Source organism: Pseudomonas sp. H1_A03, from assembly GCF_054685145.1.
This window is the reverse complement of record NZ_CP162829.1, coordinates 4,059,123-4,173,916: the sequence shown is the minus strand read 5'-3', so window position 1 is coordinate 4,173,916 and position 114,794 is coordinate 4,059,123. Positions and strand designations below refer to the sequence as shown.

101 protein-coding genes and 1 pseudogene (2 of these 102 cut by a window edge) are annotated in these 114,794 nt (G+C 60.6%); 60 read left to right on the top strand and 42 right to left on the bottom strand.

All coding sequences use genetic code 11. The annotated features are described in order from the left end of the window. Both nudC and AB4O35_RS19445 read right to left on the bottom strand, forming a co-directional pair. A protein-coding gene (nudC, locus tag AB4O35_RS19450) for an NAD(+) diphosphatase (protein ID WP_065946393.1) crosses the window boundary here: on the bottom strand, positions 1-609 show its 5' portion. The gene continues 225 nt to the left of window position 1, outside the view; 609 of the gene's 834 nt are visible here — the first part of the coding sequence; it begins with the start codon at positions 607-609; its stop codon lies beyond the left edge, outside the window. A gap of 5 nt (positions 610-614) precedes the next feature. Further along, positions 615-1,427: a crotonase/enoyl-CoA hydratase family protein gene (locus AB4O35_RS19445; RefSeq protein ID WP_065876299.1), complete on the bottom strand. Its 813-nt coding sequence runs from the start codon at positions 1,425-1,427 to the stop codon at positions 615-617. Positions 1,428-1,612: 185 nt separating this feature from the next. On the opposite strand from AB4O35_RS19445, the gene AB4O35_RS19440 reads away from it, so the two are divergent. From AB4O35_RS19440 to AB4O35_RS19430, 3 genes are all read left to right on the top strand, one after another. Then, positions 1,613-2,167 (top strand): UPF0149 family protein, encoded by a 555-nt coding sequence (locus AB4O35_RS19440; protein ID WP_065889760.1) that lies wholly within the window; start codon positions 1,613-1,615, stop codon positions 2,165-2,167. Between the two features lie 145 nt (positions 2,168-2,312). Next, the gene (locus tag AB4O35_RS19435; RefSeq protein WP_065881505.1) at positions 2,313-3,569 is read left to right on the top strand and encodes a 3-phosphoshikimate 1-carboxyvinyltransferase; all 1,257 of its coding nucleotides are present in this window, start codon (positions 2,313-2,315) and stop codon (positions 3,567-3,569) included. 32 nt (positions 3,570-3,601) lie between these two features. Next, positions 3,602-3,991: a hypothetical protein gene (locus tag AB4O35_RS19430; RefSeq protein WP_065876302.1), complete on the top strand. Its 390-nt coding sequence runs from the start codon at positions 3,602-3,604 to the stop codon at positions 3,989-3,991. A 1-nt stretch (position 3,992) separates the two neighbouring features. On the opposite strand, the gene AB4O35_RS19425 is transcribed toward AB4O35_RS19430, so the two are convergent. Beyond that, entirely contained in the window at positions 3,993-4,592 is a 600-nt protein-coding gene (locus tag AB4O35_RS19425) for an NAD(P)H-dependent oxidoreductase (protein WP_065889758.1), read from the bottom strand. A 69-nt stretch (positions 4,593-4,661) separates the two neighbouring features. Between AB4O35_RS19425 and AB4O35_RS19420 the strand changes: the two genes are divergently transcribed. After that, positions 4,662-5,255 carry a TetR/AcrR family transcriptional regulator gene (locus AB4O35_RS19420; RefSeq protein ID WP_065881508.1) on the top strand — a complete coding sequence of 198 codons (594 nt, stop codon included), beginning with the start codon at positions 4,662-4,664 and terminating at the stop codon, positions 5,253-5,255. Between the two features lie 328 nt (positions 5,256-5,583). Here the strand turns inward: AB4O35_RS19420 and AB4O35_RS19415 are convergent, their stop codons facing one another. Both AB4O35_RS19415 and AB4O35_RS19410 read right to left on the bottom strand, forming a co-directional pair. Next, a complete protein-coding gene (locus tag AB4O35_RS19415) occupies positions 5,584-6,258 on the bottom strand; it encodes a GNAT family N-acetyltransferase (RefSeq protein WP_065881509.1) in 675 nt (224 codons plus the stop codon). Between the two features lie 20 nt (positions 6,259-6,278). Next, complete coding sequence (locus AB4O35_RS19410; protein ID WP_065881511.1) at positions 6,279-7,187, bottom strand: LysR family transcriptional regulator; 909 nt, start codon at positions 7,185-7,187, stop codon at positions 6,279-6,281. A gap of 112 nt (positions 7,188-7,299) precedes the next feature. On the opposite strand from AB4O35_RS19410, the gene AB4O35_RS19405 reads away from it, so the two are divergent. The 6 genes from AB4O35_RS19405 (at position 7,300) to AB4O35_RS19380 (ending at position 15,200) form a co-directional block, all read left to right on the top strand. Continuing rightward, complete coding sequence (locus AB4O35_RS19405; protein ID WP_065881513.1) at positions 7,300-8,481, top strand: MFS transporter; 1,182 nt, start codon at positions 7,300-7,302, stop codon at positions 8,479-8,481. Positions 8,482-8,535: 54 nt separating this feature from the next. Next, positions 8,536-9,246 carry a FadR/GntR family transcriptional regulator gene (locus AB4O35_RS19400; protein WP_065876308.1) on the top strand — a complete coding sequence of 237 codons (711 nt, stop codon included), beginning with the start codon at positions 8,536-8,538 and terminating at the stop codon, positions 9,244-9,246. A 111-nt stretch (positions 9,247-9,357) separates the two neighbouring features. Then, positions 9,358-10,551 (top strand): L-2-hydroxyglutarate oxidase, encoded by a 1,194-nt coding sequence (gene lhgO / locus AB4O35_RS19395; protein WP_065876309.1) that lies wholly within the window; start codon positions 9,358-9,360, stop codon positions 10,549-10,551. Positions 10,552-10,609: 58 nt separating this feature from the next. Further along, positions 10,610-11,935 (top strand): MFS transporter, encoded by a 1,326-nt coding sequence (locus AB4O35_RS19390; protein ID WP_065881514.1) that lies wholly within the window; start codon positions 10,610-10,612, stop codon positions 11,933-11,935. An 81-nt stretch (positions 11,936-12,016) separates the two neighbouring features. After that, positions 12,017-12,868: a CAP domain-containing protein gene (locus AB4O35_RS19385; RefSeq protein WP_065876311.1), complete on the top strand. Its 852-nt coding sequence runs from the start codon at positions 12,017-12,019 to the stop codon at positions 12,866-12,868. A 151-nt stretch (positions 12,869-13,019) separates the two neighbouring features. Continuing rightward, on the top strand, positions 13,020-15,200 hold the full coding sequence (locus AB4O35_RS19380; RefSeq protein WP_065946395.1) for an ATP-binding protein: 2,181 nt from the start codon (positions 13,020-13,022) through the stop codon (positions 15,198-15,200). 73 nt (positions 15,201-15,273) lie between these two features. Here AB4O35_RS19380 and AB4O35_RS19375 read toward each other — a convergent pair whose 3' ends face one another. The 4 genes and pseudogenes from AB4O35_RS19375 to AB4O35_RS19360 form a co-directional block, all read right to left on the bottom strand. Next, positions 15,274-16,401 carry a GGDEF domain-containing protein gene (locus AB4O35_RS19375; RefSeq protein ID WP_083207214.1) on the bottom strand — a complete coding sequence of 376 codons (1,128 nt, stop codon included), beginning with the start codon at positions 16,399-16,401 and terminating at the stop codon, positions 15,274-15,276. A gap of 90 nt (positions 16,402-16,491) precedes the next feature. Continuing rightward, a complete protein-coding gene (gene glgB / locus AB4O35_RS19370) occupies positions 16,492-18,729 on the bottom strand; it encodes a 1,4-alpha-glucan branching protein GlgB (protein WP_065946396.1) in 2,238 nt (745 codons plus the stop codon). Then, positions 18,726-22,073 (bottom strand): maltose alpha-D-glucosyltransferase, encoded by a 3,348-nt coding sequence (treS, locus tag AB4O35_RS19365; RefSeq protein ID WP_460149193.1) that lies wholly within the window; start codon positions 22,071-22,073, stop codon positions 18,726-18,728. Before treS ends, glgB begins: the two co-directional genes overlap by 4 nt. Before the next feature lie 156 nt (positions 22,074-22,229). Continuing rightward, positions 22,230-24,217: pseudogene (locus tag AB4O35_RS19360) on the bottom strand (alpha-1,4-glucan--maltose-1-phosphate maltosyltransferase). Between the two features lie 204 nt (positions 24,218-24,421). On the opposite strand from AB4O35_RS19360, the gene AB4O35_RS19355 reads away from it, so the two are divergent. Further along, on the top strand, positions 24,422-24,598 hold the full coding sequence (locus tag AB4O35_RS19355) for a hypothetical protein (RefSeq protein ID WP_175403076.1): 177 nt from the start codon (positions 24,422-24,424) through the stop codon (positions 24,596-24,598). On the opposite strand, the gene AB4O35_RS19350 is transcribed toward AB4O35_RS19355, so the two are convergent. After that, complete coding sequence (locus tag AB4O35_RS19350; RefSeq protein ID WP_065876317.1) at positions 24,576-25,067, bottom strand: MgtC/SapB family protein; 492 nt, start codon at positions 25,065-25,067, stop codon at positions 24,576-24,578. The genes AB4O35_RS19355 and AB4O35_RS19350 overlap by 23 nt on opposite strands. Before the next feature lie 121 nt (positions 25,068-25,188). On the opposite strand from AB4O35_RS19350, the gene AB4O35_RS19345 reads away from it, so the two are divergent. The 3 genes from AB4O35_RS19345 to mapR all read left to right on the top strand — a co-directional run bounded on the left by AB4O35_RS19345 (position 25,189) and on the right by mapR (position 28,496). Continuing rightward, positions 25,189-25,428 carry a DUF3203 family protein gene (locus AB4O35_RS19345; RefSeq protein ID WP_065876318.1) on the top strand — a complete coding sequence of 80 codons (240 nt, stop codon included), beginning with the start codon at positions 25,189-25,191 and terminating at the stop codon, positions 25,426-25,428. A 184-nt stretch (positions 25,429-25,612) separates the two neighbouring features. Further along, the gene (gene ccoG / locus AB4O35_RS19340; RefSeq protein ID WP_065876319.1) at positions 25,613-27,022 is read left to right on the top strand and encodes a cytochrome c oxidase accessory protein CcoG; all 1,410 of its coding nucleotides are present in this window, start codon (positions 25,613-25,615) and stop codon (positions 27,020-27,022) included. A gap of 64 nt (positions 27,023-27,086) precedes the next feature. After that, positions 27,087-28,496, top strand: coding sequence for a GntR family transcriptional regulator MpaR (mapR, locus tag AB4O35_RS19335; RefSeq protein ID WP_049708586.1), 1,410 nt, complete (start codon positions 27,087-27,089; stop codon positions 28,494-28,496). An 82-nt stretch (positions 28,497-28,578) separates the two neighbouring features. On the opposite strand, the gene AB4O35_RS19330 is transcribed toward mapR, so the two are convergent. The 7 genes from AB4O35_RS19330 to tpx form a co-directional block, all read right to left on the bottom strand. Continuing rightward, on the bottom strand, positions 28,579-29,325 hold the full coding sequence (locus AB4O35_RS19330) for an SDR family oxidoreductase (protein ID WP_065946398.1): 747 nt from the start codon (positions 29,323-29,325) through the stop codon (positions 28,579-28,581). 54 nt (positions 29,326-29,379) lie between these two features. After that, entirely contained in the window at positions 29,380-31,476 is a 2,097-nt protein-coding gene (locus AB4O35_RS19325; RefSeq protein WP_065946399.1) for a putative bifunctional diguanylate cyclase/phosphodiesterase, read from the bottom strand. Positions 31,477-31,912: 436 nt separating this feature from the next. Further along, positions 31,913-33,382 (bottom strand): efflux transporter outer membrane subunit, encoded by a 1,470-nt coding sequence (locus tag AB4O35_RS19320; protein WP_065909151.1) that lies wholly within the window; start codon positions 33,380-33,382, stop codon positions 31,913-31,915. Further along, positions 33,379-36,486 carry an efflux RND transporter permease subunit gene (locus AB4O35_RS19315; RefSeq protein WP_065881528.1) on the bottom strand — a complete coding sequence of 1,036 codons (3,108 nt, stop codon included), beginning with the start codon at positions 36,484-36,486 and terminating at the stop codon, positions 33,379-33,381. Before AB4O35_RS19315 ends, AB4O35_RS19320 begins: the two co-directional genes overlap by 4 nt. Then, the gene (locus AB4O35_RS19310; protein ID WP_065946401.1) at positions 36,483-39,584 is read right to left on the bottom strand and encodes an MdtB/MuxB family multidrug efflux RND transporter permease subunit; all 3,102 of its coding nucleotides are present in this window, start codon (positions 39,582-39,584) and stop codon (positions 36,483-36,485) included. The genes AB4O35_RS19315 and AB4O35_RS19310 overlap by 4 nt, the downstream gene beginning before the upstream one ends. Next, positions 39,581-40,879, bottom strand: coding sequence for an MdtA/MuxA family multidrug efflux RND transporter periplasmic adaptor subunit (locus tag AB4O35_RS19305; protein ID WP_065881531.1), 1,299 nt, complete (start codon positions 40,877-40,879; stop codon positions 39,581-39,583). The genes AB4O35_RS19310 and AB4O35_RS19305 overlap by 4 nt, the downstream gene beginning before the upstream one ends. 231 nt (positions 40,880-41,110) lie before the next feature. After that, positions 41,111-41,611 carry a thiol peroxidase gene (gene tpx, locus AB4O35_RS19300; protein WP_065876326.1) on the bottom strand — a complete coding sequence of 167 codons (501 nt, stop codon included), beginning with the start codon at positions 41,609-41,611 and terminating at the stop codon, positions 41,111-41,113. Between the two features lie 158 nt (positions 41,612-41,769). Between tpx and AB4O35_RS19295 the strand changes: the two genes are divergently transcribed. The 12 genes from AB4O35_RS19295 to AB4O35_RS19240 all read left to right on the top strand — a co-directional run bounded on the left by AB4O35_RS19295 (position 41,770) and on the right by AB4O35_RS19240 (position 53,939). After that, on the top strand, positions 41,770-43,059 hold the full coding sequence (locus AB4O35_RS19295) for a glycosyltransferase (RefSeq protein WP_065946402.1): 1,290 nt from the start codon (positions 41,770-41,772) through the stop codon (positions 43,057-43,059). 72 nt (positions 43,060-43,131) lie between these two features. Beyond that, a complete protein-coding gene (locus tag AB4O35_RS19290; protein ID WP_065876328.1) occupies positions 43,132-44,037 on the top strand; it encodes an AraC family transcriptional regulator in 906 nt (301 codons plus the stop codon). Between the two features lie 218 nt (positions 44,038-44,255). Then, the gene (locus AB4O35_RS19285) at positions 44,256-45,527 is read left to right on the top strand and encodes an ABC transporter substrate-binding protein (protein WP_371915029.1); all 1,272 of its coding nucleotides are present in this window, start codon (positions 44,256-44,258) and stop codon (positions 45,525-45,527) included. A 181-nt stretch (positions 45,528-45,708) separates the two neighbouring features. After that, the gene (locus AB4O35_RS19280; RefSeq protein WP_065946404.1) at positions 45,709-46,599 is read left to right on the top strand and encodes a carbohydrate ABC transporter permease; all 891 of its coding nucleotides are present in this window, start codon (positions 45,709-45,711) and stop codon (positions 46,597-46,599) included. Positions 46,600-46,609: 10 nt separating this feature from the next. After that, positions 46,610-47,440 (top strand): carbohydrate ABC transporter permease, encoded by an 831-nt coding sequence (locus AB4O35_RS19275; RefSeq protein ID WP_064053806.1) that lies wholly within the window; start codon positions 46,610-46,612, stop codon positions 47,438-47,440. 38 nt (positions 47,441-47,478) lie between these two features. Further along, positions 47,479-48,582 carry an ABC transporter ATP-binding protein gene (locus tag AB4O35_RS19270; RefSeq protein WP_065876331.1) on the top strand — a complete coding sequence of 368 codons (1,104 nt, stop codon included), beginning with the start codon at positions 47,479-47,481 and terminating at the stop codon, positions 48,580-48,582. An 18-nt stretch (positions 48,583-48,600) separates the two neighbouring features. Further along, positions 48,601-50,082, top strand: a complete 1,482-nt coding sequence (locus AB4O35_RS19265) for a mannitol dehydrogenase family protein (RefSeq protein WP_065889735.1) — start codon at positions 48,601-48,603, stop codon at positions 50,080-50,082. Between the two features lie 139 nt (positions 50,083-50,221). Beyond that, on the top strand, positions 50,222-51,703 hold the full coding sequence (gene xylB, locus AB4O35_RS19260) for a xylulokinase (RefSeq protein ID WP_065889734.1): 1,482 nt from the start codon (positions 50,222-50,224) through the stop codon (positions 51,701-51,703). 12 nt (positions 51,704-51,715) lie between these two features. Then, the gene (locus tag AB4O35_RS19255; protein ID WP_065889732.1) at positions 51,716-52,651 is read left to right on the top strand and encodes a carbohydrate kinase family protein; all 936 of its coding nucleotides are present in this window, start codon (positions 51,716-51,718) and stop codon (positions 52,649-52,651) included. Positions 52,652-52,738: 87 nt separating this feature from the next. Beyond that, complete coding sequence (locus AB4O35_RS19250; protein ID WP_065889730.1) at positions 52,739-53,008, top strand: DUF2790 domain-containing protein; 270 nt, start codon at positions 52,739-52,741, stop codon at positions 53,006-53,008. A gap of 194 nt (positions 53,009-53,202) precedes the next feature. After that, on the top strand, positions 53,203-53,460 hold the full coding sequence (locus AB4O35_RS19245) for a DUF2790 domain-containing protein (protein ID WP_065876336.1): 258 nt from the start codon (positions 53,203-53,205) through the stop codon (positions 53,458-53,460). A gap of 80 nt (positions 53,461-53,540) precedes the next feature. Further along, positions 53,541-53,939: a hypothetical protein gene (locus AB4O35_RS19240; RefSeq protein WP_065876337.1), complete on the top strand. Its 399-nt coding sequence runs from the start codon at positions 53,541-53,543 to the stop codon at positions 53,937-53,939. On the opposite strand, the gene AB4O35_RS19235 is transcribed toward AB4O35_RS19240, so the two are convergent. Further along, positions 53,936-54,205 (bottom strand): DUF1652 domain-containing protein, encoded by a 270-nt coding sequence (locus tag AB4O35_RS19235; protein ID WP_065881536.1) that lies wholly within the window; start codon positions 54,203-54,205, stop codon positions 53,936-53,938. The genes AB4O35_RS19240 and AB4O35_RS19235 overlap by 4 nt on opposite strands. A 225-nt stretch (positions 54,206-54,430) precedes the next feature. Continuing rightward, positions 54,431-55,471, bottom strand: coding sequence for a threonine ammonia-lyase, biosynthetic (gene ilvA / locus AB4O35_RS19230; RefSeq protein WP_083207215.1), 1,041 nt, complete (start codon positions 55,469-55,471; stop codon positions 54,431-54,433). Between the two features lie 276 nt (positions 55,472-55,747). Between ilvA and AB4O35_RS19225 the strand changes: the two genes are divergently transcribed. Together AB4O35_RS19225 and map are read left to right on the top strand one after the other, a co-directional pair. After that, positions 55,748-55,948 (top strand): ParD-like family protein, encoded by a 201-nt coding sequence (locus AB4O35_RS19225; RefSeq protein WP_049708606.1) that lies wholly within the window; start codon positions 55,748-55,750, stop codon positions 55,946-55,948. Further along, positions 55,948-56,703: a type I methionyl aminopeptidase gene (gene map, locus AB4O35_RS19220; RefSeq protein WP_065876340.1), complete on the top strand. Its 756-nt coding sequence runs from the start codon at positions 55,948-55,950 to the stop codon at positions 56,701-56,703. Before AB4O35_RS19225 ends, map begins: the two co-directional genes overlap by 1 nt. Before the next feature lie 237 nt (positions 56,704-56,940). On the opposite strand, the gene AB4O35_RS19215 is transcribed toward map, so the two are convergent. Further along, positions 56,941-57,879, bottom strand: coding sequence for a magnesium transporter CorA family protein (locus AB4O35_RS19215; protein ID WP_049708608.1), 939 nt, complete (start codon positions 57,877-57,879; stop codon positions 56,941-56,943). A gap of 7 nt (positions 57,880-57,886) precedes the next feature. Then, positions 57,887-59,473, bottom strand: a complete 1,587-nt coding sequence (locus AB4O35_RS19210; protein ID WP_049708609.1) for a RimK family protein — start codon at positions 59,471-59,473, stop codon at positions 57,887-57,889. A gap of 94 nt (positions 59,474-59,567) precedes the next feature. Between AB4O35_RS19210 and AB4O35_RS19205 the strand changes: the two genes are divergently transcribed. Beyond that, the gene (locus AB4O35_RS19205) at positions 59,568-60,665 is read left to right on the top strand and encodes a GNAT family N-acetyltransferase/peptidase C39 family protein (protein ID WP_065946405.1); all 1,098 of its coding nucleotides are present in this window, start codon (positions 59,568-59,570) and stop codon (positions 60,663-60,665) included. 119 nt (positions 60,666-60,784) lie between these two features. Here the strand turns inward: AB4O35_RS19205 and sfnG are convergent, their stop codons facing one another. Next, positions 60,785-61,870 (bottom strand): dimethylsulfone monooxygenase SfnG, encoded by a 1,086-nt coding sequence (gene sfnG, locus AB4O35_RS19200; RefSeq protein ID WP_065909128.1) that lies wholly within the window; start codon positions 61,868-61,870, stop codon positions 60,785-60,787. 253 nt (positions 61,871-62,123) lie between these two features. Here sfnG and AB4O35_RS19195 point away from each other — a divergent pair, with 253 nt between their 5' ends. After that, the gene (locus tag AB4O35_RS19195; RefSeq protein WP_065946406.1) at positions 62,124-63,362 is read left to right on the top strand and encodes an acyl-CoA dehydrogenase family protein; all 1,239 of its coding nucleotides are present in this window, start codon (positions 62,124-62,126) and stop codon (positions 63,360-63,362) included. An 821-nt stretch (positions 63,363-64,183) separates the two neighbouring features. Here AB4O35_RS19195 and AB4O35_RS19190 read toward each other — a convergent pair. Beyond that, positions 64,184-64,969, bottom strand: coding sequence for a sulfite exporter TauE/SafE family protein (locus AB4O35_RS19190; protein ID WP_065876344.1), 786 nt, complete (start codon positions 64,967-64,969; stop codon positions 64,184-64,186). Positions 64,970-65,060: 91 nt separating this feature from the next. Continuing rightward, positions 65,061-65,831: a class I SAM-dependent methyltransferase gene (locus AB4O35_RS19185; protein ID WP_065881541.1), complete on the bottom strand. Its 771-nt coding sequence runs from the start codon at positions 65,829-65,831 to the stop codon at positions 65,061-65,063. Between the two features lie 141 nt (positions 65,832-65,972). Between AB4O35_RS19185 and AB4O35_RS19180 the strand changes: the two genes are divergently transcribed. From AB4O35_RS19180 to AB4O35_RS19170, 3 genes are read left to right on the top strand one after another with little or no spacing between them, the layout of a single operon-like run. Beyond that, on the top strand, positions 65,973-66,494 hold the full coding sequence (locus AB4O35_RS19180; protein ID WP_065946407.1) for a DUF3455 domain-containing protein: 522 nt from the start codon (positions 65,973-65,975) through the stop codon (positions 66,492-66,494). A 50-nt stretch (positions 66,495-66,544) separates the two neighbouring features. Next, positions 66,545-67,060 carry a sigma-70 family RNA polymerase sigma factor gene (locus tag AB4O35_RS19175; protein WP_065881544.1) on the top strand — a complete coding sequence of 172 codons (516 nt, stop codon included), beginning with the start codon at positions 66,545-66,547 and terminating at the stop codon, positions 67,058-67,060. After that, complete coding sequence (locus AB4O35_RS19170; protein ID WP_065946408.1) at positions 67,057-67,725, top strand: anti-sigma factor; 669 nt, start codon at positions 67,057-67,059, stop codon at positions 67,723-67,725. Before AB4O35_RS19175 ends, AB4O35_RS19170 begins: the two co-directional genes overlap by 4 nt. Here AB4O35_RS19170 and AB4O35_RS19165 read toward each other — a convergent pair whose 3' ends face one another. Next, entirely contained in the window at positions 67,726-69,027 is a 1,302-nt protein-coding gene (locus AB4O35_RS19165; RefSeq protein ID WP_065876349.1) for an ATP-binding protein, read from the bottom strand. 3 nt (positions 69,028-69,030) lie between these two features. Then, the gene (locus AB4O35_RS19160) at positions 69,031-69,732 is read right to left on the bottom strand and encodes a response regulator (protein WP_065876350.1); all 702 of its coding nucleotides are present in this window, start codon (positions 69,730-69,732) and stop codon (positions 69,031-69,033) included. Between the two features lie 316 nt (positions 69,733-70,048). On the opposite strand from AB4O35_RS19160, the gene AB4O35_RS19155 reads away from it, so the two are divergent. The 10 genes from AB4O35_RS19155 to AB4O35_RS19110 all read left to right on the top strand — a co-directional run bounded on the left by AB4O35_RS19155 (position 70,049) and on the right by AB4O35_RS19110 (position 82,101). Beyond that, the gene (locus tag AB4O35_RS19155) at positions 70,049-71,206 is read left to right on the top strand and encodes an efflux RND transporter periplasmic adaptor subunit (RefSeq protein ID WP_049708619.1); all 1,158 of its coding nucleotides are present in this window, start codon (positions 70,049-70,051) and stop codon (positions 71,204-71,206) included. A 12-nt stretch (positions 71,207-71,218) separates the two neighbouring features. Beyond that, a complete protein-coding gene (locus tag AB4O35_RS19150; protein WP_065946410.1) occupies positions 71,219-74,311 on the top strand; it encodes an efflux RND transporter permease subunit in 3,093 nt (1,030 codons plus the stop codon). 283 nt (positions 74,312-74,594) lie between these two features. Then, positions 74,595-75,236 (top strand): DUF1345 domain-containing protein, encoded by a 642-nt coding sequence (locus AB4O35_RS19145; protein ID WP_065876353.1) that lies wholly within the window; start codon positions 74,595-74,597, stop codon positions 75,234-75,236. 73 nt (positions 75,237-75,309) lie between these two features. Next, entirely contained in the window at positions 75,310-76,149 is an 840-nt protein-coding gene (locus AB4O35_RS19140) for an AraC family transcriptional regulator (protein WP_065876354.1), read from the top strand. Positions 76,150-76,203: 54 nt separating this feature from the next. Further along, positions 76,204-76,791 (top strand): LysE family translocator, encoded by a 588-nt coding sequence (locus AB4O35_RS19135; protein ID WP_065881557.1) that lies wholly within the window; start codon positions 76,204-76,206, stop codon positions 76,789-76,791. A 108-nt stretch (positions 76,792-76,899) separates the two neighbouring features. After that, positions 76,900-77,928, top strand: a complete 1,029-nt coding sequence (locus AB4O35_RS19130; RefSeq protein WP_139113269.1) for a LacI family DNA-binding transcriptional regulator — start codon at positions 76,900-76,902, stop codon at positions 77,926-77,928. 144 nt (positions 77,929-78,072) lie between these two features. After that, positions 78,073-78,855 (top strand): sugar phosphate isomerase/epimerase family protein, encoded by a 783-nt coding sequence (locus AB4O35_RS19125; protein ID WP_065881558.1) that lies wholly within the window; start codon positions 78,073-78,075, stop codon positions 78,853-78,855. Then, positions 78,848-79,789 carry a sugar kinase gene (locus AB4O35_RS19120; protein WP_065881559.1) on the top strand — a complete coding sequence of 314 codons (942 nt, stop codon included), beginning with the start codon at positions 78,848-78,850 and terminating at the stop codon, positions 79,787-79,789. Before AB4O35_RS19125 ends, AB4O35_RS19120 begins: the two co-directional genes overlap by 8 nt. A gap of 45 nt (positions 79,790-79,834) precedes the next feature. After that, positions 79,835-81,127, top strand: coding sequence for an MFS transporter (locus tag AB4O35_RS19115; protein ID WP_065876359.1), 1,293 nt, complete (start codon positions 79,835-79,837; stop codon positions 81,125-81,127). Beyond that, on the top strand, positions 81,124-82,101 hold the full coding sequence (locus AB4O35_RS19110; RefSeq protein WP_065946411.1) for a 2-hydroxyacid dehydrogenase: 978 nt from the start codon (positions 81,124-81,126) through the stop codon (positions 82,099-82,101). Before AB4O35_RS19115 ends, AB4O35_RS19110 begins: the two co-directional genes overlap by 4 nt. A gap of 131 nt (positions 82,102-82,232) precedes the next feature. Here the strand turns inward: AB4O35_RS19110 and AB4O35_RS19105 are convergent, their stop codons facing one another. After that, complete coding sequence (locus AB4O35_RS19105) at positions 82,233-83,858, bottom strand: methyl-accepting chemotaxis protein (protein WP_065881563.1); 1,626 nt, start codon at positions 83,856-83,858, stop codon at positions 82,233-82,235. A gap of 234 nt (positions 83,859-84,092) precedes the next feature. Between AB4O35_RS19105 and AB4O35_RS19100 the strand changes: the two genes are divergently transcribed. Genes AB4O35_RS19100 through AB4O35_RS19090 form a run of 3 tightly spaced genes read left to right on the top strand, consistent with a single transcriptional unit; the run spans position 84,093 to position 86,551 of the window. Further along, positions 84,093-85,520, top strand: a complete 1,428-nt coding sequence (locus AB4O35_RS19100; RefSeq protein ID WP_065876362.1) for a nucleobase:cation symporter-2 family protein — start codon at positions 84,093-84,095, stop codon at positions 85,518-85,520. Between the two features lie 12 nt (positions 85,521-85,532). Continuing rightward, positions 85,533-85,994 carry an LEA/WHy family protein gene (locus AB4O35_RS19095; RefSeq protein WP_025857294.1) on the top strand — a complete coding sequence of 154 codons (462 nt, stop codon included), beginning with the start codon at positions 85,533-85,535 and terminating at the stop codon, positions 85,992-85,994. 5 nt (positions 85,995-85,999) lie between these two features. Continuing rightward, entirely contained in the window at positions 86,000-86,551 is a 552-nt protein-coding gene (locus AB4O35_RS19090) for a GNAT family N-acetyltransferase (RefSeq protein ID WP_065946412.1), read from the top strand. Positions 86,552-86,573: 22 nt separating this feature from the next. On the opposite strand, the gene AB4O35_RS19085 is transcribed toward AB4O35_RS19090, so the two are convergent. After that, on the bottom strand, positions 86,574-87,500 hold the full coding sequence (locus AB4O35_RS19085; protein ID WP_065876364.1) for a carbon-nitrogen hydrolase family protein: 927 nt from the start codon (positions 87,498-87,500) through the stop codon (positions 86,574-86,576). Positions 87,501-87,581: 81 nt separating this feature from the next. On the opposite strand from AB4O35_RS19085, the gene AB4O35_RS19080 reads away from it, so the two are divergent. Beyond that, positions 87,582-88,496, top strand: a complete 915-nt coding sequence (locus AB4O35_RS19080) for a LysR family transcriptional regulator (RefSeq protein ID WP_065889707.1) — start codon at positions 87,582-87,584, stop codon at positions 88,494-88,496. Here the strand turns inward: AB4O35_RS19080 and AB4O35_RS19075 are convergent. Then, complete coding sequence (locus tag AB4O35_RS19075; protein WP_049708634.1) at positions 88,468-88,722, bottom strand: hypothetical protein; 255 nt, start codon at positions 88,720-88,722, stop codon at positions 88,468-88,470. The genes AB4O35_RS19080 and AB4O35_RS19075 overlap by 29 nt on opposite strands. 163 nt (positions 88,723-88,885) lie before the next feature. Between AB4O35_RS19075 and AB4O35_RS19070 the strand changes: the two genes are divergently transcribed. Beyond that, complete coding sequence (locus tag AB4O35_RS19070) at positions 88,886-89,206, top strand: ElaB/YgaM/YqjD family protein (protein ID WP_010172915.1); 321 nt, start codon at positions 88,886-88,888, stop codon at positions 89,204-89,206. Positions 89,207-89,240: 34 nt separating this feature from the next. Here the strand turns inward: AB4O35_RS19070 and AB4O35_RS19065 are convergent, their stop codons facing one another. Both AB4O35_RS19065 and AB4O35_RS19060 read right to left on the bottom strand, forming a co-directional pair. Next, positions 89,241-90,278, bottom strand: a complete 1,038-nt coding sequence (locus AB4O35_RS19065) for an Ldh family oxidoreductase (RefSeq protein WP_065876366.1) — start codon at positions 90,276-90,278, stop codon at positions 89,241-89,243. Between the two features lie 462 nt (positions 90,279-90,740). After that, positions 90,741-91,010 (bottom strand): PepSY domain-containing protein, encoded by a 270-nt coding sequence (locus AB4O35_RS19060; protein WP_065876367.1) that lies wholly within the window; start codon positions 91,008-91,010, stop codon positions 90,741-90,743. 143 nt (positions 91,011-91,153) lie between these two features. Here AB4O35_RS19060 and AB4O35_RS19055 point away from each other — a divergent pair, with 143 nt between their 5' ends. The 7 genes from AB4O35_RS19055 to AB4O35_RS19025 all read left to right on the top strand — a co-directional run bounded on the left by AB4O35_RS19055 (position 91,154) and on the right by AB4O35_RS19025 (position 97,174). After that, complete coding sequence (locus AB4O35_RS19055; protein ID WP_065876368.1) at positions 91,154-92,149, top strand: FecR family protein; 996 nt, start codon at positions 91,154-91,156, stop codon at positions 92,147-92,149. Between the two features lie 327 nt (positions 92,150-92,476). Further along, on the top strand, positions 92,477-92,926 hold the full coding sequence (locus tag AB4O35_RS19050) for a hypothetical protein (RefSeq protein WP_065876369.1): 450 nt from the start codon (positions 92,477-92,479) through the stop codon (positions 92,924-92,926). Beyond that, a complete protein-coding gene (locus tag AB4O35_RS19045; RefSeq protein WP_065876370.1) occupies positions 92,926-93,477 on the top strand; it encodes an adhesin in 552 nt (183 codons plus the stop codon). Before AB4O35_RS19050 ends, AB4O35_RS19045 begins: the two co-directional genes overlap by 1 nt. 67 nt (positions 93,478-93,544) lie before the next feature. Next, the gene (locus AB4O35_RS19040) at positions 93,545-94,282 is read left to right on the top strand and encodes a hypothetical protein (RefSeq protein WP_065881575.1); all 738 of its coding nucleotides are present in this window, start codon (positions 93,545-93,547) and stop codon (positions 94,280-94,282) included. A 75-nt stretch (positions 94,283-94,357) separates the two neighbouring features. Further along, positions 94,358-95,038 carry a C39 family peptidase gene (locus AB4O35_RS19035; protein WP_065876372.1) on the top strand — a complete coding sequence of 227 codons (681 nt, stop codon included), beginning with the start codon at positions 94,358-94,360 and terminating at the stop codon, positions 95,036-95,038. Between the two features lie 38 nt (positions 95,039-95,076). Next, positions 95,077-95,820 (top strand): hypothetical protein, encoded by a 744-nt coding sequence (locus AB4O35_RS19030; protein WP_065889705.1) that lies wholly within the window; start codon positions 95,077-95,079, stop codon positions 95,818-95,820. 49 nt (positions 95,821-95,869) lie between these two features. Beyond that, a complete protein-coding gene (locus AB4O35_RS19025; protein ID WP_065876374.1) occupies positions 95,870-97,174 on the top strand; it encodes a hypothetical protein in 1,305 nt (434 codons plus the stop codon). A gap of 85 nt (positions 97,175-97,259) precedes the next feature. On the opposite strand, the gene AB4O35_RS19020 is transcribed toward AB4O35_RS19025, so the two are convergent. Then, positions 97,260-98,585 carry a sigma-54 dependent transcriptional regulator gene (locus AB4O35_RS19020; RefSeq protein WP_065876375.1) on the bottom strand — a complete coding sequence of 442 codons (1,326 nt, stop codon included), beginning with the start codon at positions 98,583-98,585 and terminating at the stop codon, positions 97,260-97,262. Between the two features lie 343 nt (positions 98,586-98,928). On the opposite strand from AB4O35_RS19020, the gene AB4O35_RS19015 reads away from it, so the two are divergent. Next, entirely contained in the window at positions 98,929-99,189 is a 261-nt protein-coding gene (locus AB4O35_RS19015; RefSeq protein WP_065881580.1) for a hypothetical protein, read from the top strand. Positions 99,190-99,255: 66 nt separating this feature from the next. On the opposite strand, the gene AB4O35_RS19010 is transcribed toward AB4O35_RS19015, so the two are convergent. From AB4O35_RS19010 to gnd, 3 genes are read right to left on the bottom strand one after another with little or no spacing between them, the layout of a single operon-like run. Beyond that, positions 99,256-100,080 carry a Cof-type HAD-IIB family hydrolase gene (locus AB4O35_RS19010; RefSeq protein ID WP_065876377.1) on the bottom strand — a complete coding sequence of 275 codons (825 nt, stop codon included), beginning with the start codon at positions 100,078-100,080 and terminating at the stop codon, positions 99,256-99,258. Continuing rightward, positions 100,077-101,600, bottom strand: coding sequence for a glucose-6-phosphate dehydrogenase (zwf, locus tag AB4O35_RS19005; RefSeq protein ID WP_065876378.1), 1,524 nt, complete (start codon positions 101,598-101,600; stop codon positions 100,077-100,079). Before zwf ends, AB4O35_RS19010 begins: the two co-directional genes overlap by 4 nt. Next, the gene (gene gnd / locus AB4O35_RS19000) at positions 101,597-102,580 is read right to left on the bottom strand and encodes a phosphogluconate dehydrogenase (NAD(+)-dependent, decarboxylating) (protein ID WP_065876379.1); all 984 of its coding nucleotides are present in this window, start codon (positions 102,578-102,580) and stop codon (positions 101,597-101,599) included. The genes zwf and gnd overlap by 4 nt, the downstream gene beginning before the upstream one ends. A 270-nt stretch (positions 102,581-102,850) precedes the next feature. On the opposite strand from gnd, the gene AB4O35_RS18995 reads away from it, so the two are divergent. The 4 genes from AB4O35_RS18995 (at position 102,851) to AB4O35_RS18980 (ending at position 107,643) form a co-directional block, all read left to right on the top strand. After that, on the top strand, positions 102,851-103,030 hold the full coding sequence (locus tag AB4O35_RS18995; RefSeq protein ID WP_139113268.1) for a DUF6026 family protein: 180 nt from the start codon (positions 102,851-102,853) through the stop codon (positions 103,028-103,030). A 160-nt stretch (positions 103,031-103,190) separates the two neighbouring features. After that, positions 103,191-104,948, top strand: coding sequence for a phosphoethanolamine transferase CptA (locus tag AB4O35_RS18990; protein WP_065946413.1), 1,758 nt, complete (start codon positions 103,191-103,193; stop codon positions 104,946-104,948). Positions 104,949-105,062: 114 nt separating this feature from the next. Further along, complete coding sequence (locus AB4O35_RS18985) at positions 105,063-107,288, top strand: TonB-dependent siderophore receptor (protein WP_065946414.1); 2,226 nt, start codon at positions 105,063-105,065, stop codon at positions 107,286-107,288. Positions 107,289-107,439: 151 nt separating this feature from the next. Next, positions 107,440-107,643 carry a hypothetical protein gene (locus tag AB4O35_RS18980; protein WP_065881583.1) on the top strand — a complete coding sequence of 68 codons (204 nt, stop codon included), beginning with the start codon at positions 107,440-107,442 and terminating at the stop codon, positions 107,641-107,643. Between the two features lie 97 nt (positions 107,644-107,740). Here AB4O35_RS18980 and AB4O35_RS18975 read toward each other — a convergent pair whose 3' ends face one another. The 7 genes from AB4O35_RS18975 to AB4O35_RS18945 all read right to left on the bottom strand — a co-directional run. Beyond that, positions 107,741-108,232, bottom strand: a complete 492-nt coding sequence (locus AB4O35_RS18975; protein WP_065876383.1) for a GNAT family N-acetyltransferase — start codon at positions 108,230-108,232, stop codon at positions 107,741-107,743. 173 nt (positions 108,233-108,405) lie between these two features. Beyond that, positions 108,406-109,509, bottom strand: coding sequence for a cell division protein ZapE (zapE, locus tag AB4O35_RS18970; protein WP_065946415.1), 1,104 nt, complete (start codon positions 109,507-109,509; stop codon positions 108,406-108,408). Positions 109,510-109,589: 80 nt separating this feature from the next. Continuing rightward, the gene (gene pepN / locus AB4O35_RS18965; RefSeq protein WP_065881586.1) at positions 109,590-112,247 is read right to left on the bottom strand and encodes an aminopeptidase N; all 2,658 of its coding nucleotides are present in this window, start codon (positions 112,245-112,247) and stop codon (positions 109,590-109,592) included. A 14-nt stretch (positions 112,248-112,261) separates the two neighbouring features. After that, positions 112,262-113,092 (bottom strand): DUF2797 domain-containing protein, encoded by an 831-nt coding sequence (locus tag AB4O35_RS18960; RefSeq protein ID WP_065876386.1) that lies wholly within the window; start codon positions 113,090-113,092, stop codon positions 112,262-112,264. Further along, positions 113,089-113,349, bottom strand: a complete 261-nt coding sequence (locus AB4O35_RS18955; protein WP_049708657.1) for a YeaC family protein — start codon at positions 113,347-113,349, stop codon at positions 113,089-113,091. The genes AB4O35_RS18960 and AB4O35_RS18955 overlap by 4 nt, the downstream gene beginning before the upstream one ends. 14 nt (positions 113,350-113,363) lie before the next feature. After that, positions 113,364-114,233 (bottom strand): rhomboid family intramembrane serine protease, encoded by an 870-nt coding sequence (locus AB4O35_RS18950; RefSeq protein ID WP_065876387.1) that lies wholly within the window; start codon positions 114,231-114,233, stop codon positions 113,364-113,366. Further along, positions 114,230-114,794, bottom strand: partial view of a metallophosphoesterase gene (locus AB4O35_RS18945; protein WP_371913935.1) — the 3' portion only. It continues 410 nt past the right edge of the window; 565 of the gene's 975 nt are visible here — the last part of the coding sequence; its start codon lies beyond the right edge, outside the window; it ends in the stop codon at positions 114,230-114,232. The genes AB4O35_RS18950 and AB4O35_RS18945 overlap by 4 nt, the downstream gene beginning before the upstream one ends.

Sequence of the window (114,794 nt, the reverse complement as noted above, 5' to 3'; positions counted from 1 at the left end):
GTACTGGATGTTCTTGACCTCCACCTGCACCTCTTCGCGGACCTCGCGGATCAGGCAGTCTTCGGCCGATTCGCCCGGTTCGGCAAACCCCGCCAACGTGCTGTACACGCCGGTGACAAAACGCGGCGAACGTGCCAGCAGGATCTCGTCGCCACGGGTCACCAGCACGATCATGCTCGGGGAGATTCGCGGGTAGCTGCGCAGGTCACAGGCCTGGCAAAACATCGCGCGTTCGCGTGGCACCTGGACCATGGCTTGGCCGCAACTGCCGCAAAACCGATGCTCCCGTGCCCACGTGCCGATCTGTGCGGCGTAGCCCAGTACTTTGTACAGGGTGTGATCCCCTTGCAGCATGAAACCGCGCAGGCCCTTCCAGCTGCAGCCCGGCACTTCAGCCGCCGCGTTGAGCTCCAGCAGGTACACCGGCTCGCCGTCGAGGTGGCCGATGCCATATTCGGCAAACACCGAAAGGTCCTGGCGCTTGAGCCATTCACGGGGGAACAACGGGCCATTGGTGTCGTGCAAAAAGCCCTCGCGGCTACGGGCAACGGCCCAGCCACCCGGGGTGTCGTTGTCCAGCAGCGTTGTGGTAATCCAGCCTGGGGTCATGTCAGTCAATCCACGAATTCGGGTTTCTGCTTACTCATGTGGGCCGCGATGGCCACACGCAGGTCGTTGGATTGCAACATAGCCGAGTTCCAGGTGGCAACGTATTCCAAGCCATCATGGACGGTGTGGTCACGCATGTAGCTGATCATAGCCTTGGTGCCAGTGACCGCAATCGGTGACTTGGCGGCGATTTCATGGGCGATTTCCATGACGCCGGCCAGCAGGCTGTCCTGATCGGGGTACACACGGTTGACCAAGCCGATGCTGCGCGCTTCCTCGGCGCCAAACTGGCGGCCGGTGTAGGCCAGCTCACGCAGCATGCCGTCGCCAATAATGCGCGGCAGGCGTTGCAGGGTGCCAACGTCAGCGGCCATGCCGATATCGATTTCCTTGATCGAGAATTGCGCACCCTCGGCGGCGTAGCGCATATCACAAGCGCTGATCAGGTCGATGGCGCCGCCGATGCAGTAACCCTGGATTGCCGCCAGTACTGGCTTGCGGCAGTTGTCGACCGCGTTGAACGAAGCCTGCAGTTCGAGAATCTTGCGTCGCAGCAGGCGCGCGTTGCGGCCCACGTCCTTGCCGAAGTCGTTGGCGACCGAGGCCAGCATCATCAGGTCTATCCCTGAGGAGAAGTGCTTGCCGGCGCCACTGAGCACCACGGCGCGCACGGCGTCGGTGTCTTCGACCCATTGGAAGATGTCGATGATTTCGGTCCAGAACGCCGCGTTCATCGCGTTGATCTTTTCCGGGCGGTTGATCTGCACATGGGCAACGTTGCCGGTGAGTTCGACGACGAAAGCTTGGTATTCGGACATGGCAGTAATCCCTGGCTGGCGAGTAATTAGGCCCGAACTATAACAAGGGTGCACAAGGACGCATCGGCCAAAAGCGGGACTGTACACCGTGAAGGAAAAGACGCTGGATAAAACCCTGCGTACACGCCATCCTTCGCGCTTTAAGCCGCCCCACGCGCGGCGCTCGACGTTTAAAGGATATGCCCATGCACGCCCACCCCCTCGCCCCCGCCGAATTCGAATCGATCGAAGATGCCCTGCTCAAATACGGCGACGACCATTCCGTATTGAACCTGGCCGAACTCGACGGCTACTTCACCGCGCTGGTTTCCAGCCCGGTCCAGGTGGATGTGGCTGAGTGGTTCCCGGCCATCTGGGGTGGCCAGAACCCGGAATGGGACAACATGGACGAAGCGCAAAGCTTCCTTGAACTGTGCGTTCGCCATATCAACACCCTGGCCGAACAACTGGCGATTGATGCCAAGGGTTTCAAGGCCCGCTTCGATGAAACCGAACACCAGGGCCAAACCGTAACCCTCGCCGAAGAATGGTGCTTTGGCTACATCCGCGGCGCCGCCATCGGCAACTGGCCGGAACTGCCAGCCGTGCAAGCCGCAGCACTGGAGAAAATTTCCTGGTGCGCCGAGCAGGACAATTTCGAACTGCCGGCAGACCTGGATGTGCAGGCGCACCAGCAGCGTGTCAGCCAAATCGAACCGGCAGCGCGGGCGCTGCATGATTACTGGCTGACAAAACGATAATTTGGCTTTTGATCTTGATCTCAGGCGCCCCGTCAAACACGCTGGCCGAACGCAGGCTCGACAAGCACAGCATCTATACCCGATTATTCGAATCCGCCTGTCGGCCACTCCGTGCCACCTTGCCTTGAATCAGGAGCCCTGTACCTTGAGTTCGCAGAAAACCGTGACCGTTACACCGCCCAACTTCCCCCTCAATGGCAAGGTCGCGCCCCCCGGCTCCAAATCCATTACCAACCGCGCCCTCCTGCTGGCCGCCCTGGCCAAGGGCACCAGCCGCCTCAGCGGCGCGCTCAAAAGCGATGACACCCGCCATATGTCAGTGGCCCTGCGCCAAATGGGCGTAACCATCGACGAGCCGGACGACACCACCTTCGTCGTCACCGGCCAGGGCAAACTGCAACTGCCGGGTCAACCGCTGTTCCTCGGCAACGCAGGCACCGCGATGCGCTTTCTCACCGCTGCCGTTGCCACGGTTGACGGCACCGTTGTGCTGGACGGCGATGACTACATGCAAAAACGCCCGATCGGCCCGCTGCTGGCGACCCTCGGCCAAAACGGTATCCAGGTTGACAGCCCCACCGGTTGCCCACCCGTCACCGTACACGGCGTAGGCAAAATCAAAGCCAAGCGCTTCGAGATCGACGGCGGCCTGTCCAGCCAATACGTATCGGCCCTGCTGATGCTCGCCGCCTGCGGTGAAGCGCCGATTGAAGTGGCGCTGACCGGCAAGGACATCGGTGCGCGTGGCTATGTGGACCTGACCCTGGACTGCATGCGTGCCTTCGGTGCCCAGGTTGAAGAAGTCAACGACACCACCTGGCGCGTCGCCCCTACCGGCTACAGCGCCCATGATTATCTGATCGAACCCGACGCCTCCGCCGCCACTTACCTGTGGGCCGCTGAAGTGTTGACCGGTGGCCGCATCGACATCGGCGTAGCCGCGCAAGACTTTACCCAGCCGGACGCCAAGGCGCAGGCCGTGATCGCGCAATTCCCAGACATGCAGGCGACCGTGGTCGGCTCGCAGATGCAGGACGCCATCCCGACCCTGGCGGTGCTCGCTGCGTTCAACAACACCCCGGTGCGTTTCACTGAGCTCGCCAACCTGCGGGTCAAGGAATGTGACCGCGTACAAGCGCTGCATGACGGCCTGAACGAGATCCGCCCGGGCCTGGCGACCATCGAGGGCGACGACCTGCTGGTCGCCAGTGATCCTGCGCTGGCCGGCACGTCGTGCAACGCGCTGATCGACACCCACGCCGACCACCGCATCGCCATGTGCTTTGCCCTGGCCGGGCTGAAAGTGTCGGGCATCCGTATTCAGGACCCGGACTGCGTAGCCAAGACCTATCCTGAGTACTGGAAGGCTTTGGGCAGTCTTGGGGTCGTGCTGACCTACTGAGCGATCAGCGTCGGAATGGGGAGGCAGTGCACATGACGATTCGCCAACCCTGCCCACCTGGCGCTTGCGTCTGCGACCGCGACGACCTGCTGCAAGCGCCAGGTGCCGACTTGCGCATCCTCAACCTGACGCGTCAGGAAGAGAAGAAACTGCTCGACCGCCTTGAAGACCTCAAGAGCTTGCAAGACCTGGAACGCCTGCAACAGCTGATGTACCAGCAATTGGGCATTCGCGTGCATATCGCACCGGGCCACACCGAGGTCAAGAGCATGCGTGGGATCCAGATCGTGATCGACGAACTGCCGGGCATGTGCCGCAAAACCCGCCAATCGATCCCGGCCGCGATCCGCCGAGGCCTGGAGAAACGACCAGAGATCGCCTACCGCCTGCTGGATGCCCACGACCTGTTTCGCGAAGGTTGAATCAACCGGCGACCGTCTCGCTCTCGAACAGACCCTGGCCCACGGTCTTGGCCTTTTGCAGATGCACTTGCGCCCCGCCGCTTTCCGATTCCAGCATCAGCTGCGACGTCACCACCTGCGCGCCACAATAGTCGAAGATCCCGTAGTCGATCTGCGTGCGCATTGCCTTGGCATAGCCGTGTCGGTCAAACGCATCGTCATCGGCGGCGCCCAAGGCCAGCAGGTGCACCTGTAAGTGCCGCAGTTTCTTCACCACCGGCGTATCGGGGCTGTAGTCGATCGCCCACCCATTGATGAAGACGCGGTCGATCCAGCCCTTGAGCAGGCCCGGCAACGACCACCAGTAAATCGGAAACGCCAGCACCAAGGCATCGGCGCGGTCGATGCGCGCCTGTTCGGCCAGTACGTCGGCCGGTGGCGTGGCGCGGCTGCGATGGACCAGATGGTCGGCAGCGGTGTAGCGCGGGTCAAAACCTTCTGCGGCAATGTCGGCGATTTCGTAGGTGTGACCCGCGGCTGTCAGGCCAACGGCGACTTGGGCAGCCACGCCATGGGTGAGGGATTGCGGGTCGTGATGAGCAACAACGATGAGTGCGTGCATGACATTGACTCCCTTTGGGGTTACGCTGGGCTTAAGTTACGATTAGTAAGTTACTTTTGGTACATAAGCATGTCAAGCAGTGAATCCCCTACCCCACGTCGTCGCCTGTCCCGCGAAGACCGCCTGCGCCAATTGCTGGATGTGGCCTGGCAACTGGTGCGCGATGAAGGCACCGAAGCCCTGACCCTTGGCCGCCTGGCAGAACTGGCAGGGGTGACCAAGCCGGTGGTCTACGACCATTTCGTTACCCGTGCCGGGTTGCTGGTTGCGTTGTATGAGGATTTTGATGCGCGCCAGGATCGGGTATTTGCCAACGCCATAGCGGCCAGCAGCGCCACCCTTGACGATCGGGCCTGGGTGATCGCCGAGTCCTATGTGGATTGTGTGTTATTGCAAGGCCGGGAAATTCCTGGGGTGATTGCGGCACTCAGCAGCTCGCCGGAGCTGGAATCCCTGAAGCGCCAGTACGAGGCGATCTTCCTCGACAAGTGCCGCGCTGCGCTGTCGCCCTTTGGGCGCTTATCCCAGGCCGGTTTGCGGGCGATGCTGGGGGCTGCAGAGGCGCTGTCCCAGGCGGCAGCCAGTGGCGAGATCAGTCGTGAAGAGGCGCAGCAGGAGTTGTTGGCGACCATACTGGCGATGGTTAATCGCGGCCGCGTTTAGGTCATTGCTACTTGGGATGTTGTGGCGAGGGAGCTTGCTCCCGTGGCGGCCTGATAGTCGCTCGAGCCCTATCAGGTGTAAATGAGGTTCAAATGTGGGAGCTGGCTTGCCTGCGATCGCGGTGATTCTGCCACTGAAAGGGTGACTGACAAGGCCACATCGCACTGTAGTGAGCGGGCTTGCCCCGCGCTGGGCTGCGAAGCGGCCCCAATAAGGCCGCCGCGTTTTTTCAGGTAGAACGCGATATCAGGATTTAGGGCCGCTTCGCAGCCCAGCGCGGGGCAAGCCCGCTCACTACAAGTGCACTTGGGCCACGACAACAAGCGAGTCAGTGCCCAGCCACAAACAACTGAACCTTGCGCGCCAACTGATCAAGGTGCCGATCGCGCTGCTTTTCCGCATCCACCATCGCTCGCTTGCCGTGCTTTTGCAGCAGGTACGTATGAATCTGCCGCACTTCGAGCGAGTTGTAGATCGCTGCCACGTCCAGCACGCCCATCAGGCCATCGGTGCCATAGTCCCGCGTGTTCATCAGCACCTGGGTGCCGCGCGCGCCGCGCACTTGAAAGCCCATGCCTTCAAACGCCGGCACCTTTTCCACTGAGCACGCCAGCTCCGCATGGGGATAACGACTCAGCACGTCGCGCATCATCGTGCGTGCCACACCCTGGCGCCGGTAACCGACTTGCACCGCCATGAACGCGACGCCGCAGGCCTCGGGGTCGTCCTTCACTGGCAGAGACAGCACAAAGCCAATGACCTTTTCCGGGTCTTGCGCATCGGTCGCCACGACCAACTCGACGGCAATGCCCTTTGAACCGTTCAGCGCTTCCAGGTACAGGTGCACTTCAAAGCCGGTGGCGTATTGGTAGATGTTGTACAGCAGGTTGCTCGGCGGCAGTCCCACGCTGCTGATGTCGGTGAGGTTGTCCACCACCATCTGCAGGATCTGGCCATTTACAGGCTCGGGGCACGGTGTGGTGTAGCGGGTAAGGCTGAACATGCAAATTCCTGGGTTTAGCATCAAGGCAGCGGCGATTGTACCCGTTGCAGCCTGCACACCTCACGCAAACATCCGCGCAACCAGCGATGGGCAAGGTCGGCATCCAGCCTGGGGTGCCAGAGCATCGCCACGGTAAACGTGGGCAACGCCAGCGGCAGCACAAAGGTGTGCAGCCCTTCACGTTGATGGACGGTGTAGCGCTCGGGCACGCTGGCGATCAGGTCGGTGTCGCGAGCCAGGGCAATGGCGGTGGCGAAACCGGCGACGAGGGTACTGATCTGCCGCGTGAGGCCCATGGCTTCAAGTACGTCATCGATCTGCCCCCGCGCCTGGCCACGGCGCGATACGTAGACATGCTGGCCACTGACATAGCGTTCGACAGTCACCTCGCCCTGGCTGAGCGGATGGCCGCTGTGTACCACACCAACCAGACGGTCACGAAACAATGCCTGGGTCAGCACTTCCGGGCTGGCGGCGGGGTCGACCACGCCGGTTTCCAGGTCGACACTGCCTTCACGCAGCAACGCGCTGGCTTTATCGGTCTTGTTGATGAACCGCAGGCGCACGCCGGGTGCATCCTGAGCGATGCGGGCGAGCAACGCCGGGCCGAAGTTTTCGACGAACTCTTCGCTGGTACGCAAGGTAAACGTGCGTTCGACCTGAGCCATGTCCACCGATTGCACAGGGCGCAGCACCGCAGTGGCCTCCTGCACCAGGCGGCTGACCTGTTCGCGCAGCTCCACTGCCCTTGGCGTCGGCACCAAGCCGCGCCCGGCGCGCACCAACAACGGGTCGCCGGTGGTTTCACGCAAGCGTGCCAACGCACGGCTCATGGCCGAAGGGCTCAGGCACAAGCGCCTGGCCGCGGCGGCGACGCTGCCTTCGGCAAGCAATACATCCAGAGTGACCAGCAGATTGAGATCGGGCATCGGCGTTCCTTATCAGGCGTTACGCGCAGGTATTAACTGCAACCCATGCGCCTTCCGCCATGTTAGGCCACGCCGTAGATTTGCGACAGTTGCCTTCATTCAAGGATTCCCCATGCATAACGCCCCACGCGGCAGCCTCGTCAGCCTGTCGCTTTCCATGTTGCTGGCCTCCCTCGGCACCAGCATTGCCAACGTCGGCCTGCCCAGCCTGGCGCGGGCGTTCGATGCGTCTTTCCACGCCGTGCAGTGGGTGGTGCTGGCCTACCTGCTGGCGATCACGGCGGTGATTGTGAGTGCCGGACGCCTGGGCGACCGACTGGGCCGTCGACGGTTGCTGCTTGCGGGGCTGCTGCTGTTCGCCGTGGCGTGTGGGCTGTGCGGCATGGCACCTGCGCTTGAATGGCTGATTGTCGCGCGCGTCCTGCAAGGGTTGGGCGCGGCAGTCATGATGGCGATGGCGTTGGGGATGGTGGGTGACACGGTGACTAAGCAACGTACGGGGCGAGTGATGGGCTTGCTGGGCACGATGTCGGCCGTCGGTACCGCCATGGGACCCAGCGTCGGTGGTGTGTTACTGAGTGTCTGGGGCTGGCGCTCGATTTTCCTGGTCGGCGTACCGCTGGGGTTGGTGGCAGTCGCCCTCGCCTATCGTTATTTACCGGTCGATCGGCAGCATGAGCCATCGTCCACCGGCTCAAACTTCTGGTCGTCATTGCAGGACGCCTCGTTGCGCGCCGGCCTGGCCATGAGTGCCTTGGTGGCCGCCGTGATCATGGCCACCTTTGTGGTGGGGCCGTTTTATTTGTCCCGTGGCCTGGGGCTTGCGCCTGAGTGGATGGGCCTGGCCATGGCGGTCGGGCCGTGTATCGCGGCCGTGACCGGCGTACCCGCCGGCCGCCTGACCGACCGCCTCGGAAGCCGACGCATGACACTCGCCGGGCTGGGCGTGCTGGCCTGTGGCGCACTGCTGCTGTCATTCACCTCGGGGCTGTTCATGTACCTGGGTGCGCTGGTCATTCTGACCACCGGCTACAGCCTGTTCCAAGCCGCGAACAACACCGCTGTAATGAAGGATGTGCAGCCAGCGAACCGAGGCACTGTCTCCGGCCTGCTGAACCTGTCGCGCAATCTCGGCTTGATTGTCGGCGCGTCGGTCCTCGGCGCGGTGTTCGCCTGGGCCACGCCGGAGGTGACTCACGCCACCGCGCAATCAGTGGCCAACGGCCTGCACGTCACCTTCGGCGTGGCGCTGGGTGTGATCCTGCTCGCAGGTGCGATACGACACAGACATTGACAAGATAAAATCGTAACGACTATTGTCTGACAACCTGATCAACAAGGTTGTCCCATGCTTGAGCTCCAGCGCCCCGATTCGCTTGTCGTACGGGTTGTCAGCGCGATTCGCGCAGAAATCGAATCCGGCCAATTGCCGCCTGAGTCGCGCCTGCCCACCGAACAGCAACTGGCCGAACAACTCAACGTCAGTCGCTCCGTGGTGCGTGAAGCCATTGCTCAACTCAAAGCCGACGGCGTGATCACCGCCCGCCGTGGCCTGGGTTCATTTATCTCGCAGACGCCCGCCGGCACGGTGTTCCGTTTTCCTCAGCAGAACGGACGTCGCGCTGACTTGGCGCAAATGTTCGAAGTGCGTCTGTGGATCGAAACCACGGCCGCCTCGATTGCCGCCCAACGCCGCGACGACGCCGACCTGCAACGCATGAAGAGCGCCTTGCAGGACATGCAAGACAACCGCGACAACTTTGAAGCAGCGGCGCTGGCCGATGTGGAATTCCACCGCGCCATCGCCGACGCCAGCAAGAATGACTACTTCGTGGCCTTCCATGACTTCCTAAGAAGCCAATTGGCCAGTGCGCGCAAAACCGCTTGGGAAAACTCGGCATCGCGCTTTGCCAACGGTTCTGCCGACGCCACTGAGGAACACCAATTGTTGTACCAGGCTATTGCAGACGGCGACGCCCAACGCGCCGCGGCCAGCGCCGAAGCCCACTTGCGTGCGGCGGCGCGGCGCCTGCAACTGGAATTGCCTGCCACCCATTGACCGATTAACCCTTTTTACAGCGTGTCCCTGACACGCCATTTTTTTAACAAAACCATTAGTCTGACAACCTGATAAGCAGACCGAAATGTGCACGCTTGGGGACTTCACACAATGATTCATGACTTTTGCATTATCGGCGGCGGCATCATTGGCCTGGCCACCGCAATGGAGCTGCTCAAACGCCAGCCCGGTGCCTCGTTGGTGATCGTGGAAAAAGAATCGGTGCTGGCCAAGCACCAGACCGGCCACAACAGCGGTGTGATCCACGCCGGCATCTACTACGCGCCCGGCAGCCTCAAGGCCGACTTGTGCAAGCGCGGGGCCGAAGCCACCAAACAGTTCTGCACCGAACACGGCATCAAGTTCGAGGTGTGCGGCAAGCTTTTGGTCGCCTCAAGCCCACTGGAAATGCAGCGCATGGAAGCCCTGTACGCGCGCGCCCAGCTCAATGGCATGAAGGTCGAGCGCCTGGACGCCGAGCAGTTGCGTCAGCGTGAACCGAACATCGTCGGCCTGGGCGGGCTGTTTCTGGATGCCACCGGCATCGTCGATTACCGCCAGGTGTGCGAGACCATGGCCCAAGTGATCCGTCGCAGCGGCGGCGAGATCTGCCTGGAACGCACCGTCACCGCCATCCACGAAGACACCGACAAAGTCACCGTCAGCACCCGTGGTGAAACCTGGCAGGCGCGCCACTTGGTGGTGTGTGCCGGGCTCCAGTCCGACCGCCTGGCGACCCTGGCCGGGGTAAAGATCGACCACCAGATCATCCCGTTTCGCGGCGAATACTTTCGTCTGCCGGCGTCGAAAAACAACATCGTCAATCACCTGATCTACCCGATTCCCGACCCGGAGCTGCCGTTCCTCGGCGTGCACCTGACCCGCATGATCGACGGCAGTGTGACCGTCGGCCCCAACGCCGTGCTGGGCCTGGGCCGCGAGAACTACCGCAAGTTCTCGGTGAACTGGCGCGACGTGGCGCAATACGCCCGCTTTCCCGGTTTCTGGAAAACCCTCTGGCAGAACCTCGGCTCCGGCACCACCGAGATGAAGAACTCGCTGTTCAAGTCCGGCTACCTCGCGCAATGCCGCAAGTACTGCCCGTCGCTGACCCTTGACGATTTGCTGCCCTACGAGGCCGGTATCCGCGCCCAGGCAGTGATGCGCGACGGCAGCCTGGTGCACGATTTCCTGTTCGCCCAGACCCCGCGAATGCTCCACGTCTGCAACGCGCCCTCACCCGCCGCCACCTCAGCCATGCCCATCGGCGCGATGATCGCCGACCGCCTGTTCAAGCCCGAGTAACACCCGCCAATACGCGTCCATTTGACAATAACTATAAAGACCCAGAAGGAAGTACAGCATGACGGCATCAACCTCCATCCCCACCACGGAAACGCCCGAACAGACCCGCAAGCGCCTGCGCAAAGTTGCCGCCGCCACCATCTTTGGCTCGATGCTGGAGTGGTACGACTTTTACTTGTACGCGACCATGGCGGCCATTGTGTTCTCGAAGATCTTCTTCGATAACAGCGACCCGAAGACCGCCACGTTGATGGCCTTTTCCACCTTTGCCATCGGCTTTATCGCGCGTCCCTTCGGCGGCATTCTGTTTGGCTACCTGGGTGACAAGTTCGGCCGCAAGCAAGTGCTGGTGCTGACTTTCTGCCTGATGGGCGTGTGCACCACGCTGATCGGCCTGATCCCCAGCTACGCCTCTATCGGCATCTGGGCGCCGATCGTGCTGGTGTTTATCCGCATCATCCAGGGCCTGGGCGCCGGTGCCGAGCTGTCCGGGGCGGCGGTGACCTCCTATGAACACGCCTCCCAGGGCAAGCGCGGCAGCCAGGGTGCATGGCCGGCGCTGGGCCTGAACCTGGGCCTGTTGCTGTCATCGCTCACCGTGTACCTGCTGACCATCAACGGCAACGAATTCCTGCTGGCCGGCGGTTGGCGCATTCCGTTTATCTGCAGCATCGTCCTGGTGGGTGTCGGCCTGTGGGTGCGCAACAGCATTCCGGAAACCCCGCAATTCAATGAGCTGAGCAAAGCAGCGACCCAGGAAAAAGCCTCGCCCCTCAAGGCCTTGTTCAAGAACGACCTGAAGGGCCTGGCCGTGGTGTTCTTCGTGGCCATCGGCTACAACGCGCTGAGTTATATCTTCAAGACCTTTTCCCTGGCGTACCTGACCCAGTTCAAAGGCGTGGATGTGCACGTCACCTCGCTGTCGGTGACCATCGCCAGCTTGATTGCTATCGTCGCCGTGCCTTGCTTCGGCTGGCTGTGCGACACGTGGAGCAGCAAAACCGTGCTGGTGCTCGGCGGGGTGTTTTCGTTGCTGTTCGCCTACCCGTTCCTGGCCCTGCTCAACACGGGCGAAAGCCTGATGATCTACATCGCCATTGGCGTGGGCACCGGCATTCTTGCGCCGATGATGTTTGCCCCCCAGGGTTCGTTCCTGAGCCGACAGTTCCCCACCCAGACCCGTTCATCAGGCTTTGGCACTGGCCGCGAAATCGGCACGGCCATCGCGGGAGGCCTGGCGCCGCTGGGTGCCTTGTCGATGGTGGCGGCCTCGGCCACGCATTCCACTGATGGCGTTGTGATCATCCTCGCCATTTCTGCAGCGCTGGTGGTGGTGTTCGCTTTGTGCGATCAGGGCCGTAAACACTCGGCATTCAAAAACTAAAGGAAAAAGTTCGGACTAACGGGTGCATGGATGCACCCGGATCGCGCATCATGGGCACTTTCAAGCTCAAGGGTAACGTCCATGCGCGTTCTGTCATTGATGATGGGTCTTACGACGCTGGCCGCCACTACGGTGTTCTGCGCCAGCGCGATGGCGAATGAAGAAAGTCAGCTAGTCCAACAGATCAACCAATACCGCAGCCAGGTGCAACGCTGCGGTGACCAGGGTTCCCAGGAACTGCCACCGCTGGCCAGCGACACGCGATTGGTGCTGCCCGCCAACAATGTGGGCGACTTGCAGCAAGCGCTGGCGCGGGCCGCGTACCCGATGGTCAACGTACAGGCCATCAGCCTGTCGGGGCCCAAGGATGCGCAGTCAGCTATGAAGGCCGTGCGCGAAAGCTTCTGCCGTGTGGTGCTGGACCCGCAATTTGTCGACATCGGCGTGAGCAACAGCGGCCAGGACTGGCGCATCGTGCTCGCCCGCCCGCTGCTGACCAGCGGCCTCGGCGATTGGCAGACCGAAGGTAAGCAATTGCTCAACCTGATCAATACCGCCCGCGCCCAACCGCGCCAATGCGGTACCCAGGCGTTTACCGCGACCACGCCATTGTCCTGGAATGAAGACCTGGCCGGCGCCGCCAACAGCCATACGCGCAACATGGCCAACGGTAACTTCTTCGACCACCTCGACCACGACGGCCGTACCCCCGGCGACCGCGCCGAACTGGCCGGGTACACCGCGAAGACCATTGGCGAAAATATCGCGGCCGGCCTGGACACCCCGCGCAAGGTCGTGGACGGGTGGCTTGCCAGCCCGGGCCATTGCGCCAACCTCATGAACCCGCAATTCCGCGAGCTGGGTGCGGCCTATGCGATGGACCCGAAGAGTGACGCAGGCATCTATTGGACGGGGGTTTTCGGCGCGCAGTAAAGGCGGTACTGGCAGATTGAAATGCAGGGAGCATCAAATTGCCATCTCATGGATAATCCCGCTGAACTGGCAGCGGCCGTCCCGGTCTGTAGCTTGGCAGCCTGATGTCTGGGGCAAATGAATAGACCGAGGCAAACAAGGTGCTCGTGCAATGATGAAATGGCTGCAAAGCAGCAGCGACATGGCTGAGCGGGTTCGCCAGCATGATTGGGCGAAAACGCCCCTGGGGCCGCCGGAGCAGTGGCCGGACGTGCTCAAGACCACCGTCGCGTTATGCCTTGCCTCGAGTTTCCCCCAATCCATCGTGTGGGGGCCTCAACTGACCATGCTGTATAACGACGCCTTCATTCCGATCCTCGGCGATAAACCCGATGCATTGGGCCGCCCGTTCAGCGAAGTCTGGCGTGAGGTCTGGGCCGATGTCAGCCCTATCGCCAACGCGGCATTCGAAGGCCGTGCCACTTACATCGAGAACTTCCCGCTGCAGATCGAGCGCGGCATGGGTGTCGAACAAGCGTACTTTACCTTTTGCTACAGCCCCATCCGTGATCCCAAGGGCAATGTGGTGGGCATGCTCGATACCGTCACCGAAACCACCGCCACCGTATTCCTGAACCGCCGCCTGGCCGTGTTGGACGCCGTGGGCAGCGCCGTGGCCAATGCCACCGATGCGCAAAGCATCATGTCGATCACTACGCGCCTGCTTGCCGAGCACCTGCAAGTTTCCAATTGCGCCTACGCCGATATGGACGACGATGAAGACGGCTTTACCATTCGTGGCAATTGGGCCGCGCCCGGCTCGCCAAGCATCGTGGGGCGCTACAGCCTGGCCTCGTTCGGCGCAAGGGCGGTGCAACAACTGCGCGGCGGTGAACCGTTGGTGGTCGAAGACAATCGCATTGAGTTCGCCCCCGAGGTTGCCGCCAGCTATCAGGCCCTGGGTGTGCTGGCGACGGCGTGCTTCCCACTCATCAAGAACGGCCGCCTGACCGCCTTGATGGCCGTGCACCACAAAACCGCCCGGGCCTGGTCGCCTTATGACCTGGCATTGGTCGGCGAAGTCACCGAGCGTTCCTGGGCGCATATCGAGCGGGTGCGTGCCGACGCCGCCGTACGCGAAGGCCTGGCCGCGTTCACCGAGCTGAACGCTACCCTGGAACAACGCGTGCAAGAGCGCACCGCCGCCCTCACCCAAGCCGAAGCCGCGCTGCGCCAGTCGCAGAAGCTGGAAGCCATCGGCCAATTGACCGGTGGCGTGGCCCATGACTTCAACAATTTGTTGACCATCATTCGTTCGTCCGTGGATTTCCTGCGTCAGCCCGGGCTCTCCGAGGCGCGACGCCAACGCTATATGGGCGCGGTTTCCGACACCGTCGAGCGCGCCAGCAAGCTCACTAGCCAACTGCTCGCCTTCGCCCGGCGCCAACCCCTTAACCCGGAAGTCTTCGATGTCGGGCAACGGGTCAAGAACATCGGCGAAATGCTCGAAAGCGTCACCGGCGCGCGTATCCATGTACAGGTGCAACTGCCAGAGCAGCCTTGCTATGCGCGTGTCGACACCAGCCAATTCGAGACCGCACTGATCAATATCGCCCTGAATGCCCGGGATGCGATGGACGGCCAAGGCACCCTGACCTTGCACGTGGCCAATGTGGACGCGATGCCGCGCATCCGCGGCGATGAGCAAGTACGCCAACCCTTTGTAACCGTCTCCTTGGCTGACACAGGCAGCGGTATTCCGGCTGACACCTTCGAGCGCATTTTCGAGCCGTTCTTTACCACCAAGGCTGTAGGCAAAGGCACTGGGCTGGGGTTGTCCCAGGTATTCGGGTTTGCCAAGCAGTCCGGCGGTAACGTTGACGTGGCCAGCCACCCAGACCGGGGCACGGTGTTTACCCTGTACCTGCCCGAAGTCGCGCCGCAGGTGACGCCCCACACACCGACACCGACAGGCCAGCCACTGCCCCAAGATACGACCCAGCGCCATATCCTGATCGTGGAAGACAACCTGGAAGTGGGCCGCTTTGCCAACCAGATCCTGCAGGACCTGGGTTACCAGACCACCTGGGCCACCGATGCCGAACAGGTACTTGCGCTGGCCGGTGCGGATGCCCTGGCATTCGATGGGGTATTTTCGGATGTAGTGATGCCTGGCATGACCGGTGTGGCAATGGTCAAAGTCCTGCGTCAACGGCGCCCGGACTTGCCGGTGGTGCTCACCTCCGGCTACAGCGAAGAGCTGGCCGAAAGTGGCTATGAAGGCGTCGAGTTCCTGGCCAAGCCCTACTCCGCCGACCAGGTTGCGCGGGCGCTGAGCAAGGCAATGCTCTAGAAGCGGATAACATCGTGCGCTTCTGTGGCGAGGGAGCTTGCTCCCTGGCCACAGTTTGCTTTGCGCCCTGCGTCTACTCCGCCACCGCCACCTGATTGCGACCTTGCGCCTTGGCGCGGTACAGCGCCTTGTCGGCGGTATGCATCAGGCCGTGCAGGTCTTGGTCCTGGGCATGGGTGGACGCCACGCCCAGGCTGGCGGTCAACCCTTGCACGGGTTCAGAGGCCAGGCTGGAAATGGCCTTGATCAGTTGCTCGGCAATACCCCGCGCCGTTTCCAGCGAAGTATTGGGCAGCAATACCGCAAACTCCTCGCCACCCACGCGCCCATATACGTCAGCTTTGCGAAAGGACGCGCTGATCACCCCGCCAATCTGTCGCAACACCTGGTCACCGGTCTGGTGGCCGTAGGTGTCGTTGATTTCCTTGAAGTGGTCCATGTCCATCATCAGCGCACACAGCGGCTGCTGGTGATGGCGGCATTGTTCATACAACCGCTGGGCATGTTCGAAAAACGCGCGACGATTCATCAGGCCGGTGAGTTCATCGGTCTGTGCGGCGCGCGTGGAGATATTGTGGGCGCGTTCCATCTGCCGGGTCAGGCGAAACGCCTTTTCCAATGCGTCGGACAACTTGCGCGTGGCGCTGACGACAAAGGTGGAGAACACCAATACGGCGATGGCCACGCCCACTTGCATCGAAGACGGCTGGAACAGCAGCCACAGCGTACAGGGCAGCAGCACCAGGCCCATGGAGGCCAGGGTCATGTAACGATAAGCCGAGTAACAGGATACCGCGCTGACCGACATGCCCACGGTAAACAACATGACCAGCACCTGGGACAGGCGATCATCCGTCGGCATCACCGCCAAGGCGCCGAGGCCCCAGATCCCGGCGGAAAACACCAGCGTCATCCAATAACGGCGCTCCCACCGATCCGGCGTGCGCTCGGCGTTGGGGCAGCGAAACCACTCTACAAACATCTTGACGCGCAACAGCGATGAGCCCGCCAACACCACCAGCCAGACCAGGATGACCTGATGGTCAAACCGGTCCCAGCAGAGCCAGCAGAGCATGACCGCTGCCAGGAAACTGCCGAGAATGGCGGCAAATGACTGCCGAAACAGCTGGTGCAAACGGTCAGTTCGCACCTGCTCCTCTATAACGCAATCCTGGTCCTGCCCACGCCCAAGGCCATTCATGAAATCCGCCTGATCTGCTGCCCTCGACAATGGCGCTATTGTGGCACCCTGCCACTACCATGGACAACAGAATCCAGCACGGTAGAGCCTTTAAAGCGTTTCTGGCCGCAGAATCAGCACCCCAAGTGGCGGCACGTTCAACCTCAGCGACAGCGGTTGACCATGAAGTGGTTCATCCTGGGTAAACACCTCGCCACCGTTCCCATAATTGGAACCTGCGTACATGTCGGCGTCGCTGTTGATCACCTCACTCCAACGCCCGCCAAACGGCACACCAACTTGATAGCCCTCACGCGGCACCGGGGTGAAGTTGGCCACCACCAGCACCGGCTTGCCGTCCTTGCTCCAGCGCAGCCAGGCATAGACGCTGTTGATCGCATCGTCGCCAATCAGCCACTGGAAGCCCTGCGGCGCGTCGTCCTGCTCATGCAGGGCCGGCTCCTCCCGATACAAGCGATTCAAATCGCCGACCAGCTTCTGCACGCCCTTGTGTTCCGCGTACTGCAGCAGGTACCAGTCCAGTTGCTGATCGTGGTTCCACTCGCGCCACTGGCCGAATTCGCAGCCCATGAACAGCAGTTTCTTACCGGGGTGCATCCACATGAATGCCAGGTAGGCGCGCAAGTTGGCAAACTTCTGCCAGCGGTCGCCGGGCATCTTGTCGATCAGCGAGTGCTTGCCGTGTACCACTTCATCATGGGAGATCGGCAGGATAAAACGCTCGGACCAGGCATACACCAGGCCAAAACTCAGTTCGTTGTGGTGATGGGCGCGGTACACCGGGTCCTGCTGGATGTAATGCAGGGAATCGTGCATCCAACCCATGTTCCATTTGTAGTTGAAGCCCAGGCCGCCCTGTTGGGTCGGCTGGCTCACGCCCGGCCAGGCGGTGGATTCCTCGGCAATCACCAAGGCGCCCGGCACTTCCAGGGCCACCACATCGTTGAGGTGACGCAGGAAGTCGATGGCTTCGAGGTTCTCGCGTCCACCATGGCGGTTGGGCACCCATTCGCCGGCCTTGCGTGAATAATCGCGGTATAGCATCGACGCTACGGCATCAACGCGCAGGCCGTCGATATGGAAATGCTTGAGCCAATGCAGGGCCGAGGCCAGCATGAAGCCATGCACTTCAGTGCGACCCAGGTTGTAGATCAGCGTGTCCCAATCCTGGTGGAAGCCTTCCAGCGGGTTGGCATACTCGTACAGCGCGGTGCCGTCGAATTGCGCAAGGCCGTGGGTATCCGTCGGGAAATGCGCCGGCACCCAGTCGAGAATCACGCCAATATCGGCCTGATGCAGCGCATTGACGAAATAGGCGAAATCTTCCGGCGAACCGAACCGCGCCGTCGGCGCGAATTGTGACAACGCCTGGTAACCCCAGGAGCCGCCGAACGGATGCTCCATGATCGGCATCAGCTCGATGTGGGTGAAGCCCAATTGCTGCACGTAGGGAATCAACCGCTCAGCCAGCTCGCGCCAGTTGTATTGGCGGGCGACTTCGCCGGCCTCGTCCAGTTCGCACTGCCATGAGCCGACGTGCAACTCGTAGATCGACAGTGGCGCCGTGGATTTTTGCTTTTCAAGGCGTGACTGCATCCACTCGTGATCCTGCCAATCGACCTGCAGGGGTTCGGCAACCTTGGAGGCGGTGTCGGGTGGCAGTTGAGTGGCCAAGGCCATCGGGTCGGCCTTGAGCGGCAGGATCCCATTGGCGCCAAGTACTTCATATTTGTAGGCCGCCCCCGGTTGCAGGCGTGGGATAAAGATCTCCCACACGCCGGAAGGATGGCGCAGGCGCATCGGGTGACGGCGACCGTCCCAGACATTGAAGTCGCCCACCACCGATACGCGCCGCGCATTCGGTGCCCATACGGCAAAGCGCACACCTTGCACGCCGTCGACCGTGGTCACTTGGGCACCAAGGCAACTGCTGAGGTCGCGGTGATTGCCTTCGGCAAACAGGTAAAGGTCCATTTCACCGAGCAACAGTTGCTGGAAGCTGTAGGGGTCTTCGGTGATCTGTTCACCCCCGGCCCACTGGATTTTCAACAGGTACGCCTGGCGTGTAGCGAAGTGCCCGACAAACAACCCCGGCACCTGGCTCGCGTCCAGGCTGCCGATCTGCTCGCCACTGTCACGCGCCAGTACCTGGACGCTCAAGGCCTCCGGCAGGAAGGCGCGGATAAACTGGCCGCCGTGCTCATCATCATGTGGCCCGAGAACCGAGAACGGGTCATGGTGTTCGGCGCGTACCAGTGCGTCGACGTCCTTGGACGCCGGCAGTGCAGTCAACTTCGGTTGCAGCGGTTCTTTATGTATAAAGCTCATGACGATTCCCCACCGCGTGCAGTTTTCGATATTGGTGTCAGCCCACTCAACAGGCCGTGTAACCCTTGCAAGGGCACCGGCAACCAGGTCGGGCGGTTTTCCGCTTCGTAAGCCACTTCATACGCGGCCTTCTCCAGGCTGAACAAGGTCAGCGCTGCGTCCTGGCCTTTGGCATCCTGCCAGTCATGCGCCAGTGTAGACGTCGCTGACTGATAAGCCTGGATAAAGGCCTGGCGTGCTTCTTTCAGGTAACGGTCGGTCACACGCTTGCGCGATATGTCCGCTTCGGGTGAGTGATCCACCCCTTGTACATTCAACGCCATGGCCGCCGCGTAATCGAAGGAGCGCAACACGCCGCTTACATCTTTATACGGGCTGTGCTTGCCACGTCGTTCGTGCAGCGGTCGTGCCGGTTCGCCTTCAAAGTCGATCAGGTAGGCATCGCCCTTCACCACCAGCACCTGGCCCAGGTGCAAATCACCATGGACGCGGATGCGCAACCCGCCTGCCGTGGCTTTCGCCAGGGCTTGAACATGGCTGGCGATGGCCTTTTTCTGCGCCAGCAAATCACTGACCAGCGCTTGATCCGCAGGGTTCAAATGGTTTTGATGCAGCTTTAGCAACTGCAGCGCGCGGTCCAGCTGCGCGCCGACATCCTTGGCCCAGGCCTGGGTGTCTTTAACCGTGGTCACTTCGGGCTTGAAGTCTTTGTCTGTGGTTTTTGCACCCAGCACCACGTGCATTTCACCCAGGCGCTGGCCGAGCAATCCGGCAAAGTCGGCCAGTTCGCCCAGGGCGTTGTAGTGCTGTTCCTGCTCCGAGATGGCTTCGGCAAGCTCGTCGCGGATCGCCCGTTCCAGGTTGTTCTGCGTCCAGCTCCATGCATCGCCCTGGTTGCTCAGGTAACCCTGGGCAATCATCAGCAAGTTGTCTTGGCCGTCGGCGTCGCGGCGAATTACCGAACCCAGCAACGGCGAAATATTCGGGTAGTCGGCTGCGGTGAGGTAGGCGCTCATTTCCAGCTCCGGGTGCACACCGGCGCTGACTTTGCGGATCAGCTTGAGCACCAGGCCCTCGCCCACCACCACTGAGCTGTTGGACTGCTCGGCGGACAAATAGCGCACTTGTACTTCGTCTGTCAGTTGCAGTGCGTCCAGATGTTTGGTGGCTTCAAACCGCAGATCGCCTTCGCTGGAGTTCAGCACCGTGCCGGCCTGCAGGCCCTGGATCACCGCGCGGATAAAGTGCTCAAGGCTGAACGCGTCGGTCACCAGGCCCACTTCGCGCACCCGACGCACCCGGGCCATCGCGAGTTGCTGCGGCAATGCGCTGGTGAATTGGTCTTCACCGAGGAAGCCAAACGGCAATTGATAGCGACTGACTTGACAGCCCGCGGTCACCTCCAGCTCGCTGAGCAAAACCGGGTGTTGCGGGTCGCCAAAACGTACCCCGTAGGCAATGCGCACGCTGTCGATAGCCGTGTCTTTACCAGCAAACCAACGGCGCTTGGGCAGCCAGGCCGGGAGCGCGGTCTGCTCCAGCGAGGTGCGGCAGGGTTCTTCCAACAGTTCTTCCATACGCTTTTTCAGTACCAGTGTGGTGAAGTCCGGCATGCCTTGAACAGGCTCCACATGCCAGCTGGGCATTTGATTCTCGGCCGCCAATACAAACCAATAGAAACCATAAGGTGCCAGGGTCAGCAGGAAATTCAGTTGGCCGATGGGCGGGAAGGCATTGCAGCCGAGCATCTCCACCGGGACCATGCCAGCAAACGCCGACAGGTCCAGCTCCGCCGCCTGGGCACTGCGCGACACGTTGGCCACGCACAGGATGATCTCGTGGCGCCCGTCTTCGCCGGTGAATTCGCGGGTATACGCGAGGATGCGGCGGTTGCTCGGCGAGAGCATTTTCAAGCTGCCACGGCCAAACGCCTTGGACTGCTTGCGCACCGCCAGCATGCGCCGGGTCCAGTTGAGCAACGAATGCGGGTCCTGGGCCTGGGTCTCGACGTTGACCGACTGATAGCCATATTGCGGGTCCATGATCGGCGGCAGCACCAGGCTGGCCGGGTCGGCGCGGGAAAAGCCGCCGTTGCGGTCGATGGACCATTGCATCGGCGTACGCACGCCATCGCGGTCGCCGAGGTAGATGTTGTCGCCCATGCCGATTTCATCGCCGTAATACAGGGTCGGCGTGCCAGGCATCGACAACAACAGGCTGTTGAGCAGCTCGACACGGCGACGGTCTCGCTCCATCAACGGCGCCAGGCGACGGCGAATGCCCAGGTTGATGCGCGCGCGACGGTCGGCGGCGTAGTAATTCCACAGGTAATCGCGTTCTTTGTCGGTGACCATTTCCAGGGTCAGCTCATCATGGTTGCGCAGGAAGATCGCCCACTGGCAATTGGCGGGAATCTCCGGCGTCTGGCGCAGGATGTCGGTGATCGGGAAGCGATCTTCCTGGGCCAGCGCCATGTACATGCGTGGCATCAACGGGAAGTGGAAGGCCATATGGCATTCGTCGCCGTCGTCGCCCTTTTTGTCACCGAAATACAGCTGCGTATCTTCCGGCCACTGGTTGGCTTCGGCCAGCAGCATGCGGTCCGGGTAATGCGCATCGATCTCCGCACGGATCTGTTTGAGCACATCGTGGGTTTCGGGAAGGTTTTCGTTGTTGGTGCCGTCGCGTTCGATCAGGTACGGGATGGCATCCAGGCGCAGGCCGTCAATGCCCATGTCCAGCCAGTAACGCATCACCGACAGCACGGCTTTCATCACTTGCGGGTTGTCGAAGTTGAGGTCCGGCTGGTGGGAATAGAAGCGGTGCCAGAAGTACTGGCCGGCGACCGGGTCCCAGGTCCAGTTGGATTTCTCGGTGTCGAGAAAGATGATGCGCGTACCGTCGTATTTCTGGTCGTCATCCGACCATACGTAGAAGTCCCGCGCCGCCGAGCCCGGCTTGGCCTTGCGCGCACGCTGGAACCAAGGGTGCTGGTCGGAGGTGTGGTTGATCACCAGCTCGGTGATCACTCGCAGCCCGCGCTTGTGCGCCTCGGCGATGAAGCGCTTGGCGTCGGCCATGGTCCCGTAATCGCTGTGCACGCCCCGGTATTCGGCGATGTCGTAGCCGTCATCACGGCGTGGCGAAGGATAGAACGGCAGCAGCCAGATGGTGTTTACACCCAGGTCGGCGATGTAGTCGAGCTTGGCGATCAGCCCGGGGAAGTCACCGATGCCGTCGTTGTTGGAGTCGAAATAGGATTTGACATGAACTTGGTAAATCACCGCGTCTTTGTACCAGAGCGGGTCTTTGATAAAGGTGGCAGCGTTGGGTTTCTTCGCCATTGGAAACTCCTGGAAATTCTGAAAAAACCGGCTGAATGAACGCGGTTTAATGTGGGAGCTGGCTTACCTGCGATAAGGGTGTGTCAGCACAGCACGTGTTGACTGATGTACCGCTATCGCCGGCAAGCCAGCTCCCACAGTTGATCTTCACTTGGCTCAGGATGTGGTGATACGCCATATTCCAAACGGCATCTGCGGATCAAGGCGCATCCACTGGGTCTTGCCGTACCAGGTCCAGCGATGGCCGTTCATCAGGTCTTCGCCCTGCGTCTCGGCATCATCCGGCAACCCCAACTCCCACAGAGGCAACTCGAAACTGGCCTCCTGCGCGTTATAAGGGTCAAGGTTGACCGCCACCAGAATGAAGTTGCTGCCATCCTCACTGCGCTTGCCGAAATACAGGATGTTGTCGTTCCAAGCGTTGTAAAGCTTCAAGCCCAGGTGCGTTTGGAGCGCCGGGTTTTGCCGGCGTATGCGATTGAGCTGAGCGATCTCGGCGATGATGTTGCCGGGGGCGGTGAAGTCTCGCGGGCGGATCTCGTACTTCTCTGAATCCAGGTATTCCTCTTTGCCTGGCACCGGCGCCGCTTCGCACAATTCAAAGCCCGAATACATGCCCCACAGGCCCGAACCCATGGTGGCCAGCGCAGCGCGGATCAAAAAGCCCGGGCGGCCTGACTCATGCAAAAACGGCGGATTGATATCCGGCGTATTGACGAAGAAATTCGGCCGGTAGCATTCGCGCCATGGCGACGCGTTCAACTGCGTCAGGTATTCGCTCAGCTCGGCCTTGGTGTTGCGCCAGGTGAAATAGGTGTAGCTCTGGGAATAACCGACCTTGCCCAGGCGCGCCATCATCGCCGGCGTGGTGAACGCTTCCGCGAGGAAAATCACGTCCGGGTATTTGGCGCGCACGTCGCTGATCAGCCATTGCCAGAACGGCAGCGGCTTGGTGTGCGGGTTGTCGACTCGGAAGGTTTTCACGCCCTCTTCCACCCAACCCACCACCACGTCGCGCAGTTCGGTCCACAGGCCTGGGATCGCGTCCGCCGCGTAAAAATCGACGTTAACAATGTCCTGGTACTTTTTCGGCGGGTTTTCCGCGTATTTGATCGTGCCATCCGGGCGCCAGTTGAACCAACCCGGGTGCTCCTTGAGCCACGGATGGTCCTGGGAGCACTGGATGGCGAAGTCCAGGGCGATTTCCAGGCCATGGTCGGCAGCGGCCTGCACCAGGCGACGGAAGTCATCGCGGCTGCCCAGTTGCGGGTGAATGGCCTCGTGGCCGCCCTCTTCGCTGCCAATCGCATACGGGCTGCCCGGATCATCAGGGCCAGCCGTCAGGGAGTTGTTCTTGCCTTTGCGGTGGCTGCGCCCGATCGGATGGATGGGGGGAAGTACAGCACATCAAACCCCATGTCATGGATCATCGACAGCCGCGAGTGCACATCATTAAAGGTGCCATGACGCGCAGGATCGTCAGTGATCGAGCGCGGAAACAGCTCGTACCAACTGGCGAACAGCGCGGCCTCGCGCTCCACATCAATCGGGTACACAGCGCTGATGCTCAAATAGGCGCGGTGATCGGCCTGGGTCATCAGATGTGCACTGTCTTCGTGCAGGAACTTCGCGACTTGCTCGGTTTCCAGCAGGCCGGAGAGTTCGTGGTGCAGCAGCATCAGGCGGTCGCGCAGTTCATTGTCGCTGCGTTCGGCGGCCTGCAGCACCAGGCTGCGGCCTTCCTGCAACTCCAGGCTGACCGGTACGCCGGCTTCATGCTTCTTGCGCAACTCGTAGCAGAAGCTGGCGAAGGTATCGATCCAGGCTTCAATGCAATATTCGTGGGGGCCTTGCTGGCTGACGGTGAACGCGCCCTCCCAGCCATTGTTGCCGACATCGGTCATCACCACGCTGTGCCAGCTCTCTTCCTGCAGCGGGCGCCAGCGGATCAGTACGGCGAGCTTGTCATGGCCGTCGGCGAACACGGTGCTGGTGACATTGACCCTTTGACCCACCACCGCCTTGACGGCGAATTCGCCGCCGTCAATCACGGGGGTGGTGCTTTCGATAGCGATCCTGGGCAGCAACAGTGCCTGGGACAGCGGCAATATGGCGTTTTCTGGAACCTGTGTTTCAGCAGTCATCGAGCATCTTCCCCTTACGCCCTATGGACGCTCTTTGCTTGATCCGAATTCTGATGCGGCCATGCTCTCCCTGATCAGGGCCGCTTATAGGTCCGAGCCTGCGCCGCTGTTAAAAGTTCAGGTGAATGTGTCGCCACTGGGCGGGAATCAATTCGGCCCGGCGGCTGTCCACCGCTGGAGCCAAGCACAAAGGAGGCCACACCGATGAATATCCCAATCCCGGCTGAAACGCCGGACCCAAATATCGACAACCCGACCCTGCCGCCCACTGAGCCGGCGCCCATTCCGGAAAAGGAGCCGCCAGAAAATGAGCCGCCGCCGGTCGAAGAACCGCCGACGACCATGCCCCCGGTGATCGTCAGTCCTTCTCGAAACGCTTGACGATTTTCGGCATCACGCTGAACACCACCAAGGCCAGCAATGTGCTCAGAACCGCTGTCGATTCCCGGCCCAACCCGGCCGAGACCCCAATCGCAGCGGTCATCCACAAGCCGGCTGCGGTGGTCAGGCCTTTGACATGGCCCTCTTCATCATCCTTGCCCTTGATGATCGTGCCAGCGCCGAGGAAACCGATCCCGGCGATCACGCCCTGTACCACCCGGCTCATGGCATCCGCCTGATTGCCAGACATCTGCGGCACCATCACGAACAGCGCAGCGCCCAACGCCACCAGCATGTGTGTGCGCACCCCGGCGGCCTTGCCCTTGCTCTCTCGCTCAAAACCGAGAATGCCACCGAGGATCGCGGCGATCAGCAAGCGCACAGTGATCTGGGTGAGCTGCCTGGCGTCGCCGATGTCGGCAAATTCGGCCTGCAGGGTTTGCCACACTTCATGCCACCAAGCGTCCATCTCAGCTGTCCTTCGTCATTGTTGGTAAAGGATGGACAGCGGCGACCGCCAGTCAGTTGCCTGGAACCCCTGCGCGCCGCCGTCCCCTAACCTTCTATAGCTCACAAAACAGGAGATTGGCATGCCCATTCGTATCGAAAACCAACTGTGCTACTTCATGCTTGATGACAACGGCCAGGAACAGAGCGTGCCAGCGACCCGGGTCAATATTGTTACCGACCTCGAAAAAGCCATGTCTTATGTGGAATTGGCGGCCGAGCGGATCTATATCACCGAAGCCGAGGCAGACGCGCTGACGGTCGCGGGCGCCCACGATGGGCGTCAACATGTAAAGGCCGACAAGCCTGGTTCGTTGATTTAATTGATCTGCATCAGCACATCCCGCACAACGCTGCGCCCCTTGCTCCACGGGGTGCAGCACATTGTCGCAGCGACTCTCCCAAAGCCCATCTGATCCGCTTTTTATCGCCCTAGCTGAGTCTGTTATGCAAACAGAGCCACGCGCATAGTTCATCCGCCTGATGGAGGCTGATGAGCGAACGACCATGAGCGAACGAATCCCCACCGTGGAAACCTTTGAGCCCATACACCCAAAGAAGGTGAAGGCCAAATCCAGCGACACCTTGATTCATACCCGCAGCTTTACCGGCCTGTTCCGCACCTTGCGCGTGTGCGGTGCAGGCGTTCTGTTCCTGGCCTTTTTCGGCACTGTGTGGCTGAACTGGGGTGGCAGGCAGGCGGTGCTGTGGGACCTGGCGGAAAGTAAATTCCACATTTTTGGCGCCACGTTCTGGCCGCAGGACTTCATCCTGTTGTCGGCATTGTTGATCATCTGCGCCTTCGGCCTGTTTGCGATCACCGTCTTTGCCGGCCGCGTGTGGTGCGGCTATACCTGCCCGCAAAGCTCGTTTACCTGGCTGTTCATGTGGTGCGAGAAGGTCACCGAAGGTGAACGCAACCAGCGCATCAAGCTGCAAGCCGCGCCCTGGAGCCTGAACAAGCTGGCGCGACGCTCGGCCAAACACACGATGTGGCTGGGCATCAGCGTGCTGACCGGGCTGACCTTTGTCGGCTACTTCACCCCCATCCGCCCGCTGGCCGCCGAATTGCTGACCTGGCAAATGGGCGGCGTCAGCCTGTTCTGGGTGCTGTTTTTCACCGGCGCCACCTACCTCAACGCGGGCTGGCTGCGCGAAGCCGTGTGCATGCACATGTGCCCGTATGCGCGTTTCCAAAGCGTCATGTTTGATAAGGACACCCTGACCATTTCCTACGACGTGGCCCGCGGCGAACACCGTGGCCCGCGCAAACGTGAGGTCAACCCCGCCGACGTCGGCTTGGGCGATTGCATTGACTGCCAACTGTGCGTGCAGGTCTGCCCGACCGGTATCGACATCCGCGACGGCCTGCAAATGGAGTGCATCGGCTGCGCGGCGTGCATCGACGCCTGCGATTCGATCATGGACAAGATGGGCTACGCACGCGGCTTGGTGAGCTACACCAGTGAACATCAACTGCACGGCGGCAAGACCCGCCTCCTACGGCCGCGCCTGATCGGCTACAGTGCCGTGCTGTTGTTGATGATTGCAGCGTTGGTGGTGGCGCTGGTGGAACGGCCGATGGTGTCGCTGGATGTCACCAAGGACCGTGGCATGTTCCGTGAGAACGCCGAGGGCCTGATCGAAAACATCTACAGCCTCAAGGTGATCAACAAGACCCAACAGCACCAGGACTACCGCCTGGCACTGGTGGACGCCGATGGCTTCCAGCTGCAAGGCAAGACCGAGATCAGCCTGGCGCCGGGGGAAATCAGCGATGTGCCGGTGTCGGTGGCCTTGCTGGCGGATAAACCGGCGAGCAGTTCGCAAACCCTGCGCTTCAAGGTGACGGATGTGGATGAACCGTGGATCTACAGCGCGGCTGATAGCCGCTTTGTGGCGCCGCTGAATCGCTGAGGCCTGTCAGGCACTGAAGATCCCACTTAGCCCTGCGTACAATTTAAGAAAGTGATTAGGCCCCATGAAACGCTACGAAAAATTCGCCGACGACATTGCAGAACTGATCCGCTCTGGCGTGCTCGGACCCGGCCAGCGGGTGCCCTCGGTGCGCTATGCCAGCCAGACCTACGGCGTCAGCCCGTCCACGGTGTTCCAGGCTTATTACCTGCTGGAGCGTCGTGGCCTGATCCGCGCGCGGCCGCGCTCTGGCTACTTCGTCAACACCCATGCGCCCAGCCCGTTCTCCGAGCCGGTGGTGAGTGAACAGGTGCATGAATCCACCGAAGTGGACGTGAGCGAACTGGTGTTCTCGGTGCTCGACTCGATCAAAGACCCGAACACCGTGCCTTTCGGCTCGGCCTTCCCCAGCCCGATGCTGTTCCCGCTGCCGCGCCTGGCCCGCTCCCTGGCCAGCGCCAGCCGCGAGATGGACCCGCGCCTGGTCGTCACCGACATGTCACCGGGCAACCCCCAACTGCGTCGGCAAATCGCCCTGCGGTATATGGTCGGCGGGCTGATGCTGCCCATGGAAGAACTGCTGATCACCAACGGCGCGCTGGAAGCACTGAACCTGTGCCTGCAAGCCGTCACCGAACCGGGCGACCTGGTGGCGATCGAAGCCCCGGCGTTCTATGCGTGCCTGCAAGTGCTGGAGCGCTTGAAACTCAAGGCGGTGGAAATCCCCGTGCACCCACGCGATGGCATTGATCTCAACGCCCTGGCGCAAAGCCTTGAGCGCTACCCGATCAAGGCCTGCTGGACCATGACCAGCTTCCAGAACCCGATGGGCGCGACCTTGCCGGAAGCCAAGAAACAGGCGCTGGTGGAACTGTTGCGCGGCCATCAGGTGCCGCTGATCGAAGACGATGTGTACGCCGAGCTGTATTACGGCCAACAGGCCCCCAAACCGGCCAAGGCGTTCGATACCGAAGGCCTGGTGATGCATTGCGGTTCCTTCGCCAAGAGCCTGGCGCCTGGCTATCGCGTGGGCTGGGTCGCAGCCGGGCGCTTTGCGCAGAAGGTCGAACGCTTGAAATTGATGACCTCGCTGTGCCCGTCGATGCCCGCCCAGGCAGCGATCGCCGATTACCTGCAACACGGCGGCTATGACCGGCACCTGCGCAAATTGCGCTATGCCCTGGAAGAGCAGCAAAGCGCCATGCTGGCTGCCATCGCGCGCTACTTCCCGGCGCAGACGCGCGTCAGTCAACCGGCCGGCGGCTATTTCCTGTGGCTGGAATTGCCGGAGCAGACGGATTCGTTGAAGTTGTTCCAAATGGCGTTGGCGCAAGGTATCAGCATCGCGCCGGGACCGATTTTCTCGGCGACCCAACGGTTCAGGAACTGTATTCGCTTGAACTACGGCAGCCCGTGGACCGAAGCGTCAGAGAAGGCCATGGAGACGTTGGGGCGGATTGTGCGGTCATTTTGAGCCATCGCGGGCCAGCCCGACTCCCACAGGTGTACGCATTCCAATGTGGGAGCCGGGCTTGCCCGCGATGGCGTCAGTCCGGTCAGCGGCCGCCACCCAGGTCCAGGAATGTGCCCGTCGCATACGAAGCCTTATCCGACAGCAACCAGATAATCGCCTCCGCCACTTCATCCGGGCGCCCGCCCCTGGCCATGGGGATGCCGGACTCGAGTTTGCTGACGCGATCCGGGTCGCCGCTCAGGGCATGGAAGTCAGTGAAGATGTAACCAGGGCGCACGGCGTTGACACGAATGCCCTCGCCCGCGACTTCCTTCGACAAGCCCAGGGTGAACGTGTCGAGCGCGCCTTTGGAGGCCGCATAATCGACATATTCACCCGGCGAGCCCAGTCGCGCCGCCACCGACGAGACGTTGACGATGCTGCCACCCTGCCCGCCATGCTTGGGCGACATACGCAGCACCGCGTGCTTGGCACACAGGATCGGCCCGAGCACGTTGGTCTTCATGATTTTGAGGATGCGGAACTCGGACATCTCATCAACCCGCGCCTTATGCCCCACGGTGCCAGCATTGTTGACCAGTGCGGTGACGCGGCCCAGTTCGGCGTCGACACGGTTGAACAAGGCGATCACTTCATCTTCGCTGCTCACATCGGCGCGCACGGCAATCGCCTGGACGCCCAGCGCACGGACCTGCTCGAGCACACGGTGCGCAGCCTCTTCGTCGGATTGGTAGTTGATGCAGATGCGATAGCCCTCGCGAGCGGCCAGCAAGGCCGTCTCGGCGCCGATCCCACGGCTGCCCCCGGTGATGATGACGACTTTGTCCATGCGTGCGTTCTCCTGATTCAACCTGATGTTTAGGGTCGTATCCGAGAATACCCGTCACGCACGGCTTTTGTCAGGCATAACGCCTATTTCGGCGCGCTGTATATCGGCCATGAACCCCTCCGCCGGCAACGGGTGCCCCAGCAGGTAACCCTGCAGGGAATCACACCCCAACCGAGTCAGGAAACGCTGCTGCACATTGGTTTCCACGCCTTCGGCAACAATGCGCAACCCCAACGCCTGGCCGAGTGCGACGATGGCCGAGACGATGGCGGCGTCATCGCTGTCGTGCTCCAGGTCACGGACAAACCCACGGTCGATCTTCAGCTCATTGGCCGGCAGGCGCTTGAGGTACATGAGGCTGGAGTAACCCGTGCCGAAGTCATCGATGGACAAATCGACCCCCATGTCCGACAGCGCCTGCAACACGGTCATGCTGGCATCGGCATCGCTCATGGCGGTGGTTTCGGTGATTTCCAGGGTCAGGTTGTTGGCTGGCAACTGATGGCGTTCAAGGGCCGCAGCCACGCTCTTGACCAGTCCGGCATGGCAAAACTGCATGGCCGAAAGGTTCACCGCAATGCGCCAGTCTTCGTAGCCCTGGGCGTACCAGATACTCATTTGGCGACAGGCTTCATTGAGCACCCACTCGCCGATGGGAATGATCAGCCCGGACTTTTCCGCCAGTTCGATGAACATCGCGGGCAGCAGCAGGCCATGTTGCGGATGCTCCCAGCGCAACAGCGCTTCGGCGCCGACCGGAATACCACTGACCGCGTCGAACTTGGGCTGGTAGTAGAGCTGCAACTGCTGCTGTTCCAGGGCATTGCGCAGGTCTTGCAATAACTGCAACTGCTTGCGCGCATTGGTGTTCATCGATGCATCAAAAAAGCTGTAGCCGTTTTTGCCCACGCCCTTGGCGTGGTACATCGCGGCGTCGGCGTTCATCAGCAGTTCCTGGGGGTTGCTACCGTTGCCCGGGAACATGGCGATACCAACGCTGGCGGAGATCTTCAGCTCATGCTCGGCTACCTGGAACGCGCGATTGATGAGGATCACCTGGCGTTCGGCAAGGCCGAGTGCGTCATCCGGCTGGGTCAGTTGCACCAGCAATACAAACTCATCCCCGCCGATACGCGCCAGGGTGTCCTGGCTGCGCAAATCTTCACGCAGGCGCTGGCCAACTTCACGCAGCAACTGATCGCCCATGTGGTGGCCGAAGGCATCGTTGACCGGTTTGAAGCCGTCCAGATCGATAAACATCAGTGCGAAGCAACCGCCCTGCTCCTTGACGGCCTGCATGGCTTGTTGAATGCGGTCAGCGAGCAAGGTGCGATTGGGCAAGCCGGTGAGCATGTCGTGCAGGGCCAGGTGGGTCAGCTCCTGGTTGGCTTGGGTCAGGGAGTCAGCGAGCACCGCCGTGCGGGCTTCCAGGCGCGCGTCGAGCAGTGAGGTCAGCAAGGCGATGGCGAGCACCGCCAGGGTCGTGACCAGTACCAGATTGTCCAGGCCATTGCCGCTCAAGCCGTCCAGTGCGGCACCGCAGAAACTGTCATCGGCGAACTGCGCCGCCGCCACACCGGTGTAATGCATGCCAACGATGGCAAAACCCATCACGACCGCTGCGCCACCCCGTGCCAGGCGCACGTACGGGGTATTACGGCGCAGATTGAAGGCGATCCACAACGCTGCGCCGCAGGCCCCGACTGCAATCAACAAAGAGGCGCCAAACAAGGCCGGGTCGTAATCGATACCCGGCGTCATGCGCATCGCGGCCATGCCGGTGTAGTGCATGCAGGCGATGCCGGTGCCCATGATCAGCGCACCAAACGCCAGTTGCCAGGCAGGTAAACGCGGCTGGCTGACCAGCCACAACGCAAAGCCGCTGGACAGCACCGCGATCAACAACGACAACGCGGTGATGCCTGTATCGAAGCCCAGCGCAAACGGTAGGCGCAGCGCGAGCATGCCGATGAAATGCATCGACCACACCCCGACCCCCATCGCCATCGCGCCGCCGGCTATCCATAGATAGACCGCGCGACCTTTGGCGGTGGCAATGCGGCCGGACAGATCTAACGCGGTGTAGGAAGCAAGGATCGCGACAAGCAGTGAGATCGCAACCAGGGAGGGTGAATAACTACCGATGAGCATGGGACTTCTCGTGCGCAGCAGGCCTGAGAGGCCCGTGCAAAGTGGCAAAGCGGGCGATTGTAGCGAGAATAATTCTTGTACAGTTGATTAATTATCGTATAGCTATCACTGGCACTTTGACGTCAATCGGATGGCTCGAAAACGGTGTGGACAGTGTGCCTGGCTGGCTTTTTTGTGGGAGCTGGCTTGCCCGCGATACAGGCGCCTCGGTGCATCAGGCAGACCGAGTTGATGTCATCGCAGCATAAGTATTTACACATTTACAGCGAACCCTCTGCGTAGCAGCTGTCGAGCCCCGGCGAGGCTGCGTCAGCGGTGTGTCAGGCAGCCCGCAAACGCAGCCTCGCCGGGGCTCGACAGCTGCTACGCACTATCACATTTGAAATGTGTAGATGCCTAGGGTCATCGCAGGCGAGCCAACTCCCACAGGTGTTGATCAGTCTTTCTCGGCAATGGGTGTCTTCCCATCCCAACCACCGCCCAATGCGGCGATCAGTTGCACACTGGCCACCAGACGCGTCTGCAACAAGGTCAACACGGTGCGTTCGTTGCTCAGGGCCGTCGCTTGCACGGTGACCACGTCGAGGTAGGCAATCAGCCCGGCCTTGTACTGGTTCTGGGTCAGCCGTAGCGATTCACGCGCGGCCTCAAGCGCTTCATTGCTGACCACCGCCTCGTCTTCCAGCACCTTGAGCTGCACCATGTAGTTTTCCACTTCGCGGAAACCATCCAGCACGGTCTGGCGGTACTTGGCGACGGTCTCGTCATAGCTGGCCACGGTGCGGTCGACTTCCGCCGAACGCTGGCCGCCGTCGAACAGGGTCATGGCGAGCTTGGGGCCTACCGACCAGAAGCGGTTCGGCAGGCTGATCCAGTCGGAATAGGTACTGCTGGAATAGCCGCCGGCCAGGCTCAGGCTCAGGTCCGGATAGTAAGCGGCCTCGGCCACGCCGATATTGGCGTTGGCGGCGATCACCGAGCGTTCGGCCGAGGCGATATCCGGGCGACGCTCAAGCAATTGCGACGGCAGGCTCAGCGGAATCTGCGGCAGTGCCGGGATGTCTTTGCTCACCGCCAGGTTGAAGTTGGCCGGCGCCTCGCCGATCAGCACGGCAATTGCGTTTTCCAATTGGGCACGTTGCCAGATCAGGTCGATCAGGCTGGCCTGGGTGGTCTTGAGCTGGGTTTGCGCCTGAGCCACCGCGTCCTTGCCGGAGACACCGGCGCGGTATTGGTTCTGGGTCATTTGCAGGGAGCGCTGATAGGCCTCCAGCGTGGCTTGCAGCAAACGCGTCTGTTCATCCATGACGCGCAGTTGCAGGTAGCTTTGCACCAGTTCCGACTGTTGGCTCAGGCGCATCGCCGCCAGGTCCGCCGAGCTGGCTTCGGCGCTGGCCTCGTTGGCTTCCAGGCCACGGCGCAATTTGCCCCAGATATCCGCCTCCCAGCTCACACCCAACTGTGCGTTCAGGGTGTCACGGATACCGCTGCTGGAACTGCTCAGGCTGGCGCTGCTGCTGCCGGTGCCTTGGCTGGCGCGGGTTTTACCGACGCTGAGGTCAACGCTGGGGTAAAACGCACCACGGGAACTGCGCACCAGCGCCTGGGCCTGGCGAAAGCGCGCTTCGGCCTGGGCGACGGTTTGGTTTGAATTGTTGAGGCGCAGCACCAGGTCATTGAGCTGGCGGTCGCCGTACAGTTCCCACCAGGCGCCACGGGCCAAGGCGTCGCTCGGGGTTGCCTGGCGCCAGCCTTGGGCTTCTTTGAATTGGGCGGGCTCGACGACTTCCGGGCGCTTGTAGTCGGGGCCAATAGCGCAGGCGCTGAGCAACACGCCACACAGCACCAGGCTCGCCACGCGGCAACCACGGAACATGGCCAATTGGGCAAAGGTTGAATCGGTCATAGCGCAGTGTCCAGGGCAGCATCGGTACGCACACCGCGCCATTTGTTGAAGCGATGGCGCGCGCGGTCGAGATAGAGGTAAACCACCGGGGTGGTGTAAAGGGTCAGGACCTGGCTGAACACCAGGCCGCCGATGATGGTCAGGCCCAGGGGGCGACGCATTTCCGCGCCATCACCACTGCCCAACAGCAAAGGCAACGCACCGAGGATGGCCGCCAGGGTGGTCATCAGGATCGGCCGCAAACGCATCAGGCAGGCGCTGCGAATCGACTCCATCGGCCCCATGCGGTCGTTACGCTCCAGCTGCAGGGCCAGGTCGATCATCAAGATCGCGTTCTTCTTCACCACACCAATCAGCAGGAACAGGCCCAGCAAGGAGATCAGGCTGAACTCGCCCCCCGTCAGGTAAATGGCGAGCATCGCGCCAACACCGGCCGACGGCAGGGTCGAGAGGATCGTCAATGGGTGGATGTAGCTTTCATACAGAATGCCCAGCACCAGGTACACCGCCACCAGCGCGCCGAGGATCATGAACGGCTGGCCCTTCTGTGTGGCCGCGAAGGCATCGGCGGTGCCGGCCATCTTGGCGATCACATCTTCTGGCAAGCCGACCTTGGCAATCGCCCGCTCGATAGCGGCCGTGCCCTGCTCCACTGTCACACCGGGCGCCATGTCGAAGGCAATGTTTTCCGAAGCGAACTGGCCTTCGTGGCTGACGCGGTCGTCCGCCAGGCTGTTCTCGTAATGGGCAATGGTCGATAACGGTACCCGCGCGCCGTCAGCGGTGATCACCTGCATCTGGTTCAGGGTGATCGGGTCCTGCGCGTATTTGGGATTGACCTCCATCACCACCTGGTACTGGTTGAGGCTGTCGTAGATGGTGGAAATCTGCCGCTGGCTGTAGGCGTTGTTGAGCACCGCCGTGACCATATTCATGTCGATCCCCAGGCGTTTGGCCTGGTCGCGGTCGACAATCAACGTGACCTGCGCCGCACCCCGGCCTTCTCGGGCGTCGATGGCGGTGAGTTCCGGCAGCTCGCGCAGGGCCGCGACGACCTTCGGATACCACAGGCGCAGTGCCGCCAGGTCGCCACTTTGCAGGATGTAGGAATACTGCGCACTGGTCTGGTCGCGGCTGCCACCGAACTGCAGGTCCTGGTCGGCCATCAGGAACAGCCGCCCGCCCGGCACCAGCGGCACGTCCTTGCGCAGGCGCTCGATCACCGCCTGGGCGGAAATCTTGCGTTCGCTGATAGGTTTGAGGCGTACCAGCATCACCGCGTTGTTGGTGCCGTTGTTGCCGCCGATAAAGCCGGCCACGCTGAGCACTGCAGGGTCCTTGAGCACGGCTTTGCGGAAGGTTTCCATCTTCGGTTGCATCACGCTGAACGACAGGCCGTCATCGCCTCGCACAAAACCGATCAACTGGCCGGTGTCCTGCTGCGGCATGAAGGTTTTCGGTACCACCACGTACAACGCCACGTTCAAACCAATGGTCAGCAACAGGCTAAGCAGGGTCAGGCGACGATGGCGCAGCACCCAATCCAGGCTGGTCGCGTAGCCGGCAACCATGCGGTCGTTGACCTTCTGGCTCCAGCGCTGCAAACCGGACATCTGGCCTTTGACATGGGGCTTGAGCCAGCGCGCGCACAGCATGGGCGTCAGGGTCAGCGAGACAATCAGCGACACAATGATCGCCGCCGACAAGGTGATGGAAAACTCGCGGAACAGGTTAGTGACAATCCCGCCCATAAACAGGATGGACAGGAACACCGCCACCAGCGACACGTTCATCGACAGCAAGGTAAACCCGACTTCCTCGGCCCCCAGGTACGCCGCCTTCATCGGCGGCACGCCTTCGTCGATATGCCGGGAAATGTTCTCCAGCACCACAATGGCATCGTCCACCACCAGGCCGGTGGCCAGGATCAACGCCATCAACGAAAAGTTGTTCAACGAAAAACCGTACAGGTACATCACCGCAAAGGTGCCCACCAGTGACACCGGCACCGCCAGGGTCGGGATCAGCGAGGCGCGGAAGTTACCGAGGAACAGGTACACCACCAGGATCACCAGGCCCACGGCGATCAGCAGGGTCATCTCGGCTTCGTGCAAGGTCGCCGTGATCACCGGCGAGCGGTCCATCGCCAGGCTCAGCTTGACACTGGACGGCAGCACCGCCTGCAACGCCGGCAACTGCGCCTTGATCTGCCTGACCGTCTCGATGATGTTGGCGCCGGACTGGCGGTTGATCACCAGCAGCACCGCCGGTTCGTTGTTGAAGAAACCGCTGTTGTAGCGGTCTTCCACGCCGTCGCTGATCTTCGCCACATCACTCAAGCGCAAGGCGGCGCCGTTCTGGTAGCGGATCAGCAGCGGCTCGTAGTCCTTGGCTTTTTCCAACTGGTCGTTGGCCTGGATCTGCCAGTTGCGCTGGCTGTCTTCCAGGGAGCCTTTGGGCCGACGCTGGTTAGCGTTGGCGATGGTGTTGCGCACATCGTCGAGGGCCACGCCGTACTGGTCGAGGGCCTTGGGCTCCAGCTCGATGCGCACCGCCGGCAGGGAGCTGCCGCCGATCTGCACTTCGCCTACGCCCGGCACCTGGGACAGGCTTTGCGAAAGAATGGTCGAGGCCAGGTCGTACAACTGGCCTTTCTGCAGCACGTCCGAGGTCAGCGACAGCACCATGATCGGCGCCTGGGACGGGTTGATCTTTTTGTAGGTGGGCATGCTGCGCATGCCGCTGGGCAGCAGGTTGCGCGAGGCATTGATTGCCGCCTGCACTTCCCGCGCCGCGCCGTTGATATCCCGGTCGGAGTCAAACGCGAGGATCACCCGGGTAGAGCCCTGGCTCGACGAGCTACTCATGGTGGTAATGCCGGCAATCGCGCCAAACGAGCGCTCCAGCGGCGTGGCCACGGTAGACGCCATCACCTCGGGGCTTGCGCCAGGCAAGCTGGCCGACACCACGATCACCGGAAAATCAATCTGCGGCAGCGGCGACACCGGCAGCAGATTGAAGCTGACACCGCCCAGCAACATGATCGCCAGGCTCAGCAGCATGGTCGCTACCGGCCGGCGAATGAAAGGTCCGGACAGGTTCATGACTCAACCGGCTCCAGGCTTTGCGGCTCTTTGCGCCAGCGACGGCCCAGGCGATCGAAGTACAGGTAAATCACCGGCGTGGTGAACAGGGTCAGCACCTGGCTCACCAACAAACCGCCGACCATCACCAGGCCCAGAGGTTGACGCAGTTCAGCGCCGGAACCGGTGGCGAGCATCAACGGTACTGCACCAAACAATGCGGCCAAGGTGGTCATCAGGATCGGCCGGAAGCGCAGCAGCGCCGCCTGGTAGATCGCGGTCTGCGGGTCGAGCCCCTGGTTGCGTTCAGCATCGAGGGCGAAGTCGATCATCATGATCGCGTTCTTCTTGACGATACCGATCAGCAAAATGATGCCGATGATCGCAATCATGCCCAGATCATTGCCACTGAGCAGCAACGCCAGCAACGCGCCCACGGCCGCCGACGGCAAGGTCGAGAGGATGGTGATCGGGTGGATATAACTCTCGTAGAGCACACCCAGCACGATGTACATGGTGACCACGGCCGCCAGGATCAGCAGCAAGGTGCTCGACAGCGAGGCTTCGAACGCCTGGGCCGCGCCCTGGAACTGGGTCTGCACGCCCACCGGCATGCCGATGTCTTTCTGGGTCTGGTTGATCAGCTCCACGCCTTTGCCCAACGCGACACCAGGCGCCAGGTTGAACGACATCATCACCGCGGGGAACTGGCCGATGTGCGCAATCGCCAGTTGCGCCTGGCGCTGTTCCACATGGGCCAGGCTGGACAAGCGCACCTGGCCGCCATCGGTGGTTTTCACATGGATCTGGTTCAGCGCATCCGGGCCCAGGGTTTCGCCGGACTGGGCCTGCAATACCACGCGGTACTGGCTGGCCTGGGTGTAGATGGTAGAAATCTGCCGTTGGCCGAAGGCATCGTAAAGCGCATCGGTGATGGTCGATACGCTGACACCCAGGCGTGACGCCGCATCGCGGTCGATCACCAGGTACACCTGCAGGCCCTTGTCCTGCAGGTCGCTGGCAACGTCGGTGAGTTCGGGCATCTGGCTCAACGCGTGGACCAGTTTTTCGCTCCACAACGCCAGCAACTCGGAATCCGGCGAAGACATGCTGAACTGGTACTGGGTGCGGCTGACACGGTCTTCGATGGTCAAGTCCTGCACCGGCTGCATGAACAGGCGGATGCCCACCAGCTTGTCGATTTGCGGCTGCAAGCGGGTGATCACTTGGGCTGCGCTCAAGTCGCGCAGGCCGTGAGCCTTGAGGTTGATCAACAAGCGCCCACTGTTGAGGGTAGCGTTGTCACCGTCCACACCAATGTAGGACGACAGGCTTTCCACCGCTGGATCGGCCAGGATGATCTTCGCCAGGTCCTGCTGGCGCTGGCTCATGGCGGCGAAGGAAATCGACTGCGGCGCTTCGGAAATACCCTGGATCACGCCCGTATCCTGCACCGGGAAGAAGCCTTTGGGCACCACCAGGTACAGCACCACGGTCAGGCCCAGGGTCGCGATGGCGACCAGCAGGGTCAGCGGTTGGTGCCGGAGCACCCACTGCAACATGCGTCCATAACGCGCGATCAACCAATCGATCCAGGCACCACTGGCTTTGTAGAATCGGCTTTGCTCCTCTTCCTTGGGTTCACGCTTGAGCAGCCGCGCGCACATCATCGGCGTGAGGGTCAGGGACACCACCAGGGAAATCAGGATAGCCACTGCCAGGGTGATGGCGAACTCACGGAACAGGCGCCCGACGACGTCGGCCATGAACAGCAGCGGAATCAATACCGCGATCAGCGACAGGGTCAGGGAAATCAGGGTAAAACCGATTTGCTTGGCGCCCTTTAGCGCCGCGGCCAAGGGCGTTTCGCCCTCCTCTATATAGCGCGAGATGTTCTCCAGCATCACGATGGCATCGTCCACCACGAAACCGGTGGCGATGGTCAAGGCCATCAGCGTGAGGTTGTTGATGGAGAAACCCGCCAGGTACATCACGCCAAAGGTGCCCACCAGCGACAGCGGCACGGCGATGGACGGAATGAGCGTGGCGCTGACCCTGCGCAGGAACAGGAACGTCACCATCACCACCAGGGCGATGGCGATGAGCAATTCGTGCTGCACGTCTTTCACCGACGCCCGGATGGTTTGGGTGCGGTCAGTGAGCACCGTCACGTCGAGGCCGGCCGGCAGGTTGTCGGTGATGCTTGGCAGCAGCGCCTTGATGCGGTCCACCACCTCGATCACGTTGGCCCCCGGCTGGCGCTGGATATTCAGCAGCACGGCCTGGTTTTCATTGGCCCAAGCCGCGAGGCGCTCGTTTTCGGCGCCGTCGACGATCTGTGCCACGTCTTTTAGACGCAACGGCGCGCCATTGTTGTAGGCCAGGATCAACTCGGCGTACTGCGCGGGCGAGACCAACTGGTCGTTGGCATCAAGCATCGACACGCGGGTGGGGCCGTCGAAGTTACCCTTGGGCTGGTTGACGTTGGAAGCGGCGATCAAGGTGCGCACGTCCGACAGGTTCAAGCCGTTGGCCGCCAGGGCCTCGGGGTTGACCTTGATGCGCACGGCCTGGCGCTGGCCACCGGCGATGCTGACCATGCCGACGCCGCTGATCTGCGCGATTTTCTGCGCCATGCGCGTGTCGACCAAGTCATTGAGCTTGGGCAGCAACATGGTTTTTGAGGTAATGGCCAGGGTCAGCACCGGGGTGTCCGCCGGGTTGACCTTGTTGTACACCGGCGGCGCCGGCAAATCCTTGGGCAACAGGTTGGTCGCGGCGTTGATCGCGGCCTGCACCTGTTGCTCGGCGACATCCATATTGATGTCGAGGTTGAAACGCAGGGTCAGCACCGACGCGCCGCCGGAACTGGTGGAGGCCATTTGCGTGAGGCCGGGCATTTGCCCGAACTGGCGTTCCAGCGGCGCGGTGACCGCACTGGTCATCACATCCGGGCTGGCGCCGGGGTACAGGGTCATCACCCGAATGGTCGGGTAGTCCACTTGGGGCAACGCCGAAACCGGCAACAAGCGGTACGAAATGATGCCGGCCAACACAATGGCCAGCATGCTCAGCGTGGTGGCGACCGGGCGAAGGATAAACAGTCGCGACAGGTTCATGAACCGACCTTTTGCGCCTTGCCGGCGGCAGCGCCGGTCTCCCCTTTCGCGGCGGGCTTGCCTTGCAGGTGTTCGGTAGGCGTGGTCGGCACTTCGCTGCTCTCATTCACCACTTCGACTTCGCTGCCGTCCTTCAAACGGTCAGTGCCTTCCAGCACCACGCGGTCGCCGGCCTTGAGACCTTGCTTGATCACGGTGTTATCGCCATCGGTATCGCCGACCACCAGCGGCTGCACCTTGACCTTCTTGTCGCCGTCGAGCACGTAGACGAAGGTGCCGGTGTTGCCGAACTGGATCGCCGCCGACGGCGCCAGCACTACGTTATGCAGGGTGTCAGCCAACAGGTGCACATTGACGAACTGATTGGGGAACAGCGCCTGGTCCTTGTTATCGAAGCGCGCCTTGAATTTCAGGGTGCCGGTGGTGACGTCGATCTGGTTGTCCAGGCTCTGCAGCACGCCGGTGGCCTGTACTTTCACATCGCCACGGTCCCAGGCTTCCACAGGGAGTTTGTTGCCGGCGTGGTAGCGAGCAAGCACGGTTTCCAGGGTATTTTCCGGCAGGGTGAAGGCGACGCTGATCGGTTGGGTCTGGGTGATCACGGCCAGGAAGGTGGTGTCGTTGGCCGCCACCAGGTTGCCCACGTCCACCTGGCGCAGGCCCACGCGGCCACTGATCGGTGCGCGGATCTTGGTGAATTCGAGGTTGAGCTTGGCGTCATCCACCGCGCCCTGGTTGGTCTTGACCGTGCCCTGGTATTGCAAAACCAGCGCTTCGGCGGTGTCCAGGGTCTGCTTGGCAATACTGTCCTGGGCGAACAGGTCGCGATAACGCTGCACGTCGACCTGGGCGTTTTTCAGTTGGGCCTGGTTCTGCATCAGCGTGCCCTGGGCCTGGAGCAAGGCGTTCTGGTAGCTGCGCGGGTCGATCTCGGCCAGCAGGTCGCCGGCCTTGACCATCTGCCCTTCTTCAAAGGCGATCTTCACCAACTCGCCACCCACCCGGCTGCGCACATTGATCGTGTTCAGTGCGGTAACCGTGCCCAAGGCCTTGTAGTACACCGGGAACTCGCCAAGCACCGCAGGCGCCACGCGTACCGGCACCGGGCCAGTGGAACCGCCAAACCCAGGGCGCGCCATGCCGGTCTTGCTCGCATGGCCGGCCGGCGCGTCTTTATGGGCGGCACCGCTGGGCCAGAATTTCCAGCACAGGCCGGCGATAACCAGCAGCACGAGCAGGCCGAACAACCAGCGGCGGGAGTTGCGGGGGGAGGATTGCATGGAGTGATCAACCATTGGGCGCGAGAGCTTCTTCTTTGGGAGGCTGAAAGATAAGCACTGGAGCGCGTTAAGAAAAGCGCCTTTACCGGCTATTTACCTTGGGCTTACAACTTTAAACATCTGCGCTTAGTCCGTTCGCTATTTCGCTAAGCACCTGAGCGACAAATAAAAACGGCCTGGACTAGGCCAGGCCGCAAGCATGCATCATACGTGTTACTGCCAAACGACAGTAACGTACCGAAACAGTTACTTCAAAACAGCCAGGGCTGCTTCGTAGTTTGGCTCTTCAGCGATTTCCTTGACCAACTCGCTGTGCAGCACGTTGTCGTTTTCGTCCAGCACTACGACGGCACGAGCAGTCAGGCCTTTGAGCGGGCCGTCGGCAATCGCCACACCGTAATCAACCGCGAAATCCGAATCGCGGAAATCAGACAGGTTCTTCACGTTTTCCAGGCCTTCGGAGCCGCAGAAACGCGCTTGGGCGAACGGCAGGTCGGTGGAGATGCACAGCACCACGGTGTTTTCCACATCGTTGGCCTGGGCGTTGAACTTGCGCACCGAAGTCGCGCAGGTTGGGGTGTCGACACTTGGGAAGATGTTCAGCACCTTACGCTTGCCCGCAAAGGTGGCCAGGGTGGCGTTGGACAGATCGCCGGCGGTCAGGGTGAAGTCTGCGGCTTTGGCGCCGACTTTCGGCAGTTCGCCTTCAACCTGGACCGGGTTGCCTTTGAGAGTGACTTGAGCCATGAACGGAATCCTTATGCTGAGTTTTGGTTAAACGAATTCGAGAGGCCGAAGTTAACCACAAACTACGATGACGACCTACCGCCAGACACAAATTGTCATGCCACCGGTTGTGGTTTAATTGCGCGCTTTTCACCTGCCCCTCAAGGAAACCGTTGTCGATGAATCAGCCCGCCACCAAAGTCCTGGTCATTGGTTATGTCTGGCCGGAACCACGTTCCTCGGCCGCAGGCGGGCATATGATGCAGATTCTTGAGAGTTTTCTGGCGCAAGGTTGGAACATTACCTTCAGCAGCCCCGCAACCATCGGCGAGCACAAGGCCGATCTGCCCGCCCTGGGCATAGCCGAATGCGCTATCGAGTTGAATAACAGCAGTTTCGACGATTTTATCTGCGAACTCGCTCCGGATATCGTGCTGTTCGACCGCTTCATGATGGAAGAACAGTTCGGTTGGCGCGTCGAGAAATGTTGCCCCGATGCCCTGCGCGTACTGGAAACCTCTGACCTGCAAAGCCTGCGTGACGCACGGCATCAGCGCCTCAAGGACCACCTCAAGGCCGACCCCGACAGCGACGACTTCAGCGCGCTGTTTTCCCCGGCGTTGCAAGAAGAGTTCCAGCTGATGGCCGACACTGACCTGGCCAAGCGCGAAATCGCGGCGATTTACCGTTGCGATATCAGCCTGATGATCTCTGACGTGGAAATCCGCCTGCTGACCGAGCAGTTCAAAGTGCCGGCTGCCCTGCTCCACTGGTGCCCGCTGATGCTGGAACCACCCGCCGAGCCCTTCGCGCCATTTGAAGACCGGGCGCACTTCCTCAGCATCGGCAACTTCCGCCACGCGCCCAACTGGGACGCGGTGTTATGGATGAAAAACAGCCTGTGGCCGCTGATTCGCCAGCAATTGCCGAACGCCCAGTTGCATATCTATGGCGCCTACACGCCGCCCAAGGCCACTGCGCTGCATAACCCGGCGCAGGGATTTCATGTGATGAACTGGGCCGAAGATGCCTTGCAGGTGATGACGGCCGCGCGTATCTGCCTGGCGCCACTGCGCTTCGGCGCCGGCATCAAGGGCAAACTCGCGGATGCGATGCTCTGCGGCACGCCGAATATCACCACGCCCATCGGCGCCGAGGCCATGGGTGATGAGCAGCCGTGGCCGGGGCTGATCGAACACAGCGCACCTGCACTGGCCGCCGCCGCCGTGGCGCTCTACCAGGACCGCGAACGCTGGACCCAGGCCCAGGAAAACGGTCGCCAGCTGTTAGCGCGCCGCTATGACCAGAACATTCATGGCCCCGCGCTGGTGGCATGTCTGCAACAGTGCCGCAGCCATCTCGCCGCCCATCGCCGCGATAACTTCACCGGCAGCATGCTGCGCCACCACGCCCATAAAAGTACGCAATACATGTCCCAGTGGATCGAGGCAAAAAACCGCAGCGTATAAACGGCGACGCTGGCGAGGTTGCGCGCGAGGGGGCATTATCCTACGCAGCAACCACAATAAAGCGACGGCAGTATGACCCGAGCAACACGAATCACCGACCCTTCCTACGAGCTGATGGACGATCACAACGGTCTGTCCATCATCTATCGCCAGCACGGTTTCCCCTGCCCGCTGGTGCGCTGGCACTTTCACAAGGAATACGAGCTGCACCTGATCGTCGCCAGCTCGGGCAAGGTGTTTATCGGCGACTATATCGGCAACTTCTACCCGGAAAGCCTGTTCCTCACCGGCCCCAACCTGCCCCACAACTGGATCAGCCAGGTCGAGGAAGACGAGGTAGTGCCCAAGCGCGACATGTTGGTGAATTTCACCGATGAGCTGTTTGAAGGCGGCAGCCATATCTTCGCCGAACTCAAGACCCTGGCGCCGCTGCTGGAACGGGCGCAGTACGGCATCGAGTTTCGCTGCAAGCGCACGATTGCCCAAGCGATGACCTTGATGCAGCGCATTGAGGACGCACAGGGCATGGCGCGGCTGGGACATTTCTTTATCCTGCTGGAAGTACTCAGCGCGTGTGAGGACTACCAGTTGCTTTCAGGGGTAACGACACCGCAGTTGGCCGACGAGCACAGTATCGACCGTACCAACCGCGCGGTGGACTACATCTTTGCCCACTACGCGCGTGAGCTGTCCCTTGAAGAGGTTGCGGAATACTTGGGGATGAAGCCCACCTATTTCTCACGGGTGTTTAAACAGGCCACCGGGCGCACGTTTATCGAATTCGTCAATCGGCTGCGCATCAGCAAGTCGTGCGAGCTGTTGGCCGATGGTGATAAAGCCGTGACCGACGTGTGCTTTGAATCGGGTTTCAACAACATCTCCAACTTCAACCGGCGTTTTCAACAGCTAAAAGGCATGACCCCTTCCCACTACCGACGCCTGGCAGTGCAGCGCTTGACCGAGCAGAACCTGGCTTAATGGCTTCAGCTGCTGGGTTATCGAGTGCAAAAAAGTATCAGTCCCAGTGCTCCCAAGGATTTGTCACAGCGCCATTAGAAGGCTGTAATCAACGCACACTCTTCCTGACTCCTTGTGGGAAGACACAACAACAATAACTGTCCTTCTGTAGCCCCCTGGGCGCGGAAATGGAGTGCGCGATGAAGTTCACAGCAAAAGCTCTAATTGCCTTTTCTTGTATGACCCTCAGCGCCGTCAGCCTTGGCGCGCAAACCCTGACCATTGCCACCGTCAACAACAGCGACATGATCCGCATGCAAAAGCTCTCGAAAACCTTCGAGGCCGAGCATCCGGAGATCAAGCTGAATTGGGTGGTGCTCGAAGAAAACGTGCTGCGCCAACGCCTGACCACCGACATCGCCACCCAGGGCGGGCAGTTCGATGTGTTGACCATCGGCATGTACGAAGCTGCACTCTGGGGTGCCAAGGGTTGGCTGGAGCCGATGAAGGACTTGCCGGCGTCCTACGATCTCGATGACGTATTCCCTTCGGTGCGTGACGGCCTGTCTGTCAAAGGCTCGCTGTATGCCCTGCCGTTCTACGCCGAAAGTTCGATCACCTACTACCGCACCGACCTGTTCAAGAACGCCGGGCTGACCATGCCCGAGCATCCGACCTGGACGCAGATCGGCGAATTCGCCAGCAAACTCACCAACAAGAGCAAAGAGCAATACGGCCTGTGCCTGCGCGGCAAAGCCGGTTGGGGTGAGAACATGGCGCTGATCACCACCCTGGCCAACGGCTACGGTGCGCGCTGGTTCGATGAGAAGTGGCAGCCGGAATTCAACGGCCCTGAATGGAAGGAGGCGCTGAACTTCTACGTCGACAACATGAAGAAATCCGGCCCGCCGGGCGCCTCCAGCAACGGCTTCAACGAAAACCTGGCGCTGTTCAACAGCGGCAAGTGCGCGATTTGGGTCGACGCCAGCGTCGCCGGCTCGTTCGTGACCGACAAGACCCAAAGCAAAGTGGCCGACCACGTCGGCTTCACCTTTGCCCCCCACGAGAAAACCGACAAGGGCACCTCGTGGCTGTACTCCTGGAGCCTGGCGATTCCGACCAGTTCCAAGGCCAAGGACGCCGCCAAGGTGTTCACCAGTTGGGCCACCTCCAAGGAATATGGCGCATTGGTCGCCAAGACCGATGGCGTTGCCAACGTACCGCCAGGCACGCGCAAGTCGACCTACAGCGACGAGTACATGAAGGCCGCTCCGTTTGCCAAGGTGACCCTGGAATCGCTGAAGGTCGCGGACCCGACCAAACCGACGCTCAAGCCAGTGCCGTATATCGGTATCCAGTTGGTGACCATTCCTGAGTTCCAGGCAATTGGGACCCAGGTCGGTAAATTCTTCTCGGGCGCGTTGACCGGTCAGCAGACGGTGGATGCTGCGTTGACTGCTGCGCAGACCACCACTGAGCGGGAAATGAAGCGAGCCGGTTATCCCAAATAGGCCCGACTCCCCCCTGTAACTGTGGGAAACCGCTTTATGTGGGAGCCGGGCTTGCCCGCGATGGCGGCCTGTCAGTTGATGATTCTGTTACCTGACACACCGCCATCGCAGGCAAGCCAGCTCCCACATTTGATCGCGCTCCGACTCTGGTTCTGCCTGTAATCGACTGGTTCTGATCACCATGAATACAACACCCAAAAACCGTCTGGCCAACCCCGGCTGGTTCCTTGTCAGCCCTTCGGTCGCCCTGCTGCTGCTGTGGATGATCGTGCCCCTGGGCATGACCCTGTACTTTTCGCTGATCCGCTACAACCTGCTCTACCCCGGCGAAAACCAATTCGTCGGGTTGGAGAACTTCACCTACTTCATCACCGACTCGGGCTTCCTGCCGGGCGCCACCAATACCCTGTTGCTGGTGGGCAGCGTGCTGCTGATCAGCGTGGTGTTCGGTGTGTTGATCAGTGCCCTGCTGGAGGCCAGTGAGTTCTTCGGTCGCGGCCTGGTGCGGGTGTTGTTGATTTCGCCCTTCTTCATCATGCCCACCGTCGGTGCGCTGATCTGGAAGAACCTGATTTTCCACCCGGTGTCGGGGATTCTCGCCGCCGTGTGGAAGTTTTTCGGCGCCGAGCCGGTGGACTGGCTGGCGCACTACCCGTTGCTGTCGATCATCATCATTGTGTCGTGGCAATGGCTGCCCTTCGCGATCCTGCTGCTGATGACTGCCATGCAGTCCCTCGACCAGGAACAAAAGGAAGCCGCGCGCCTGGACGGTGCCGGCGCCATCGCGATCTTCTGGCACCTGACCCTGCCCCACCTGGCGCGCCCGATTGCCGTGGTGGTGATGATCGAAACGATCTTTCTGCTCTCGGTATTCGCCGAAATCTTCACCACCACCAACGGTGGCCCCGGCTACGCCTCGACCAACCTCGCCTACCTGATCTACAACCAGGCGCTGGTGCAATTCGACGTGGGCATGGCTTCGGCCGGCGGCTTGATTGCCGTGGTCATCGCCAATATCGCGGCGATCATCCTGGTGCGGATGATCGGCAAAAACCTGACTGACAAGCCTTGAGGGCCGCGCCATGACGCTTCAACAATCCCGCCGCCTGCAAAGCCTGTTGCTCGGCACGTTGGCCTGGGCCATCGCGATCCTGATCTTTTTCCCGATCTTCTGGATGGTGCTGACCAGCTTCAAGACCGAAATCGACGCATTCGCTACGCCGCCGCAGTTCATCTTCACGCCGACGCTGGAGAACTACCTGCACATCAACGAGCGCAGCAATTACTTTAGTTATGCGTGGAACTCGGTGCTGATTTCCTTCAGCGCCACCGCCTTATGCCTACTGATTTCAGTACCGGCCGCCTACTCCATGGCGTTCTACGAAACCAAGCGCACCAAAGGCACGCTGCTGTGGATGCTGTCCACCAAAATGCTGCCGCCGGTGGGCGTGCTGATGCCGATCTACCTGCTGGCCAAGAGCTTTGGCCTGCTGGACACGCGCATTGCGCTGATCATCATCTACACCCTGATCAACCTGCCGATTGTGGTGTGGATGGTTTACACCTACTTCAAGGACATCCCCAAGGACATCCTCGAAGCCGCCCGCCTGGATGGCGCCACGCTGTGGCAGGAAATGGTCCGCGTGCTGCTGCCGATCGCCAAGGGCGGCCTGGCGTCCACCGTGTTGCTGTCGCTGATCCTGTGCTGGAACGAGGCGTTCTGGTCGCTGAACTTGACCTCATCCACCGCTGCGCCGTTGACCGCATTGATCGCCTCCTACTCCAGCCCCGAAGGGTTGTTCTGGGCCAAATTGTCCGCCGTCTCGACCCTGGCCTGCGCACCGATCCTGATTTTTGGCTGGATCAGCCAGAAACAGCTGGTGCGCGGGTTGTCCTTCGGCGCCGTGAAGTAACGGCTGCTTAATAAAAATTCAAAGCGGAGGCCCATCCCATGGCCAACCTGAAAATCAAGAATCTGCAAAAAGGCTTCGAAGGCTTTTCCATCATCAAGGGCATCGACCTGGAAGTGAACGACAAGGAATTCGTAGTATTCGTCGGCCCCTCGGGCTGCGGTAAATCCACGCTGCTGCGCCTGATCGCCGGCCTTGAAGAAGTCAGCGAAGGCACCATCGAGCTGGATGGTCGCGACATCACCGAAGTGACCCCGGCCAAGCGTGACCTGGCGATGGTGTTCCAGACCTACGCGCTGTACCCGCACATGAGCGTGCGCAAGAACATGTCGTTTGCGCTCGACCTGGCCGGTGTCGACAAGAAGCTGGTGGACAGCAAGGTCAGCGAAGCGGCGCGCATCCTCGAGCTGGGCCCGTTGCTGGAGCGTAAGCCCAAGCAGCTGTCCGGTGGGCAGCGCCAGCGTGTGGCGATCGGCCGCGCGATTGTGCGTAACCCGAAGATCTTCCTGTTCGATGAGCCGCTGTCCAACCTCGACGCCGCCCTGCGCGTGCAGATGCGCCTGGAGCTGGCGCGCCTGCATAAAGAGTTGCAGGCGACCATGATCTACGTGACCCACGACCAGGTCGAAGCCATGACCCTGGCCGACAAGGTCGTGGTGTTGAACAGCGGCCGTATCGAGCAAGTCGGTTCGCCACTGGAGCTGTACCACCAGCCGGCCAACCTGTTTGTGGCGGGCTTCCTCGGCACGCCGAAAATGGGCTTCCTCAAGGGCAAGGTCACCCGCGTCGAGGGCCAGGGCTGCGACGTGCAGCTGGACGCCGGCACAACCATCAGCCTGCCGTTGAGCGGTCCCAGCTTGAGCGTCGGCAGTGCGGTGACCCTGGGCATCCGTCCTGAGCACCTGGAAATCGCCGCGCCGGGCCAAACCACCTTGACCGTCACCGCCGATGTCGGCGAACGCCTGGGGAGCGACACCTTCTGTCACGTTATCACCGCCAACGGCGAGCCGCTGACCCTGCGGATTCGTGGCGATATGGCCAGCCAGTACGGCGAGACGCTGCACCTGCACCTGGACCCGGCGCACTGCCATCTGTTCGACACCGACGGTGTTGCCGTGGCCCGCCCACTGCGCGCTGCCGCCTGATTTCGCGAGTATTCCGTCATGAAGCTGAATAAACAGAACCTCACCCAACTGGCGCCGGAAGTGAAGCTGCCCGCCTACGCCATCGCCGACACCCGCCAAGGCATTGCGCACATCGGCGTCGGCGGTTTCCACCGCGCGCATCAGGCGTATTACACCGATGCGTTGATGAACACGGGCGAAAGCCTGGACTGGAGCATCTGCGGCGTCGGCCTGCGCAGTGAGGACCGCAAAGCCCGTGACGACCTGGCTGGCCAGGACTACCTGTTCACCCTGTACGAACTGGGCGATACCGACGACACCGAAGTGCGTGTCATCGGCTCGATCAGCGAGATGCTGCTGGCAGAAGACGGCGCCCAGGCGCTGATCGACAAACTGGCCAGCCCGCAGATTCGCATCGTCTCGCTGACCATCACCGAAGGCGGCTACTGCATCGACGACAGCAATGGCGAGTTCATGGCCCACTTGCCGCAGATCCAGCACGACCTGGCGCACCCCACGTCACCGAAAACCGTATTTGGCTTTATCTGCGCCGCCCTGACCAAACGTCGCGCCGCCGGCACCCCGGCGTTTACCGTGATGTCCTGCGATAACCTGCCGCACAATGGCGCTGTCACGCGCAAAGCGCTGCTGGCCTTCGCCGCCCTGCACAATGCCGAGTTGCACGACTGGATCAAGGCCAATGTGAGTTTCCCGAATGCCATGGTCGACCGCATTACGCCCATGACCAGCACCGCCCACCGCCTGCAACTGCACGACGAACACGGCATCGACGATGCCTGGCCGGTGGTGTGCGAACCCTTCGTGCAGTGGGTGCTGGAGGACAAATTCGTCAACGGGCGCCCGGCCTGGGAAAAGGTCGGCGTGCAGTTCACCGATGACGTCACGCCTTATGAAGAAATGAAGATCGGCCTGCTCAATGGCAGTCATTTGGCACTGACCTACCTGGGCTTTCTCAAGGGCTATCGGTTTGTTCACGAGACCATGAACGATCCGGTGTTTGTCGCCTACATGCGTGCCTATATGGACCTTGATGTCACGCCGAACCTGGCGCCGGTACCGGGTATTGATCTGACGGACTACAAGCAGACCTTGGTGGATCGCTTTTCCAATCAGGCGATTGCCGATCAGTTGGAGCGCGTGTGCTCGGACGGCTCGTCGAAGTTTCCCAAGTTCACCGTGCCGACCATTAACCGATTGATTGCGGATGGGCGCGAGACCGAGCGTGCGGCGTTGGTGGTGGCGGCCTGGGCCTTGTATTTGAAGGGCGTGGATGAGAATGGGGTGAGCTACAAAATCCCGGATCCGCGTGCCGAATTTTGCCAGGAGCTGGTGAGTGATGACGCGCTGATCAGCAAACGCTTGTTGGGGGTGGAAGAGATTTTTGGTACGGCTATTCCCAACTCGCCTGCGTTTGTGGCAGCTTTCGAGCGGTGCTTTGTCAGCTTGCGTGACAACGGCGTCACCGCAACACTGCAGCACCTACTGAAGAAACCGAATTAAACAGGTGGGAGCTGGCTTGCCTGCGATAGCGATCTATCAGTCACCTCATGGCTGACTGGACCACCGCTATCGCAGGCAAGCCAGCTCCCACAGTTGATCGGATTAGCACTCCAACAATAATACTGCTGAGCAAATCCTCATGACCCAGCAAAACCTGTTTCTCGGCATCGACTGCGGCACCCAGGGCACCAAAGCCATCGTCCTCGACGCCTCCAGCGGTAAGGTGCTGGGCCTCGGCGCGGCGGCGCACACGTTGATCAGCGGCGCCAATGGCCGTCGCGAGCAGCACACCCAGGAATGGCTGGACGCTTTCACCGAAGCTACCCACCGCGCTTTGCAACAGGCCGGCGTGGATGGCCAGGACATCCTCGGCATCGGTGTTTCCGGCCAGCAACATGGCCTGGTGCTGCTGGACGAGAACGGTGAGGTGCTGCGCCCGGCCAAGTTATGGTGCGACACCGAAACCGCACCGGAGAACGACCGCCTGCTGCAACACCTTGGTGGTGAAAGCGGTTCGCTGGAACGCCTCGGCGTGGCGATTGCGCCGGGCTACACCGTGTCCAAATTGCTCTGGACCCGCGAGCAGCATCCGGACATCTTCGCGCGCATCGCGCACATCCTGCTGCCCCACGATTACCTCAATTACTGGCTCACCGGCCGTGCGGTCGCGGAATACGGCGATGCGTCAGGCACGGGCTATTTCAACGTGCGCAGCCGCGAATGGGATGTGGCACTGCTCAAGCACATCGACCCGAGCGGTCGCCTGGAACAGGCCTTGCCGCAGTTGATTGAGGCCGATCAAAGCGTTGGTACCGTTCTTCCGGCGATCGCCGAACGCCTGGGCATCAACCCCAACGCCATCGTCTCCAGTGGCGGCGGCGATAATATGATGGGCGCCATCGGCACCGGCAACATTGCCCCAGGCGTGATCACCATGAGCCTGGGTTCGTCGGGCACCGTGTATGCGTTCGCCGACCAGCCTAACGTGAGCCCGCAGGCGTCGGTCGCCACGTTCTGCTCATCCAGCGGCGGCTGGTTGCCGTTGATCTGCACCATGAACCTGACCAACGCCACAGGGGTGATCCGCGAACTGTTCGACCTCGACCTCGCCGCGTTCAATGCGTTGGTCGAACACGCGCCTATTGGGGCCGAGGGCGTGAGCATGCTGCCCTTCCTCAACGGCGAACGCGTGCCCGCCCTGCCCCACGCTACTGGGAGCCTGCATGGCCTGACCATGACCAACCTGACCCGCGCTAACCTGTGTCGCGCGGTGGTCGAGGGCACCACGTTCGGCCTGCGCTACGGCCTCGACCTGCTGCGCCAGACCGGCCTGCAAAGCCACAGCATCCGCCTGATCGGCGGCGGTTCGAAAAGCCCTGTGTGGCGGCAGATGGTCGCCGATATCACGAACACCGAAGTCATCTGCACTGAACAAAGCGAAGCCGCCGCCCTGGGCGCGGCGATTCAGGCGGCGTGGAGCCAATCCGGCGAGCCCCTGGCCAGCCTGTGCGACAAATGCGTGAGCGTCGACCCGGCCAGCCGGACCCTACCGGTGGCGGCCAATGTCAGCGCCTATCAACAGGCTTACGAGCGCTATCAGCAGCTTGTGGCAACCCTTTAAGAGCGAACGACTATGTATCTGGTGTGTGGCGAAGCGCTGTTTGATTTCTTCAGCGAAGAAGATCCCAGCGGGCAGGCTTCCAAGGTCAATTACAAGGCGATTGCCGGCGGTTCGCCGTTCAACGTCGCGGTCGGGTTGCGTCGCCTGGGTATCGACGCCGGGCTGTTTGGCGGTTTATCCAGCGACTTCCTCGGCCGCCGCTTATTGCAGGTGCTCAAGGATGAAGGCGTGAGTGAACAGTTCCTGGTGGAATTTGCCGCGCCGACCACCTTGTCGATGGTCGCCGTGGGCGCCAATGGCTCACCGCAGTACAACTTCCGTGGCGAAGGCTGTGCCGACCGGTTGTTGGAAATCGCCCACCTGCCGGAGTTGGGCGATGACATTCGCGGCCTGCATATCGGCTCCTTCTCGCTGGTGGTGCAGCCGATTGGCGACACCCTGCTGGCGTTGGTCAAACGCGAGAGCGGCAAGCGCCTGATCAGCCTCGACCCCAACGTGCGGCTCAACCCGCAACCGGACATCCAACTGTGGCGCGATCGCGTGGCCGAGCTGGTCAAGCATGCCGACCTGATCAAGGTCAGCGATGAAGACCTGCACCTGCTCTACCCCGACCAGTCGCCTGAAAGCGTGCTGCGGGGCTGGCTGCAACACCGTTGTCAGCTGGTGTTCCTGACGCGCGGTGGCGATGGCGCCAGCGTATTCAGCCGTCAGCATGGCACTTGGTCTGCACCTGCGGTCAAGGTGGTGATGGCCGACACGGTGGGTGCCGGCGATACCTTCCAGGCCGCCTTGATTGCCTGGCTGACCGAACAGCAGCTGGATTCGGTGCAAGGCCTGCAACAGCTCACGCGCGCGCAGATTGATGCCATGCTGGGTTTCGCCATCCGCGCCGCTGCCCTGACCTGCGGCAAGACCGGGCCCGACCTGCCGTATCGCGAGCAGCTCTGATGAAGGTTTTGTCAGCCACGTAAACATTAATCGATGGTTAATCCCGCAAGTCGACAGTCAAGTCGTACCCACTTGCGGAGAACCACCATGAAACTGCGCACTTTACTGCTCGGCAGCGCCTTGGCGCTGGCCGCAGCCTCAGGCCTGGCCCAGGCCGACAATCAACCCGCCACTGCCAAACCCGTGCCTTACCAGTACGGCATGCCAATGAATATCGACAAGGTGCTGGCGATGAACGAAACCCCGACCGACGAATGCAAAGTCATCAAGGCCGATATCAAGTTTTTGGATAAGGCGGGCAAGGTGGAAGACGTGAGCTATCGAAAAATGTCCGAAGCCTGTGATTTCCAGAACTGAGCCGTTAAAAGATCGGGCTATACCGTCGGTTTTCACCGCATGAACATGTAGGACTTTTCTCAAAAACCCTAATTTAATCAATGATTAAGGTGGAGAGATAACAGTGAGCCCAACCGCATTTCCGAGGCTATTGGCTGAAGGGGCGGTCACCGCTTCATCGCGTTGATGAACCGGACCACTGATGGAGAATCCTCATGAACATGCACAGCGTATTCCTGCTCGGCTGCACCTTGGCGCTCACCACTCTATCGGCAATGGCACAGGCTGAAACAAAACCCGTGCCGTATCACTACGGCATGCCCATGGACATTCAGAAAGTGATTGCCATGACCGAGCCCCAGACCAATGACTGCAAGGTCATCGACGCCCAGATCAAGTTCTTGGACAAGGCCGGTGAACTGCACTATGTGAGCTACAAAAAAATGTCCGAGGCTTGCCTGTTCCAAAACTGAACAGGCTGCAGATAAGGGCGGCGTAGTGCGTCAACACGCGATATCCTTGCGCGCTCGTCAAACGGCTGAAAGGATTCGCCATGCAACTTCGCTTTCACACGCTCGCCCTCTTTACCGCCGTGCTCTGCTTCGCCCTGGCCTTAATATGGGGCCTGCGCCCCGAATGGATGTTGTGGCTGTGGAGCGTGGAATACACCAGCACCACGGGCCTGGTTGCCCGGCGTAACGCAGCACTGTTCCTGGCCATCGGCGTGATATTTTATCGCGCTCGCCATGCACCGCCCTCCGATACGCGACGCGCCATGACCACCGGCTTTATCACCGGATGCCTGGTGTTGGCGGCGTTGGGGTTCAGTGAATGGATAAACGGCAATGCCGGACCCGGCATTCTACTGGCGGTGGCAACGGAAACCGTATTGGGCCTGGCGTTTATCCAGGCCCACAGGTCTTCGGTCGTCCAACCTCAGGCGTCCTGTTAGTTGTAGCTGCGCCCTGCTACTTTTTGCAGGACGGGTGCCTGGGTGTGCTTGAGGTTTTCACGCAAACCGGTGATCAGGTTGCAGAGGGCTCGACTGCTGTCGAGTTTGTCTGCGTTTATGCCTTTGACTTCCAAATCCACCCGATCACGGTCGCGGTCGTCATAGACTTTGATCGTCAGCGAAGCATCTTCGGCTTTGGTGCATTCGCACCGCTTGGGCAGGAAACTTCCTTCAATAATGCTGCGAAGTTCTAATTCCGAAAGCATGGTCAAACTCTCCTTTCTTGAGACTGCCAACAGTTGTTGTGAATTCAGCGAGCGCTTGCCCGCCGCGTCTTACCGACCTTGGAAGACGCTTATGACACCCAAGCGTACTCGGCAAAATCCGACCTCGTTGTAACCATTCCTCATAAGCAGGCTTCCATTTCATATAATTAAAACTTGAACTTATAGACTTAGTTAGATAAGCGTCGAATGGCCTTGATTAAACGTTTAATCCTTTACCTCGCGGAAGTCAGCGTGCTGCGCAACCACTCTTTCAGCAACATATCGCAAACTATCGAAGTTGATATTGGCCCCGGAATTAATCGCCACCAGCGTCTGCCCGCGCACGCCATGCTCACCAACATGCTTGCAAATCCCCGCTACCGCCAAAGCGCCTGAAGGTTCGGTGATAGAGCGCGTATCGTCGTAGATCAGCTTGATTGCGCTGCAGAGTTCGTCATTACTCACGGTGATGACCTCATCCACCCAGTCCCGACAGATTTCAAACCCATAGGCGCCCACCTGCGCCACCGCCGTGCCGTCGGCAAACCCGTCAACGCTGGAGAGCACCACCCGCTCACCGGCCCGCAGCGCCGCCAACAAGCAACTGGAGCCCTCGGGCTCGACACCGATGATGCGCACTTCGGGGCGCAGGTATTTGACGTAGGCCGCCACTCCGGCGATCAAGCCACCGCCCCCAACCGGCACGAAGATCGCGTCCAGCGGGCCTTGCTGCTGGCGCAGGATTTCCATGGCCACGGTGCCCTGGCCGGCGATCACTTCCGGGTCATCGAAGGGCGAAACGAAGGTGCACCCGGATGACTCGGCCAACTGCAGCGCATGGGCCAGGGCAAAGGGGAAGCTCGCCCCGTGCAGCACCGCTTCGGCGCCCCGTGAGCGTACGCCCACTACTTTCAACTCCGGCGTGGTGCTGGGCATGACGATCCGCGCCTGGATCCCCAACGCCTTTGCTGCCAGCGCTACGCCCTGGGCATGATTGCCCGCCGAGGCCGTGACCACGCCACGCGCCTTTTGCTCAGGCGTGAGCTGCACCAACTTGTTGTAGGCGCCACGGATCTTGAAGGAAAAGGTCGGTTGCAGGTCTTCGCGCTTGAGTAGCACCTGGTTACCCAACAACGCTGACAACGCCGGAGCGGCCTGCAAGGGCGTACGCACCGCTAGGTCATACACCGGGGCGGCGAGAATCTTCTTCACATAATGTTCAAGCAGGCCCGGGTCGGCGGTGTGAGGCGCGGTACAGGTGCTCATAGGTATCTCCTGGCTTCTTGTAAAGGGCCCGGGAGACGGAAAAACAAAACCCGCCTCTAGGGCGGGTTTGGGTACAGCCGTGCGCTATCCCGCCAAATGAGGAATGGCGGTAATAATAATGTTCTGCTGGCTGCACAAGGCTTGAAAGGTCATGTGACGAAACTAACCGGCAGCCCGTGACTTCGTCAATGGCGAAGCGCCATTTAACGCATGGGGCTTTACGATGAATATACGAAACGTATACGATTTGTATATTCATACCGCACAGTGAACATTATGGGCATCGTCAAGATCACCGACCAACTGCACGAACAACTGCGCCTGGCCAGCGCCGCGATGGACCGCTCCATCAACGCCCAGGCCGAGTTCTGGATCAAGATCGGCCTGCTTGCCGAACTCAACCCTGACCTGCCCTACAACGCGTTGATCAACAAACTGTTGCTCGACAAGCCCGACCTGATACGGGGGCGCACTTGATGATCAAGACTGCCCCGCAACTGGCCGTGATGCGTGAAGCCGGGCGCCTGCTGGCCCAGGTCTTCAGCATGCTCGACGGTTTTGTCGCCGCCGGCCGCTCTACCCTGGAGCTGGACAGCGCCGTCGAAGCCTTCATTCGTAATGAGCTCAAGGCCCGCCCTGCCAGCCTTGGCCAGTATGACTACCCCTTCTCCATCAACACTTCGATCAACGAGGTGGTGTGCCACGGCATGCCCAGCGCCAAGGAGATTCTCAAGGACGGCGACATCATCAACATCGACATCACCCTGGAAAAAGGCGGTTTTATCGCCGACTCCAGCAAGATGTACATGATCGGCACCGTCGCCCCCAAAGCCCGGCGCCTGGTGGAAATGACCTTCGAGGCCATGTGGGCCGGCATCCGCCAGGTCAAGCCCGGCGCCCGCCTGGGCGATATCGGCCACGCCATCCAGAGCCACGCGCAAGCCAACGGCTACAGCGTGGTCCGCGAGTACTGCGGCCATGGCATTGGCCGGCAGATGCATGAAGAACCGCAGATCCTGCACTTCGGCCGCCCCGGCACCGGGTTGGAACTGCGCGAAGGCATGGTGTTTACCATTGAGCCGATGCTCAACCAGGGCAGCAGCAAAGTGCGCAGCCTGAAGGATGGCTGGACCGTGGTGACCAAGGACAACAGCCTGTCGGCGCAGTGGGAACATACCGTGGCGGTGACAGCAGATGGCTTCGAAGTCCTGACCCTGCAACCTGACGCCTGAGCAACTCGAAACCTGTGGGAGCTGGCTTGCCTGCGATGACCATAGGTATCTACACATTTCAAATGTAATAGTGCGTAGCAGCTGTCGAGCCCCGGCGAGGCTGCGTTTGCGGCCTGTCTGACACACCGCTGACGCAGCCTCGCCGGGGCTCGACAGCTGCTACGTAGAGGGCGTGCTCAAGTTATGTAGATGCCTATGGTCATCGCAGGCAAGCCAGCTCCCACAGGGGATCGGTGTTCACACGACATTCGCGCCGCCGGCTATGCGCTTGAGCCCCAACACCATCAGCCCAGCCCCAAGCCCCATCGCCAGCAGGAACAGCGGATATGACACCCACCACGGCGTGCCTGCCGTCATCATGCTGAACTCCGACATGCCGCCAATGCTCGCAATCAGGTTGAGCGGCAAAAACACCACGTTGATCAGTGTGAGCTTGCGCAACAGGTTGTTCATGCTGTTATTCATCAAGTTGCCGCGCGCGTCGATCAGCCCGGAAAACACGTTGGAATAGATCTCGGCCTGTTTGTAGCACTGGTGGTTTTCGATGATCAGGTCGTCGATCAGCCCGAGAATCTCGGCACCGAAATGCTCTTTCTCCGCGTGGTTGCGCAGTCTCGACAGCACCGCGCCGTTGCTGTGCAGCGCGTTGATGTAATAGATCAGGCTTTCGCTGAGGCTGAACATCTGCATCAGGTGATGGTTGCTCATCGACGCGTTGAACTGCTGCTGCAACTCACGTGCGACCAGCTTGATCACCTTGAGGTGGCCGAGGTAGTGGTGGATGTTGTTGAGCAGCAGGTCGAGCAACACATCCAGCGGGGTGTGCAGCGGGCGGCGTTTGCCGAGGCCGGTCAGTGGGGTTTCATCGGTGGCGATCACCAACAGGCGGCTGGGTGAAAACAGCAGGCCGCAGGACGACACTTCAAACACCAGGTTGCCGCCACCCGAGTAGTTTTCCGGGCGTTTCCAGATCAGGAAGAGATTGTCCGGGTGAAACTCAATTCGCGAGACTTCGTCAGGGTCCAGCGCCGAGGCCAGGGCGTGTTCGTCCAGCTTATGGTGGTCGCGCAGCCACTCACGCTCGGCCAGGTCAGGGTTGTTGAACAACATGATCGGGGCGTCGTCATGTTCCCCACTCTGCAGCTTGCCATCGGTCAGCTCAAAACGCTGGATCATCGCCGGGTCACCAGACCTGGCCCTGGCGTTTCAACTCCAGGCGCCGCACGAACTCCTCCAGCACCAAGCCGTACAGGTCGTCCTGCAAATAGGCGTCCTCGATTCCCGCATCCATGTTGGGGTTGTCGTTGACCTCGATCACCACCACCTTGTCGCCGGACTGCTTGAGGTCGACGCCGTAGAGCCCGTCACCGATCAGGTTGGCGGTCTTCACAGCCAGTTCCACCACCGCCTTGGGCGCTTCGTGGACCGCCAGGGTGCGGCATTCGCCGTTGATATCCTGACCGATGGCCTTGTGGTTATAGATCTGCCAATGGCCCTTGGACATGAAGTACTGGCAGGCAAAGATCGGCTTGCGGTTGAGTACGCCGATGCGCCAGTCGTACTCGGTGTAGAAGAACTCCTGGGCCAGCAACAGTACCGAATGCTCAAACAACTCGGCGGTGGCCTTGAGCAAGGCTTCCTGGCTTTCGACCTTGATCACCCCACGGGAGAAGCAACCGTCGGGGATCTTCAGCACCAGCGGGAACCCCAGGCGCTCGCCGACCCGTTCGAAATCTTCCGGTCGTTCCTTGTAGAGGATTTCGGTGGCGGGCATGCCCAGTTGATGACTGTTGAGCAGGTCGGTGAGGTAGACCTTGTTGGTACAACGCAGGATCGACGCCGGGTCGTCCATCACCACCAGGCCTTCGCTTTCGGCTTTCTTGGCGAAGCGATAGGTGTGGTTGTCGACGCTGGTGGTCTCGCGAATCAGCAAGGCGTCGTATTCGGCCAGGCGCGAATAGTCCTTGCGTTCGATCAACTCCACATCGATGCCCAGGCCCTTGCCCACACGGATAAAATTATCCAGCGCCTTGGCGTTCGAGGGCGGCAGTTGTTCCTGGGGATCGTGCAGGATCGCCAAGTCATAACGGGCCAGGCGGCGTGAACGCGGCTGGCGCCAGATCTTGCGACTGAAGTTGTCCAGGGCGTGGGCGAATTGATCTTCCTGGTCATCGCGCAACTTATGCAACACGCCGGACTTGACCCCTTCTATGTGCCAGCCGTTATTCTTTTTGAAATCAACTAACAGGATGGGGCATGGGAACGCTTCAAACAATTGTCGGGCCAGATCCTGCAACGGTTCTATATTGGTCCGGCCAAAGTAAAGTGTCAGGGTAAAGCCTTCGGTATTGCTGTAAAGATGATGATTCAAGGCTTTATCAAGGGTTTTATCCAAGTCGTCCAGGGCCAGACCATACAGCGACTTTTTCGTCAGTTCGCTGATCGTGCGCACCGATGGGATCACCTTGTGCCCACGCGCCTCGGCGAGCAGCGAGCAGTAGTAGCCGTGCCCTAGGTACTTGTAGCTGCGGCATAGGTTAATCACCTGCACGCGCTTGCCGGTCTCGTTTTCCCGGGTTTGCTCCAGGTACTCTTGAGCAGTGACGATGTCTTCGCTGGGGAAGTAGGAGGCCCAATCTTCCTTGCGCTCGACAATGATCACTACTTGGCTTGCTCCTTTGAGGGGGGCGGAAAAATAACCCTTATTGGTTATTGTCGCCGCGACGGTTTGCTCGGATACTTCACGCCAATGACCTTGTACCGCCGACATAATATTTGATCCGCTTTAGAGAACTCGACCTTTTCTATTAAGCACGATCTTTTAGAGAAGTCCCGTTTCGTTACGCAACTTTTACGGCGGTCATATGGCTCTTTCCTTTCGCGTTGCAACCCCCTGCGATGTGCCTGAATTGGTGGCATTGGAACAGCACTGTTTCACCACTGACCGGCTGTCATCGCGCAGTTTCCACTGGATGGTCAGCCGCGCCCATGCGCAGTTGCTGGTGGCCGAGGCGGATGGACAGTTACTCGGCTATGCGCTGGTGCTGTTCCACCGTGGCACTTCGTTGGCGCGCCTGTACTCCATCGCCATCGCCGAGCCTGCGCGCGGTTTGGGGCTGGGCAAACAGTTGCTCAAGCGCATCGAGACAATCGCCGTGGAACACGACTGTGCCTACCTGCGCCTGGAAGTGCGCACCGACAACCCCGGCGCCCTTGCGCTGTACGAAGGCGCCGGCTACCGCCGCTTCGCCGTGATTAACGACTATTACGAAGACCACACCGCCGCCCTGCGCCTGGAGAAACGCATCGTCCAGCACCAGGATGCGCGCCCGCAAAGCGTGCCGTATTACCAGCAGACCACCGACTTCACCTGTGGCGCCGCCTGCCTGCTGATGGCCATGGGCGCACTGATGCCGGCGCGCACGGCGCAGCGGCGCGAAGAGCTGCAGATCTGGCGCGAAGCAACCACCGTGTTCATGACTGCCGGCCATGGCGGCTGCAGCCCACAAGGGTTGGCACTGGCGGCCTGGCGTCGCGGGTTTGCCGTGCGCATGCAGGTCAATGTGCGCGGGCCGCTGTTTCTGGATGGCGTGCGCGATACGCATAAAAAGGATGTCATGCGCCTGGTGCATGAAGCCTTCGAAGAAGAATTGGCCAGCAGTGCCGTCGAGCAAGTGTTCGCCGGCGCACTGGACTTGCCCCAAGTGCTGCGCGACGGCGGCCAGCCCTTGGTGCTGATCAGCAGCTACCGCCTCACCCGCTCCAAGTCACCGCACTGGGTGATGGTCACCGATTGCGACGAGGACTTCGTCTACCTGCACGACCCGGACGTCGACCACAGCCAGCACCGCCACCCCCTCGACTGCCAGCACTTGCCGGTCAGCCATGGGGAGTTCGAGCGCATGTGCCGGTTCGGCAATAACAAATTGCGCGCAGCCGTCATCCTATTCTCCAACCCGTAGCAGCGAGGCTGCGTTGGGCTGCGCAGCGGCCCCAAAACTTGCATCGCGTTTTCCCTGATACATCGCAGCGCACTTGACGCAGCCTCGCTTACGCTCGGCAGCTGCTACGGGGCTTGTCCTTAAGCGACCTGTTTGATTTGGGCCTTGGCCTCCAGCTCGCGCACCAACGGCAAGACGCGTTTGCCGAAGTACTCGACCTCCTCCTGGAAGTGCAGGAAGCCCGCGAGCACTAGGTCCACACCGACCGCCTTGAGCGCAACGATGCGCTCGGCGATTTGCTGTGGTGTGCCGATCAGGTTGGTCTTAAAGCCGTCGTTGTATTGCACCAGGTCTTCGAAGCTGGACTTGGCCCAGTTACCCTCGCCTTCCGGTGAGGCCTTGCCCGCCTGCTTGGCCGCGTCACCGAAGGCATTCACCGCTTCCGGGTCGGCCTTGTTGATGATCTCCGCCAGCACCGCGCGGGCTTCTTCCTCAGTGTCACGGGCGATCACGAAAGCGTTGACGCCGACCTTGACCGAATGGTTATTCGCCGCCGCCTTGGCGCGGATGTCATCGACCTGGGCCTTGATGCCTTCTGGGGTATTGCCATTGGTGAAGTACCAGTCCGAGACCCGCGCGGCCATGTCCCGCGCCGCCCGTGAACTGCCGCCCTGGAACACTTCCGGCTGGCCGATGGGCTTGGGCTTGAGGGTGTAATTGTTGAAGCGGTAGAAGTCGCCTTTGAAGGTGAAATCGTCCTGGGTCCAGATGCCCTTGAGGGCGCGGATGAATTCTTCGGAGCGGCGATAGCGCTCATCGTGCTCCAGCCAGTGCTCGCCGATGGCCTGGAACTCGCCCTTGAACCAACCGCTGACGATATTCACCGCGATACGGCCGTTGGTGAGCTGGTCGATGGTCGCCAGTTGCTTGGCCGCCAGCGCCGGCTGCCAGGGGCCGGGCAGGATCGCGGCGATCACTTTGAGTGTGGTGGTCGCGGCCAGCAGCGCATGGCTGAACGCCACGGATTCGTGCTGGTTCTCAGCGCCGTAGCCGGCGGTGAAACGGATCTGGGTCAGGCCATACTCGAAGCCCGCGGCTTCGGCCAGTTGCGCCAGTTTACGGTTGTAGTCGATACCCCAATCGGTACGTTGCTCGATCTTGCTGACCACTAACCCACCACTGACATTGGGCACCCAATAGGCAAATTTCACGGCTTGCTGACTCATCAATCGGTACCTCGCACAAAGGGATGTACCGAGGGCTTGAGCAGCAAGCGTGCCAGGCCGGGGAAACGCCCAGGCCAAGGGGGTTGCCGCCAATGCTGGGTGCAGAGGCCAATGTCGCGGATTGGGCAGGTTTGTCGATCAACTGTTGCCAGGGCAACAGTGCATCAGGGCTTTTTCAGCAAATACGGGCGCCGGCACCCGGCACGGACTGTGCAATCACCCCGGTACCGATCACTGCCCAGGAACCTTGCCCATGACCGACCACCACGTCATCAACCCACTGTCCATTGGCGTCGACTACCCCACGTTAGCCGCGCGATTCCGACCGATCTTCCAGCGCATCGCGGATGGCGCGGTAGAGCGCGAACACACGCGCACCCTGCCCCATGAACCCATCCAGTGGCTCAAAGAGGCCGGTTTTGGCGCGGTACGGGTGCCGGTGGAATACGGCGGTGGTGGCGCTTCCCTGCCGCAGCTGTTCGAATTGTTGATCGAGCTGGCCGAAGCCGACTCCAACGTGCCCCAGGCCTTGCGTGGGCACTTCGCCTTTGCCGAAGACCGCCTGAACGCGCCGCCCAGTGCTGGTCGCGACCTGTGGTTCAAGCGCTTTGTGGCCGGCGATATCGTCGGCTGCGCCTGGACCGAAATCGGCAATGTGGCCATCGGCGATGTGGTCACCCAGGTCAGCCCCGACGGCGACGCCTGGAAACTCAATGGCGAAAAGTTCTACAGCACCGGCAGCATTTTCGCCGACTGGATCGATGTATACGCCCAGCGCAGCGACACCGGCGGCGATGTGATCGCGGCCACCCGCGCACGCCAGCCTGGCGTGGTGCACAGCGACGACTGGGACGGCTTTGGCCAGCGCACCACCGGCAGCGGCACGTCGCGCTTTACCGATGCGGTGGTGGAGGCGGAAAACGTTATCGACTTTTCCAGCCGGTTCAAATACCAGACCGCGTTCTATCAGCTTGTTCTGCTCGCCAGCCTGGCCGGTATTGGCCGTGCAGCGTTGCGCGATGTGGCGCATCAGGTGCGCAGCCGCAAGCGGATCTACAGCCATGGCAATGCGGCCCATGTCAGCCAGGACGCACAGGTTCAGCAGGTGGTAGGTGAAGTGGTAGCGCTGGTCTATGCCGCCGAGGCGAGCGCGTTGAAAGCCACGCTACCGGCGCAACGGGCGTACGTGGCTCGGTTTGGCGGGGATGAGATTGCCGAACGCGAAGCCAATGTGGCGGCCGAGATTGAATCGGCGACGGCTCAAGTGGTGGTGTCGGAATTGATTCAGCGGGCTACCAGTGAATTGTTTAACGCACTGGGGGCTTCGGATGTGCGCCAGGGTAAAGCGCTGGATCGGCATTGGCGTAATGCGCGGACGGTGTCGTCGCATAATCCGGTGATCTACAAGGCGCGGATTGTGGGGGATTGGGTGGTCAATGGGGCTGAGCCGCCGTTTGTTTGGCAGATTGGGAATGGGCCGGGCCGGGGTTGAGTCGCGGTTTTGGTAGGGGGGTGTATCCGTTATTTGGGTGATGGCGGATATGGGTTCCGCCCTTACGGCGGGTCACTTTTGGAAAAGAGCCCGGAATGCCGGCCCAGCCAAAAGTAACCAAAAGGGCTCTTGCCCCAACACTCGGCACCTCGCTTAGGCTCGGTGTGCCCGTAATCCGACATTGATTTGGGGGGCCGCCGCCACGCGCCATCCATGGCGCGGGGCGGCTAAACCGGCATCCCTGCCGGTTTACCCCCCAAATCAATATCGAATTCCGGCCAGCGTGTTTAACGGGGCGCCTAAGATCAAGATCAAGATCAAAAAGATCAAAAGCAAAAAGCACGGCGGCCTGACAGCCGGCCTGAGTGGTGGGAAGCAAAAGCGCTGTTTTTGGGGGCTTGCCAGCGATGTAGGCAACTCGGTATGTCAGTTACACCGAGGTGATGCCATCGCAGGCAAGCCAGCTCCCACAGTTTTGACCGAGTTCGGCCACACAATACCGGTCGGCTTTAAGGCCGCCGCGCTTTGCTTTTGATCTGGGGCGCCCCGTTAAACACGCTGGCCGAACGCAGGCTTGAATTCGTGGGTAACCCGGCAGGACGCCGGGTTAGCCGCGCTGGGCCAAGGATGGCCCATCGCGGCGGCCCACGGATTCAAGCCGGAGTGAGGGCACACCGAGCCTAGGCGAGGTGCCGAGTGTTGGGGCAAGAGCCCTTTGCTTACTTTGGGGCTTTTCCAAAGTGAGCCGCTGTAAGAGCGGAACCATAAGTGGCCGTCACCTAAATAACGGATATACCCCCCCACCGCCGCCCCAGCAAAAATCAGAACGCGAGCTTGTAACCAATCGCCATCAACATAACCGCCAAGCACGGCCGCAATATCCCGTCCGGCAGCTTGCCGGTCATATGGCTGCCAAAGTAAATCCCCGGCAACGACCCCATCAATAAAAACCCCAACAAATGCCAGTCCATATTCCCCATGCTGGCATGCCCCAACCCCGCCACCAGGGTCAGAGGCACGGCGTGGGCGATTTCGGTACCCACCAGGCGGCGTGTAGCCAGGAACGGATACAGAATAAACAACGCCACAGTCCCCAGAGCACCCGCGCCGATGGACGTCAGGGCAACCATGGTGCCCAGGATGGCACCGGTCACCACCGTCAGCATGTTCAGGTTGCGCGGGCTCATGTGATAGTCATCACCGGCATGCCGCTGGGCAAAAGCCAACAGGCTTTTCTTGAACAGAATCGCCAGGGCCGTCAGCAGCAGCACCACGCCGAGGGCCTGTTTGATCACCGCGTTCATCGCGCTGGGGTCGGTGTGCAGGCTGGCCAGGAACCACAGGGTCAGCAACACCGCAGGCACGCTGCCCAGGGTAAGCCAACCGGTGATGGTCCAGTCGATGTTCTTGTTCTTGCTGTGCACCAACACCCCACCGGACTTGGTGATGGCGGCGTACAACAAGTCGGTGCCCACGGCCGTCGCCGGGTTGATGCCGAACCACAGCAGGATCGGGGTCATCAACGAGCCCCCGCCCACCCCCGTCATGCCCACGATAAAACCAACGATCAGGCCGGCAATCACAAAACCAAAATTACCCACTTCCATCAACGCTACCTGCGGCCTTATAAATTTCTGGCCGCAGGATAGCGATTTTTCTTATAACGACTTATATCAATATGATCTGACTTTATGCCTTTTATGGCAGGCGATGACAGGCATAGGCCTGGGTTTGATACGGGAAGGCGATGGTGTCCCGCCCGCGCAAGTCGGGATGGGTGTCGATCAAAGTGCGCAATTGCGCGGTAACGCTGGCCTTTTCTGCGGCTGGGAGCGCCGCGATAAAGCTCACTGACAGAAAGCGATCCATGACCACTTCCTGGGGGCTGCCGACGTGGCTGTACGCAAAACAGGTGACTTCAGGGTCGGAAAAGTACTTGCCGGTGAAGGCTTCACGCCAACGTCCGCTATGAAAGCGCGGGGTGTCGCCTTCGTACGGTGTGATTATTTCGGTGATTGCCGCCACCCAGCCCACCGATTCGTCGCGCACATTCCACACCAGCCCCAGGCGCCCTCCGGGCTTGAGTACGCGATGGATTTCCGCCAGTGCGGCCTGGGTGGAGAACCAATGGAATGCCTGCGCACAGACCAGCGCATCGGCGCTGGCAGACGCCAGGGGGATGGATTCGGCAGTGCCATTCACCAAGCGCACGCCCGGCAGCAGCTTAGCCAGCTGCGCGCCCATCGCCGCCACAGGCTCGACGGCAATCAGCGTTGGCGCCAAGGTGCTGAGCAAGCGCGTGAATTTGCCGGTGCCGGCACCTAGGTCAATTACTGTCGACTGCGCATCAATCCGCAGGGTTTGAGTGAGCCAGCCAGTGAGTTGCCTGGGGTAATTCGGTCGGCCTTGGGCGTAAGTGACCGCCTGGGTGGAGAAACCTTGTTGAGCAGACGCGTGGACACCAGTCATTGCCAATCTCTCCTCAGGGGGTGAAGCGGGGGCACAGTGTGCGCCTTCACAATTTTATTTTCTAATCCGTGCATCCATTCCTGCGCGACCTGGGTAGTCCTTTCAGTCACCCCGCTGTTTTACTGAAATGGAGAAACACCCATGAACGCTAAAGCACTGTTCTGCCTCACTGCCCTGCTGGCCGCTGCACCCGCTGCCTTCGCCCAGACCGGCCTGCCGGACAGCATCAAGGTGCCGGACGGCCACAAGGTGGCACTGGAAACCACCGGTGTCGGCGAAATCACCTACGAGTGCCGCGACAACGCCAACGCCGCCGGCCAGACCGAGTGGACCTTCGTCGGCCCCAAGGCCGTACTGAATGACCGCAGCGGCAAGCAAGTCGGCACCTATTTCGGCCCGCCTGCCACCTGGCAAGCCAAGGACGGTTCGAAAATCACCGGTACTCAGTTGGCCGTGGCGCCGTCGGGTGCGGGTAACCTGCCGTATCAACTGGTCAAGGCCAACCCGGCTGAAGGCAAAGGTGCGATGAGCGGCGTGAGTTACATCCAGCGGGTTGCCCTCAAGGGCGGCGTGGCACCGAGCAGTGCCTGCACGGCGGCCAACAAGGGCAAGCAGGCCGTGGTGAAGTACCAGGCCGACTACATTTTCTGGGCAGCCAACTGAGCAAAGTCGGCTACGCTGCCCCCAATGCCGATCGTTGGGGGGAGCACCGCGTGTTTGATTACGAAGCCTGTCTGCAATCCTGCGCCCGTGGCGATCAGCGTGCCCTGCACCAGCTCTATGAGCAGGACAGCAGCCGTTTGCTCGGCGTGGCGTTGCGCATCGCCAGGGACAAGTCCCTGGCCGAAGACATCGTGCACGACGCGTTTATCAAGATCTGGCGCGGTGCCGGCAGTTTCGACCCCAGTCGCGGTTCAGCGCGTGGCTGGGTGTTCAGCGTGACCCGGCACCTGGCGCTCAACGTTGTGCGTAACCATTACCGCGAAGTTCCGTTGGGCGAAGAACACGAGCAAGTCGCGGCAACCGACACCTTTGAATTCAGCAAACGCGCCGGGCAGGTCCACACCTGCCTGGAGCAGCTCGACCCGGCCCGTCGCACCTGCATCCTGCATGCCTACGTCGACGGTTATTCCCACAGCGAAATCGCCCAGAAACTGGACACCCCACTGGGGACCGTCAAAGCCTGGATCAAACGTAGCCTCGCCGCGCTGCGGGAGTGCATGGCATGAGCAACCCACTGGACGAACTGGCCAGCGAATACGTGCTGGGCACCCTGCCCGGCGAACAACGCGCCGATGTGGAACAACGGCTCAAGCACGACGCCGAATTACGCGCCGCAGTGGACGCCTGGGAGCATCGCCTGTTGCCGCTGACCGCACTCGCGGAGCCGGTGCCACCCTCCTCTGAGCTGTGGCGGCGTATCGAACGCAACATCGCCAGCGCCCGCACGCATTGGTGGGATCTGCTGGCCGTGTGGCGCGGCCTGGCCGGTGCCGGGCTGGTGACAACCCTGGTACTGGCCACGCTGCTGCTGACCCGCCCGCCCACCGCCGACCCGACCTTTGTCGTGGTGCTGGTGGCGCCGCAAAGCCAGGCCCCGGGCTGGGTGATCCAGGCCAGTGACAATCAGCAGATTCAGTTGATCCCGCTGGGCGTGATGGAAGTGCCGGCGGACAAAGCCCTGCAGTTCTGGACCAAGGGTGACGGTTGGCAGGGGCCGGTATCCCTGGGCCTGGTCAAACCCGGGCAAACGCTGTCGGTACCGCTGGACAAGCTGCCGCCGCTCACGCAGAACCAGCTGTTCGAGTTGACCCTGGAAGACCCGCGCGGCTCGCCGACCGGCAAACCCACCGGGCCGATCCAGGCAATTGGCCGCGCGGTCAAGGTGCTCTGATCAGGCGACGCTGGGCAACCACACGCGAAAGCGTGCACCGCCCAGCGGCGAAGCCAATGCCGTCAAGGTGCCGCCCTGGGCTTCCAGGGCGCGTCGGCTGATGGCCAGGCCCAGGCCAAAACCGCCGGTGGCGCGGTCACGGCTGCGATCAAGGCGGTAGAACGGCTCGAAGATGCGCTCTCGCTGGTCCAGCGGGATGCCGATGCCGTCGTCGTCCACGCAGATTTCACAGCCTTTGGGGCAGACCTTCACGCCGACCTGAATGCGCTTGTCGCAGTAACGCGTGGCATTGCGCAGCAGGTTCTGCAACGCGCGGGCAGTAAGGCGCGGGTCGAGATTGAAGCGCTCCACGGCGCAGTCGAGCGCCACATCAATGACGATCTCGGGGTTTTCCAGTTCGTCATCGACGCTGCCCAGCACACTGTCGATAAACTCATCGAGCACCACTTCCACCCGCTCCGGCAATTGCGCCGGGTTCTGCAGGCGGCTGTAGGACAGCAGCTCCAGCACCAGTTCGTCCAGCTCGCGGATATGCGCCACCAGGCTTTGCAAGCGTTCACGGCTGGCCTCGGGCAAGTCTTCGGAGAGCGCCAGGGCCAGGCCGAAATCCAGGCGCGTGAGCGGCGTGCGCAGCTCGTGGGAGACCGCGTTAAGCAGGTCGCGTTGCTGATTGAGCAGGTATTCGATGTCGTCGGCCATGGTGTCGAACACCGAAGCCAGGCTGCCGATGCTGGAGCTGGCCGGAATGCGCGTGCGTTCCGCCATATTGCCCTGGCCCAATTGCCCGGCGGTGCTTTTCAGGCGTTCCAGGTCGCGCCAGTGCGGGCGTAGCCACACCAACAGGCAGGCCAGCAGCGCGGCAACAATCAACACGTTGATCGCCCAATACAGCACGTTCATGTCCATCGGGTCAGGCGGTATCGTCAGCTTGACCACGAATTGCTCATTGATCGGAGTGCTGATTTGCTCCATCCAGCCCCATTCGCCCAGGCGCACTACCGACCTGCCCTGCTCCAGTAGCTTTTCCTCAGCCGGGGTGTAGCTGGCGTCCTGGCGCAGCAGCAATTGAACCCTGAGCGGCGCGAATTCGCGGCCCAGTTGGTCGGTGACCTGTGACCAGCGCTCCACAGGTGCGCGCAGGTATTGTTTGACAATCAGCTTTTGCTGGCCGCGGGTCTGCTCGATGTTGTAATTCACGTAGCGGTGTTCGAACAGCTGGATCACCAGCGTGGGCACCAGGTAGATCGCCGCACTGTAGGTGACGATGGTGATCAGATAGAGGCGAAACAGTACGCGAACCATCGATCAGCATTCCCACTCGGAACGGCTGAACAGGTAGCCTTTGCCCCACACCGTCTTGATCTTGCGCGCTTCACCGGCGTTGTCGTCGAACTTGCGGCGCAGCTTGGAAATCGCCACGTCCACCGAACGGTCGGTGCCGTTGAACTCGATACCGCGCAGGCGTTGCAGGATCTGGTCACGGCTGAGTACTTCGCCGGCATGCCGTGCGAGCACCACCAACAGGTTGTATTCGCCGCTGGACAACTCCACCGGTTGTTCACGCCAGGTCACGGTGCGCTCCGACAGGTCGATGCACAGGTTGCCCATGATGATCTGGTCGTTGGCCGCCTGGGGTTCGGACAAGCTGCTGCGCCGTAATAACGTGCGGACACGGGCCAGTAGCACGCGCGGTTCACAAGGTTTGGTCACGTAGTCGTCGGCGCCCATTTCCAGGCCCAGCACCTGATCGTGGCTGTCGTCCCGCGCCGTGAGCATCAGGATCGGCAAGCCCGCCGAGTCGGCCCGCAGCAATCGGCATACTTGCAGGCCGTCGAGTCCGGGCAGCATCAGATCGAGGATCACCAGGTCCGGCGGATTCAAGCGCGCGCGTTCACGCACGTGGTCGCCACGGCTGAGCACGCTGACGTGGTAGCCATTGCGCTCCAGGTAGCTGGCAATCAGCTCGGAGAGTGCGGCGTCGTCTTCCACCAGGAGAATGTTGGGCATGGTGTTTCCAAATAAGCAGTGATGGGCGGTACACAAATCCAATGTGGGCGCTGCTTGTGTGGGAGCTGGCTTGCCTGCGATACAGGCACTGCGGTCTATCAGGTAGACCGAGGTGATGCTATCGCAGGCAAGCCAGCTCCCACACAAGCCGGTTGCCACATGTTGAATCGTTGGCGCTTGCAGGATTGTGCAAGGATATACGCCCAACGCTCACAACGCGTTGCACCTTACATTTCTTCACAGACCCGCTACACAGCTTCACAGCACCACGGCGCAGGTGACTTTAGGATGCGCCAGTCAATATTGGGATAAGAGCATGTCGAAGAATCTGTTTGCGCCGTTTTGCCTGCTGGCCCTCACCCTTGCCCTGAGCGCGTGCGGTGACTCCGCGGGCGAAGCGCCGCAAATGCCGCTGGCCAAAGTGCGCATCGAAACCCTTGAAGCCAAGCCCCTGTCGATCACCAGCGAACTGAGCGGGCGTATTGCTGCGCCGCGTATCGCTGAAGTGCGCGCACGGGTCGCGGGTGTGGTGATGCAGCGGGTGTTCAAGGAAGGTCGTGACGTGAAACAGGGCGACGTGCTGTTTCGCATTGATCCGGCGCCCTTCAAGGCCGACCTCGACAGCGCCCAGGCCAATCTGAGCAAGGCCGAGGCGAATGCCTTCCAGGCGCGCCTGCAAGAGCAGCGCTACAGCCAGTTGGTGGAAGGCAACGCCATCAGCGGCCAGGACTACGACAACGCCCGCGCCGCCGTGCGCCAGACCAACGCCGAGGTCGCCGCCAACAAGGCTGCCGTCGAGCGAGCCAAGTTGAACCTGGGCTACGCCACCGTGACCGCACCGATTTCCGGGCGTATTGGCCGTGCGCTGGTGACCGAGGGCGCCCTGGTCGGCCAGAATGAGGCCACGCCGCTGGCGATCATCCAGCAACTGGACCCGATCCACGCCGACCTGACCCAGTCCAATCGCGAGCTGAATGACCTGCGCCGTGCCTTCCGTGCCGGCAGCTTGAAGCAGGTCGGCCAGGACCAGGCCAAGGCCACCTTGATCGAGGACGACGGCAGCCTCTACCCGTTGCCGGGCAAATTGCTGTTTGCCGAGATCAGCGTCGACCCCGGTACCGGCCAGATCATCCTGCGCAGCGAATTCCCCAACCCGGACCTCGACCTGCTGCCCGGCAGCTTTGTGCGGGTGCGCCTGGAGCAAGCCGTCGACAAGCAAGGCATCAGCGTGCCGCAACGCGCCATTACCCGTGACAGCGCCGGTATCCCGATGGTCTTGCTGCTGGACGCCGAACAAACCGTCAGCCAGCAGCCGGTGGAGCTGGGCGCGGTGATCAATGATCGCTGGATTGTCAGCAGCGGCCTCAAGGCCGGTGACCGCATCGTCGTCGAAGGCCTCCAGCACGCGCGCCCCGGTGAAAAAGTCGACGTAGATGACAGCCCGACGCCGCTCGCCCAGGCCTCCGGCCAATAAGGATCATTGACCATGCCGCAGTTCTTTATTGACCGCCCGATCTTCGCCTGGGTGGTTGCCCTGTTTATTCTGCTCGCCGGTTTGCTGGCAATCCCGCAGCTACCGGTGGCGCAGTACCCCAACGTCGCGCCGCCAAAAGTCGAAATCTACGCGGTCTACCCCGGCGCTTCGGCGCAGACCCTGGATGAGAGCGTGGTCAGCCTGATCGAGCAAGAGCTCAACGGCGCCGATCACCTGCTGTATTTCGAGTCCCAGAGCAGCCTGGGTTCGGCAACCATCACCGCGACGTTCCAGCCGGGCACCAACCCGGAAATGGCGCAGGTGGATGTGCAGAACCGCCTGAAAGCGGTCGAGCCGCGCCTGCCGCAAGCGGTGACCCAGCAAGGCTTGCAGGTGGAGAAAGTCTCCGCCGGTTTCCTGTTGCTGGTGACCCTCACGTCCAGCGACGGCAAGCTCGATGATGTAGCGCTCAGCGATTACCTGGCGCGCAACGTGATGAACGAACTCAAGCGCCTCGACGGTGTGGGCAAGGCCCAGCTGTATGGTGCCGAACGTGCGATGCGAATCTGGATCGACCCGCAGAAGCTGATCGGTTTTAACCTGACCCCGGCCGACGTGAACGCCGCAATCAGCGCGCAGAACGCCCAGGTATCGGCGGGCAGCATCGGTGATTTGCCGGGTACCAAGACTCAGGAAATCACCGCCGCGATCCTGGTCAAGGGCCAGCTGTCCACGCCGGCCGAGTTCGCCGACATCGTGCTCAAGGCGAATCCCGACGGCTCCACTGTGCGCATCGGCGATGTGGCACGGGTGGAAGTCGGCAGCCAGGAATACCAGTTCTCCACGCGACTGAATGGCAAACCGTCGACAGCGGTCAGCGTGCAGCTGGCACCTGGCGCCAATGCGCTGAACACCGCGACCCTGGTGCGGGCGAAGATGGACGAGCTGTCGCGCTACTTCCCGGCCAATGTGGAATACAAAATCCCGTACGACACCTCGCCGTTCGTCAAAGTCTCGATCACCAAGGTGGTCTACACCCTGCTCGAGGCCATGGCGCTGGTGTTTGCGGTGATGTTTTTGTTCCTGCAGAACGTGCGCTACACCCTGATCCCGACACTGGTGGTGCCGATTGCGTTGATGGGCACCTTCGCCACCATGTTGTTGCTGGGGTTCTCGATCAACGTGCTGACCATGTTCGGCATGGTGTTGGCCATCGGTATCCTGGTGGACGACGCGATTGTGGTGGTGGAAAACGTCGAGCGGATCATGGTCACCGAGGGGCTGTCGCCCAAGGAAGCGACGCGCAAGGCCATGGGCCAGATCACCGGCGCGATCATCGGCATCACCCTGGTGCTGGTGGCGGTGTTCCTGCCGATGGCCTTTATGGCGGGTTCGGTGGGGGTGATCTACCAACAGTTCTCGTTGTCGATGGCGGTGTCGATCCTGTTCTCGGCGTTCCTCGCGCTAACCTTGACCCCGGCCCTGTGCGCCACCTTGCTCAAGCCGATCGCCAAGGATGAGCACCATGCCAAAGGCGGTTTCTTCGGCTGGTTCAACCAGCGCTTTGAACGCCTCACCGACCGCTACGAAGGCTGGGTGGCCTATGCCCTCAAGCGCAGCGGCCGTTACCTGCTGATTTACCTGGTGCTGCTGGTGGGCCTGGGGTGGATGTTCAGCCGCCTGCCCTCCTCGTTCCTGCCGGTGGAAGACCAGGGTTACACCATCACTGACATCCAGTTGCCACCGGGCGCGAGCAAGAACCGCACGGTGCAGGTGGCCGAACAGATCGAAGCGCATAACGCCAAAGAGCCTGGGGTGGGCGACACCACCATGATCATGGGCTTCAGTTTCTCCGGTTCGGGGCAGAATGCCGCGCTGGCGTTTACCACGCTCAAGGATTGGTCGGAGCGCAGCAGCGATGACTCCGCCGCGTCGATTGCCGACCGCGCCAACATGGCCTTTACCGAACTGAAAGATGCGATTGCCTACGCGGTCTTGCCGCCGCCGGTGGATGGCCTCGGAACGTCCAGCGGCTTCGAGTTCCGCTTGCAGGACCGGGGCGGTGTCGGCCATGCCGCGTTGATGGCCGCGCGCACGGAATTGCTGGCCGCCGCCGAGAAAAGCCCGATCCTGGCCAACGTGCGCGAAAGCGCCCTGGCCGAAGCACCGCAAGTGCAGCTGGAAGTCGACCGCAAGCAGGCCAACGCACTGGGCGTGGCCTTTGCCGACGTGGGCAACGTGCTGTCCTCGGCCATCGGCTCGGCTTATATCAATGACTTCCCCAACCAGGGCCGCATGCAACGGGTGGTGGTGCAGGCCGAAGGCGACCAGCGCAGCCAGGTGGCGGACCTGATGAAGATCCACGTGCGCAACAACGCCGGCAAGATGGTGCCGCTGTCGGCCTTTGTCGAAGCCAAGTGGACCCAGGGCCCGGCGCAATTGACGCGCTACAACGGCTACCCGGCCATTGCGATTTCCGGCGAAGCGGCACCGGGCCACAGTACCGGTGAGGCGATGGATGAAATCCAGCGCCTGGTCAGCCAATTGCCGGCCGGCCTGGGCCAGGAATGGACCGGTTTGTCGTTGCAGGAACGCCTGTCCGGTTCCCAGGCGCCGATACTGTTGGGCCTGTCGCTGCTGATCGTGTTCCTGTGCCTGGCGGCGCTGTATGAAAGCTGGTCGATCCCGACCTCGGTATTGCTGGTGGTGCCGTTGGGCGTACTCGGTGCCGTGTTGGCGGTGAGCTTGCGCGGCATGCCCAACGATGTGTTCTTCAAGGTCGGCTTGATCACCATCATTGGCCTGTCGGCGAAGAACGCGATCCTGATCATCGAGTTCGCCAAGGACCTGTATGACCAGGGCGAAGACCTGATCACCGCCACCTTGAAAGCCGCGCGGTTGCGCTTGCGCCCGATCATCATGACGTCGCTGGCGTTTATCCTCGGCGTGGTGCCGCTGGCGATTGCGACAGGTGCCAGCTCGGCCAGCCAGCAGGCGATTGGTACGGGGGTGATCGGCGGGATGATCACCGCGACGTTGGCGGTGGTGTTTGTGCCGGTGTTTTTTGTGGTGGTCATGAAGTTGGTGAAGAAACGCCCCCGGTAGACCCATTCTTGAATGGGTACTGGATCAAAAATGTGGGAGCGGCGGTGCGACGATTCGACTTGCTCGCGAAGGCGGTGTGTCAGTGAGGTAGGTATCGACTGAAACACCGCCTTCGCGAGCAAGCCCGCTCCCACATTTAAATCGGTTTACACACATAAGGCCCGGTCGCCTGACAAGCAGCCATCGCAAGCAAGCCAGCTCCCACAGGGGTTATTGATCACATTCATGATCGCGTTCAGTCGAATAAGCTATGGTGCTCACAAACAGTAAGCAGTGAGCCACCATGCCCTTCCTCGCCCGCACCCACCCTCGCCTCTCCGCCGCCGCCGTGTTCGGGCTTGCCGTGGGCATCCTGGCGCCCGCCGATACGCTCGTCAGCAAAATCCTCATCGGCTGGAACGCCGGGGTCTGGACCTACCTGGTGCTGATGCTGTGGCTGACCCGTCGTGCCAAGGCCGAGGACGTCAAGCGCATCGCCGAGATCGAAGATGAAAACGCCGGTTCGGTCCTGTTCACGGTGTGCATCGCCGCCATCGCCAGCCTGGCAACCATTACCTTCGAACTGGTCGGCAGCAAGGACCTCGCCACCTCTGAACGTCTGCTGCACTACGGCTTTACCGGGCTGACGGTGATCGGCTCATGGTTGCTGATTGGGGTGATTTTCAGCGTGCATTACGCGCGCCTGTATTACACCTGGGGCGGCAAGGAGCCGGCGTTGCGTTTTGCCGAAGGTTTGCTGACGCCTAACTATTGGGACTTTCTGTACTTCTCCTTCACCATCGGCGTGGCGGTACAGACCTCCGACGTGGGCGTCGCCACCCGTGGCATGCGTAAAGTCGTGCTGGGGCAATCGCTGATCGGGTTTCTGTTCAATACCGCGATCCTGGGCTTCTCGATCAATATCGCCGCCGGGCTGTTCGGTTGACGCTGCACAAACCTTCTAGACGCCCACCACGCGCCGGGCGCTAATAGCCTCACTTATTCCGCCTCGGTGTTTTATGGCCGCGCACAATTGGATCGACCTGTCCCAGGACGCCGACACCGGCATCGAGACCCTGCGCGCGCACTTTGAAGGCCACGCCTACGACCCGCACTGGCACGACAGCTATCTGATCGGCGTTACCGAACAAGGCGTGCAGCAATTCAACTGTCGCCGCGCCCGCCACAACAGCGTGCCCGGCCAAGTGTTTCTGGTGGAACCCGGCGAGCTGCATGACGGCGACGCGCCCACCGCCGACGGGTTTACCTACCACATGCTTTACCTCGACCCTCACTGGTTGGCGCGGGAAGTAAGTGCAGTGTTCGAAGAGGCACCGCAGGGCAGCCAACTGGGTTTCGCCAGCACCTTGACCAGCGACCCACGCTTGGCCCTGGCCACCAGCCAAGCCTTCCAGACCTTGCACTGCGGTGAGCTGCGTATCGTTCGGCAACAGGCCATGGACCACTTACTCGAACGTCTCACCGGCCAACTCTATTGGCGCACCCGTTACCGTGAAGATCCACGATTGCCGCTGGTGGCACACAAGGCGCGCGAATACCTGCATGCCCATCTGCACGTTGATGTGGGTATGGACGAACTGGCCCTGGCCTGCGGCGTCGACCGTTTCCGCCTGAGCCGCGCCTTCAAAAGCGCGTTTGGCCTACCGCCCCACGCTTACCTGGTGCAACTGCGCCTGGCCCGTGCCCGGCACTTGCTGGCCAAGGGCGAACAACCGGCAGACGTAGCGATTGCCCTGGGCTTTGCCGACCAGAGCCATCTGGGCCGCTGGTTTGTGCGCGCCTACGGCCTCACGCCTGCGGCGTACCGCAAGCGCTGCTCAAATCTTCCAGACAGGTGACGCACAGGCTTGTGAAGATCGACACCATCGCTTGGTCTTTCGGAGTCTGCTGCCATGTTGCCGTTCATGCTGTTTGCTTTTGTTGCGTCTATCACCCCCGGCCCGACCAACATCCTGGTACTGAGTAACAGCGCGCGTCATGGTTTCAAAGCCGCTTTGCCGATCATTCTCGGCGCCTGCGCCGGAGCTGCGAGCCTTGTATTGCTGGTGGGGAGCGGCGTTGGCCAGTCGTTGGTGCAGTTGCCAACAGTGCAGATGGCCATGCAATGGATCGGCGTCGCCTGGCTGAGTTACCTGGCCTGGCAGATCTTCAGCGCACCTGCAAAGGCCCTCGAAGTGGATACCCCCGAAAAGCCTCTGGGCCTGATCGGCGCGGCCAGCCTGCAATTGATCAACCCGAAGACCTGGATGATGGCCCTCGCGGTAGTCAGTGTGTTTGCCGGCAATGGTGCTGATCGCCAGAGCCAGGTGGTGTACCTGTCCCTGGTGTTTTTCCTGATCTCGCTGCCGTGCCTGGGCACCTGGGCGCTGTTGGGTGCCGGGTCGGCTAGGGTGTTTCGTTCGGCCAAGGCCATGCAGCGTTTCAACCGAGGCATGGCCCTGTTGTTGCTGGTCGCGACCTGGCTGAGTGTGGTGGTTTGACGCACCGGCTATCTGACTCTGTCCTACAACAACTTGACGACTTTCCTCATTTGATGGTTTCCTGAAACCGGTTTCAGTCATTCCAATAAAAATAGAAGGTCGATGACCGTGAACAACTTTTCTGCCGCCCAGCGCAGCCGTGTGACCATGCTTGACGTGGCCGAGCGCGCCGGCGTGTCCAAGGCCAGCGTGTCGCGCTTTATCGGCGACGACCGCGCCCTGCTCTCCGATGCCATTGCCCTGCGCATCGAGCAAGCCATCGAACACCTTGGCTACCGTCCCAACCAGATGGCCCGAGGCCTGAAACGCGGCCGCACCCGCCTGATCGGGATGTTGGTGGCCGATATCCGCAACCCCTATTCCATTGCCGTGATGCACGGCGTCGAAACCGCCTGCCGCCAGCACGGCTACAGCCTGGTGGTGTGCAACACCGACCGCGACGACGAGCAAGAACGCCAGCACTTGGCGGCGCTGCGTTCGTACAACATCGAAGGGTTGATCGTGAACACCCTCGGCCATCACGTGGACCAACTGCTGGAACTGCAACGGGAAATGCCACTGGTGCTGGTGGACCGCAAGGTCGAACCGCTGCACAGCGACCTGGTCGGCCTGGACAACCCGGCGGCGGTGCGTATGGCGGTGGAACACCTGGCGCTACAGGGTTACCGCGATGTGCTGCTGGTGAGCGAAGCCACCGACGGCACCAGTTCGCGGTTGGAGCGCCTGGAGAGCTTCAAGGCTGAGGTTGCCAGCCGCCCGGCGTTGACCGGTGCGGTGCTGGAGCTGGATGGCGAGCTGGAAACTCATCTGCGCACTTTCCTTGCCAAACCCGGCACCAAAGCGTTGTTCTGCGCGAACGGCGTCGCCGCGCTGGCCTGTACCCGTGCGCTCAAGAATCTAGGCTGCAACCTGTTTGAGGATGTCGGTCTGATCGCCCTGGATGACCTGGATTGGTACCCGCTGGTGGGCACTGGCATCACCGCCCTCGCCCAGCCGACCGAGGCGATTGGCGCCACGGCGTTCGACTGTTTGCTCAAGCGCTTGCGCGGCGATACCGAGCCAACGCGTACCGTGGATTTCTTGCCACAACTGATCATTCGCGGCTCAACCCAGCCTCAGCGAGGAAACACCCCGTAGCAGCTGTCGAGCCCGAGCGAGGCTGCGTCGGCGGTACATCAGAGACACCGCTGACGCAGCCTCGCCGGGGCTCGACAGCTGCTACGCCACTCTTGTTTCAACATTTTCGTATAAAAATGAAACCGGTTTCAGAGGTACACAACAATGCATAAATACCCCGTTTCCATCAGCCTTTCCAGCTACGGCGCCGACTTGGTACGCCAGCAGGGCCAATTGAGTTTTGTCGAGATACTCACCGCCGCCGGCGCCCAGCGCATCGAATGGCGCGAAGAGCTTTTAACGGATGAACAGCCTACCGAACTGGCCCAGGCCGCGGCGCAGCAGGCTCTGGAATCGGTGTTCTCGTCCCCCTTGGAGCTCTGGGTCGCCGGCCGCGCCCAACCCAATGCCGAACTCGCGGCGACCCTGGGTCGGGCGCAGGCGTTTGGCTCACGCTGGTTGAAAGTTTCCCTCGGCTACTTCACCGACACCAACGACCTGGAAAGCTTGCACGCCCTGCTCAGCCGCCACCCGGTCCAACTGCTGGTAGAGAACGACCAGACCCTGCACGGCGGCCGGATCGAGCCAATGCAACGTTTCTTCACCGAGGTGGAACGCCTCGGCCTACCGGTGAAAATGACTTTCGATATCGGCAACTGGCAATGGCAGGACCAATCCGCCCTCACCGCCGCACGCCTGCTGGGCCGACATGTGGATTACCTGCACTGCAAGGCGGTGGCCCGCCGCGCAGATGGCAAGTTGGTCGCCCTGCCGCCTGGCGCCACCGACCTGCATCTGTGGGAACAACTGCTCAAACACATGACTCCAGGTATTACCCGGGCCGTGGAATTTCCGCTGCAAGGTGATGACTTGATCGAAATCACCGCGCAACAAGTCGCCGCCCTCACCCTGCTGGGCCAACCTCGTGCGGAGAATGCGCATGTCTGAGATCGATATCCTCTCGTTTGGTGAAACCATGGCGATGTTTGTCGCCGAGCAAACCGGCGATCTGGCCGACGTGGCCCAATTCCATAAACGCATCGCGGGCGCCGACAGCAACGTCGCGATTGGCCTGTCGCGCCTGGGCTTCAACGTGGCCTGGCTGAGCCAGGTGGGCAACGATTCCCTCGGGCGTTTTGTGGTCGACACCCTGAAGAAAGAAGGCCTGGATTGCCGGCATGTGGCGGTCGATACGTTGCACCCCACCGGTTTTCAGCTCAAGTCCCGCGAAGAGGACGGCGATGATCCCCAAGTGGAGTACTTTCGCAAGGGTTCAGCGGCCAGCCATCTGTCGATCGCGGCCATCAGCCCTGCCTTACTGCAAGCCCGCCATCTGCATGCCACCGGTATTCCGCCGGCGTTGTCTGAGGCGACGCGTGAGCTGTCCACCGAATTGATGACACAAATGCGCAAGGCCGGGCGCAGCGTGTCGTTCGACCCCAACCTGCGCCCGTCGCTGTGGCCCGACCAACAAACGATGATCCGCGAAATCAACGCCCTCGCGGCTCTTGCTGATTGGGTGCTGCCGGGGTTGAGTGAAGGCCGTTTGCTCACCGGTTTCGATGACCCGGCCGACATCGCCGCGTTCTACCTCGACCAGGGCGCCGAAGCCGTGGCCATCAAGCTCGGCCCGGACGGCGCCTACTACCGCACCCAGATGGACCAAGGCTTTGTCGCCGCCGTGCGGGTGGACAAGGTCGTGGACACGGTCGGCGCCGGTGACGGTTTTGCCGTGGGCATGATCAGCGCTCTGCTGGAAAACCTCAGCTTCCCCGAGGCGGTTCGGCGCGGCAACTGGATAGGCAGCCGCGCCGTGCAGAGCCGTGGCGACATGGAGGGTTTGCCCACCCGTTCAGAGTTACCCACCCGATCCGTCGCGTAACCCACACCCTGTTGCCACAACTACAACAAGCTCAGGAGCAACTCCATGGAAACCGTGAAACTCGCCACCCGCCGTTGGTGGTACATCATGCCTATCGTGTTTATCACCTACAGCCTGGCGTACCTGGACCGCGCCAATTATGGCTTCGCCGCCGCCTCCGGCATGGCCGAAGACCTGATGATCACCCCCGGCATGTCGTCATTGCTGGGTGCACTGTTTTTCCTCGGTTACTTTTTCTTCCAGGTGCCGGGCGCGATCTACGCGCAAAAGCGCAGCGTTAAAAAACTGATTTTTGTCAGCCTGATCCTGTGGGGCGGCCTGGCTACCCTGACCGGCGTGGTGTCCAACGCCTACATGCTGATCGTAATCCGTTTCATGCTGGGCGTGGTGGAAGCGGCGGTGATGCCGGCCATGCTGGTGTACCTGTGCCACTGGTTCACACGTGCCGAACGTTCCCGCGCGAACACCTTCCTGATCCTTGGCAACCCGGTGACCATGCTGTGGATGTCGGTGGTGTCGGGCTATCTGGTGCAGCATTTCAGCTGGCGCTGGATGTTTATCATCGAGGGCCTGCCAGCGGTGCTGTGGGCGTTTATCTGGTGGAAGCTGGCCGATGAGCGTCCAAAGGATGCCAAGTGGCTCAGCGATACTGAGAAACAAGACCTGGAAACCGCGCTGGCCGCTGAACAGGTCGGCATCAAAGCAGTGAAGAACTACGCCGAAGCCTTCCGTTCGCCCAAGGTGATCATCCTCGCGCTGCAATTTTTCTGCTGGAGCATCGGCGTGTACGGTTTTGTGCTGTGGCTGCCGTCGATCCTCAAGGCCGGCTTGCAGATGGACATGGTCGAGGCCGGCTGGCTGTCGGCGCTGCCGTATCTGGCGGCGGTGATCGGCATGCTCGTCGTCTCCTGGGGTTCGGACAAGCTGCAAAAACGTAAGCGTTTTGTGTGGCCGCCGCTGCTGATTGCCGCCATCGCTTTCTACGCATCCTACGTACTGGGCGCCGAACACTTCTGGTGGTCGTACACCTTGCTGGTGATTGCCGGCGCCTGCATGTATGCGCCCTACGGTCCGTTTTTCGCCATCGTCCCGGAAATCCTGCCGGCCAACGTCGCCGGGGGCGCCATGGCACTGATCAACAGCATGGGCGCCCTCGGTTCGTTCGGCGGTTCGTACCTGGTGGGTTACCTCAATAGCAGCACCGGCTCGCCCGGCGCCTCGTACCTGCTGATGAGCGGCGCGCTCATGTTTGCGGTGGTGCTGACGATTTTCCTCAAGCCCGGCGCCAGCGACCGCTCGCCGGCGCCAACCCTGGAGTTGAAGGTAAAGCCCTCATGAAAAAGTCTGTCGTGTTGTACAAGAAACTGTCCGCGCCGCTGATGGCGCGCCTGCATGAAAAGGCCGACGTCACGCTGATCGAAGCGCTGGATGACGCTGGCCTGGCCAAGCTGCGCGACGCCCTGCCCGGCGCCCATGGCCTGCTGGGGGCCAGCCTGCGCCTGGATGCAAAACTGCTCGACCTGGCGCCGCAGTTGGAAGCGATCGCCAGTGTGTCGGTGGGTGTCGACAACTACGATATCGACTACCTGACGAGGCGCGGCATCCTGCTCAGCAACACCCCGGACGTGCTCACCGAAACCACCGCCGACACAGGCTTTGCGCTGATCCTCGCGACGGCCCGGCGTGTGGTCGAACTGGCGGATATGGTGCGCGCCGGCCAGTGGAACAAAAACGTTGGCCCGGCGCATTTCGGCACCGACGTGCATGGCAAGACCCTGGGCATCATCGGCATGGGCCGCATCGGCGAAGCCTTGGCCCAGCGTGGGCATTTTGGGTTTGGCATGCCGGTGATCTACCACAGCCACTCGCCCAAGCCGGCGATGGAAGCACGCTTTGGCGCTCAGTACCGCAGCTTGAACGACTTGCTGCAACAGGCCGACTTTGTCTGCCTGACCCTGCCGCTCACCGCTGAAACCGAGAAATTGATTGGCGCGGAGGCGTTTGCACTGATGGGCCCGGAGACGATCTTTATCAATATCTCGCGGGGCAAAGTGGTGGATGAGGCGGCGCTGGTCGAAGCGCTGCAACAGCGCACGATTCGGGCGGCAGGGTTGGATGTGTTTGAGCGCGAGCCGCTGAATCACGATTCGCCTTTGTTGCGCTTGAACAATGTGGTGGCCACGCCGCATATCGGCTCGGCGACCCATGAGACGCGGGAGGCAATGGCCCAATGTGCGGTGGATAATCTGTTGCAGGCGTTGGCCGGGGAAAAGCCGCGAAACCTGGTAAATCCAGGGGCTTGGAAACGCTAACCCCTGACACACCACAAAAACCAATGTGGGAGCTGGCTTGCCTGCGATAGCGGTAGATCAGTCATTGAAGTACTGACTGACAGATTGCTATCGCAGGCAAGCCAGCTCCCACAGTTGACGTGCAGTGACTGTTAGATCACAAACCGCGCCACCATCCCATTCAAATCCACCGCCAACCGCGACAGCTCATGGCTGGCCGCGCTGGTCTGGTTGGCACCTGCTGCAGACTGAGTCGCCAGGTCGCGGATGTTCACCAGGTTGCGGTCCACTTCGCGGGAGACCTGGGCCTGCTCTTCCGAGGCACTGGCGATCACCAGGTTGCGTTCGTTGATCAGGCTGATGGATTGGGTGATCTGCTCCAAAGCCACCCCGGCGGCGCGGGCCATTTCCAGGGTGTTTTGGGTGCGTTGGTTGCTCTGCTGCATCGATTGCACGGCTTCACCGGTGCCGTTCTGGATACCGGCGACCATTTTCTCAATCTCTTGAGTGGACTGGGCGGTGCGATGGGCCAAGGCCCGCACTTCATCGGCCACCACCGCAAAGCCACGCCCGGCTTCACCGGCACGCGCCGCTTCGATGGCGGCGTTGAGCGCCAGCAGGTTGGTCTGCTCGGCAATCGCGCGGATCACGTCGAGTACCTTACCGATGTCGCGGCCCTGGGTAGCCAGGCCTTCGATCATCACGGCGGTATTTTGCACGTCCTGGGTCATGGTCTGGATCGCACCGACGGTGTCCATCACTCGGTCGCGGCCTTCGCGCGCGGCCTGGTTGGACTGCCCGGACGCTTCGGACGTCGACACAGCATTTCGTGCGACTTCTTCCACAGCGGCGGTCATCTCGTTGACTGCCGTCGCGGCCTGGTCGATTTCATTGTTCTGTTGTTGCAGGCCTTTGGAGGCTTCCTCGGTGACCGCGCTCAACTCTTCAGCAGCGGAGGCCAGTTGCGTGGCCGAACCGGCGATATGCTGGATGGTCTGGCGCAGGTTGGTTTGCATGGCTGCCAGCGCACTGAGCAACCGCGCCGGCTCATCCTTGCCATCGTCTTCGATGGGTTTGCTGAGGTCACCACTGGCGATGGTTTCGGCGACTGCCAGGGCCTTGCGCAGCGGCGTGACGATGCTGCGGGTGAGCAGCCAGGCCAGCAGCACGGTGAGCAATGCGGAAGCGACCGAAACGGCAATAACGCCGGTAATCGCACCTTCATAGCTCTGCCCTGCTTCGGCATCGGCGGTCTTGGCATCGGCCGCGTTGAGCGCGATCAGCTTGTTCAACTGTTCGCCCATCTGGTCGGTGCCGTCCTTGATGCGACTGTTGATCAGGGCGCGCATTTCATCGACCTTGCCTTGCTTGGACAGGGCAAGCATCTCAGCCTGGGCCTTGAGGTAGTTGTCCAGCGTCGTGACAAACGCGTTGTACACGGCCGCCTCCTCCGGGCCGGAAGGCAGCTCGTCGTAGCCAGCCTGGGCCTTCTTGACCTTATCAGCTAACACACCTATGCGGGTTTCGGCTTCCTGCAGGGCGGCCGGTTCGCGATTGACCAGCACACGGAACGACAGGATGCGAAGGCGCAGCACGTTTTCAGTGATGTTGCCCAGGAACGTCACGCTGGGCAGTTGGTTGGTCCCCATGTCCATGGAGGACTGGCGTATCTGCGTCATGCGGTTGACCGCAAACACCCCCAAAACAACCACTAACAGTGCAATGAACGCGAATCCGAGAAACGCTCGTGGGGCAATATTCAGCTGACGAAGGGACATAGGGGGCAGCTCTCAGAAATAGTGTTTGCGAGCATCCCTGCCGCGAAACGATCTGTCAGCGTCAACGCGCTGCTCAAACCTTGGTCACCACTGTTGTTATTGATATGTGGGCCTATACGAGGTATCGGCAGGCTTCGACGTTTTACGCAGGGTTTTATAAATATTTATTTACACTTCTGACGACTGGCCATTTCTGGCATCCTGCGCCTCCATTTTCTGACCCGAGCCCGCATTTTGTCTGACGCTCAAGCCCCCCGCCCGCGCTATAAATCCGACCTGATCTACGGCCTGGAAGACCGCCCACACTTCACTGCGGCGATTTTTGCCGCGTTGCAGCATGTGCTGGCCAGCTTTGTCGGCATCATTACGCCCACGTTGATCGTCGGTGGCGTGCTGGGCCTGGAAAGCGAAGTGCCCTACCTGGTGAGCATGGCGCTGTTTGTGTCGGGGCTCGGCACCTTTGTGCAGGCACGCAAATTCGGCCCGATTGGCTCGGGTTTGCTGTGCCTGCAGGGCACCAGTTTTTCCTTTATCAGTGTGATTCTCAGCGCGGGTTTTATGGTCAAGGCCCGGGGCGGCGGCACGGATGAGATCCTCTCGACGATCTTCGGCATCTGCTTTTTCGCGGCATTTATCGAAGTGGTGCTAAGCCAGTTCATCGGCAAGCTGCGCAAGCTGATCACCCCGGTGGTCACCGGCACCATCATTACCTTGATGGGGTTGTCACTGATCAAAGTCGCGGTGACCGACATGGCCGGCGGCTTTGGCGCCAGCGACCTCGGCGCCGCCAGCAATATGGGCCTGGCAGCGCTGGTACTGCTGACCATCGTGGTGCTCAACCGTTTTAACAACCCGTTCCTGCGCCTGGGGTCCATCGTGATCGGCCTGACCCTGGGCTTCGTGGTGGCCTGGCTGATGGGCCGTGTGGACCTGGCGGCACTGCCACAGGTGCCGTTGATCAGCGTGCCGGTGCCCTTCAAGTACGGGTTCTCGTTCGACTGGGTGGCGTTTATCCCGGTCGCGGTGATCTTCCTGATTTCGCCCCTGGAAGCGGCGGGCGACCTGACCGCCAATTCGATGATTTCCCAACAGCCGGTCAAGGGCCCGCTGTATATCAAGCGCATCAAGTCCGGCCTGTTGGCCGATGGCCTCAACTCGGCGATGGCGGCCACCTTCAACAGCCTGCCGATGGTGACCTTCGCCCAGAACAACGGCGTGATCCAGTTGACCGGCGTGGCGAGCCGCTACGTGGCGTACTTTATCGCCGGCCTGCTGGTGTTGCTGGGGCTGTTCCCGATGATCGGCGCGGTGCTGCAATTGATGCCCAAGCCGGTATTGGGCGGCGCGACCCTGATCATGTTCGGCACCGTGGCCGTGGCGGGTATCAAGATCCTCGCCGAAGCCGGGTTGCACCGACGCAATGTGTTGATCGTGGCGATCTCCCTGGGCATGGGCCTGGGCGTTGCCGCTGTGCCGGAAGTACTGCGCGAGCTGCCCAAGGCGCTGCACAACATCTTCGAATCGCCGATCACCGTGGGCGCATTCTGTGCAATCCTGCTGAACATTTTCCTGCCGGAAGAGTTCATAGAGCTGGAAGAAGATGAATTTGATCCGGAGTCCTCGACCCTCAAGGTGATGCAGGACCCGGACGTCACGAAATAGGAGCACTGTTATATGCGCAAGCTCATGGTTCTATCGCTACTGCTGCTGACCCTGAGCGCCTGCGCGCTGTTCCCCAATCGCGACCCGGTGAACATCAACGTGGTGGGCATCGAACCCCTGCAAAGCCAGGATCTGGAAGTACGCTTTGCCGTGAAGCTGCGGGTGCAAAACCCCAATGAAACGGCGATTGACTACAACGGCGTGGCCCTGGACCTGGAGGTCAATGGACGGCCGTTGGCGTCTGGGGTGAGTGATCAGAGCGGGTCTATCCCTCGGTTTTCCGAGACGGTGCTGATGGTGCCGGTGAGTGTTTCGGCGTTTTCCGTGTTGCGCCAGACCTTGGGCCTGAGCCAAACCCAAAGCTTGAACAACCTGCCCTACGTGCTGCGGGGCAAACTGGCGGGTGGCTTGTTCGGTACGATGCGCTTTGTCGACCGTGGCACGCTGGACCTCCCGAATACGGTGACCTGGTAAACGCCATGCAGCCTGTATTGCTGACTGACCGCCTGATCCTGCGCCCGCTGACCCTCGACGATGCAGAGGGAATCCAACAGCAGTTCCCCCATTGGCAAGTGGTGCGCTACCTGAACGCCCTGGTGCGTTGGCCTTACCCGGCCAATGGTGCACACGCTTACCTGGAACAGATCGCCCTGCCCGCCATGGCCCGTGGCGAGGAATGGCACTGGTCGATCCGCTTGAAAAGCGCGCCGGAGCAGTTGATCGGCAATGTCAGCTTGATGGATGAGCCGGACAACAACCGAGGCTTCTGGCTCGGCCCACAGTGGCAGGGGCAAGGGTTGATGAGTGAAGCCAGCGCGGCGGTGACCGACTACTGGTTTGGTGTGCTTAAACGCCCGGTGATGCGCGTGCCCAAGGCCGCGCCTAACCGGGGATCGCGGCGCATCTCCGAACGCACAGGCATGCGTTTGATCAGGACGGAGAAAGGCGAGTTTGTCGAGGGCAGCTTCCCAAAAGACATCTGGGAAATGACCCGCGATGAATGGCTGAAATCCAAATCCCTCAGCCAATGAAAACCCATTTTTCTACCGCGTTTCAGTCCGTGATATAGCGCACGCCCGGCTTCGCTCGTTCATCCACCGTCAGCTCGAACACATCCGGCCGGGCGTAGTGCCCCACCACGTCATAGTCATACCGCGCTCGCACCAGGTCAGCCGTATCGATTTGCGCCGTCAACAACCCCGCCTTACCCAGCAAAGGCCCCGCTAAAATATCGCCCATCGGCCCGACAATCACGCTGCCGCCCGCGATCAACGGACGCTCCGACGGCCAGTTGGCCACCGCCACCCCCAGCGCCTCGGGCGAAGCCTGCACCTGACACGCACTGACCACAAAGCAGCGCCCCTCATGAGCCACATGGCGCATGCTCACCTGCCACATCTCACGCTCGTCCACTGTCGGTGCGCACCACACTTCCACACCCTTGGCGTACATCGCCGTGCGCAGCAGCGGCATCATGTTTTCCCAACACACCGCGCCGCCGATGCGCCCGACTGCCGTATCGATTACCGGCAAGGTTGAGCCATCGCCCTTGCCCCAGATCAGTCGTTCGGTGCCGGTAGGCATCAATTTACGGTGCTTGGCGACCAAGCCACCCGCCGGTTCGAAGTACAACACCGTGCAATACAACGTGCTGCCACTGCGCTCGATCACGCCAAGCACCAGGCTGGCACCGGTACGCGCCGACAGGCCGGCCAGCGCTTCGGTCTCGGCGCCCGGCACATCGATGGCATTGGCAAAATATCGGGCAAAGGCTTCCCGCCCCTCGGGCAGGCGATATCCCAGCTGCGTGCCGAAGCCCTCGCCTTTGGGATAGCCACCCAGCAATGCCTCGGGCATCACCACCAATTGCGCGCCGCTGCGCGATATTTCGTCTTCATAGGCGAGGATCTGCGCCAGGGTTTCAGCCTTGCCACCCGGCAAGGACCCAATTTGCAGGGCCGCTACAGTCGATACAGGCATCACGATCACTCCGAAGTCAGGGGTTGCCCATTCTCCCGTCAGCCTCGATCATGAATAAAGCCCACTTCAGTGCTGAATGATATGAGCCAAATGAATATCACCCAGGTCGACCTGAACCTGCTGAAAACCTTCGAAGCCCTGCATGATGAGTCCAGCGCCAGCCGCGCGGCATTGCGCCTGGGCGTTACACAATCGGCCATCAGCGCAGGTTTGCGGCGCCTGCGCGAGGTGTATGGCGATCAATTATTCGTGCGTACCGGACGCGGCCTGGCGCCGACCTTGCGGGCGAACCAGTTGAAACCGCTGATCAGTGAAGCGCTGGACCGCTGCCGACAGAGCCTGGCCATGGTTAATCCGGACAATCAGCAATATCAGGGCCGGTCCGTGGTGCTGGGTTTGTCCGATGACTTCGAAATAGCCTACGGCCGACGGCTGATGGATGAAATTACCCGACGCGCACCAAGACTGCGGGTGATTTTCCGTCAGACCCACAGCCAGATCGTGGCCGGAGCGCTGCTTGAGCGCACGTTGGACCTGGCGATTACCGCAGGCGGGTTCGCGCACAGCAGGCTGAGTCGCCAAGTGTTGGGGGAAGGTGATTATCGCTGCCTGGTGGACGCCGACCAGCCAAGCATGAGCCTGGACGAGTTCGTCACCCGCGAGCATGTGCTGGTGTCGTCAGGCGGGTTTATCGGGATTACCGACGAGGGCTTGGCGGCGCAGGGCCTCAGTCGTCAGGTGTGTGCGTCTACCAGCCACTTCGCCGCGCTGCCGTTTTTGCTCAAGGGCAGCCAGGCGGTTGCGACTATTCCCGGCCACGCCGCCGAAGTCATCGGTGCGATGACCGGTTTGCGCGTACTGGCGTGCCCGCTGGCCCTGCCGCGCTACCCGATCGAGCTGGGCTGGCGAACCCAGGCGCAGCTCGATCCGCTGTTACTGAAAGTGCGTGAAGCGATTGTGGCGAGCTTTACTTGGTCGCCGCCATCAACTTGTTGACCTCACTGCGCACCATGTTGGAAAACTCTGGCGGCGACATACCGTCAAGCTCGGCACGCACCCACTCGGCCCACTTGCCCTTGCGCTTGGCGCGTTCGCCGAACAACCGCGCGGCCTCGCCCTTGGCCTTGCCCAGGTTGCTTTGCCACAGGTCATAGAGGCGCGACTTTTCATCTTCCAGCTCGGCACGTTCGGCGAGGGTCTTGTTGGCGAGATTAAAGCTCATGTTGAATTTCCTGCTGTACAAATAGACGACATCTTACACTGTAGGTCGAAACATCCTGATTCGGATTTTGCTCGGGAGTGGGTGCAGGCAAAAAAACTGCAACTTTTACCAACGCCCGACACTCCATTGTTCACTGTCACATTCACCTGCAAGGAGTCACACAATGGCCCGCAAATCTGCCGCCCAAGCCGTCGAAGAGCAAATCAAGGATCAAGCGTTCAGTGAACTGACGGCGCTGATCGAAGAATCGGACAAACTGCTCAAAAGCAGCGCGTCGTTGGTAGGCGAAGAAGGCGAAACCCTGCGCGAACAGGTCGCCATCAAGCTCAAGCAGGCGCTGGATTCGGTGTCCAACGTGCGCGAACGCAGCAAGCCAGTGGTGGATGCCACCGAAACCTACATCGGTGGCCACCCTTGGCAGACCGTTGCGATTTCCGCAGGCTTTGGCCTGGTGGTAGGCCTGCTGTTGGGTCGTCGCAACTGATGTATAAAAAGGCTGCGCCCATGGCGCAGCCTGCTCAGCCGGCGGCCAAAGCCCGCAGGCCTTGCAACTCCTCAGCGTCCAAGACGATCCCTTCCTGCTCGGACCTGAGCCGCGTCCGGTGCCGCCGATCTCCCGGCAGACGCCGCAACCCTGCCGCATGCATCTGTCGCACCAGCTCCTGGCTGCGCTCGGCGAAGCTCTGCCCTGCGGTCTTGCTGGGGTCGATCACAATCAGCAACTGCCCTGTCCATGGCGTACGCGCTCCAGGATGATCGGACCAGTTGAATTCAAACGAGAAGTTCCCGCCGGTCAACGCCGCGGCCAGCAGTTCGACCATCATCGAAAGCGCCGACCCCTTGTGCCCGCCAAACGGCAACAGGGCGCCCCCTTCAAGAATCGCCTTGGGGTCCTGAGTCGGCTGACCCAACCCATCAACGCCCATGCCCAGAGGCAAACGCTCCCCTTTGCGCGCGGCAATCTGCACGTCACCATGGGCGATAGCGCTGGTGGCCAAGTCAAATACGATAGGTAAACCATCGGCGCGTGGGGCTGCGAAGGCGATAGGGTTGGTGCCGAACAGCGGGCGGTCGGCGCCGTGGGGCACCACGCAGGTCATGCTGTTGACCACGCTCAACGCCACCAGCCCCTGCTCGGCGAACGGTTCGACATCCGGCCATAAGGCCGCGAAATGATGGGAGTTATGGATCGCCATTAAGGCGATCCCGGCACTCCTGGCTTTTTCCACCAGCAGTGCACGGGCAGCTTCCAGGGCCGGCTGGGCAAAGCCGTTGGCGGCATCTACCCGCACAAACCCCGAGGCCACGTCGGTAACCTGCGGCACCGCACGGCCATCCACCCAGCCGCTGGCCAGGGTACTGAGATAACCGGGAATACGAAAAATGCCATGGCTATGGGCGCCGTCGCGTTCAGCGCTGGCACAATTGTGGGCGAGGATCGCAGCCACCTCAGGCGAGGTGCCATGGCGCTCAAAGACCTGTTGCAACAAGGCCACCAGCGCACTGAAGCTAATGGAGACATTGGAACTCTCAACGACCTTGGACGGCGTAGACATCTGAAGCTCCGAATTATGATTGGAAGGGGCGACAAGACGGGAGACTCGAGCCTGTGATTAAACAACGCGGCTTGCGCCTGCTGTCAATCAACGTTTGCCAGAGCACTTGTGTTTGCATCCGTTATCTAGCGCTGCAACGGCACCATCGCTGCCTAATCTTGCGCTCGAGACAGCCCCCTGGTGCTGAGAGAGCAACCCATGGCAAGCGTAACTCCTGCGTATTTTTTCGATGAGTTCCTGCGCCCGATCACTCGCAAACACTCTTGAGACAGAGCGCGCGCTGGGCTTGACCCTGAAGGATCTCGAGCAGCTGATGACTACACCGACACCGACGCCGCGCGTCAAAGCCGTGAGCCGCCTGTGGCCGTCGAAAAATGGGTAATTGAGAGGCTTGGGCAATCTGCCCCGTTGGCGTGTGTGCAAGCTGGGTCCGGGGGCCTGAACAGGCCCCCGAGGGGGGTATCAGTCTTTCTGGTCGCGCAGGATATTGCCCGAGGCGCCATCAATGCGGGCTTCATACACGGTGCCGTCAGACTTGCGGCCTTTGACTTCCCAGTAGCCATTGTCGTCTGCCTCGGCGGCGTACACCTCGACGTATCCGCCTTTGGTCTTGGCGACTTCAATCGCCTTCTCGATCGGGATCCAACCCGCCCCCGGCTTATCGGCAAGGGCTGCACCGGCGCTGATCAGCGCAGAGGTTGCACACAAAGCGACTAAGGTTTTCTTCAGCATTTTCGTACTCCATTGTGGGAAATGTCCTGAATTTCTTAGGTGCTTTCAAACGAGAATAAGTTCCAATTGATGTGCAATCGCCATGATGGCTGTTCTCGCGGTCCACCCTGGGAGGTTAGAATGTAAGAAATCAGGATGAGTTAATGAGCGAAAAGTCCATTTCAGAAGCCGAATATGACGCCATCACCGACGCCGCCGCGCATTGGTGCATGCGCCTGCACGCGGGTGATTGCACCGCGAGTGAGCGTCAGGCTTTTGCCCAATGGCACGATTCGCACCCGCTGCACGCCTTCGAATACGCGGCAATGCTGGAGATCTGGGACGTTGCGGACCACCTGCCACGCCACGACACCACACCGACGGTGGTGCCGTTCAAGCCCCGTAGCCGGTCGCGCCTCTATGCGGTGGCTGCGGCGATCTGCCTGGGCGCCCTGCCCCTGACCGCCTTCACTGGCTGGGAAGCCGGTTGGTTGCCCAGTTCCTATGAGCGCTTCGAGGCCGCTAATGACCTGCGCCAGGTCATCCTCGACGATGGCAGCCAGGTGGAACTCAACCTGGGTACCGAGTTGGTCTACAGCAACTACAAGGACCAACGTCGGGTCACGCTGAAAAAAGGCGAAGCGTTCTTCAAGGTCAGCCATGACAGCGCCCATCCGTTCATTGTGCACGCAGGCAATGGCCAGGTGCGTGTCACGGGTACCCAGTTCAACGTCTGGAAATATGAAGACCAGGTGCGGGTGATGTTGCTCGAAGGCTCGGTGCAGATTGCCAGCGACCAAGTCCACGGAAGCGTGCCCCTGACACCCGGCATGCAGGCCAGCTACCAGCAGGGTGATGCCACGCCACGCGTGCGCACGATCAACCCCAATGACACCGCGCTGGCCTGGCGCCAGGGCAAGCTGATCCTCGACAACCTGGCCCTGGCCGACGCGTTGCCGCTGATCAACCGCTACCTGAGCAAACCGGTGATGCTGGCCGACGCCACGACCGGTGCAATACGCATCGGTGGTATCTACAACATTGATGAGGTCAATAACCTCATTCCCTCCCTGCCCAAGGTTTTGCCGGTGTACTTGACCCAGAACCAGGACGGCAACCCCGTACTCAATTCTATTCCGCGTAAAACACCCAAAGGCTGACCCCTGCCTGCTCGCCTGGGCGCTGTCGCGACACCAGTGTCCATTTTTTTAACACCCCCCTGCCCTGAATCGCCCGTGCTCAGCGCATTCACCGTTTTGTCATACGTGTTGTTACAACGCTGATACAGCCAGTGAAGCGTTTGCGCAGTGGCTAAGTCTGTGGGCCCACGCAGGGTGCTGTTTCATGGATGAAACAGCGATGCCATCACTTTGCCCATCAATTCCCATAACACATTGAATACCAAGGCTAAATAAAAAGCGGCACGGCTTCTGCTCTATCCCTTACAGCGCTGTTTAGGGTCAGCGCGAAGAATAAGGAATGCCGCCGTGAATACATTCACTCAAGGTTCGATGAACGTTTTGCTGATCAGCTGTGCACTCAGTGCCGGCCTCAGTGTTCCGAGCTATGCGGGTGACGGCGTTATCGTGACTGGCCGCGACGTACAGGGCCACATGTATGGCCGATCTGCATTTGGCAAAGACCCCTACCCCTCCACCGCCAATGCCAACCCGAGCCGCGAGATCCTGGGGTCCACCGGCGAGCTCAGTGACATGGACATCGGTGGCATCAGCAGCGGCTCAAGCATCACCCACGCCATCATCCCAAACGGCAACATCCCCGGTTTGAATAATACCCAAGGCAGCGTGTCGACACTCGGTTCCGGCGCCGCCGTCAGCCATGGTGCAGGCGCCTCCGTGGGCGGGCAGATCAACGATTCGATCCAGCGTGGCATGGCCCCTCTGAACAACATCGGCAGCATGATGGGGGGCAAATAATGAAACGTTCCCTGCTGCTTCTGGCCCTGCTGGGCAGCGCGGCGGCCATGGCCGACAACACCGCGGTGATCAACAACAGCGGCAAAGACTACAACGGCAACGTAATGATCAACCAGGCGGCGGGCAATCAGCAGCAGATGGCCAACAACCGTGCCGTCGCACTCGGTGGCCAGGCCACCACCAGCAACATCCAGAACATGAACGGTAAGGTCGACCCCTCCCTGAACGCCAAGGCGTCGATCGAGGGCACTTCTTTTACCAATGGCAACGGCATGGTGGGCATCAACCAGTCCGCCGGGGCCAATAACCAATCAATCAATGCCGTGCGGATCAGCATCAACCCTGGCCCGCAAAGCATCGACGACAGCGTCCTGTTGCAACAGAACACGACGACGCTGGCAACCGACTCAGGGCTCACCCCCACCACTGGCAGCCGCCAGGTCGTGACAAGCGACCAGGCCTTCACCGGCAGCCGAGGAGTGATTCAGGTGAACCAGAGTGCAGGGGTGGGGAACCGAGTGGCTAACACCCTGGGCATCACTATCAAGTAACCGCTTGGTAGCACACGTTAGACCGTACCAACACTTAACCAACTAATTAGAAGCAAGGAGAAACACCATGAAACCTCAAATGGCTCTGAAACCAATGGTTTTCGCTCTCGCCGCACTCATGGCTGCCGCCGCTCAAGCTGGTGGCTGGCACCCAGCGCCTCAGCCAACCGGTACTGTTGCCGCCGTGGTTACGGATGTACAAAACAGCGCGGGCAACAAGTTCGACGACACCAAAACCGAAAATAACGCCTCTGCCGATGACTCGGTAACCGGGAACAGCGGTAACGTCGGTGTGAACGTTCAAGCCGGCAGCGGTAACCAGGCAGACAACTCTGGCGCCATCTCCAGCGCCAAAGGCGACTTCGCCACCGTGTTTGCCGTAGTCGATGTGAATCAAAACAGCGGCCTGAACAACTTCGTCAACAAAGGCACTCAAAACAACGCCTCCTTGGATAGATCGGCTAACGGTAACTCCGGCAACCTGGGCTACAACGGCCAGGCCGGTCAAGGCAACCAAGGCAAAAACAACCTGGCAATCACCACGGCTGATGGCAAAAACATCGCAGCCGCCGCCAACACCGAGCAAAACTCGCTCGCCAACAACTACCTCAATACCGCCGCTAGCGGGTACGGCCATTACGGCAAACCTCAATACGTGTCGAACAACTCCAGCGCCGACAACTCGATTAACCGCAACTCCGGCAACGTGGGTGTGAACCTTCAATCCGGTGCCGGCAACCAAGGCAGCAACAGCCTGTCGATCGGCCAGGGTTGCAGCGTCTGCGCCAGCGGCGTGCGCTTCTGATCCAACGGGGCCTTGGCAACAAGGCCCTTTTTTATTTCCTGGTTTTTGTATCAGTACCCAGCAGGTCATACGATCATGCGCTTAGCAACCCTCAGCCTCTTGATGCTGCTCACCGGCCCTACCTGGGCAGGCACCATGGCGATCTCCGCCATGCCTGGCGGTGCAGTCATCTACAAAAAGGTCGAGAGTATCCGTGAACGCCGGTTCGCCAACCTGGTGGAACAGAAAACCGATTTCAGCTGCGGTGCTGCGGCACTCGCCACCATCCTGCGCCAGGGCTATTGGCTCGACGTAGACGAAGACCACGTCATCAAAGGCATGCTGGTCAATGCAGACCAGGACCTGGTACGTACCCAGGGCTTTTCCATGCTGGACATGAAGCGCTACCTCGAAAGCATCGGCATGCGTGCCCGGGGCTACAAAATCGGGCCAGATACCCTGGCGACCGTGAAGATCCCCGTGGTGGTGTTGCTGGAAATTCGTGGCTACAAGCACTTCGTGGTGTTGCAGCGCGCGGACAAGGAGTGGGTCTATGTCGGTGACCCAGTGCTGGGCCACAAGCGCTATTCACACGACGACTTCGTCAAAGGCTGGAATGGCATCGTCTTCGCCGTGCTGGGTGAAGGCTACGACAAGGCCAACGCCTTGCTTGACCCGCCCACGCCACTGACCGCCAAGAACCAGTTGAATGAGTTCAGGCCCGTAGGCGATGCCGAGCTGATGGACTTCGGTTTCATCCAGAGCGACTTCTTCTAAGAAGCGCAACAAGGGGCAGGACGCTCCAGGAGCAAGAGATGAACACTTCCCGTTGGCTGACGGTCTTGTGTCTGGCAGCCTCAATGCCCGCTTATGCTTCATCGGGGTTCAAGCCGATTGAGCTCAAGGATTCGGAAATGGCCGAACTGCGCGGCCGGTATGTGATGCCGGGGCGGATTATCAGTTTCGGTATTGTCATGAGCAGCACCTGGACCAATGCCATAGGCGACACCATCACCGGCAAGGCCAGCATGCAAGTCGACTCGTCCACCCTCACACCGCAGTTTTACGTGCAGACCACCGGCTCGTCCGGCACGGGCACCCACCAGAATACCGGCACCGGTAACGTGGTCGGGGGCGCAGGCCTGGGCACCGGCACGGGCGTGACCCAAAGCGTACGCACCGCCGGCGATGGCAACACCGCCTACAACAATGTCGGTATCAACGTCACAGAGAATGGCTTCGCCCCGTCCAACATCGTGCAATCGGGGCAAGTGCTGGTGGCAGGTGGCACAGTCAGCGGCGACAGCGCGGCCGGCCGTGTGAGCGTATCGGCCAACAATGGCGGCTTGCAGATGGCGATCCAAGGCAATCATAACCAGGGCAACAGCCTCCAGCAGATTGGCGGCGGGCAAGTGCTCCAAGGCACGGTGTTGACCGGCGATAGAAACTTCGTCACCAACATGACCCAGCTCAATGTGGTGATGAACAACGGCCTGACCAACCCGGCATTGAACTGCAATCTGGACCAACTCAAAGGCCTACGTACTCTCGGGTATTGAACTACGCTGACCCTCGACACTTTCGCATTAGAAAAGGACGGCTTATTTCATGCATCGATCGTTATCGCTACGCGCGGTGGTCTGTTTAAGTACGCTCTTGCCCGCATCCATGTTGTATGCCGCGCCAGACGCCGATATCGAAACCCTCAAACAGGAACTTCTGGAACTCAAGCAGCGGTACGAAGTACAACAAAAAGCCTTGGCGGTGTTGGAGCAGCGGGTTCGTCAAGTCGAGGACCAACCGGCCACACCGGCGCCCAAACGCCTGGCCAAATCCCCGGCAGACTTTCAGAAGGCCAGCGGCACAACTGTCGCCGGTACCGGCGCGGCAGCGGCATCAGGCGGTGCGGGAGGCGGTGGCAGTTCCTACGGTCAGTCGCTCAAGGACGATTCGGCGCCGGCGCAAAGCGTGAGCAACCTCTACAACGAGGCCAGCGGCTTTTTTGGCAATGGCAAGTTCAGCTTTGAAACCGGTGTGACCTATGCGCGCTACGACGCTCGCCAACTTACGCTCAACGGCTTCCTGGCGCTGGACTCGATCTTCCTGGGCAATATCAACCTGGACCGGATCAAGTCGGATAACTGGACCCTGGACCTGACCGGCCGCTACAACGTCGACAACCGTTGGCAGTTCGACGTGAACGTGCCGGTGGTGTACCGCGAATCGACCTACCAGTCCGGCGGTGCCGGCAACAACGCCAACGCCACCTCGGAAGAATCGGTGAGTCGAGACCCGACCATCGGCGACGTCAACTTCGGTGTGGCCTACAAGTTCCTCGACGAAACCCCGACCCTGCCGGATGCGGTGGTGTCGGTACGCGTCAAAGCGCCTACGGGCAAAGAACCGTTTGGCATCAAGCTGGTGCGGTCTACCGCCAACGACAACCTGTATGTGCCGGAAAACCTGCCTACGGGTAACGGCGTGTGGTCGATCACGCCGGGTATCTCGCTGGTCAAGACGTTTGACCCGGCCGTGCTGTTTGGCTCGCTGTCGTATACCCATAACTTCGAGGAGTCGTTTGACGATATCAGCAGTGACGTCAACCAGAAGGTCGGCGGCAAGGTCAGCCTGGGTGACAGCTTCCAGCTCGGCCTTGGTGTGGCCTTCGCGCTGAACGAGAAGATGAGTATGTCGTTCTCGGTGTCCGACCTGATCCAGCGCAAGAGCAAGCTTAAGCCTAACGGTGGGGACTGGCAGTCGGTGGTGTCCAGCGATGCCAACGCGGGTTACTTCAACGTGGGCATGACGATTGCGGCGACGGAAAACCTGACGATCGTGCCTAACCTGGCGATCGGGATGACGGATGATGCGCCGGACTTTACGTTTAGCCTGAAATTCCCGTACTACTTCTGACACCACGCAGCCCAAGTAAATACAGCGCACAAGGAAAAGCCCCGCAACGATAAGGGTCGTTGCGGGGCTTTTCGGTTTACCCGCCCTAGCGGATCTGGTGTTTGTGCAGCAACCGGTAGAACGTGGGCCGGGAAACGCCCAGTACACGGGCCGCCACACTCAAGTTGTCGCTGTGCCGATTGAGCACGTCGCACAGCGCCTGGCGTTCGGCGCGGTGCTTATAGTCTTCCAGTGTAGCCATGGGCGGCGAAATTGCCTGCTGGCCGTGCAACCCCAGATCAACGGCTTCGATCTGGCGTCCTTCGGCGAGCACCAGCCCGCGGCGTACGCGGTTGGCCAACTCGCGCACATTGCCAGGCCAAGAGTGCTCGCCCATCGCGACGAGGGCGTCATCACTGAAACTACGCGGGCGACGACCGGTTTCCTGACTGTAGAAACGTGAAAAGTGGTTGGCCAGCATCGCGATGTCGCCATGGCGGTCGCGCAACGGTGCGGTCACCACTTGCAGGACATTGAGGCGGTAATACAAGTCTTCGCGAAAGGTGCCCTTCTCCACCGCGGCTTCCAGGTCGACGTGGGTGGCGGCCAATACCCGCACATCCACCGGGATCGGCTGGCTGCCGCCGACCCGCTCGATCTGCTTTTCCTGGAGAAACCGCAAGAGATTGGCTTGCAGCTCCATCGGCAGATCGCCAATTTCATCCAGGAACAACGTGCCGCCATTGGCCGCCTCGATTCGCCCGACCTTGCGTTGATGGGCGCCGGTGAACGCACCTTTTTCATGGCCGAACAATTCGGATTGAATCAAGTGTTCAGGGATCGCACCGCAGTTGATCGCCACAAACGGCTTGGCATGCCGCTGGGATTGGCGATGAAGGGTCTTGGCCACCAGCTCTTTGCCGGTGCCGCTGTCGCCTCGAATCAACACGGGAGATTCGGTAGGCGCCAGTTTCGACAATAATTTGCGCAGTTCGCGAATGGGCCGGCTGTCACCGAGCAATTCGTGCTCGGGCTCGTCCACCGGGGTATGGCCCTTGCCCCGCAACCGTCCCATGCCAAAGGCACGGCCCAGGGTCACCTGCACGCGGGCGACGTCGAAGGGCAAGGTATGGAAGTCAAAGAACCATTCGCAGACAAAGTCACCGAAGTTCTGCAGCCGTAGCACATCCTGGTCGAGCACGGCGATCCATTCGGTCCCACTGCGGCCGATCAGCTCTTTGACGGCTTCGGGTCGTTCCAGGTGAGCGGGCTGCAAGCGCAGTAGGCCGACGTCGCAGGATCGGTCGCCCACCGCGTCCAAGCTGCAACTGTCGACTTCCCACCCCGCCGTGCGCAAACCGGGCAGCAGCCCGTGGCAGTCATCACAAGGATCAACTACTAGCAATCGGCGTTGAACGGGGGGTCCACCCATGACTGTTCCTTGGCGTCAAAATCATTAAATTTATTTAGAAACAACAGTTTGGAACGTCTGTTGCTAACCCTAGCAAGGTCTTGACGCAGTCCTTGTAACGTTTCGCTATAAGTCTGGGCAGAAAGCCATCTCCCTGCGTTCGAGCCGATAAAAGTTACGCGACGCTGAAACTTTCAATCAGCTTTCAAAACAGCCGCTTACATGACGTTAATCACTAAATGTTGAAAATAGTTGTTCTAATATGTGACCCGTACCCGGCCATCGTGCATCAGTACAAGTAACCCGCCGCACGGTCAGCCCAACCGCCGGCACTCACTTGAATGGGCAATGAGAGAGAACCCACATGAACGCCCCGCTCCGCATCAACGAAGCTCTTTTGATCGCAGACCGTGCCTTCCAACCCTTTCAGTGCGTGGCTTGGCACGATGGCAACGGCGCCCTGAGCCTGAGTGTCATCGACCGCACCAATACCCGCATCGGCAGCAAACAACTGTCCTCAAGTGCCTATACCGACCCGACGCAGTTGGAAAACTTGCTGTTGCAAGCCCGTGCCGAGCTCGATAAAGATGGCCATCAGTTGCAATCCTGGGCAATGCCCAAGTAATCCAACGCTGTAACTTGCGCTCATCGGTTTAAATGAGCGCAAGTTCAGTGTTAGAGCGAAAACCGCTTATCGCTTCGCGAGAATAAACCGCTCGATCGCTTCGGCAGCGCCGTCTTCGAGATTGCTGCCAGTGACCACACTGGCCTGGCGCTTGACGGTTTCTTCAGCCTGCCCCATGGCAATCGATAACGCGGCTACATGAAACATCGCCGGGTCATTGCCACCATCGCCGATAGCCGCCGTCTGCTCCAAGGGGACCCCAAGGTGCGCCGCCAGGGTTTTCAAGGCCTCGCCCTTGTTGGCCAACATCGCGGTGACATCCAGGTACACCGGTTGCGAGCGTGACACTTGGGCCAACCCCTGCACCTTGGGCTGCAGCTGCGCTTCCAGCTCCACCAGCAATTGCGTGTTGTTGCTGGCAGCGACAATCTTGTCGATCCGGTCCAGGTACGGCTCAAAACTCTCCACCACTACCGGCCCGTATCCCAGACCATCGGCTTCGCGCTGCTCCATCGGCCCTGGCGGGTCACGGCGCAGCCAGTCGCCATCGGCAAACACCCACACTTCCACCTCCGGCTCCGCTGAAAACAGCGCCAGGGTGACCAGCGCCGCTTCTGCCGGCAGATGGTGGGCGACCAGGATGCTGCCATCCGGGTTGATCAGCGTGCCACCGTTAAAGCCCGCCACCGGCACATCGATGCCGAAGGTTTCGATCAGGTGCAGCATGGCCTTGGGCGGTCGCCCGCTGGCCAGGCTGAAAAACACCCCACTGTCGCGCAAGGCGCGCACGGCATCGGCAGTGCGCTGGCTGAGGCTGTGATCAGGATGCAACAACGTGCCGTCCACATCACTGAGGATAAAACGGATGGGATGAATCGCTGCGTCACTCATCCGAGGCTGTGCCAGGCACGGCCATCACGGGCCAGCAACGCATCGGCGGCTGCAGGCCCATCTTCACCCGCCTTGTAGGCCTGGATCCCGTCATCTTCCTGCCATGCATCGAGGAAGGGCTGCACGGCGCGCCAGCCGTTTTCGATGTTGTCCGCACGCTGGAACAAGGTCTGGTCGCCGGTCATGCAGTCGTAGATCAGGGTTTCGTACCCGGTCGAGGGCTGCATCTCGAAGAAGTCCTTGTAGGCAAAACCCAGCTGGATGTTGGCCATGTCCAGGGTCGGCCCGGGCTTTTTTGCCAGCAGGTCGAACCACATGCCTTCATTCGGCTGGATCTGGATTTTCAGGTAGGTGGGCTTGAGCTCATCGACTTCGGTATCGCGAAACTGTGCATAGGGTGCCGGCTTGAAGCAGATCACGATTTCGGTGTCGCGCACGCTCATGCGCTTGCCGGTGCGCAGGTAGAACGGCACGCCGACCCAGCGCCAGTTGTCGATCATCACCTTGAGGGCGACGAAGGTCTCAGTGCTGCTGTCAGGTGCAACGTTGGCTTCTTCGCGGTAACCCGGCAGTGGCTTACCGCCGATTTCACCGGCGGTGTACTGCCCGCGTACCGAGTTGGTCCGCGCATCTTCCAATGACCAGGGGCGTACGGCGCCAATCACCTTGGCTTTTTCACCGCGCACGGCGTCGGCACCAAAGGCGGCAGGTGGCTCCATCGCCACCATTGCCAGCAGTTGGAACAAGTGATTGGGTACCATGTCGCGCAGGGTGCCGGTCTTCTCGAAGAAATTGCCACGGGTTTCAACGCCGACGGTTTCGGCGGCGGTGATTTGCACGTGGTCGATGTAATGGTTGTTCCAGAACGCTTCGAACAGCACGTTGGAGAAACGGCTGATCATGATGTTCTGCACCGTCTCCTTGCCCAAGTAATGGTCGATGCGATAGATCTGCTTCTCGCTCATCACTTTGAGCAGGCTGGCATTCAGCGCTTCGGCGGTGGCCAGGTCGGAGCCGAAAGGTTTTTCGATCACCACGCGACGGAAGCTGTCATCGGTTTCCGTCAGCAGGCCAGCACTGCCCAGGCGCTGCACCACGTCGCTGAAAAAACGCGGTGCGGTGGCCAGGTAGAACACCGCGTTGCCGGTGCCGCTGTCGGCGATCTTCTTGCCGATGTCGGCGTAGGTGCTGTCGTCGAGAAAATCACCCTCGACGTAGCTGATGCCCTTGGCTAACTGCGCCCACAATTGTGGGTCCAGGGCGTTATCCGCATTCCCCTTGACCTTGCTCGCCGCTTCGGTGCGAATGAAGTCTTCAAGTTTCTTGGCGAAATCGGCGTCGCTGATCGCGTTGTGATCAACGCCGACGATGCGCAAGCCGTCGCCCAGCAGCCCATCACGACTGAGGTTGTACAGCGCCGGCATGAGCAGGCGCTTGACCAGGTCGCCATGGGCGCCAAACAGAAACAAGGTGGTCGGAGGTGCGGGTTCGGCCTTGGTTTTTTTGCCGTTGGCGGTCATTTTTTGGAAGTCTCCACGTGACCACCAAAGCCGAAGCGCATGGCTGAGAGCATTTTGTCACCGTACGTGCTCTGCTGGCGCGAGCGGAATCGGGCGAACAGCGAGGTGGACAGTACGGGCACTGGCACGGCTTGTTCCATGGCGGCTTCGATGGTCCAGCGGCCTTCGCCACTGTCGGCAACGGAACCGGAGTAACCGTCGAGTTTCGGGTCGGTGGCCAAGGCGTCGGCGGTCAGGTCCAGCAGCCAGGACGACACCACACTGCCACGGCGCCAGACTTCGGCAATATCGGCAACGTTCAGGTCGAAACGCTGGTCTTGCGGCAGGTTTTCCGAATTCTTGGTCTTGAGGATGTCAAAACCCTCGGCGAACGCCTGCATCATCCCGTATTCGATGCCATTGTGGATCATCTTGACGAAATGCCCGGAGCCCGCAGGGCCGGCGTGGATATAGCCCTGCTCGGCGCGAGGGTCAGCGCTGGCAGAACGGTCCTTGGTGCGCGGAATGTTGCCCAGGCCCGGGGCCAGGCTCTTGAAGATAGGATCAAGGCGCTGCACGGTCCCGGTATCGCCACCGATCATCATGCAGTAGCCACGCTCCAGGCCCCAGACGCCGCCGGAAGTACCGACGTCGACATAGTGCAGGCCTTTTTCCGCCAGCGCCTTGGCCCGGCGAACGTCGTCCTTATAGTTGGTGTTGCCGCCGTCGATGATTGCATCACCGTCTTCCAGCAGTGTGCTCAGTTCGTTGATGGTGTCTTCGGTAGGCGCGCCTGCCGGCAACATTACCCACACGGTGCGTGGCTTTTGCAGCCCGGCAACCAGGGCCTTAAGGTCAGCAACGCCAGTGGCGCCCTCTTCGCTCAAGCCTTTTACAAATGCTTCGTTACGGTCGTAAACAACGGTGGTATGCCCATTGAGCATCAGGCGCCGTGCAATATTCCCGCCCATGCGGCCTAGTCCAATAATCCCCAGTTGCATGTGCTGATGCTCCTAACTACTAAAAAATGTGTGACATAGTTTATAGCGCAATGAGGCTAATGAGGGTTAGTCCAGCGCGGATACCTGTAGTTTCATGACAAAAAATTTGCCATCATTTCAGCATCACTGCACAAAAAGTCACACGACCTTCAAAAATAAAAAAGTTCCATTGCTCGCAAAAAGAATTCAGAATTGCCCTGACTGCTGCCGAGAACCTCGACTCAAGCGTTCTGGCACACCGCGACACACTGGCTATTTGCGAGGTAAGCAATGAGCACTGCACAGATGAACCGTCCGCCACAGACCCTCTACGTCACCATTCGACGCGACGAGCTGCGCCAGTTGAAAGACGAACGCGAACAACTGCAGCAGGAAGTCATACGCCTGCGTTCGCACATCATCCAGGCCCAGTTGGATCAGCCTTCCGGCGCCCAGCCAGCGCTCTGCTAAACCCCGTCATCACTTTGTAAGATTACACCTACAAAAATCTCACAAAGTTTTCACACGTCCCTCCCGATACTCCCGCCCGAAGGGCCACCCCATGCAAGGGTGGCCTCTGTTGCGCGCAGCCCTGCGCGTCGACTGAAAAATTATCGGGTTGGAGCGCTGGATGGCGATGTTCGAACGCAGCACCAAGTCTGCGAAAAGCTTTGATTGGGCCGGTCTTGGCTGGCTATTCCTGTTTTTCTGGTACTTCTCGGGTATTACCCAACTGCTGATTCAGCTCAGTGGCACCTCTGGTTTCAGTGGTTTTCGCCAAGCGTTCTTCATGAGTGCGATCTGGCTGGCGCCACTGCTGATATTCCCCCGCCGTACACGCTTGTTCGCCGCCTTGATCGGTGTAGTCCTGTGGGCCTGCTCCATGGCCAGCCTGGGCTATTTCTTCATCTACCAGCAGGAATTTTCCCAAAGCGTCATCTTCATCATGTTCGAGTCGAACATCTCTGAAGCCGGTGAATACGCCACCCAATATTTCGCTTGGTGGATCGTGCTTGCGTTCATCGCCCACACCGCCGTGACCATTTTCCTATGGACCCGCGTACGCCCGGTGTATCTGCCACGTGGCCAGGCGCTGCTCGCAGCCACGGCGATCCTGGTGGGCGTCATTGGTTACCCGCTGGTCAAGCAGATCGCCCGCAGCGACACGATGGACGATGCCATCGACCGCTTTGAATCGCGCATCGAACCCGCGGTGCCGTGGCAGATGATCGTCGCCTACCGCCGCTACACCGAGCAGTTGGACAACATGCAAGGCATGCTCGACAGCGCCAGCCAGATCCCGCCCCTCACAAACCTAAAGGACAGCATGGCCGGCCAGCCATCAACCCTGGTCCTAGTGATCGGCGAGTCCACCAACCGTCAGCGCATGAGCCTCTACGGCTACCCGCGTAACACCACGCCGGAGCTGGACAAACTGCGCGACCAACTGGCGGTGTTCGACAACGTCATCACCCCGCGCCCCTACACCATCGAAGCGCTGCAACAGGTATTGACCTTCGCTGACGAAGAGAACCCGGACCTGTACCTCAAGACGCCATCCATTGTCAGCGTGATGAAACAGGCCGGCTACAAGACCTACTGGATCACCAACCAACAGACCATGACGAAGCGCAACACCATGCTCACGACCTTTTCCGAACAGGCCGACGAGCAGGTGTACCTGAACAACAACCGCAACCAGAACGCCCGTCAATACGACGGCGACGTACTGGCGCCGTTTTCCAAGGCCCTGGCCGACCCGGCCGAGCGTAAGTTCATCGTGGTGCACCTGTTGGGCACCCACATGAGCTACCAGTATCGCTACCCGCAGACCTTCGATAAATTCACCGACCGCCAGGGCGTGCCGGCTGGGGTGACCGACGATCAACTGCCCACCTACAACAGCTATGACAATGCCGTGCTCTACAACGACTTTGTGGTGTCGAGCCTGATCAAGGACTACGCCAAGACCGATCCAAACGGTTTCCTGCTGTACTTGTCGGACCACGGCGAAGACGTGTTCGACTCGGCGGGCCACAGCACGCTGGGACGCAACGAAAGCAAGCCGACGGCGCCGATGTACACCATTCCGTTCATGGCCTACGCCTCACCAAAATGGCGTGAAAACCACGACTGGAGCTTTGCCGGCGACTTGCAACGGCCTTACAGCAGCTCGCAGCTGATTCATACGTGGGCCGACCTCGCCGGCCTGAGTTTCAACGAGTTGGACCGTACGAAAAGCCTGGTGAGCGACAGCTTCACGGCACGCCCGCAGATGATAGGCAACCCCTACCTGCGCCAACAAAAACCCCTGATTGACTTCAGCCTGATCAAGCCGAAAAAGGTAAGCCCGGCTGACGTAGTCTTCCAGGAACAGCCGGCGCCGTAACAGAAAGATAACAATCATTCTCGTTTAAGCCTAAAGTTCGCCCACTCCTTTCGTCTTTGAACCATGGCCTTTCCCGACCGGAAAGGCCAAAAAGACGACAAGGAGTCTTCTGCGATGTTTGCGCCTCTTACCCGCTCCATGACCTTCACCCTCGGCCTCTTCAGCGTGGTCGCGAGCCCGGATCTGTTGGCTGAAACCGACCCCGAACAGAAAACGTTCGAACTGGGCGCCACGAGCATCACCGCCGAAAGCCTTGGCGCCACCACTGAACACACGGGCGCCTACACGACCGGTTCGATGAGTACCGCCACCCGCCTTAACCTGTCCGTCAAGGAAACCCCGCAGTCGATCTCGGTGATCACTCGCCAACAGATGGATGATTTCAATCTCAATACGTTGACAGAGGGGCTGCGCCAGACCACGGGGGTCAACGTTCAGCACAACGACTCCGACCGCGTCTCCTACTCCTCGCGTGGTTATGGCATCAGCAACTACCAGATTGATGGGATGCTCAACACCTTTGGCTACATGAAATCCGATGCCGACACCATCATCTACGACCACATCGAGGTGGTTCGTGGTGCCACCGGCTTGACCACCGGCGCCGGCGACCCCTCCGCCACGGTCAATATGGTGCGCAAGCGCCCTACCGCTCAATGGCAGGCGCAAACCGGGGTAAAGGCCGGCAGCTACGACAACTACTACAGCTACATGGATGTGGGCGGTCCGCTGGCATTCGACGGCAAGCTGCGCGGGCGCACGGTGCTGGCCTACCGCGACAGCCAATCCTTGCGTGATAACTACGCGCTGCAACGGGCGGTTGGCTACGGCATTCTTGAAGCAGATTTATCAGATGAAACCGTACTGGCCGTAGGTTTTGATTACCAGAACAAGCAAGTGCAAGGCACGTCCTGGGGCACCGTGCCTTACTGGAATAGCCAGGGTGGCAAGGCCGGGCTGTCGCGCTCGACCAATATGGCGGCGCACTGGAGTTCCTGGCCGCTGACCGACAAGACAACCTTCGCCAGCCTCGATCATCGGCTGGGCGGTGATTGGCATTTAAAGGCAGCCTATACCCATCGCCAGAGCGACACGGATGGCAAGGTGTACTACGGCGGCGCGGGTTTCCCCAATGACGACCGCAGCGGCATGACTGCCTGGGCCAGCCACATGCGTGGCACCTCAAGAATGGAAGCTGTCGACCTCAACCTTGCCGGCAGCTACGCGTTGCTGGGCCGCGAACATGCACTGATGATGGGTTATGGCGAGGCCACGCAGCGGGACGTGTCCCCAGTGATGCGCAGCAGCATCCCAGGTGGCTACTACACGATCGACGACTGGAAATACATGGGCGGGATTGGCAAGTTCGGCGACACCGTTACCGACCTCAAGGGTGAACACAGCAGCAAGCAACAGAAAGCCGGCTACTTGGCCACGCGCTTGAGTCTCACCGAGCGCTTGCACGCCGTACTGGGCAGCCGCTATGGCAGTTGGGCGTTGGAGAGCGCGACGCCCGAATACGGTGACGATGATCAGTTGATCGCGGCCAACAAGACTCGCCAGACCCACAATGACCTGTGGACGCCTTACGCCGGCCTGCTCTACGACATCACGCCGGAATACACCGTCTACGCCAGCTACACCGACATCTTCAAGCCGCAAAGCCTCAAGGACGTCAACCGCAAGTACCTGGAACCGGTGGTGGGCAGCAACTATGAGGTGGGTCTCAAGGGAAGTTTGCTGAAAGAACGCTTGAACGTGGCGGCAGCGTACTTCTGGAGCACACAGGACAACGTCGCTGAGCGGGATGAATCGGCCCTGCCTAACCCGACCACGGGTGAGGAGTACTACAAGTCCGGCGGCAAAGGTAACAAGGTCAACGGCTTCGAATTGGAGGTTGCCGGCGAAGTGATGCCGGACTGGAACCTGACGGCGGGCTACACCTACACCCACTCCGTTAATGGCTCGGACAAGCGCAACAACACCGGGCAGCCATTGAATTTGCTGAAGGTGTCCAGCGCCTACCGTTTGCCGGGGACGTGGCGAAACCTGACGGTGGGGGGGGCCGTCAACTGGCAGAGCGATATCTATGAGTTCAGCGACAGGCCTACAGGGCAACGTGTCGGTAATCGGCTGGTCACCGAACGGGCGAAAATCATCCAGCAGGCCTACGCAGTGGTCAACCTGATGTCCCGCTACCAGTTCGACGAACACGTTTCGGCGTCGATCAACGTCAATAATCTATTTGATAAAAAATATTACGAACGCGTCGGCTTCTATAACGGCGTTTATTGGGGCGACCCGCGCGCTATCACGCTTGCGCTGGATTGGAAGCTTTAAAATACAGCTTATATGACCGCCAAGCTTAACAAAATCGTTAAGGTTGGCGGCTATCCCGTTAAGCTTCGCTTAATCCACCCTGCACATAATCGGCCCCACGAGTCTGATCCAAGAGAACAGACACCGATCACACTTTATGGGAATACCGACAATGAAAATCTCGACGCTGATGCTTGCTGGCTTAATGACCTTGAGTTCCGCCGCCGCCTTTGCCGAAGGCGGTTCAGAGCGTTCCAAAGAGTTTTACGCTAACTTTAATTTCATGCAGGACAAGGCGCACGGCACAACCGAGCAAACGGCCTCCAGCGATGTTAAAAACTCGAAAAGCGACGACGCACAGCAACCAAAAAGTTGATGTACCGTAATACTCTTTGTCATTCCGCTCCGTTGACAAAGATTAACTTGGCGCCATGTAATGGCGCCTTTTTTATTGCCCGTCACACCCCTATTTTTTACAGCGACTTATTCCAAAACAACATGGCGCCATACGCGGGATCAAACTTAGCGCCGTCAAATCCGAACTTGCGGTACGCGGCCTTCGCTACTTCATTGCCCTCAAGCACTTCCAGGGTAATCTTACAGCAACCGCGTTGACGGGCGATTTCCTCAACCTTCTGCAGCATTTTCTGACTCAAGCCCAAGCCACGGAACTGATCCATTACCACCACGTCATGGACGTTGACCAATGGGCGACAGGCGAAGGTCGAGAAACCTTCAAAACAATTCACCAACCCCGCCGGCTCTCCATTCACAAACGCCAACACGCTGAACGCGTGCGCACGCTTGGCTAATTCGGCCGGAAGTTGCGCTAGCAAATCCGGGTCCAGGCTGTGCCCACCCCCCATCGGATCTTCGGCGTAATGGTTGAGCACCAGCGAGATGGCTTCGGCATGCACGGCGTTGGTGTAGCTGGCTTGCAGCACCAGGATGTCAGGGGTGTCCATTTCCTTCCTCGATAACGGCAACAAGGGATTCGGTTCCCTTTGAGAGGCCCAATTGTAAGCGTGGAAGCACCGCCTGCTGAAGGAGATTAACTACAAATATGCGTTTGAAAACGCGAAGGTTGCGCCGGTAAAAAAGCGCGAATCATTCATTTGCGGATCTTTTCGCACACGCTTCAGCCGTAACGCTGCAACTGCATCTCTCGTAAGCGGCTCAGGGTGCGGCGGAAAGGAAATTCCAGGTAACCCTCGGTGTAGAGGCACTCCAACGGCACTTGAGCCTCCACATACAAAGGCACCCTGCGGTCGTAGCACTCATCCACCAAAGCAATGAACCGACGTACGCCGTTATCACGCACCGACAGCTGCGGCAATTCACGATCCCCGGCCGCTACGCGTTGGGCCCCGTCTTCGGTGCCACGGGCTATGCGGCCCGGGCGTTGTTGCGCGCTAAGGTCAGGCACCTCGCCCAGCAGGATCGCCTTGAAGCGATCGCACAGCAACATGAAGTCCATCGCCGCCAGAGGTTGCTCGCACAGGTCGGCGTAGCGGCACCAGAGCACGGTGTCGCAAGACTGCACGGCGACGATGGAACGATGCCCGACAACGACCGGTCCGCTATGCACCGCCTGCCCTGGGGCCAACTGTCTGAACACATCTGCCAGCGCGTCGGGCTGATTCACCCAATAGCGCTGAATGCCAACGCCTGGGTGTAAACGGTGATCCTCAGCGCCATCCACCGCGACCACCTGCATATGCTGCTCTATCGCCGCAATGCCCGGTAACAGTCGATCGCGGTTGAAGCCATCGGCATACAACTGGTCAGGCGGTTGGTTAGAGGTGCACACCATCACCACGCCTTCCTTGAACATGACTTGAAACAAGCGCCCGAGAATGATTGCGTCACCGATATCACTCACAAACAACTCGTCAAAGCACAGCACGCGCACCTCCGCGCTCAGCTCCCGGGCCAGCGCCTGCAACGGATCGTGGGTGCCGGTCAGCTGGAACAGTCGCTGGTGCACCCACTTCATGAAGTGATGAAAATGCTGGCGTCGCGCGGGCACCCGCAGGCTTTGATAGAACTGGTCCATCAGCCAGGTCTTGCCACGGCCGACCGGGCCCCATAGGTATACGCCGGTGATCGGCGTGCGGCCTTTATGCAGGGCTTCATGGCAGGTTTGTAACGCGTCCACCGCGCGACGCTGGGCGTCGTCGGCAACGAAGCCCTGTTGGGCAATGGCGTATTGGTAGGCAGCGAGGGGCGAGTCAGAAGTCATGCCCGCCATTATGACCTACGGAGAAATCTACAGCCGTAAAAAACGGCCCGACAGGCCGTTTTTTCCTTCAGTGCAGTGACTCAGGCAAGGCTCTTGCTGACCACCTCAAACACATCACTCGACAGCTCGCCAGAGCCACGAATGCGTTCCAACTCCGCCTTCATCAGCGCCTGGCGCGCGCTGTCGTATTTACGCCAACGGGTCAGTGGCGCCAATTGGCGCGAAGCGATCTGCGGGTTAAAGGCATTGAGCTCGATCACCAAGTCCGCCAGGAAGCGATAACCCGAGCCGTCCGCTGCGTGGAAGTTGATCAGGTTCTGCCCGGCAAAGGCGCCGATCAAGGCGCGAACCTTGTTCGGATTCTTCAGCGTGAACGCTGGGTGTTCCATCAACGCTTTGACCCGCGCCAGCCCACCCGGCAAGGTGCTGCCGGCCTGAACGCTGAACCACTGGTCCATGACCAGCGGGTTGTCCTTGAAGTTTTCGGCAAACACGGCCAGCGCCTGGGCCTTCTCCGCTTGGAACGGCGAATTCACCAGCACCGCCAGCGCGGTCAGGCGCTCGGTCATGTTGTCGCTGCTGTCGAACTGTTCAAGCGTCGCGGCCAGGACTTCCGGCTTGCCGCTGAGCATCAGGTACGACAGCGCGATGTTCTGCAACGCGCGACGGGCAAAATGCTCAGCCGCAGCCACATACGGCGTTTGCTTGGACAGCTCGCGATTGGCCTGGTAGCGCAGCCACAGTTCTTCATGCAGGTTGTCGGCCAGTTGCTTGCGCGCAAACTCACGGGCGACGTGGATGGCATCCACATCCGCCACTTCGCTGATTTCGGTCAGGTAGGCTTCACCCGGCAACGATAGCATTTCCGCCACCATCGCCTGGTCCAGGCGTTCGTCGCTCAACACGCTGCGCAGCGCGGTGATCAAGCGCTGATCCATCTTCAACGCCTGGCCTTGTTGATGCTGACCAACCAGCTCCTGCAAGACCTGCACCGACAGCTGCTGACCGGCATCCCAACGATTGAAGCCATCGCTGTCATGCTGCATCAGGAACATCAGTTGATCGCGGTTGTACGGGAAGCTCAGCTTCACCGGCGCCGAGAAACCGCGCAGCAGCGAAGGCAAAGGCTGCTCAGGGATATCGACAAAAGTGAAGGTCTGCTCGGCCTCGGTCACCGAGATCACACGCGACGTGCCGCCCGCAACCGCTTCACCGGCCAGGCGCAAGGCGATACCCGCGCCCTTCCCGTCCAGCAAGCCCAATTCCACCGGGATCACGAACGGCAGTTTCTCTACCTTGTCCGGGGTTTCCGGGCAGCTCTGGCGGAAGGTCAGGCTGTAGGTCTTGGCCGCTGCGTCGTAGGACTCGCTCACCGCCAGGCGTGGCGTACCGGCCTGGCTGTACCAACGTTTGAACTGAGTCAGGTCGGCGCCGTTGGCATCTTCCATGGCCTTGATGAAGTCGTCGCAGGTCACAGCCTGGCCGTCATGACGTTCGAAATACAGGTCGCTGCCTTTACGGAAGCCTTCGGCGCCGAGCAGGGTGTGGATCATGCCGACCACTTCCGAGCCCTTTTCGTACACCGTCAGGGTGTAGAAGTTGGAGATTTCGATAAAGCTGTCCGGGCGCACGGCGTGAGCCATGGGGCCGGCGTCTTCGGCGAACTGGTGGGTACGCAGGTACGCCACATCCTGGATGCGCTTGACCGTGGCGGAGTTCATATCAGCCGAGAAGCCCGAATCACGGAATACCGTGAAGCCTTCCTTGAGCGACAGCTGGAACCAGTCACGACAGGTCACGCGGTTGCCCGACCAATTGTGGAAGTATTCGTGGGCAACGATCGCTTCCACCCGCTGGTGCGCGGCGTCGGTGGCGGTTTCGGCGCGGGCCAGCACGGCGCTGGAGTTGAAGATATTCAGGCCCTTGTTTTCCATGGCGCCCATGTTGAAGTCGTTCACCGCGACGATCATGAAGATGTCGAGGTCGTACTCACGGCCGTAGGTTTCTTCGTCCCAGCGCATGGATTTTTTCAGGCTGGTCATGGCGTGCTGGCACTTGTCGATGTTTTCCGGCTCGACGTAGATGCGCAGCGCCACAGTGCGGTCAGTCATGGTGGTGAAGGTGTCTTCAACACACCACAAATCACCGGCCACCAGGGCGAACAGGTAGGCAGGCTTCTTGAACGGGTCTTCCCAGGTCGCCCAGTGGCGGCCGTCTTCGCCGGGGCCGCTGGCGATCGGGTTGCCGTTGGACAGCAGGATCGGATAGCGGTGTTGCTCGGCGATCACCGTGGTGGTGAACGTGCTCATCACGTCCGGGCGGTCAAGGTAGTAAGTGATCTTGCGGAAGCCTTCGGCTTCGCACTGGGTGCAGAACATGCTGCCGGACTTGTACAAGCCTTCCAGGGCGGTGTTGGTTTCCGGGTGGATTTTTACCGTGGTATCCAGGGTAAACGTCGCACTCTGCGGATGCACCGTCAGGTGACTGTCGGTCAGTTGATAATCATCAGCCGTCAGTTCCTGATCGGCCAGGTTGACACTCAACAGCTCCAGTTGCTGGCCATCCAGCACCAGGGGCGGCAAACCGGCGCCGCGCTCCGGGTTGCGGCGCATCACCAGTTGCGCATGGACCAGGCTGTGGTCCTCGAACAACTCGAAGGTCAGGTGCGTCTCGTCAATCAGGTAGTCCGGCGCCTGATAGTCCTTCAGGTAAATCATCTTCGGTTGTTCGGTGCGCATGGGTGGCATCCTTTTTACTGATGCACGGCGAGCTGATAGGCCGTGTACTTGCGAATGTTGATTACGCCGGTGTCGAAGATCAGGTATTGGCCCTTGATCCCCAGCAGCGTGCCTTCGGCAATCGGGTTCTTGTCCAGGTTGAAGCTGACGATCTTGGTCGGATACTGCTCGACCGGGTAGCGGATTTCGATCGGTTCGATGTCGGCAATCGTTTGGATGGCCTGCAAGCCAAAGCGTTCCTGCAAACTCAGCAGGCCCTCGGCGCAGGAGGCGAACAGTTCGTCGCGCACGTGCTTGAGGTCGACAGGCTGGGCATCGCCTTTGAGCAGCGCGCGCCAGTTGGTCTTGTCGGCCACTTGGCTACGCAGCACGTCCTCGACGAAACCGGATTGCTGGCGGGTCGCCACGCGCATGATCGGCAGCGCCTGGCTCGCGCCCTGGTCCAGCCAGCGCGTCGGCAGTTGAGTGGCACGGGTGATGCCGACCTTGATCCCCGACGAATTCGCCAGGTAGACCACGTGGTCGGTCATGCAGAATTTCTCGCCCCAGCCTGGGTCGCGGCAGGTGCCGGCATCGTAATGGCAACGTTCGGGGCTCATGATGCACAGGTCACACTGGGCCAGCTTGGTCATGCACGGGTAGCAATACCCCTGGCTGAAGCTGGTCTTGGTCTTGCGGCCGCAATGGCTGCAATGGATGGCACCCAAATATTCCAGGCGAATGTGCGTGCCGATCAACGGGTTGACCGGCACCTCGGCATCGCCCAGGCGAAACGCGTATTGAACGGTCGGCTCACCGAGTTGCGCCGACATCTTGCTGACTGCACCACGACCAATTTCAATCAATGGATCGCATCCGACTTGAACAGGATGTTCGGCACCGGCGCGGACTTGGACGCGCATTCCTGCGGCCCCATGTAGCCGGTGCGCTGGTCTTCCGGCAAGTTCTGGAGTTCCCAGGCGATCATGGCTTGCAGGGACAGCTCACGCTGTTCAGGGGACAGTTTGCGGCCATCGGACCACTTGCCGATTTCCACGGCGAGCTTGAGGCTCTCGTAGATGTCCGGGGTGATGTTTTCAATCATTTCAGCAAAAGAGGACATGAGGCTCTTCCTTATCAAATAGACGATTTGCGGCGGCTGTACAACCCGCCCAGCAAGCCGGTCAAGCAACCGATAACCAGGCCGCCGACATGGGCAGCGTTGGCGATTTCGCCGAAGCCGATCATCGAGATCAGCCCGGACATACAGAGCACCAGCCAAATCAGCATCATCGCCAGCACGCCACGGGGCAGGCGATACGCCGGGTTCGGCGACAGCAGTTGAAAAATCCAGCAATGCCCCAGCAGGCCATATAACACGCCGGACAAACCGCCAAACAGCCCGGGGCCGCCATAGGCGTATTGAGCGTAGTTGGAGACCAGGCTGAACAAGAGCGTCAGCCCCAGCAGGTTGATACTGCCCTGGCGCGCTTCGATGCGCCGGCCCAGCTCCCAGTACCACATGCCATTCATGGCCAGGTGCAGGATGCCGAAGTGGATCAGCATCGGCGTAACCAGCCGCCACCATTGGCCCGAGGCCAGTGTCTCGGCCAGCGGCGTGAACTGGATGTACTCGCCGAGAATGCGAAACGGCAGGAACGTCAGCCAGCTCATGGCTTGCAGGTTTTCGCCAAGCAAGGTCACCGCGCCAACGATGATGCTCGCCAGCAGCACCAACGCCGTTACCGGGCTATGCCGCAATTGCTCGACAAAACCCTGGCGCTTGACCGGCGCCTGTTCAGGAATATCCAGTTGCTGGTCCGGATCACCCGCAGGAAAGCGCTGATACAGCACGCGCACGTCGTCACTGATGGTCTCGGGCACCCATAACACTTGCTCGCCCGCTTCCTCGCTGATGCGATGGGGCACTTGCATGCGTTGCAGCAACTTCACGAAGCCACCCAGGTCGACGCTCAGCGGCAGACGCAATACAGCCACAGTACTCATGTAATGACCTCGGGCCGCTCAACGTCGACCCATACAAATTTACGCGGATCCAGGCGGGTTTCCTGATCCAGGCGGTACGCCACCAACTTGCCGTACAGCACCGCGCTGTAGTCCAGGCAGGCCAGGTTCGGGCGGATCGGCGCCGGTTTGCCGCTGCGCCAGTAATGGCCGACGAACAGCAAAGGCTCGTCGACGCCGTAGCGCAGCAGGGAATTCTTTTCAGTGGACGACAACGGCGTGCGTGCTACCGGCTCCGGCAGTGCGTCGGGCTGGAACACGATGTCGCCGTAGGTCTTGGGGTCGTCTTCCCAGAACTTGGTGCGGAAGAACGAGCGCGTCAGGCCGTCGCCGCCGGTCAGCGTCAGGCCATCCGGCAGGCGCATGTCGGTGCCGCGCAGCAGGCGGTCGAACGCATTGCAGGCAAAACTGCCCGGGACAGCGGCGGCCTGCAGGAAGTGCTGGTCGATGCAGCCGTCCGGGAAGGTCGCGCGCAGCGGCTGGATAAACCCGTCATCCCAGCACGCGTGGACTACGCGGAAACGCCCGGCGTCGACAAACAGC

What these genes read in the sequence shown, in the direction of transcription:
- tpx (WP_065876326.1), bottom strand. Translation starts at nt 41,611, where the DNA reads ATGGCTCAAGTCACTCTCAAAGGCAACCCGGTCCAGGTTGAAGGCGAA.
- AB4O35_RS19065 (WP_065876366.1), bottom strand. Translation starts at nt 90,278, where the DNA reads ATGTCTACGCCGTCCAAGGTCGTTGAGAGTTCCAATGTCTCCATTAGC.
- mapR (WP_049708586.1), top strand. Translation starts at nt 27,087, where the DNA reads ATGAAACGCTACGAAAAATTCGCCGACGACATTGCAGAACTGATCCGC.
- glgB (WP_065946396.1), bottom strand. Translation starts at nt 18,729, where the DNA reads ATGAGCTTTATACATAAAGAACCGCTGCAACCGAAGTTGACTGCACTG.
- AB4O35_RS19135 (WP_065881557.1), top strand. Translation starts at nt 76,204, where the DNA reads ATGTTGCCGTTCATGCTGTTTGCTTTTGTTGCGTCTATCACCCCCGGC.
- sfnG (WP_065909128.1), bottom strand. Translation starts at nt 61,870, where the DNA reads ATGAGTCAGCAAGCCGTGAAATTTGCCTATTGGGTGCCCAATGTCAGT.
- AB4O35_RS19015 (WP_065881580.1), top strand. Translation starts at nt 98,929, where the DNA reads ATGAACGCCCCGCTCCGCATCAACGAAGCTCTTTTGATCGCAGACCGT.
- AB4O35_RS18955 (WP_049708657.1), bottom strand. Translation starts at nt 113,349, where the DNA reads ATGTCCTCTTTTGCTGAAATGATTGAAAACATCACCCCGGACATCTAC.
- AB4O35_RS19140 (WP_065876354.1), top strand. Translation starts at nt 75,310, where the DNA reads ATGGCCGCGCACAATTGGATCGACCTGTCCCAGGACGCCGACACCGGC.
- AB4O35_RS19270 (WP_065876331.1), top strand. Translation starts at nt 47,479, where the DNA reads ATGGCCAACCTGAAAATCAAGAATCTGCAAAAAGGCTTCGAAGGCTTT.
- AB4O35_RS19375 (WP_083207214.1), bottom strand. Translation starts at nt 16,401, where the DNA reads ATGAATGGCCTTGGGCGTGGGCAGGACCAGGATTGCGTTATAGAGGAG.
- AB4O35_RS19020 (WP_065876375.1), bottom strand. Translation starts at nt 98,585, where the DNA reads ATGGGTGGACCCCCCGTTCAACGCCGATTGCTAGTAGTTGATCCTTGT.
- AB4O35_RS19285 (WP_371915029.1), top strand. Translation starts at nt 44,256, where the DNA reads ATGACCCTCAGCGCCGTCAGCCTTGGCGCGCAAACCCTGACCATTGCC.
- AB4O35_RS19095 (WP_025857294.1), top strand. Translation starts at nt 85,533, where the DNA reads ATGCGCAAGCTCATGGTTCTATCGCTACTGCTGCTGACCCTGAGCGCC.
- AB4O35_RS18990 (WP_065946413.1), top strand. Translation starts at nt 103,191, where the DNA reads ATGGCGATGTTCGAACGCAGCACCAAGTCTGCGAAAAGCTTTGATTGG.
- AB4O35_RS19235 (WP_065881536.1), bottom strand. Translation starts at nt 54,205, where the DNA reads ATGCTTTCGGAATTAGAACTTCGCAGCATTATTGAAGGAAGTTTCCTG.
- AB4O35_RS19280 (WP_065946404.1), top strand. Translation starts at nt 45,709, where the DNA reads ATGAATACAACACCCAAAAACCGTCTGGCCAACCCCGGCTGGTTCCTT.
- AB4O35_RS19305 (WP_065881531.1), bottom strand. Translation starts at nt 40,879, where the DNA reads ATGGTTGATCACTCCATGCAATCCTCCCCCCGCAACTCCCGCCGCTGG.
- AB4O35_RS19105 (WP_065881563.1), bottom strand. Translation starts at nt 83,858, where the DNA reads ATGTCCCTTCGTCAGCTGAATATTGCCCCACGAGCGTTTCTCGGATTC.
- AB4O35_RS19205 (WP_065946405.1), top strand. Translation starts at nt 59,568, where the DNA reads ATGGCTCTTTCCTTTCGCGTTGCAACCCCCTGCGATGTGCCTGAATTG.
- AB4O35_RS19240 (WP_065876337.1), top strand. Translation starts at nt 53,541, where the DNA reads ATGCAACTTCGCTTTCACACGCTCGCCCTCTTTACCGCCGTGCTCTGC.
- AB4O35_RS19010 (WP_065876377.1), bottom strand. Translation starts at nt 100,080, where the DNA reads ATGAGTGACGCAGCGATTCATCCCATCCGTTTTATCCTCAGTGATGTG.
- ccoG (WP_065876319.1), top strand. Translation starts at nt 25,613, where the DNA reads ATGAGCGAACGAATCCCCACCGTGGAAACCTTTGAGCCCATACACCCA.
- AB4O35_RS19425 (WP_065889758.1), bottom strand. Translation starts at nt 4,592, where the DNA reads ATGCACGCACTCATCGTTGTTGCTCATCACGACCCGCAATCCCTCACC.
- AB4O35_RS19245 (WP_065876336.1), top strand. Translation starts at nt 53,203, where the DNA reads ATGAACATGCACAGCGTATTCCTGCTCGGCTGCACCTTGGCGCTCACC.
- AB4O35_RS19070 (WP_010172915.1), top strand. Translation starts at nt 88,886, where the DNA reads ATGGCCCGCAAATCTGCCGCCCAAGCCGTCGAAGAGCAAATCAAGGAT.
- AB4O35_RS19265 (WP_065889735.1), top strand. Translation starts at nt 48,601, where the DNA reads ATGAAGCTGAATAAACAGAACCTCACCCAACTGGCGCCGGAAGTGAAG.
- AB4O35_RS18975 (WP_065876383.1), bottom strand. Translation starts at nt 108,232, where the DNA reads ATGGACACCCCTGACATCCTGGTGCTGCAAGCCAGCTACACCAACGCC.
- AB4O35_RS19290 (WP_065876328.1), top strand. Translation starts at nt 43,132, where the DNA reads ATGACCCGAGCAACACGAATCACCGACCCTTCCTACGAGCTGATGGAC.
- AB4O35_RS19120 (WP_065881559.1), top strand. Translation starts at nt 78,848, where the DNA reads ATGTCTGAGATCGATATCCTCTCGTTTGGTGAAACCATGGCGATGTTT.
- AB4O35_RS19195 (WP_065946406.1), top strand. Translation starts at nt 62,124, where the DNA reads ATGACCGACCACCACGTCATCAACCCACTGTCCATTGGCGTCGACTAC.
- AB4O35_RS19345 (WP_065876318.1), top strand. Translation starts at nt 25,189, where the DNA reads ATGCCCATTCGTATCGAAAACCAACTGTGCTACTTCATGCTTGATGAC.
- AB4O35_RS19170 (WP_065946408.1), top strand. Translation starts at nt 67,057, where the DNA reads ATGAGCAACCCACTGGACGAACTGGCCAGCGAATACGTGCTGGGCACC.
- AB4O35_RS19110 (WP_065946411.1), top strand. Translation starts at nt 81,124, where the DNA reads ATGAAAAAGTCTGTCGTGTTGTACAAGAAACTGTCCGCGCCGCTGATG.
- AB4O35_RS18950 (WP_065876387.1), bottom strand. Translation starts at nt 114,233, where the DNA reads ATGAGTACTGTGGCTGTATTGCGTCTGCCGCTGAGCGTCGACCTGGGT.
- gnd (WP_065876379.1), bottom strand. Translation starts at nt 102,580, where the DNA reads ATGCAACTGGGGATTATTGGACTAGGCCGCATGGGCGGGAATATTGCA.
- AB4O35_RS19400 (WP_065876308.1), top strand. Translation starts at nt 8,536, where the DNA reads ATGCTTGAGCTCCAGCGCCCCGATTCGCTTGTCGTACGGGTTGTCAGC.
- AB4O35_RS19225 (WP_049708606.1), top strand. Translation starts at nt 55,748, where the DNA reads ATGGGCATCGTCAAGATCACCGACCAACTGCACGAACAACTGCGCCTG.
- AB4O35_RS19115 (WP_065876359.1), top strand. Translation starts at nt 79,835, where the DNA reads ATGGAAACCGTGAAACTCGCCACCCGCCGTTGGTGGTACATCATGCCT.
- AB4O35_RS19055 (WP_065876368.1), top strand. Translation starts at nt 91,154, where the DNA reads ATGAGCGAAAAGTCCATTTCAGAAGCCGAATATGACGCCATCACCGAC.
- AB4O35_RS19085 (WP_065876364.1), bottom strand. Translation starts at nt 87,500, where the DNA reads ATGCCTGTATCGACTGTAGCGGCCCTGCAAATTGGGTCCTTGCCGGGT.
- AB4O35_RS19355 (WP_175403076.1), top strand. Translation starts at nt 24,422, where the DNA reads ATGAATATCCCAATCCCGGCTGAAACGCCGGACCCAAATATCGACAAC.
- AB4O35_RS19430 (WP_065876302.1), top strand. Translation starts at nt 3,602, where the DNA reads ATGACGATTCGCCAACCCTGCCCACCTGGCGCTTGCGTCTGCGACCGC.
- AB4O35_RS19385 (WP_065876311.1), top strand. Translation starts at nt 12,017, where the DNA reads ATGCGCGTTCTGTCATTGATGATGGGTCTTACGACGCTGGCCGCCACT.
- AB4O35_RS19295 (WP_065946402.1), top strand. Translation starts at nt 41,770, where the DNA reads ATGAATCAGCCCGCCACCAAAGTCCTGGTCATTGGTTATGTCTGGCCG.
- AB4O35_RS19410 (WP_065881511.1), bottom strand. Translation starts at nt 7,187, where the DNA reads ATGCCCGATCTCAATCTGCTGGTCACTCTGGATGTATTGCTTGCCGAA.
- treS (WP_460149193.1), bottom strand. Translation starts at nt 22,073, where the DNA reads ATGGCGAAGAAACCCAACGCTGCCACCTTTATCAAAGACCCGCTCTGG.
- AB4O35_RS19045 (WP_065876370.1), top strand. Translation starts at nt 92,926, where the DNA reads ATGAAACGTTCCCTGCTGCTTCTGGCCCTGCTGGGCAGCGCGGCGGCC.
- AB4O35_RS19125 (WP_065881558.1), top strand. Translation starts at nt 78,073, where the DNA reads ATGCATAAATACCCCGTTTCCATCAGCCTTTCCAGCTACGGCGCCGAC.
- lhgO (WP_065876309.1), top strand. Translation starts at nt 9,358, where the DNA reads ATGATTCATGACTTTTGCATTATCGGCGGCGGCATCATTGGCCTGGCC.
- AB4O35_RS19035 (WP_065876372.1), top strand. Translation starts at nt 94,358, where the DNA reads ATGCGCTTAGCAACCCTCAGCCTCTTGATGCTGCTCACCGGCCCTACC.
- AB4O35_RS19390 (WP_065881514.1), top strand. Translation starts at nt 10,610, where the DNA reads ATGACGGCATCAACCTCCATCCCCACCACGGAAACGCCCGAACAGACC.
- AB4O35_RS19075 (WP_049708634.1), bottom strand. Translation starts at nt 88,722, where the DNA reads ATGAGCTTTAATCTCGCCAACAAGACCCTCGCCGAACGTGCCGAGCTG.
- AB4O35_RS19275 (WP_064053806.1), top strand. Translation starts at nt 46,610, where the DNA reads ATGACGCTTCAACAATCCCGCCGCCTGCAAAGCCTGTTGCTCGGCACG.
- AB4O35_RS19030 (WP_065889705.1), top strand. Translation starts at nt 95,077, where the DNA reads ATGAACACTTCCCGTTGGCTGACGGTCTTGTGTCTGGCAGCCTCAATG.
- ilvA (WP_083207215.1), bottom strand. Translation starts at nt 55,471, where the DNA reads ATGAGCACCTGTACCGCGCCTCACACCGCCGACCCGGGCCTGCTTGAA.
- AB4O35_RS19180 (WP_065946407.1), top strand. Translation starts at nt 65,973, where the DNA reads ATGAACGCTAAAGCACTGTTCTGCCTCACTGCCCTGCTGGCCGCTGCA.
- xylB (WP_065889734.1), top strand. Translation starts at nt 50,222, where the DNA reads ATGACCCAGCAAAACCTGTTTCTCGGCATCGACTGCGGCACCCAGGGC.
- AB4O35_RS19210 (WP_049708609.1), bottom strand. Translation starts at nt 59,473, where the DNA reads ATGTCGGCGGTACAAGGTCATTGGCGTGAAGTATCCGAGCAAACCGTC.
- AB4O35_RS19445 (WP_065876299.1), bottom strand. Translation starts at nt 1,427, where the DNA reads ATGTCCGAATACCAAGCTTTCGTCGTCGAACTCACCGGCAACGTTGCC.
- zapE (WP_065946415.1), bottom strand. Translation starts at nt 109,509, where the DNA reads ATGACTTCTGACTCGCCCCTCGCTGCCTACCAATACGCCATTGCCCAA.
- AB4O35_RS19160 (WP_065876350.1), bottom strand. Translation starts at nt 69,732, where the DNA reads ATGCCCAACATTCTCCTGGTGGAAGACGACGCCGCACTCTCCGAGCTG.
- AB4O35_RS19155 (WP_049708619.1), top strand. Translation starts at nt 70,049, where the DNA reads ATGTCGAAGAATCTGTTTGCGCCGTTTTGCCTGCTGGCCCTCACCCTT.
- AB4O35_RS19150 (WP_065946410.1), top strand. Translation starts at nt 71,219, where the DNA reads ATGCCGCAGTTCTTTATTGACCGCCCGATCTTCGCCTGGGTGGTTGCC.
- pepN (WP_065881586.1), bottom strand. Translation starts at nt 112,247, where the DNA reads ATGCGCACCGAACAACCGAAGATGATTTACCTGAAGGACTATCAGGCG.
- AB4O35_RS18980 (WP_065881583.1), top strand. Translation starts at nt 107,440, where the DNA reads ATGAAAATCTCGACGCTGATGCTTGCTGGCTTAATGACCTTGAGTTCC.
- AB4O35_RS19255 (WP_065889732.1), top strand. Translation starts at nt 51,716, where the DNA reads ATGTATCTGGTGTGTGGCGAAGCGCTGTTTGATTTCTTCAGCGAAGAA.
- zwf (WP_065876378.1), bottom strand. Translation starts at nt 101,600, where the DNA reads ATGACCGCCAACGGCAAAAAAACCAAGGCCGAACCCGCACCTCCGACC.
- AB4O35_RS19185 (WP_065881541.1), bottom strand. Translation starts at nt 65,831, where the DNA reads ATGACTGGTGTCCACGCGTCTGCTCAACAAGGTTTCTCCACCCAGGCG.
- AB4O35_RS19315 (WP_065881528.1), bottom strand. Translation starts at nt 36,486, where the DNA reads ATGAACCTGTCCGGACCTTTCATTCGCCGGCCGGTAGCGACCATGCTG.
- AB4O35_RS19080 (WP_065889707.1), top strand. Translation starts at nt 87,582, where the DNA reads ATGAGCCAAATGAATATCACCCAGGTCGACCTGAACCTGCTGAAAACC.
- AB4O35_RS19040 (WP_065881575.1), top strand. Translation starts at nt 93,545, where the DNA reads ATGAAACCTCAAATGGCTCTGAAACCAATGGTTTTCGCTCTCGCCGCA.
- AB4O35_RS19420 (WP_065881508.1), top strand. Translation starts at nt 4,662, where the DNA reads ATGTCAAGCAGTGAATCCCCTACCCCACGTCGTCGCCTGTCCCGCGAA.
- AB4O35_RS18985 (WP_065946414.1), top strand. Translation starts at nt 105,063, where the DNA reads ATGTTTGCGCCTCTTACCCGCTCCATGACCTTCACCCTCGGCCTCTTC.
- AB4O35_RS19330 (WP_065946398.1), bottom strand. Translation starts at nt 29,325, where the DNA reads ATGGACAAAGTCGTCATCATCACCGGGGGCAGCCGTGGGATCGGCGCC.
- AB4O35_RS19325 (WP_065946399.1), bottom strand. Translation starts at nt 31,476, where the DNA reads ATGCTCATCGGTAGTTATTCACCCTCCCTGGTTGCGATCTCACTGCTT.
- AB4O35_RS19025 (WP_065876374.1), top strand. Translation starts at nt 95,870, where the DNA reads ATGCATCGATCGTTATCGCTACGCGCGGTGGTCTGTTTAAGTACGCTC.
- AB4O35_RS19250 (WP_065889730.1), top strand. Translation starts at nt 52,739, where the DNA reads ATGAAACTGCGCACTTTACTGCTCGGCAGCGCCTTGGCGCTGGCCGCA.
- AB4O35_RS19215 (WP_049708608.1), bottom strand. Translation starts at nt 57,879, where the DNA reads ATGATCCAGCGTTTTGAGCTGACCGATGGCAAGCTGCAGAGTGGGGAA.
- AB4O35_RS19320 (WP_065909151.1), bottom strand. Translation starts at nt 33,382, where the DNA reads ATGACCGATTCAACCTTTGCCCAATTGGCCATGTTCCGTGGTTGCCGC.
- AB4O35_RS19090 (WP_065946412.1), top strand. Translation starts at nt 86,000, where the DNA reads ATGCAGCCTGTATTGCTGACTGACCGCCTGATCCTGCGCCCGCTGACC.
- map (WP_065876340.1), top strand. Translation starts at nt 55,948, where the DNA reads ATGATCAAGACTGCCCCGCAACTGGCCGTGATGCGTGAAGCCGGGCGC.
- AB4O35_RS19405 (WP_065881513.1), top strand. Translation starts at nt 7,300, where the DNA reads ATGCATAACGCCCCACGCGGCAGCCTCGTCAGCCTGTCGCTTTCCATG.
- AB4O35_RS19310 (WP_065946401.1), bottom strand. Translation starts at nt 39,584, where the DNA reads ATGAACCTGTCGCGACTGTTTATCCTTCGCCCGGTCGCCACCACGCTG.
- AB4O35_RS19380 (WP_065946395.1), top strand. Translation starts at nt 13,020, where the DNA reads ATGATGAAATGGCTGCAAAGCAGCAGCGACATGGCTGAGCGGGTTCGC.
- AB4O35_RS18995 (WP_139113268.1), top strand. Translation starts at nt 102,851, where the DNA reads ATGAGCACTGCACAGATGAACCGTCCGCCACAGACCCTCTACGTCACC.
- AB4O35_RS19350 (WP_065876317.1), bottom strand. Translation starts at nt 25,067, where the DNA reads ATGGACGCTTGGTGGCATGAAGTGTGGCAAACCCTGCAGGCCGAATTT.
- AB4O35_RS19440 (WP_065889760.1), top strand. Translation starts at nt 1,613, where the DNA reads ATGCACGCCCACCCCCTCGCCCCCGCCGAATTCGAATCGATCGAAGAT.
- AB4O35_RS19415 (WP_065881509.1), bottom strand. Translation starts at nt 6,258, where the DNA reads ATGTTCAGCCTTACCCGCTACACCACACCGTGCCCCGAGCCTGTAAAT.
- AB4O35_RS19165 (WP_065876349.1), bottom strand. Translation starts at nt 69,027, where the DNA reads ATGGTTCGCGTACTGTTTCGCCTCTATCTGATCACCATCGTCACCTAC.
- AB4O35_RS19190 (WP_065876344.1), bottom strand. Translation starts at nt 64,969, where the DNA reads ATGGAAGTGGGTAATTTTGGTTTTGTGATTGCCGGCCTGATCGTTGGT.
- AB4O35_RS19145 (WP_065876353.1), top strand. Translation starts at nt 74,595, where the DNA reads ATGCCCTTCCTCGCCCGCACCCACCCTCGCCTCTCCGCCGCCGCCGTG.
- AB4O35_RS19060 (WP_065876367.1), bottom strand. Translation starts at nt 91,010, where the DNA reads ATGCTGAAGAAAACCTTAGTCGCTTTGTGTGCAACCTCTGCGCTGATC.